Source organism: Bradyrhizobium sp. USDA 4449, from assembly GCF_054056275.1.
On record NZ_JBSRYD010000001.1, the window covers coordinates 5403030 to 5514499 of the forward strand.

The window sequence follows — 111470 nt, forward strand, 5'->3', positions numbered from 1 at the left end:
GAGGATCACCGCATGAAATATCCTTCCACCCTGACCTTGGCTCGGTCGCATAATCGGCCCGTAAACGGGATGGCCAACGGGGGTTGCCATGCACCGGTTTGTCGCCAAGGCCAACGTCGATCATTACATCGGCCTTCTGAACGGAAGTGATCTCGCGCCTGACCATCGAACGCGCATCACCAAGCTGCTGATCGAGGAGGAGGACCAGCTCAGCCACGATCTGGAGCATCTGGAATTTGCTGAACGGACAGCCGCAAATGGTCGCGACCACGTGCGCCGCGTCAGAAGAGCTCGGGATGACTTTGCTTTCGGCTCAGCGGACCGCGAGTTGGCCGAACGGTTGCTCGTGAACTGCGAAAACCTTCAGACGGTGCTGGAGGATTTCTGTCACCGCTTGCGCGCGAAGATCAACTCGCGCGGCATCTGACCATCAATCAGCCCGCCGCGCGCACGAAAGCGCCCCGAAAATACGATGGCCCGCGATTCACATATGTGCTCGCAGGAACCAAGGATGCCGGGGAAACTCGGCAAACCGGTGGGTGTCTCATTTCCTTGGAATGCTTCCATGCCATCACCGATCGAGCCGCTTGTTTCCGCTTATGTGAGCCTGAAGGACTGGAAAGCGTTGGAGAGTATGCGAGACCTTCGACGCCGGTTGCTGATTGAAGAATTCTGGGCCCCGACCGCTCTAAAGTATGTTCAGGAGGACCTGCGGGTAATCGAAGAGGGGCTTGCGCATCTGCGTGGCTCTGCCGTGGCGCCATTCTAGCACTGCCGATAGCATGGTCCGATGCTGACCCTTCGCTTGATCGGCCTCGACGACTACAAAGTGCGCGAGGACGGCCATCAAATCGGTCGCATCCGCTTCGATGATCATTTCTGGTCGTGGACGGTCACGGTGACGCTGCCCGGTCCACCCTCAGGCTCGGCCGCGAGCCTCGAAGATGCCAAGGCGCGGTTCAAGGCGGCGTGGCAGGACTTCAAGAGCAAGCAAGCTCCGGAGGAGCTGGCGAAGGCGTTCGAGCAGATGGCGAATGCCAACCGGCCGGGACGCTTCGGGCGGTGATCTGCGCGCTCGGCTTTCGCGAAGCCCGGTCGTTGTGGCGCGGGATCAACTGTAACTCGTGCGATACGGTTGTGGATAGCAAGTCTTTCAAAGGAGCAGTCCGCTCCTTTGAGCCTCCTCGCCTCCGTCGCGACTGGCGTTGCCGGTGCGGTTGGCAAGGAAACATTTGCATCAGTTGGAATCCGCTTGGGTGAGCCTTTTTGGCTCACCTTTTGAGCCGCTTTGGCTCACCCCGCCCTCGGCCAACTCGTGCCCGACCGACCTTGCCGGTGCGGGACGATGTGGAAGCAGCTGCGACACTCTTCGTGAGTTGTGCATGCGGCCCACTCGGCTACGATGCGCGCGCTCCTTGATCACCCGGAGCCGGCAGCAAGCGGAGACGACATGAGCGAGCGGGACCGCAAAGTGAAAGGATCGGACTTGTTCGTCGCGGCGCTGGAGAACGAAGGCGTCGACCGCATCTTTGGCGTCCCCGGCGAAGAAAACCTCGATCTCGTGGAATCGCTGCGTACCTCCAGGATCGAGCTGGTCCTGACCCGCCATGAGCAAGCCGCCGCCTTCATGGCCGCCACGCACGGAAGGCTGATCGGCAAGCCCGGCGTCTGTCTCTCGACGCTGGGCCCGGGCGCGCTCAATTTGTCCACCGGGGCTGCCTATGCAAATCTCGGCGCGATGCCGATGATCCTGATCACCGGGCAGAAGCCGATCATGAGCAGCCGGCAGGCGCGCTTCCAGATCGTGGACGTGGTCGCGACCATGAAGCCGCTGACGAAGCTGTCGCGGCAGATCGTCAGCGCGAGCTCGATTCCAACGGTGGTGCGCGATGCCTTCCGCGTGGCAATGGAGGAGCGGCCGGGACCGGTGCATCTCGAATTGCCCGAGGACATCGCAGGCGACGAAGTCGACGCCGTGCCCGTGATCCCGGTCCACCCGATCGAGATTCCCGTCGCGCACCGCGCCGCGCTCGATCGGGCCGCCGAGATGATCCTGGCCGCAAAGCGACCGCTGGTGATGATGGGGGCCGCGACCAGCCGGCCGCGCTCGACCCACGGCATCGCCAGCTTCGTGCGGCGAACCGGCATTCCGTTCTTCACCACGCAGATGGGCAAGGGCACCGTGCCCGGCGGCACCAATCTTTACATGGGCACTGCGGCACTGTCCGAACGCGACTATGTGCATGACGCAATCGACGCCGCCGACCTGATCGTTGCGATCGGGCATGACCCGATCGAGAAGCCGCCCTTCATCATGGGTCCATCGGGCCCGAAGGTCATCCACGTCAGCTACACCTCGGCCAGCGTCGAGCTGGTCTATTTTCCTGATGCGGAGGTGGTCGGCGATGTCGGCCCGAGCCTGGAGCTGCTGGCTGATCGGCTCGAAGGCAAGCTGCCGCAAGCGGCGGCGCTGTTGCCCTTGCGGGAGGAGATCCTCAATCACATCGCCGACCGCGCCACCGAGACGCGCTGGCCGCCGACGCCGCAGCGGATCGTGCACGACATCCGCCAGGTCATCCCCGAGAACGGCATCGTCGCGCTGGACAACGGCATGTACAAGATCTGGTTTGCGCGCAACTACCGCACCCGCGTCGCCAACACGCTGCTGCTGGACAATGCGCTGGCAACGATGGGCGCCGGCCTGCCGTCGGCGATGATGGCGGCGATGCTCCATCCCGACCGCCGCGTGCTCGCGGTCGCCGGCGACGGCGGCTTCATGATGAACAGCCAGGAGATGGAGACCGCCGTCCGCCTCAAGCTCAATCTCATCGTGCTGGTGCTGGAGGACAACGCCTACGGCATGATCCGCTGGAAGCAGGCGGTCGATCACTTTGCCGATTACGGCATGACCTTCGGTAATCCGGAGTTTTCGCTCTACGCCAAGGCCTACGGCGCCACCGGTCACCGCATCGACAGCATCGAGAGCTTTGGTCCGACGCTTGATGCCGCTTTTAGGGCAGGCGGTGTGCACCTGGTCTCGATCCCGATCGACTATTCGGAGAACGTGCGGGTGCTGGTCGACGAGCTGCGCGCGCGGCAGGCAGGCTCATAGCAGTCATTCCTTGATATATATCGTAGTGCGATATATTGCACGGGCGAAGATTCTCCCGAAAAGAGCTATCCATGCGCCAGACCCCCGACATGACCGGCGGCCTCCCGCGTCCTCGCGGCAAGCCCGGAGATTTTACCGCCGACCGGCGCGTGCTGATCCTGATCGGCATGGCGCTGCTGGTCGGCAGTCTTGGCGCCGGGGTCGCCTGGGTGTTGCTGAAGCTGATTGCGCTGGTGACCAATCTGGTCTGGTTCGGCCATTTCAGCACCGGGAACGTCTCACTCGCGAATGCCCACCCGGGAATCTGGATGGTCCTGGCGCCGGCGCTGGGCGGTCTCGTGATCGGGCTGATGGCTCGGTTCGGATCCGAGAAGATCCGGGGTCACGGCATCCCGGAAGCAATCGAGGCGATCCTGATCGGCGGCAGCCGGATGCAGCCGAAGGTCGCGATTCTAAAGCCATTGTCGTCGGCGGTTTCGATCGGCAGCGGCGGTCCGTTCGGCGCCGAAGGACCGATCATCATGACAGGCGGCGCGATCGGCTCGATCTTCGCCCAATGCTTTCATCTCACCGCGGCCGAGCGCAAGACGCTGCTAGTCGCGGGCGCAGCCGCCGGCATGACGGCGATCTTCGGCACGCCGATCGCGGCGGTGCTGCTCGCGGTCGAACTGCTGCTGTTCGAATGGAAGCCGCGCAGCTTCCTGCCCGTGGTGACGGGGGCGGTGATCTCGGCGGCATGGCGCCCGTTGCTGTTCGGAACGGGACCGCTGTTTCCGTTCGCGCAGCATCCGGACCTGCCCTGGTGGGGCCTGGCGGCTGCGATCGGCGTCGGCATCGTCGCGGGCCTGCAATCGGGACTGATGACGCGATTACTCTACGCCGTCGAAGATCTGTTCGATCGTCTGCCGGTGCACTGGATGTGGTGGCCGATGCTCGGCGGCCTCATCGTCGGTCTCGGCGGCTTGATCGATCCCAGCGCTCTGGGCGTCGGCTACGACGTCATTGCCGATCTCCTGTCCGGCCATATGGCGCGCGACGAGGCGATCCGGCTCCTGCTGGTGAAATCAGTGATCTGGGTGGTCGCGCTGGGCTCGGGTACCTCGGGCGGCGTATTGGCGCCATTGCTCATCCTCGGCGGCACGGCCGGCTGGATGGAGGGGCTCGTGCTGCCGGGGGGCACGTCGTTCTGGGCCCTGGTCGGCATGGCCGCGATGATGGGCGGCACGATGCGCTCGCCGCTCACCGGTGTGATGTTCGCGATCGAGCTGACCGGCAATATCGACATGCTGCTGCCGCTGCTGGCGGCGACCGGCGCGGCGCATGCCGTCACCGTTCTGTTGCTCAAGCGCTCGATCCTGACCGAGAAGATCGCGCGCCGTGGTCAGCACATCACGCGCGAATACGCGATCGATCCGTTCGAGCTGCTGCGCGCCTCCGATGTCATGGCCACCGACGTCGATACGCTGCCGGTCGACATGTCGATCGACACGGCAGTCGCGTTCTTCACCTCGGATCAGCGGCGTCACAAATCCTATCCCGTCGTCGCGTCCGATGGACGGCTGACGGGCATGGTGACCCGTGCCGATGTGCTTCGCTGGCGCACCGAGGGCGATCATCAGGCTGCAACGCTCGACGACGTGGTGTCCGATACCTCGGTCGTGCTGGCGCATCCTGACGACGTGCTGGGCCGGGTCGCCGATCTCATGGTCGCTTCCGATCTCGGACGGCTGCCGGTGGTCGATCGCGCCAGTCATCGCGTGGTCGGCCTGGTCGCGCGCAAGGATTTGCTGCGAATTCGCGCGGTCGTGAACGCGCAGGAGGAGGATCGCAACGCCTATTTCCTGCGCGAAAAGGCGCTTGTGCCGGAGGCGCGGATCGCGGAAGGTCAGCCCCTCTGAACTCCAGCGCCGACAGGAATGAGCATGGCACGCGTTCGTTGTGTTACCGAGATGGGCATGGGCGTCGACGTTCACGGCAGGGACGCCACCAAAGCCGCGAAGCGGGCGGTCTCGGATGCCATCAGGCATTCGAGCCTCGGCTTCTTCCGGATGATCGGCAAGACCGCGAACGACATGTTCGTCGATGTCACGATCGGCGTACCCGATCCCGAAGCCGTCGACAGGGAGGCGGTTGCGAAGGAGCTTCCCTACGGGACCGTGACCGTGACCGCGGTCAAGGGCGGGCTGGAAATTCCCTCGGCGACGGAGGTGGCGAATGATCCCATTCTCATCGCCAATGCGGCCGTCATCGTCAGCTTCGACAAGGATTAGGCCGGTGTCCGACAGCGATGTGGCGCTGCTCGATCGTCCGATCTGGAGCGCGCTGACGACGAGCCACAAGCATCTGGCCGAAGGCGGCGCACGGGCGCTGCGCTATCCGGTGGACATGACGCCGTTTGCCGACATGGCGGACATGTCGGCGGAGAGCTTCACCGCGCTGGGCGCTCTCATGTCGCCCTCGCAGGTTGCCGCGCTGTTCACGCCGGATGCGGTCAATGTTCCCGCGGGCTTCAAGGTTGTGCTGGCCGAGACCGGCGAGCAGATGATCGGCTCACCCGCCGATAGCCCGTTGCGCGAGGCGGAGATCGTGACGCTCGGCCGGGCCGACGTTCCGGCGATGATGGCGCTGACGACACTGACAAAGCCCGGGCCGTTCGCCGCGCGGACGCACGAGCTCGGCACATTCCTTGGCATCCGAGCCGGTGGCGAATTGGTTGCGATGACCGGCGAGCGCATGAAGCCGGGAAAGTTCGTTGAGATGACCGCGGTCTGCGTCCACCCCGATTATCGCGGGCGCGGCTATGCGCAGGCGCTGCTCGCAGCTGTCGCGCGCCGGATCGAGGCCCGCGGCGAAATTCCGTTCCTGCATGTGTTTTCGAACAACACATCGGCCATCGCGCTCTATCAGCGCCAGGGCATGCGCATCCGTCGCCGCCTGCACGTGACGGCCTTGATGAAGGATACGTAAACGCCTTTGCACGGGCCCCGTCATTTCCCGCGAAAGCGCGCTAGGTCCATCCCGCATGATTGGGTTGAAATGTCTGGCCGGGATTCCGGGAAAAACAGGCAATTTATTTGAACCATTCAGGAACTGGCGATGGTCGGTCTGCGTTCCCCGTGCGAACCGAATTGAGAGAAGCTCGTGCGATGAATGATGCTAGCCAATTCGCCACTGCGATGCTTACGCTCGTCTTCGCCGGAGCGTTGCTCCTCACGGGGCAGCTCTTCATCGAGCAGCGCGCCAAGAGCGAGGTGGTCTACGCCAACAGTCATCTGCTGCGACCATTGTGATCCGGCTGGATGACTCGGCCTTGCGTCGTTCGGTGGCCCGCCTAGACTAAGCGGCATCTTGCGAACCAAGCCGGGGTGCCGATGTCCGATCTCTCGACCTTTCCGATCACCGGGCGCTGGCCTGCCAAGCATCCCGAACTGCTTCAGCTCTATTCCTTGCCGACGCCGAACGGCGTCAAGGTCTCCATCATGCTGGAGGAGATCGGGCTTCCTTACGAAGTTCATCTCGTCGACTTCGGCAAGGACGATCAGAAGACGCCGGAATTCCTCTCGCTCAATCCGAACGGCAAGATCCCGGCGATTCTCGATCCCAACGGCCCCGGAGGCAAGCCACTGCCGCTGTTCGAATCCGGAGCGATTCTGCAATACCTCGCCGAGAAGAGCGGCAGGCTTCTGCCGCAGGACGCCGCGCGACGCTACCAGACCCTCGCGTGGCTGCACTTCCAGATGGGAGGCGTCGGGCCGATGTTCGGCCAGGTCGGCTTCTTCCACAAATTCGCCGGCAAGGATTTTGAGGACAAGCGACCGCTCGAACGTTACGTCAGCGAGTCCAGGCGCCTGCTCGGTGTGATGGAAGCGCATCTTTCCGGCCGGCAATGGTTCATGGATGACGACTACACCATCGCGGACATTTCCATGCTTGGCTGGGTGCGCAATCTCATCGGCTTCTATGGTGCCGGCGACCTGGTCGCATTCAGCCAGTTCACGTCGGTCGCTGCCTGGCTCGAGCGCGGGCTGGCGCGGCCTGCCGTGCAGCGCGGATTGAACATTCCGAAGCGGCCGTGAGACGATCCCTAGAACAACCGGCCGCCGTTTGGCACCGGCTTGCTCGGCTGCATCAGCACGACCTTGCCGTCGGCATCGGGGAAGCCGAGCGTCAGTACCTCCGAGACGACAGGTCCGATCTGGCGCGGCGGGAAATTGACGACGGCCGCGACCTGCTTTCCGACCAGGGTTTCGAGCGGGTGATTCTCGGTGATCTGCGCCGAGCTCTTGCGGACGCCGATGGCCGGGCCGAAGTCGATCCACAGCCGCCACGCCGGCTTGCGCGCCTCGGGAAACGGTTTGGCATCGACGATGGTGCCGACGCGGATATCGACCGCGAGGAATGCATTGAAGTCGATGGTGGGGGAGGCGGATGCCGCGGGATCGTGAGTGACGTGCATGATGTGTCCGTCCGGAAGAGATCGAAAGCGTTGTTGGCAATATTGTCGCGCGATCAGGAGTTTCGTACAACGCAGCTGCACGTCACGACGCATGCGCGAGGATCGTTTTGCCCAACATCATCTACGGCATCAAGAACTGCGACACCATGAAGAAGGCGCGCACCTGGCTCGATACCCATGGCGTGGCCTATGAGTTCCACGACTACAAGTCTGCGGGCGTGGAGAAGGACAAGCTCAAGCAGTGGAGCGACGAGCTCGGCTGGGAGACGCTGCTCAATCGCGCCGGCACCACCTTCAAGAAGCTGCCTGATGCCGACAAGGAAGGCCTGACTGAGAAAAAGGCACTGACGCTGATGCTAGCGCAACCATCGATGATCAAGCGGCCGGTGCTCGAAATCGGCGGCAAGCTGCTGGTCGGCTTCAAGCCTGATGTCTACGACAAGGAAATCGGCGCAGCCTCGCGCAAGCGCTAGTCGGGAGCTAGTTCAGCTCGACGATCTCGGCGCTGACATCAGGGCCGCCGGACCGATCGGCAAATTCGACGATGTCGGTCGCCGCGTAGCGGCCCGGCGCTTGGTGAAACAGGTCGCGGTCGATCACCGTGCGCAGTTTCGGACGTGGTGGCGCGTCATTTCCGCGCAGCAGGTTCTTGATCTCGAAGCCGCCGTCCTCGCAGAAGGTCTTGAGGGATGCGATGATGTGGCTGACCTTGTCATCGGTCAGGAACGGGAGCAGTAGCCGTTCATAGGCGACGACGCGGCCATAGACGTCGTCGACGTCGGCAACGCTGTAGACCGGAAGACCGCGTGCGACGCATTGGTGATAGACTGGCATCACGAAGGGCGCGAGGCGCGGCCCAACATAGTCGTCCAGCAGGATGCCCTTGCCGGTATGGCCATAGGCGCGCGAGATCCGCGTGCCCTCGCTCTGGATGGTCAGGCGCGCCGTCGGCGTCGAATGGTCCACGGTGAAGTAGATCAGGTCGGACAGCTCTTCCTTGAGCCGCGCGGGTTGATACTCCCGGATCGCCGGCACAGTCTGCCGGCGCGCGTAAAGTCGCAACCACGTGTTGAGCAGGTCACGCTGCTTGATCGACTTGACGACCGAGGGAACGGCGCTGGTGAAGTCCAAAACAAGATTCCCGGCGAATGAAACCCGCACATGATCCCGCTTACGGGAAAATTTTTGATGAAGGATGGCGTGCGGGGCCAAAGAGCGTTAACGACTTGATGACCGGCGTCTTGCGAACCGGGAGGCCGGCAGGCGACACCACAAAACCTCCAACTAAGGGAGCATAAGACTCCCGGCCGGAGGCCTGACCTGCTCAGCTTTCCGCCTTGCCTAACCCCCGTCACCTCCGGCATATTCCGCGCCCGGAGGCGGCGTTTTCGGGAAGGCTCCAAGGCCCCCGGAAAGTCGAAGGAACAAGGACAGCTCCGCGCACTTGCGCGGGCGGGGGGAAATCTGTTTGGCCGATGAGTTCATTCTTGAAACGGAAGGTTTGACCAAGGAGTTCGCGGGCTTCTTCGCCGTCCGCGACGTTGCGCTCAAGGTTCGCCGCGGGAGTATCCACGCGTTGATCGGCCCGAACGGGGCCGGCAAGACGACATGCTTCAATCTTCTGACCAAATTCCTCAAACCGTCTGCCGGAAAGATCCTGTACAAGGGACAGGACATCACCGCGATGGCGCCGGCGGACGTGGCGCGCATGGGGCTGGTCCGCTCGTTCCAGATTTCGGCGGTGTTTCCGCACCTGACCGCGCTGGAAAACGTCCGCGTCGCACTCCAGCGCCAGCATGGCAGCTCGTTTGATTTCTGGCGCTCGAAATCGGTGCTCAACCGTTTCAACAATCGCGCGCTGGAATTGCTGAACGATGTCGGCCTGAGCGAGTTTGCCAATACGCCTGCGGTCGAGATGCCCTATGGGCGCAAGCGCGCGCTGGAGATCGCAACGACGCTGGCGCTCGATCCGGAGATGATGCTGCTGGACGAGCCGATGGCCGGCATGGGTCACGAGGACATCGACAAGATCGCAGCGCTGATCAAGCGCATCTCGGCGAAGTACACCATCCTGATGGTGGAGCACAATTTGAGCGTTGTCGCCAATCTCTCCGACATCATCACCGTGCTGACGCGCGGGCAGGTGCTCGCGCAAGGCAACTACGCCGATCTCACCAAGGACGAGCGCGTCAAGGAAGCCTATCTGGGAGCCGGTCATGCCTGAAACTGCGATGGCCGAGGCTCCGGCAAAGGCCGCAATCGGCGGCAACATCCTTCAGGTCCGCAACCTCGAGGCCTGGTACGGCGAGTCCCACATCCTGCACGGGATCAATTTCGACGTGAACGCTGGCGAGGTCGTCACCCTGCTGGGGCGCAACGGTGCGGGGAAGACGACCACGCTCAAGTCGATCATGGGCATCATCGGCAAGCGTGCCGGGTCGATCAAATTCAACGATCAGGAGATCATGCGCGCGACCTCGGACAAGATCGCCCGCATGGGCATCGCGTTCTGTCCGGAGGAGCGGGGAATTTTCTCCAGTCTCGACGTGCGGGAGAATCTCCTGTTGCCGCCGGTGGTGCGCCCGGGCGGATTGCCGCTCGAACAGATCTTCGACCTGTTTCCGAATCTGAAGGAGCGGCTCAGCAGCCAGGGCACCAAGCTGTCCGGCGGCGAGCAGCAGATGCTCGCGATCGCGCGCATCCTGCGCACCGGTGCCAGCTTCCTGATGCTAGACGAGCCGACCGAAGGCCTTGCGCCTGTTATCATTCAGCAGATCGGTCACACCATTGCGCGGCTCAAGAAGGAGGGCTTTACCATCCTGCTGGTCGAGCAGAATTTCCGTTTCGCATCCACCGTCGCCGATCGCTATTACGTCGTCGAGCACGGCAAGATCATTGATGGATTTTCCAACGCGGAGCTTGCCGCCAACATGGACAAGCTCCACACCTATCTCGGCGTCTAGGACGGCCCGTGACGGCCTAGAGAGACGGCGAAGAGAATTTCACAAGGGAAGTGGCATGAAAAAGTCGATTGCATCGTTGTTGCTTGGTACGGCGTTGGCCGTGACCTGCGCTGGCGTCGCCTTGGCACAAGACAAGACGGTCAAGATCGGGGCGCTGTCCGATCAGTCCGGCCTCTATGCCGACCTCGGCGGACCCGGCTCAACGCTCGCCGCCCAAATGGCGGTCGAGGATTCCGGCCTCGCCGCGAAGGGCTGGAAGATCGACATCATCTCGGGTGATCACCAGAACAAGCCCGACATCGGCACCGCGATCGCGCGGCAGTGGTTCGACGTCGACAAGGTCGACGTCATCGTCGACGTGCCGAATTCGGGCGTGGCGCTCGCCGTGAACAACGTCGTCAAGGAAAAGAACGGCGTCTACATCAATTCGGGCGCGGCGACCTCGGACCTCACCAACGCGCAATGCTCGCCCAATACCGTGCACTGGACCTACGACACCTACATGCTGGCCCACACCACCGGCCAGGCGCTGGTCAAGGCTGGCGGTGACACCTGGTTCTTCCTGACCGCGGACTATGCCTTCGGTGCGGCGCTCGAGCGCGATACCACGGCCGTCATCACCGCCAATGGCGGCAAGGTCGTCGGCGGCGTGAAGCATCCGCTGAATACGCCTGATTTCTCGTCCTTCCTGCTCCAGGCACAGGCTTCCAAGGCCAAGATCATCGGCCTTGCCAATGCTGGCGGCGACACCACCAACACAATCAAGCAGGCGGCCGAATTCGGCATCGTCAAGGGCGGCCAGAAGCTCGCGGCGCTGCTGCTGTTCCTCACCGACATCAAGGCGATCGGCCTGGAAACCGCGCAGGGCCTGAACTTCACCGAGACCTTCTACTGGGACATGAACGATCAGACCCGCGCCTTCTCGAAACGTTTTGCCGGCAAGATGAAGAACAGTGCGCCCCCGACCATGGTACAGGCCGGCGTTTATGCGGGCGTGCGCCATTATCTCAAGGCGCTCGATGCGCTCGGCGGCAATCCCCATGACGGCATCAAGGTCGTCGAGAAGATGAAATCGATGCCGACCGAGGACGATCTGTTCGGCAAGGGCGAGATCGAGCCCAACGGCCGCACCATCCACAATGCCTATCTGTTCGAGGTGAAGAAGCCCTCGGAATCCACGGGACCGTGGGACTTCTACAAGCTCGTCGGCACGGTGCCGGGCGACCAGGCCTTCACGCCGCTCTCCGAGAGCAAGTGCGCGCTGCTTAAGAAGTGAGGCCAACCGCCCGCCGGCATGTCACCGGCGGGCACTAGTTTGGAAACGCCGAAGGGACTGGGTGCTGGATCGATGCAGGCTCTCTACGCACAGCTACTGGTGGGACTGATCAACGGCTCGTTCTACGCGCTGCTCAGTCTCGGGCTCGCCGTGATCTTCGGCATGCTCAACATCATCAACTTCGCTCATGGCGCGCTCTACATGATGGGTGCGTTCGTCGCCTATTTCCTGCTGAACCTCGGCGGCGTCAGTTACTGGTGGGCGCTGCTGCTGGCGCCGATCATCGTCGGCATCTTCGGGATGATCCTGGAGCGGACCATGCTGCAATGGCTCGCAGGCCTCGATCACCTCTACGGGCTGCTTCTGACCTTCGGTCTGGCGCTGATCATTCAGGGTGTGTTCCAGAATTATTTCGGCTCTTCCGGTTTGCCGTATTCGATCCCCGATGTACTGAAGGGCGGGGTGAATTTGGGATTCATGTATCTGCCGATTTATCGCGGCTGGGTGGTCGTGTTCTCGCTCGTGGTTTGCTTTGCGACCTGGTATTTGATCGAGCGCACGCGGCTCGGTGCTTATCTCCGGGCCGCGACTGAAAACCCGACGCTGGTGCGAGCTTTCGGCATCAACGTTCCCAGGATGATCACGCTGACCTATGGGCTCGGCGTTGGCCTTGCCGCGCTCGCCGGCGTGCTGTCGGCGCCGATCAATCAGGTCCGGCCGCTGATGGGCGAAAACGTCATCATCGTCGTGTTTGCGGTCGTGGTGATTGGCGGCATGGGCTCGATCATGGGCTCGATCATCACGGGCTTCGCACTGGGTGTGATTGAAGGGCTGACCAAGTATTTCTATCCAGAGGCCTCCAATACAGTCGTGTTCGTGCTGATGGTGCTGGTGCTGCTGGTGAAGCCAACGGGATTGACGGGAAGGGCGGCCTGATATGACCGTAGCAACTGACGACACTCTGCCGGGGACCCCACGCGCATTGCGCGACGAGATGATCGTCTTCGCGGTGATGGCGGTGCTGCTTGCATCCGTGCCGTTCACAAAGATCTATCCGTTCTTTGTCATGCAGGCGCTATGCTTCGCGTTGCTGGCCTGCGCCTTCAACTTGTTGATCGGCTATGGTGGCTTGCTGTCGTTCGGCCACGCGATGTTTCTGGGTACCGCGGGTTACGTCTCGGGTCATGCGCTGAAGGTCTGGGGAGTCCCCGCCCGAGCTTGGCATTCTGGCCGGTACCGCCGCCGCCGCCGGGCTTGCCGTCATCACCGGCGTCGTCGCAATCCGGCGCCAGGGCATTTATTTCGCGATGATCACGTTGGCGCTCTCGCAGCTATTGTATTTCATCTATGTGCAGGTGCCGTTTACCCATGGCGAGGACGGCATTCAGGGTATTCCGCAGGGCCATCTGTTCGGAATATTCGACCTCAGCGATCCGACGGTGCTTTACTACACCGTGCTTGCCGGTTTTCTGTTCGGCTTCCTCTTGATCTTTCGCACCATCAACTCGCCGTTCGGTGAGGTGCTGAAGTCGATCCGCGAAAACGAGCAGCGCGCGATTTCGCTGGGTTACAAGACCGATCAGTACAAGCTGATTGCCTATATCCTGTCAGGAACTCTGGCGGGGTTTGCCGGCGCCTTGAAGGTGTTTGTCGCGCAAAATGCTTCGTTGACCGATGTTGAAGTGTCGATGTCAGGGCAAATCGTTTTGATGACGCTGGTGGGTGGTCTCGGCACCGTGTTCGGCCCGGTCTTCGGCGCCTTTGTCATCGTCGCCATGCAGCAATATCTCTCCGGCCTCGGGAGTTGGGTCACGGTGATCCAGGGCTCGGTCTTCGTGGTCTGCGTGCTCACCTTCCGCCGTGGTGTGGTCGGTGAAGTCGCACATTACTTCCGGCGGTCGCTCTAACCTATTGATGTTATGTCGATTTTGCCATCACTTTAAAGCGGTGGATGATCCTGCTCTGCAGGCGTGAGATGACACGCGCGCAGGGCAAAAATGGTCTATGACGGTTTTGTGTCGGCCCGTTCGGCCGGGCCATTCCAACCGGTAGACCAGTCCCATGATGCGATGGTTTCGCGCTTTCCTCCCGAAGGAAGAACGGTTCTTCGACCTGTTCGACCGCCACGCCCAGACCGTGATCCAGGGTGCAATCGCGCTCCAGGGCATGCTGAAAGGCGGCGAGGAGACGCCGGTCTATTGTCAGCGTGTCAGCCAGTTCGAGAACGACGCGGACAATGTGACCCGAGAGGTGCTGACGGCGGTGCGGCGCACCTTCATCACGCCGTTCGACCGCGGTGACATCAAGAACCTCATCACCTCGATGGACGATGCGATCGACCAGATGCAGCAGACCGCCAAGGCCGTGATGCTGTTCGAGGTCCGCAGCTTCGAGCCGCCGATGCGGGAGATCGGCGAGTTGCTGATCGAATGCGCCAATCTGGTGGGACGTGCGCTGCCGCTGATGCAATCGATCGGACCGAACGTCGCGATGCTGACTGCGATCACGGAAGAGCTGACCAAGCTGGAGGGCCGCGTCGACGATCTCCATGACATCGGGCTGAAGGAGCTTTTCCTCAAGCATCGCGACGGCAGGGCGATGGATTTCATCGTCGGCGTCGAGATCTACGACCACCTCGAAAAGGTGGCCGATCGCTTCGACGACGTCGCGAACGAGATCAACAGCATCGTCATCGAGCAAGTATAGGGCAGGGCCGCCGTGGATGCTGCGTTGGGTGTTCCTGTCCTGGTCGGACTGATCGCCGTCGCGTTGCTGTTCGACTTCCTGAACGGTCTGCACGACGCCGCCAATTCGATCGCGACCATCGTCTCGACTCGCGTGCTGCGGCCGCAATTCGCGGTGATCTGGGCCGCGTTCTTCAATTTCGTCGCCTTCATGGTGTTCGGCCTGCACGTTGCCCAGACCATCGGCACCGGCATCATCGATCCCGCGATTGTGGACGCCCAGGTGATCTTCGCGGCGCTCCTCGGCGCCATCGTCTGGAATCTCGTGACCTGGGCGCTGGGCATTCCGTCTTCCTCGTCGCACGCGCTGATCGGCGGCCTCGTCGGAGGTGGCATGGCGAAGGCTGGAATTCATGCCGCGGTGTGGAGCGGCTTGACCAAGGCGGTGCTGGCGATCGTGCTGTCGCCGCTGGTCGGTTTCCTGCTCGCAATGATGCTGGTCGCAATCGTGTCATGGGCCTCGGTGCGCTCGACGCCGTTCGCCGTCGACCGTGCCTTCCGCATTCTGCAATTCGCCTCCGCTTCGCTCTACTCGCTCGGCCACGGCGGCAACGACGCACAGAAGACGATGGGCATCATCGCCGTGCTGCTCTATTCGCAGGGCCATCTCGGCGGCGAATTCACCGTGCCGTTCTGGGTCGTGCTGTCCTGCCAGGCCGCAATGGCGCTGGGCACGCTGATGGGTGGCTGGCGCATCGTCCGCACCATGGGCCTGCGCATCACCAAGCTCACCCCGATGCAGGGCTTCTGCGCCGAGACCGGCGGTGCCGCGACCCTGTTCATGGCGACCTTCCTCGGGGTTCCCGTCTCGACCACGCACACCATCACGGGCGCCATCGTCGGCGTCGGCGCGGCCCGCCGCGTCTCGGCGGTGCGCTGGAACGTGGCGAGTTCGATCGTCTATGCCTGGATCATCACGATCCCGGCCTCGGCCATCGTCGCGGCACTGAGCTGGTGGGCGGTCCAGATCTTCAAGTGACGAGTTTCAGCCCGACGATGCCGGCCACGATCAGCCCGATGCTGGCAAGGCGGAGCGCCGTGGCGGGCTCGCCGAGAAGGAAGATACCGAGCGTCGCAGTGCCGACCGCGCCGATCCCGGTCCAGACCGCATAGGCGGTTCCGACGGGCAGCGACTTGAGAGCTGAACCGAGCAGGATGACGCTGCCGGCCATGGCCGCGAGCGTGACGACGGAGGGCACGAGTCTGGTAAAACCCTCGGTATATTTCAGGCCGATCGCCCAGGTGATCTCGAGAAGACCAGCGACGAAAAGGATAGTCCAGGCCATGGCGACCCTCCATTTAAGGCAGGGTCGTCCCCGCTAGGCCAATGCTGACGAGCAGGGCGGCCGTCCTCCCCCAAGGCCTGTTTGGTCAAAGGCCGATATGGGGCTGGCCGAAGCGCTCCGCAATCACCACATGAGGCTTGATTGGGCTCATTTTCCCTGCCAAACGCTCCCGCCATGTCCGACATTGCCGCCACAGCCGACTCGACGGCCCGTTCCTCGCTTGCCACCGAAGTGGCGCGCCGACGCACTTTTGCGATCATCTCGCACCCGGACGCCGGCAAGACCACGCTGACCGAAAAACTGCTGCTGTTCGGCGGCGCCATCAACCTGGCCGGCCAGGTCAAGGCCAAGGGCGAGCGGCGTAACACGCGCTCGGACTGGATGAAGATCGAGCGCGAGCGCGGCATCTCGGTCGTGACCTCGGTCATGACCTTCGAGTTCGAAGGCCTGGTCTTCAACCTGCTGGACACGCCGGGCCACGAGGACTTTTCGGAAGACACCTATCGCACGCTGACCGCGGTCGATTCCGCCGTGATGGTGATCGACGCAGCCAAGGGCATCGAGGCGCGGACACGCAAACTGTTCGAGGTCTGTCGTCTCCGCGACATTCCGATCATCACGTTCATCAACAAGATGGATCGCGAGAGCCGCGACGTGTTCGAGCTGCTCGACGAGATCGAGAAGACGCTGGCGCTCGACACCACGCCAATGACATGGCCGGTCGGCCGCGGGCGCGACTTCCTCGGGACCTACGACGTCGTCAACGGCGGCGTGCGCCTGCTCGAAGGCGGCGGCGCGAAGACCGGCGCTGCGCAACAGATCGAGATCGCCGAACTTGCCAAGCTGAATGCGAACCTCGATGTCTCCGCGGTGAAGGACGAGCTCGAGCTCGTCACGGAAGCTTCAAAGCCGTTCGAGCTCGACGCGTTCCGCGAGGGCCATCTGACGCCGGTCTATTTCGGCAGCGCGCTTCGCAATTTCGGCGTCGGCGACCTCCTGGAAGGCCTCGGCAAGTTCGCTCCCGAGCCCCGCGCCCAGGACAGCGACCAGCGCAAAGTCGAAGCGACCGATCCGCGCATGAGCGCCTTCGTGTTCAAGATCCAGGCCAACATGGACCCGAACCATCGCGACCGCATTGCGTTCGCGCGGCTCTGCTCCGGCAAGCTCAGCCGCGGCATGAAGGCGAAGCTGGTACGCACAGGCAAGAGCATGCCGCTGTCGAGCCCGCAATTCTTCTTTGCTCAGGACCGTTCGGTGGCGGACGAGGCCTTTGCCGGCGACGTCGTCGGCATTCCCAACCACGGCACGCTCCGGATCGGGGATACGCTCACCGACGGCGAAGATTTCAACTTCGTCGGCGTGCCGAGCTTCGCGCCTGAAATCGTCCGCCGTGTCCGTCTGACCGACGCGATGAAGGCGAAGAAGCTGAAGGAAGCGCTTCAGCAGATGTCGGAAGAGGGCGTCGTGCAGGTGTTCCGTCCGCGTGATGGTGCACCGGCGCTGGTCGGCGTGGTCGGCGCGCTGCAGCTCGACGTGCTCAAGGCCCGGCTTGAAGCGGAATATTCGCTGCCGGTCGAATTCGAGGTCAGCGAGTTCCAGCTTGCGCGCTGGGTCTCGTCGGAGGATCGCAAGAAGCTCGACACTTTCATCGCGGCCAATACGTCAAGCATCGCCGATGACGTCGACGGCGATCCCGTTTATCTGGCCCGGAACGAATTCTATCTCGGCTACACCAGGGAGCGCGCCGAGGGCATCGAGTTCACCAACGTCAAGGACGTGAAAAAGAAGGGGTAGGGGGTAGCCCTTGGCGCGCGAGCATGTGAACGCGCGCAGGCTTGACGCTGTCACGAACGGTGCCACGTTCCACGGATGTGACATCGCGAGACCAAAGCATGTGGCGCGGCATTCTCGTTCTCACACTATTGGCGATATCAATCGTTGCCGCCGACGCGCAGCACCGCCAAATCAATCCGATCCCGTTTGCGCATGAGCCGTGCAGCGTTCTCGACGGTCCCCCCTGCACGCCGTACTATTGCAGTCCGCTCGAGCCTGGCCCGTGTATTCCCGAGATCGATTATCCCTACGGCCAGAACCTGCAGCTCACGATCGAGAGCGTGCCCCCGGAGGCTGATCGGGCCAAGTACAAAAAGCCGGATCACGACCTCGATACGATCGGCGATCTTTTTGCGGAGCTGCGTACGTGCTGGTCGCCGCCATCGGACCATGCGCGCGCAGGCATGCAGATGGCTGTCCGCTTCAGCTTCAATAAGGCCGGTGGCCTGATCGGCCCGCCGCGCCTGACCTTTGCGACTGCGGGCGTCCCCGCCGATACGCGAACCACCTACCTCAACGCGATCAATTCATCGTTGAATGCATGTCTCCCGCTGAAGTTCACCAGCGGCCTCGGTGGCGCCTTGGCCGGACGGCCGATTGCGATCCGCTATGTCGACAATCGAGAGCTTGGAAAGTAGCCCGTCAGTTGCGAGCGGCGGCCAATCAATGATACCTCAGAGGCGAGGCGCTGGTTGAGGGAGGATGATCGTGGGTCTGCTGGTTATGATCCTGGGGCTGGCACTGTTTTTTGCCGCCCATGTCTTCACAACGAAACGTGGCGCGCGCACACAGGCGATCGCGCGGCTGGGCGAGGGGACCTACAAGATTCTGTATTCCGTGGTCTCGCTTGCGGGACTGGCGCTGATCGTCTGGGGTTTTGCGCATTATCGTGCCACCGGCTGGATCGAGGTCTGGTATCCGCCGAAGGCGATGAAGCACGTTACCGTCGCGCTGATGCTGCCTGCCGTGATCCTGGTGGTCGCGTCCTATCTGCGCGGCCGCATCTATGCGACCCTGAAACATCCGATGCTCGCCGGCATCAAGCTGTGGGCGTTTGCGCATCTGCTGGCCAATGGCGATCTTGGCTCCATCATCCTGTTCGGCTCGTTCCTGGCTTGGGGCGTGTATGACCGTATTTCGCTGAAACATCGCAAGGATGCCGGGGCCCCGCCGATTCCCGTGGGCGGCGTCACCAACGATCTCATCGCGATCGCGGTCGGCATCGTCGCCTATCTGGCGCTGGCGTTTGCGTTTCATCCTGTCGTGATCGGTGTTCCCGTGATGGGTGGCTAGCCGATCAGCGCAAGACATCACCTCACTGTCCACGGGAAGGCTGGCAAAAGCAACAAGACGAGGGTATCCGATGGACTGGTCGCAATCTCAGATTCCGCCGATGCGGTTCGAGGCGCGCTTTGGCGATCGGGTGGTGCCGGCCTTCGTTGATCGACCGGCTAGTCTCTGGGCGATGATCGCCGAGGCTGCCGCGCGTAACGGGGACGGCGAAGCGCTGGTCTGCGGCAATGTGCGTCTGAGCTGGCGCCAGGCGCTGGAGCAGTCCGCGCGGATTGCGACGGGATTTCGCAAGCTCGGCCTGCAGCGGGGCGATCGCGTCGCGATCCTGCTCGGCAACCGCATCGAATTTCCGCTGCTGCTGTTTGCCGCTGCCCATGAGGGCCTGGTTACGGTATTGCTCGGCACGCGGCAGCAGAAGCCGGAGATCGCCTATGTCCTGTCCGACTGTGGCGCAAAGATCCTGATCCACGAAGCTGCACTCGCCGAGCGGCTGCCCGATGCGCAGGATGCGCCTGATGTGATCCACCGTATCGCCATCGACGGTGATCCGACCCAGTCTCGCTTTGCGGTGCTCGCCGACCATGCGCCGGCTCGGGCACCGGTCGACGTGAGCGAGGAGGATACCGCGATGATCCTCTACACTTCGGGCACGACGGGAAAGCCGAAGGGCGCGATGCTGGCCCATTGCAACATCGTGCATTCCTCGATGGTGTTCGTGTCCTGCCTGCAATTGACAGAAGCCGATCGGTCGATCGCAGCCGTCCCGCTCGCGCACGTCACGGGCGTCGTCGCCAACATCACGACAATGATCCGCTGTGGTGGCGCACTGATCATCATGCCGGAGTTTAGGGCAACCGACTATCTCAAGCTCGCCGCGCGCGAGCGCGTTACCTACACCGTAATGGTGCCGGCGATGTACAATCTCTGCCTGCTGCAGCCGGATTTCGAGAGCTACGACCTGTCGAACTGGCGCATCGGAGGCTTCGGCGGCGCGCCGATGCCCGTTGCGACCATCGAGAAGCTCAAGGCCACCATTCCAGGGCTGAAGCTGGCGAATTGCTATGGCGCGACCGAGACGACGTCACCGTCCACCATCATGCCCGGCGAACTGACGGCGAGCCACATCGACAGCGTCGGCCTGTCGTGTCCGGGGGCGCGCATCGTTGCGATGGCCGACGGGCGCGAGCTGCCGCCGGGCGAGATCGGCGAACTCTGGATCCAGAGCGCTTCCGTCATCAAGGGCTATTGGAACAAGCCGGAGGCTACGGCTGAGAGTTTCACTGCCGGCTATTGGCACTCCGGCGACCTCGGCTCGGTGGATGCCGAAGGCTTCGTCCGGGTGTTCGACCGGCAGAAGGACATGATCAATCGCGGCGGCCTCAAGATCTATTCGGCTGAGGTCGAATCCGTGCTGGCCGGCCATCCCGCCGTAGTCGAGAGCGCGATCATCGCAAAACCCTGCCCGGTGCTCGGTGAGCGCGTCCATGCGGTCGTGGTCACGCGCGTACCAATCGGCGGCGACGATCTGCGGGCTTGGTGCGCCGAGCGCTTGTCCGACTACAAGGTGCCGGAGACCATGACGGTCACCGCCGAGCCGCTCCCGCGCAATGCCAACGGCAAGGTGGTGAAGCGGCAGCTGCGGGAGCTGCTGGTCGTGTCTGGATAGGACCGGGTCGGGGTACCCGGATATCCCGGATCGCGCGTTAACACCTTGATCGGCCTTGCTTTGCCTTGCCAGCGCCATATCGATAGGGTATCGCCGCCGCCACGTGGGGACGGGCTTTAGACGCATGCGATCTGGCGTGCGCTCCCGGCCGGGCATGGGATTTGCTTAAGTGTCTGAATTATTTGACGAAGTCGACGAGGAAGTACGTCGCGAGCAGCTCAAGAAGCTGTGGGACAATTATTCGCACTACTTCATCGCGCTGATGGTGCTGGTCGTGGCGGCCGTGGGCGGCTGGCGCGGCTATCAGTATCTGGAGGCCAAGAAGGCCGCCGAAGCCGGCGCGATCTTCGAGAAGGCCGTCGAGCTGTCGGAGCAGGGCAAGCATCCGGAGGCCGAGACGGCCTTTGCCGATCTTGCTGCCAAGGCACCGTCCGGCTACCGCACCCTGGCGCGGCTTCGTGCCGCGGCCGAAGCATCGGCGCGCGATCCCAAGGCTGCAGCCAGGATGTACGACGATATCGCCGCTGACACGGGTCTTGGCAGCGAGTGGCGCGATCTCGCGAAGATTCGCGCCGCAGGTCTGCTTGTGGACAGCGCGAGCTACGCCGACATCCAGCAGCGGCTGGAGGCTTCCGCCGAACCCCAATCGACCTACCGCCATAGCGCCCGCGAGCTGCTGGCGCTGTCGGCGTGGCGTAACAACGACATGACCGCAGCCCGCAAATGGGTCGACGCGATCGCGGAGGACGGCGAAACGCCGCCCGGCCTCCGTTCGCGCGCCGAGGCGCTCCAGGCCTTGCTGCCGCCCGTCGCCAAAAGCTGACGGTCCTGAGAGCCCAGACGAGATATCGATATGCGCCGCACGCCTCGCTTGATCGCAGCCGCCGTCCTGATCGCCTTCACGGGCGTGCTGGGCGGCTGCTCCAGCCTCGATCCGAGCGATCTGCTCGATTTCCTCGACACCAAGAAGAAGCTGCCCGGCGATCGTAAGCCGGTGTTCCCGGAGGGCGTGCCGGGTCTTGAGCAGGGCGTGCCGAAGGAAATGTACAAGGGCGCGCAGCAACAGCAGGATGCGAACGCGCCTGCAGTCGCGGCGCTGCCGGCCGAACCGGCGCCTGCTGAGCCGGCGAAGCCATCGAAATCCGCGAAGGGCAAGAAGACCAGACAGCCGGCCGCGACCGCGGCGGCACCGGCTGAAGCGCCGGCCGGCGAAATCGATGGCGAGGCTCAGCCGGAAGCGGCGCCGGCGCCTGCCGCCCCGCCGCCCAAGCACAAGATCGTGCGCAAGCGCACCACCGCGCCGCCGCCGGACCAGCAATCCGCGCAGCAACCGGCACAGCCGGCGCAGACCACCCAGCAACCGCAGACGCAGGGGGCTTTCCCGGCGCCGATGCCCAGCGGCAGTTTCTCCCGCTGATATTTTTCACAGAATTGACAGTCGCCACCTCCGCGGCGCACGAATGACCAATGTCCTTTACGATCGCCATCATCGGCCGGCCCAATGTCGGCAAATCGACGCTGTTCAACCGTCTGGTGGGGCAGAAGCTCGCGCTCGTCGATGATCTGCCCGGGGTCACCCGCGACCGCCGCGAGGGTGAGGCCAGGCTCGGCGACCTCGAATTCACCATCATCGACACTGCCGGCCTCGACGAGGGCGCCAAGGGCTCGCTGACGGCGCGCATGCAGGAGCAGACCGAGACCGCGATCGCACAGGCAGATGCGCTGTTCTTCGTGATCGATGCCCGCATCGGCCTCACGCCGACCGACCGCGCTTTCGCCGATTTCGCCCGCAAGGCCAACAAGCCGGTGCTGCTCGTCGCAAACAAGAGCGAAGGCAAGCATGGCGATGCCGGTGCGATGGAATCCTTTGCGCTTGGCCTCGGCGATCCCATCCAGATCTCGGCCGAGCATGGCGAGGGCATGGGCGAGCTTTACGACGAGCTCGCCAAGCTGATGCCGGAGCCCGTCGAGGAAGACGAGATCGAGGACGACGAGCCGCTCACCGAGGAAGAGGCGGCGACGCGCCCGATCCGCGTCGCCGTTGTCGGCCGTCCCAATGCCGGCAAATCGACCCTGATCAACCATTTGGTCGGCGAGGAACGCCTTCTGACCAGCCCGGAGGCCGGCACCACGCGCGATTCCATCGCGGTCGAGATCAATTGGAAGGGCCGCAGGTTTCGTGTGTTCGACACCGCAGGTCTTCGCCGGCGCTCGCGCATCGAGGAGAAGCTGGAAAAGCTCTCGGTTGCGGACGCGCTGCGCGCGGTGCGCTTTGCCGAAGTCGTCGTGATGATGATGGACTCGCAGAATCGCTTCGAGGAGCAGGATCTGCGCATCACGGACCTTATCGAGCGCGAGGGCCGCGCGGTCGTGCTTGCCGTCAACAAATGGGATCTGATGGAGACCAAGGGCGGCGGCGCGATCTCAGGCCTGCGCCGCGACGCCGATCATTGGTTGCCGCAGCTCAAGGGCGTGCCGATCGTCGCGGTGTCCGGACTGATGGGCGAGGGCATCGATCGCCTGATGCAGGCGATCCAGGATGCCTATGCACTGTGGAACAGGCGCGTGCCGACCTCTGCGCTCAATCGCTGGTTCGAGCAGGCGGTCCAGGCCAACCCGCCGCCTGCCGTGTCCGGCCGCCGGTTGAAGCTGAACTACATCACCCAGACCAAGGCGCGCCCGCCGAGCTTCGTGCTGTTCTGCTCGCGCGCGGATGCAGTGCCGCAGTCGTATCTGCGCTATCTCATCAACTCGATGCGCGAGGCCTTCGACCTGCCGGGAACACCGGTGCGCATCACGCTGCGCGAGAAGGCCAATCCCTTCGCCCACAAGCGCAAGCGGCCATCGTGAGCGAACAAGCCGGCGAGGCGATAGCGCAAGGCGCTCAGCCGGTCCTGCACGATGCGGTCGCCGTTATCTTCGTCACCATCCTGCTCGACATGCCCGCGCTTGGTGTGATCGCATCTCAACCGGTGAGGGCGGTGAGCAGTCGGGCTCAAGCCTGAATCGGCGTTCCGGGGCGATGCGGAGCGTCGAACCTCTCGAGATCCCGGGCTGGTGCTGGCGCACCATCCCGGGATGAGTGCTACGCGGTCACTTCTTCACCAGCGGACACTCGCTGTCCTTGAGAGGCCTGGCGGCGTCTTCCGCGGAGATGGTGGCGACCAGCTTGTAATAGTCCCACGGTCCCTTCGATTCCTCCGGCTTCTTCACCTCGAACAGATAGGCCGGAATGATCCGGCGGCCGTCCTCGCGCAGCGGACCCTTGCCGAACAGCGCATCGTCGGTCGGGATCTCCTTCATCTTGGCGACGACCTTGGCGCCGTCATGCGGATTGCCGCCGAGCGCCTCAAGCGCTTTGAGGTAATGAATCACGCCGGCATAGTTGCCCGCCTGGGTCATTGACGGCATCGCGTGGTTGCTCACCTTCTCCTGGAAGCGCTTGGACCAGGCGCGGGTGCCGTCGTTGAGATCCCAATAGAAGGATTCGGTGAAGGTCAGACCGTGCGCGGTCTTGAGGCCGAGCGAGTGCACGTCGTTGATGAAGAGCAGTAGCGCCGCGAGCTTCTGGCCGCCTTCGACGATGCCGAACTCGGCCGCCTGCTTGATTGCGTTGGTGGTGTCGCCGCCGGCGTTGGCAAGCCCGACGATCTTCGCCTTGGAGTTCTGTGCCTGGAGCAGGAACGACGAGAAATCCGAGGTGTTGAGCGGGTGCTTGACGCCGCCGAGCACCTTGCCGCCGTTCGCGGCGACAACGGCACCGGTGTCGCGCTCGAGCGCGGCGCCGAAGGCATAGTCGGCGGTCAGGAAGAACCAGCTATCGCCGCCGGCCTTGGTCAGCGCCTTCCCGGTGCCGTTGGCGAGCATATAGGTGTCGTAGGTGTAGGAGATGGTGTTGGCGTTGCAGGCCTTGCCGGTGAGGTCGGCGCTGGCACCGCCATTGTTGAGCAGGACGACGTTCTTTTCCTTGGCGACGTTGCTCACCGCCAGCGCGACGCCGGAGTTCGGCGTGTCGGTGATCATGTCGACCTTCTGGGTGTCGATCCATTGCCGCGCGATGTTGACGCCGATGTCAGGCTTGTTCTGGTGATCGCCGCTGACGACCTCGATCTTCCAGCCCTTGGCAAGCAGACCGGAATCCTCGACCGCCATCTTGACGGCTACCACCGAGTTGGGGCCGCCGATGTCGGCGTAAAGGCTCGACATGTCGTTGAGCACGCCGATGGTGACGGTCTTGTCTTGCTTATCCTCGGCAAAAGCGGATGTGGCAAAACCGAAAGCGGCGCAGGCGAGAAGGGCCGCTGAGCGGCGCGCGAACGTCGTCGTCATAAAGGGTTTCCTCCATTGTCAAATATGCGGACGGCTCTCTTGCGGAGCCTTGGTCCGGCAAATTCCGTAGCCTGTCCCCGGGACGGCGGCAATGCGCCTAAAGCCGGATGATGCTGCGTCGTAGCGTCCTCAGTCGGTTAATCTTTGGGTAAGATGCGTTCAGGCGCTATTTCAGTGCGTCCGAGGTCAGCTTGAAATTCCGGATGCGTTTTGTGGCCGAAGCAATCACGCCGGCGCGTGGAAGCTCATCAGCGAGCGAGTCTTGTAGTCGTAGAACTTGCCGGTCTCGGTCCAGTCGGGCGTGCACAGCGGGACGATGAATTCGGCGACCTGCTCGGGCGTGTCGAGCGTTGCGGGATCTTCGCCGGGCATCAGGGTCGCGCGCATGCGGGTGCGGATCGGGCCCGGGTTGAACAGGTTGACGCGGATGGCCGTGTTCGCGGTTTCCTGCGCCCAGGCGCGCGCCAGCGTCTCCAGCGCGGACTTGGAGGCAGCGTAGGGGCTGACATAGGCGGTCGCCTTGCTGGCAGCGCCCGAGGTGATGAACACGGCGCGGCCGGCGTCGGATTGCTTCAGCAGCGGCTCCATGCAGCGGATCAGTTGGAAATTTGCGGAGACGTTGACGGCCATGACGTCGTTGAACGTCTTCAGCTCAATGTGGCCGACCGGTGAGGAGGGGCCGAGCACGCCGGCATTGCCGACGAGAATGTCGAGCTTGCCGTAGCGCTCATGCAGGCCGGCGCCTAACCGCGCGATGCCGTCGGAATCGGTAAGGTTGAGCGGCACCAGCGTGGTGCTGCCGCCCACCTTGCGGATTTCGTCGTCGAGCTCCTCGAGCCCGCCTTGCGTGCGCGCGGTTGCAACGATATGTGCTCCGGCTTTTGCGAGCGCGAGCGCCGTGGCGAAGCCGATGCCGCGCGAGGCGCCGGTGACGAGAGCGATGCGGTTGGCGAGGGGCTTTGTCATGCCCGGGTTTTACAGGCGTGGCTGGCTCGCACAAGCCCCCACACGTACCCGTCAACTCGCCTCCGCCAGCAGCGACAGCTGCCGCTGTTGCGGCTCGGTCTGGGTCTGGTCGGTAAGGTGGGTCGGATAGACGCCGGTGAAGCAGTGATCCGCAAACTTCGGATTGGCGGGGTCGCGGCCGGGCTCGCCCATGGCGCGGTACATGCCGTCGATCGACAGGAAGGCGAGCGAATCGGCGCCGATGAGCTCGCGCATCTCCTCCAGTGAATGCGTTGCGGCCAAAAGGCCGCCGCGATCCGGCAGATCGATGCCGTAATAATCGGGATAGAGGATTGGCGGCGAGGCGAGGCGGAAGTGCACTTCCTTGGCGCCGGCATCGCGCATCATGCGCACGATCTTCTTCGACGTGGTGCCGCGCACCAGCGAGTCGTCGATCAGGATGATGCGCTTGCCTTCGATCGCGGCGCGGTTGGCCGAGTGCTTCATGCGCACGCCGGACTCGCGGATCGCCTGCGTCGGCTGGATGAAGGTGCGGCCGACATAATGGTTGCGGATGATGCCGAGCTCGAACGGCACGCCGGAATGCTGGCTGTAGCCGACCGCCGCGGGCACGCCGGAATCCGGCACCGGCACCACGACGTCGACAGGCACATGGCTCTCGCGCGCGAGCTGCGCGCCAAAGGCCTTGCGCACCTCGTAGACGGAGCGGCCGTGGACGATGGAGTCAGGCCGCGAGAAATAGATGTATTCGAAGATGCAGGGACGCGGCGCCATCGGCGGGAACGGCTTGTGGATGTCCTGGCCGTTCTCGTCGAACACGATGACTTCGCCGGGCTCGATGTCGCGCACGAAGCGCGCGCCGATGATGTCGAGTGCGCAGGTCTCCGACGTCAGGATCGGGCAGCCGTCGAGCTCGCCGAGCACCAGCGGACGGATGCCGCGCGGATCGCGCGCGCCGACCAGCTTCTTGTTGGTGAGTGAGACCAGCGCATAGGCGCCTTCGATCTCGCGCAACGCGTCGATATAACGCTCGATGAAGCGGCTGCGCCTGGAGCGCGCCACCAGGTGCAGGATCACTTCGGTGTCGGAGGTCGACTGCATCATGGCGCCGCTTCTGACGAGTTCGCGGCGCAGCGTCAGGCCGTTGGAGAGATTGCCGTTGTGAGCGACGGCGAGACCGCCGGCATTGAGCTCGGCGAACAGCGGCTGCACGTTGCGCAGGATGGTGGCGCCGGTCGTGGCGTAACGGACGTGGCCGACCGCCATGGTGCCGGGCAGGCGGTCGATGACCTCGCGGCGGGAGAAAGTGTCGCCGACCAGACCGAGGCGGCGTTCGCTGTGGAAGCGGCCACCGTCGTAGGAGACGATACCGGCAGCTTCCTGGCCGCGGTGTTGGAGGGCGTGGAGGCCGAGCGCCGTGATGGCGGCAGCATCAGGATGTCCGTAGATGCCGAAGACGCCGCATTCCTCGCGGACCGTATCTCCGTCCAGGTCGTCCTGAAGCTCTAGCGCGGCGGAGCCGGGATCGAGTTCCGTGTGGGCGTCCTGGTCAGGGTGTCGCATCTCGTCCGCGCCTCTCTTTAGGGCTCAATCAACGCGCTGCCGGTTTCTCGATCAGCTTCTTCAGGCTGTCACGAGCGGGTTTACTGTACCCGTCGCCGCTGCCCGAAGGCTGCTGCTCGGTATCAGCTTGATCATCATCTGGTTTGTTTTTCTTGAATCTCTTCAAGATGGTGTTCTCGGGGTCGTCAGGCAAGAGGGACATCAGCCAATCCCCGGTTCCCTGGAGCACCACGCGGGACTTCGCCCCCGAGACCCAGTCCGGGCGCTGCTTGTCCGGCACCAGCCACGTGAAGAACAGGAACGCGACCACGACGATCAAAAGCCCGCGAGCGAGGCCAAACAGGAACCCGAGGGTCCGGTCCAGCGCGCCGATCCGCGAATCCAGGATCATGTCGGAGATCCGGACCGTGATGACGGAGACCACGACCAGGGTCCCGACGAACACGCCGGCGACCACGACCACGCTCGCGACGGTGTCGTTGTTGAAATAGGTCTTGGCGGTCGGAAGCAGCTTGGAAAAGGAGTACAGCGTCACGATCGCGGCGGTGCCCCAGGCTGCGATCGAGAGGATTTCGCGCATGAAACCGCGGACCATGGCGAGGAGGCCCGAAATCAGCATCACACCGAGCAGGATCAGGTCGAGGAGTGTTACTGGCATCGGCTGGTCTGGTCCGCTCGTACGCTCAAAGGGTGCTCAGCGAATCGGTGCTTGGCCGCCGCCCTAAATGATGGACAGACGGCGCTTCCGGCAAGGCCGCAACCACGCAATCCCATGCTGCTTTTGTGACGGCTGTATAGCGGCGGGGGCGCTTGACGTCACCTCCACCTACCCCTCTCCACGGCGGAATCTTGCCGGTGTGGCATTTTTCTCGGCCGGTGGCGGCGCGTCGCCGCGGCGGGAGCCTTTGGCTGCGATTTCGGCGACCAGGGTGGTCAGGCTGTTAACCGCGTTCAGGGTCAGCCCGGCGTCACCGGCCGCATCGCCGCCCCGGGCCGATTCGGGCAGCACGGCGCGCTTGAAGCCGAGCTTGACCGCTTCCTTGAGCCGGGCCGGGGTCTGCGCCACCGGGCGAATGACGCCCGAGAGCGAAATTTCGCCGAAATAGACTGCGTCGGTGGGTAACTGCGCATTAACCAGCGACGACACCAGCGCGGCGGCCGCGGCCATATCGGCCGCGGGCTCGTGAATGCGCAGGCCGCCCGCGACATTAAGATACACGTCGTGGCCTGAGAGCTTGACCCCGCAGTGGGCCTCCAGCACCGCCAGCACCATCGAGAGCCTGCTCTGATCCCAGCCGACCACGGCCCGCCGTGGGGTGCCGAGCGAGGTGGGCGCCACCAGCGCCTGCAATTCGACCAGAACGGGCCGGGTGCCTTCGATGCCCGCGAAGACTGCCGTGCCGGGGGTGCCGAGATCGCGCTCGGACAGGAACAGCTCCGACGGATTGGTGACCTCACGCAGGCCAAGCCCGGTCATCTCGAACACGCCGATCTCGTCGGTCGGGCCGAAGCGGTTCTTGACGGCGCGCAGGATGCGGAATTGCTGCGAGCCTTCGCCCTCGAAGGACATCACGGCATCGACCATGTGCTCGACGACACGGGGGCCGGCAATCTGGCCGTCCTTGGTGACGTGGCCGACGAGGATGATGGCAGCTCCCGTCTTCTTGGCGAAGCGAATGAGCGCCTGCGCCGAGGCGCGCACCTGCGTCACAGTGCCCGGTGCCGATTCCACCGTGTCGGTCCACATGGTCTGGATCGAGTCGATCACGATCAGGCGCGGGACGGCGCCTTCCGACAGCGTCGAGACGATGTCCTCGACCGAGGTTTCGGCGGCGAGCTGCACCGGCGCATCCGACAACCCAAGTCGCTCGGCGCGCAGCCGCACCTGGGCAATGGCTTCTTCGCCGGAGATGTAGACGATGCGGTGGCCGGCGCGCGCCATCATGCTGGTCGCCTGCGTCAGCAGCGTCGACTTGCCGATGCCGGGATCACCGCCGACCAGCAACACCGAGCCGCGCACGAAGCCACCGCCGGTGACGCGGTCGAGCTCGGTCATGCCTGAGGACATCCGCGGCGCCTCCGGGCTCTTGCCGGCCAGGCTCTCCAGCGCGAACGTGCGGCCCTTGCGCTTGGAGCGGATCGAGACCGGCACACTGCCGGTCGTGTCCTCTTCGGCCAGCGTGTTCCACTCGCCGCAGGACTCGCACTTGCCTTGCCAGCGGTTGTAAGCCGCGCCGCAGTTCTGACAGACGAACGAAAGCGTATTCTTGGCCATGGCGGGGTGAATCGGGGGTCAGGGGGATTGTGTGGCGTTCCATAGCATGGAGAGCCCCGCCGCAACCATGATCGCATCCATCACCATGCGGAACATCTCGGGCTTCAGGTGCATGACGAAGCGCTTCGCGATGAAGGCGCCTGACATCAGCGAGGAGCCAGCGATCAGGCCTTTGATGAAGACGTCCTGCGTCAGCGCCCCGAAGTGCTCGAACGTCACCGATTTGGCGAAGTAGAGGCCAAGCGAGGCGGCCGCCTCTGTCGCGAGGAAGGCACCTTTGCTGAGGCCATAGAACAGAAACAGCGGCACGCTGAGCGGGCCGGTCGAAACCACGATGCCGGTGAGATAGCCGATGACGGCGCCGCCGATCGCGAGATGCCAGAGATTGGCCTTCAGATCGTGCCGTGCCAGCCAATGCCGCACCGGTACCATTGCGATCAGGAAGAGTCCGATGGCCAGATCGACGGCATGCGAGGGCAGGGCCAACAGCGTTCGGGCGCCCAGCACCGCGGCTGGAATGCCCGTCACGGAATAGGCCGCGCAGGCGCGCCAGTCGACCTCGCGCCACCAGGCCAAAATCCGCGAAAAATTCGCCATCACGGAGGCGACAGCCATGATCGGCACGGCCTCCTTCGGCCCATAGGCATAGACCAGCACCGGCATCAGCATGATCGACGAGCCCGTGCCGACGATGCCGGAAATGGTGCCTGCGATCAGGCCGACGCTGAGGACGAAGAGGAAGGCCAAGCGCGGGGCTCCCGGGAATCGCTGTCAGTGTAGCGGGATTTTGCCGCTCTTGTGTCCCGGACGCGGTGCGGTACGCAGTGACGCTCCGCGGAGCCGGCACATCTGTTTCCACATTGGCCGGCAAGGAGTGGGCCCGGCTTCCGTTTCTGCTGCTGACAGCATGTTGGCAGCAGGGGGTGGCTATGACCAATCTCCTGACAAAACGGGGATCGGGTCATGCGGATCGAGGCAAGCTGTCATTGCGGTGAGACGGTTTTCGAGGTGACGGAGGCGCCTTCGAGCGTGACCCGCTGCACCTGCTCGCTATGCGCCAAACGTGGCGCGTTGTGGGCCTATTATACGCCGGCGCAATTTCGCCTGCTGTCACCCGCCGACAATGTTGCGACCTACCTCTGGGGCAGCCGCACCGTCAAACATCACTACTGTGCGAACTGCGGCTGCGGCACCTATTCGGAGTCGCCGGACTGGTCGAGTGGCAAGCCCGACTTCGACAATCCCAAGGTCGGCGTCAACGCACGCCTGTTCGACGATTTCGATCTGGAGGCCGTGCCCGTCAACGTGATCGACGGCAAGAATCTGTGGTGATGCCACTCACCGCAGCATCACCCACGCCGGCGCATGATCGCTCGCGCCTTCTTCGCCCCGCACGTTCTTGTCAACGCCGGCTCCTGCCAGGCGGGAGACGAGGGCTCGGCTGAGCAGCAGATGATCAAGCCGCAGCCCCGCATCGCGCGACCAGCGATTCCGCTTGTAGTCCCAGAAGGTGTAGACGCGCTGCTCGGGGTGCAGTTCGCGGATCGCATCGCACCAGCCTTGTTCGACAAGCGAAGCGAATGAAGCGCGGCTTTTCGGCTGGATCAGCGCATCCTTGTCCCACGAGCGTGTCGGATAGATGTCGATTTCCGTCGGCGCGACGTTGTAGTCGCCGGCGAGCACCACGGGCAGATCCTGCTTGATGAAGGCCTTGGCGTGTCGCTTGAGGCGCGCAAACCAGTCGAGCTTGTAGTCGAACTTCGGCCCCGGCTGCGGATTGCCGTTCGGCAGGTAGATGCTGGTGACGATGACACCACGCACGGCGGCCTCGATATAGCGCGCCTCGAGGTCGTCGGGCCGTCCCGGCAGCCGGTCGCGCGTCAGCACCGGCTCGGCATTTCGGGCGAGGATGGCGACGCCGTTCCAGGTCTTCTGCCCGCGCCAGACGGCGCCGTAGCCGGCTTTTTCGATGGCCGCTGCCGGAAATTCGCCATCACTTGCCTTCAATTCCTGCAGCGCGACGACATCGGGCTTCGCCGACCGCATCCATGCCAGCAGATTGGGCAGGCGGCGGTTGATGTTGTTGATGTTGAATGTCGCAATCTTCATGTAGAGCTATCGGCTCCTGCCTTCAGTCCCCCGGAGATCCAATGTCCAAATTCAGCTTTGCCGCCATTGCATTCGTGGTCGCGTTCTCCGGGAGCACTTCGGCACAATCGGCCGATCCGCGCGGCGCATGCAAGGCGGACTATGACAAATTCTGTGCCGGCATCGCGCCGGGCGGCGGCATCGTCGCCTGCCTCAACGGCAAGCGCGACCAGCTCAGTTCGACGTGCAAGGCGGCGCTGGACAGCAGGAAAAAGAAGTAGCCGGTGCGGCTTTAGGTCGGCAGCGGCGGCGCGGCCGCCGGCTGCTCGACCGCCGGCGGTGAGGGCGGCGGCCCGCTCGGCTCCGCGGGCTCGGGTTTTGTCAGCGGCTCGACCACGTCGCCACCCTTGTAGACGCGGGCGTAGCGGCGGCCCAGGCTGGTCAGCACCTCATAGCCGATCGTGCCGAAATGGTGGGCGAGCTCGTCGACGGTGATGCCCTCGCCAAGCAGCGTCACCATGTGACCGCGGCGGGCGGCGTTCGGCGGCAGATCGGTGATGTCGATGGCGATCAGGTCCATGGAGATGCGGCCCGCAACCGGGCAGCGCTTGCCGGCGACGATCACCTCGGCGCCGCGGGTGCCGTCATTGGAGCTGCCGGCACGGAAATAGCCGTCGGCATAGCCGACCGCGATGATCGCGAGCCTGGTCGGCCGCCGCGCGGACCAGGTGCCGCCGTAACCGACGGTCTCGCCCCGCTCGATATTGCGGATCTGCACGATGCGCGCCTTGAGGTCGACCACCGGCTGCATCGGATTGTCGGCTTCCGGCGTCGGGTTGACGCCATAGAGCGCCGCGCCCGGCCGCACCATGTCGAACTGGAACGGAGCGCCCAGGAAGATCCCGGAGGAGTTGGCGAGGGCCGCTGGTACGCCGGAGAATTCGCTGGCGATGCCGCGGAAGGCTGCGAGCTGCCTGGCGTTGACGGAGCTGTTGAGATGCTCGGCCGAGACCAGATGGCTCATCACCAGTGTTATGCCGTGATCGCCGGCATTGATGCGAGGAATGATGGCCTGCGCTTCTGCGATCGTCAGACCGAGCCGGTTCATGCCGGTGTCGATGTGGATTGCCGCGCCGCCGGACCAACCGGTGCGCCGGCAGAACACATCCCATTCGGCGAGCTCGTTGAGGTCGCCGATCACGGGGCGGCAGTTGATTTTCGCGTAGTGCTCGCCGGTGTTCTGGAAAAGGCCGCCGAGCACGTAGATCGCGGCGTCCGGCAGCGCTGCGCGCGCGGTGCGCGCCTCTCCGATGGTCGCCACGAAGAAGGTCTTGCAGCCTGCCTTGTTCAGCGCCTGCGCGACCTGCGCGGTGCCGCAGCCATAGGCGTCGGCCTTGATCACCGCGGAACACTCGGCCGGCACCGCGGTCTTCTCGAGCTTGCGCCAATTGGCGATGATGGCGTCGAGATCGACGGTGAGCACGCCGCCGAAGGCAGCGAGCGCGGCAGCCTGATTGGCCTCCGCGGAGAGAAGGCCGGATTGCGTGGTCATGTTCGGCTCGGACGCATTGTCATAGCGTCGTTTTACGCAAGAGGCAGGCCGGGTTCAAGAAACTCAGTACTCGTTGCCGCTGCGTGCCGGCAGCTGACTGTCCGGTGCGAGGTCGCCGAACCGCGTGACCGAGGCTTCGAACGCCAAATCAACGGTGCCGGTCGGGCCATGGCGCTGCTTGCCGATGATGACTTCGGCCTTGCCGTGCGCAAGGCTCATGTCAAGCTGCCACTTCTCGTGTTCAGGCGTGCCCGGGCGCGGCTCCTTCATGGCGAGGTAATATTCCTCGCGATAGACGAACAGCACGACGTCGGCGTCCTGCTCGATCGAGCCGGATTCACGCAAGTCGGAGAGCTGCGGCCGCTTGTCGTCGCGGGATTCGACCTGACGCGAGAGCTGGGACAGCGCGATCACGGGAACGTTGAGCTCCTTGGCGAGCGCCTTCAGGCTGGTTGTGATCTCCGTGATTTCCTGCACGCGGCTGTCACTGGCGCGCTTGCCTGAGCCCGACAGCAGCTGGATGTAGTCGATCACGAGCAGATCGAGGCCCTTCTGTCGCTTCAACCGGCGGGCGCGTGCCATCAGCTGCGCGATCGACAGGCCGCCGGTCGCGTCGACGTAGAAAGGCAGCGACTGCAGCTCGATCGAGACTTCCCGGATCTTGTCGAAATCGGCCTCCGAGATGCCGCCGCGGCGGATATGGGAAGAGGGGATGCCGGTGCGCTCGGCCACGATACGCGTGGCGAGCTGGTCGGCCGACATTTCGCAGGAGAAGAAGCCGATCACGCCGCCATTGGCGGCTTTCATGGTGCCGTCGGCCTGGAGCTCGCCCACATAGGCCTTGGCGACGTTGTAGGCGATGTTGGTCGCCAGCGACGTCTTGCCCATGCCTGGGCGGCCCGCGACGATGATGAGGTCGGAGTGTTGCAGGCCGCCCATCTTGGTGTCGAGGTCGCGCATGCCGGTCGAGATGCCGGACAGCTTTCCGTCGCGCTGGAACGCCTTCGCCGCGAGATCGACCGCAACCGCCAACGCTTGCGAGAATTTCTGGAACCCGCCGTCATAGCGGCCGGATTCCGCAAGCTCGTAGAGTCGGCGCTCGGCGTCCTCGATCTGCGCTCGCGGCGCGAAATCGACCGGGGCGTCATAGGCCACGTTGACCATGTCCTCGCCGATGCCGATCAGGTCACGCCGCAACGCAAGATCGTAGATGGTCCGACCATAATCCTGGGCGTTGATAATGGTGGTCGCTTCGGCCGCAAGCCGCGCCAGATACTGGCCGATTGTCATGCCGCCGACGTCGGTGTCGGCGGGGAGGAAGGTCTTCAGCGTGACGGGCGTCGCAATCTTGCCCATCCGGATCAGGCTGGCGGCGGTCTCGAAAATGGTCTGGTGCAGCGGCTCGAAATAATGCTTCGGCTCCAGGAAGTCGGAGACACGATAGAAAGCGTCGTTGTTGACCAGGATCGCGCCCAGAAGGCTCTGTTCCGCCTCGATATTATGTGGTGCGCTCCGGTAAGCGGGGGTTCCGGGCTCGGGCGCGAGCTTCAGGACGTTCGAATCAGTCGGGGCCATGGTCGGACGTGCTTAGCAATTTTCTTGGGCGGATGCGGGGCCGGGATAAAGCGCCGCGAACAACCAAAGCGGAAGCAAAAGCTCGTCACTATCAACCGATCTTAAAAGCGGTGGATGATTGCCAACCGCAGCCTTCGGGACGCTTGACGGATTTTCGCGGAACTCGCGTCGGACCGGAAGTGCCCGCGATCCCGGCACGGAATAATCCCGAAACGGTGAACCTAACGAGTTGAGCTGCAGACGTATTTGAAGCGCGCGAAACGGCGCGTTGGAGCGACCGGTGCCGGTTCAGACCAGCAGGAGGTAGACCAGCGCGATCACCGCCGCGCCGACGCCGGTGGCGATCAGGGCGTAGTCCGTGCGGAGGTCGTTCTGAACGTCCAATGAGGTTTTGGTCTCTTTGCGCATGGCGACGGTCTAAGGCAGGGCGGTCGAGAGGAATGTGAACCAGATCACACCTCTCCGGATTCTTTCGGGTACGACCGGAACAGGTGGACGGGCAGGGGATTATCCCCGACGACCCGCAACAGGGAACGAGGACAAGGCGATGCGGCCAGAACGGCAGCACCAGATCTGGCGAACCGAGGCAGGTAGCCGGCTTTGGCTATCCGGGCTGATCGCTGCCATGCAGCATGCCGAGCGGCCCGAAATCCGGCGTCAGCCGGTCGCACCCGAGGTTATCGCGGGATTGAGCGCGCAGCTGGGGCTTACGGCGTCTTGCCGCTCCCTCCAGATATCAACGCTGCGTCACTAGACCCTATTCACCGGCAAGCTTCAGCTTCGGCCTGGCGCTGCCTTCGAGCGCGCGCAGCCGGCCTTCCTCATGCCCAATATAGTCGCGGGTCATGGGGACCACGCCCTGGCGCCTGGTGAGCTGAATCTGGAAGTTCATCATGCCCTGCTTGCGGAACGTCATCTCGCTGGCGGCGAGATAGAACTCCCACATCAGCGCAAAGCGCTCGTCATACAGCTGCACGGCCTCCTCGCGCCGCGCCATGAAGCGTTCCCGCCAGGCTTTCAGCGTCTCGGCATAATGCAGGCGCAGGATCTCGATGTCGCAGACCAGGAGGCCTGCCTCCTCGATTGCAGGCAGCGCCTCCGACAGCGAGGGGATATAGCCGCCGGGGAAGATGTATTTGGCGATCCAGGGATTGGTCGAATCCGGACCTTGCGAGCGGCCGATCGAATGCAGCAGCATGACGCCGTCCTCGCTCAGCAGCTCGGCGCAGCGCTTGAAATACGTGCCGTAGAACTGTGCTCCGACATGCTCGAACATGCCGACCGAGACGATACGGTCGAACGGTCCCTTGATGTCGCGATAATCCTGGAGCAGAAAGCGGGCCTGTCGCATCAGCCCCTTTTCGGCCGCGCGCGCGTTGGCGACCTGCAGCTGCTCTGTCGACAGCGTCACTCCGGTGACGTCGGCCCCGGCGATCTCGGCGAGATAGAGGCCGAGCCCGCCCCAGCCGCAGCCGATGTCGAGCACGCGCTGGCCGGGCTTGACCAGCAGCTTTGCGGTGACGTGCCGCTTCTTGGCGAGCTGCGCGTCGTCGAGCGTCGCGTCCGGCGTCTCGAAATAGGCGCAGCTATATTGCTTGTCCGCGTCGAGGAAGAGCGAATAGAGCCGCGCGTCGAGGTCATAGTGATGCGCGACATTGCTGCGCGAGCGTGCCCGCGGATTGAACTGCCTCAGGTGTCGGACGAGATAACGCAGGTGCCACCAGGGCTTCGCCCAGTGCGGCAACAGCTCGGGCTGATCAAGGAGAATCGCGAGGGCATCGGCTATGCTGCCGCGCTCGACGACAAATTCTCCGTTCATGTAGGCCTCGCCGAGCCCGAGCTCGGGATTGATGAGGACCTTCCGTTCCGCCTCGGCGTTGACGAAGCGGACTTCGACCGGCTCGCCGGAGCCGTCACCGACGGTGAATGTCGTGCCACCCGCCGTGGTCACCGTCATCGACCCGCGGCGGATGAATTGGGACAAGAACTTACGCAACAAGCGGTCCATAGGCACCAACCTGTCGGGCGAACCCGAAAAGATGCGACTACCCGGCCATCATACCGACGCCTGGGCAATATATTGGTTCCAATGCGTTCGCATGCAAATCTAGGCGACCTCGTCCCACCCCGCTATTGCGCTGTGTTCAAAGCCGATATTCGAAAATGGCGTGTTCACATGCTTATGGAGTGCGCTTCCATTCGCAGCGCAATCGGCTAAAAGGTGACCGCCGCCGCGCCGGATGCCGGTCGTATCTGTCGGATTTCATGGAGATGATGGGAATGTCGAGCCGAGCGCTCAGCCTCGCCACGGTGCTATTTCTGATTGGCTTCGGCACCACCGATGCCGTTCTGGCGCAGGCGACGAACCTCGAGGCCGGCAAGGCCCCCTCCCAGCTTTTCGCGCAAACCTGCACCGCCTGTCACAAGAGCCCGCGGGGGCTGTTGAAGACGGTCGCGCCGGGCTCGCTCCCGGGCTTCCTGCGTCAGCACTACACCACCAGCCCTGACATGGCTGGCGTGCTGGCCTCCTATCTCGTCTCTAACGGTGCCGCTGACGCCCGTTATCAGGCCAAGGACGGCAAGGAGAAGAAGGACGGCGCCAGGGAAAAGGACGCCAACACGAACCCGGGGCAGGCACCCGAGCACCAGGGCCGCCGCCAGCGCTCGCAGGAAGCGACCAGCCCGGAGGGCAGGCCGGAGGGAGAGGGTGCGCCCGCGGCCCATGAGCGCCGCCAGAAGCGCGCGGCCCGGGCGAGTGAGGAAGGCGCCAAGGAAAGCGCACAACCCGAAGCCAACACCGAGCAGCCATCCGAGGGCCGCAGGGGTAAACGGCTGAGCAAGCGCGGCAAGCCCGAGACCGGGGACGCGGCTGCGCCAAAGAGTGAGCCCAAGGTCGAGTCCAGGGGTGAGCCCAAAGCTGAACCAAAGAGCGACAGCGCGAAGATCGAATCGGGTCGCGAGGAATCCAAGCCCGACAGCACCAAGCCAGCCGAGCCCAAGCCTGAGAGCGCCAAGGTCGAGCCGAGCGGAAGCGCGGCGCCGGCCCCGCGCCCCGATCCGGTGCCGCAGGTGACGCCGGCCACGCCGGCGGCCGCTGCTCAGCCGGCAGAACAGGCGGCGCCCAGGCCTGCCGAGGCGGCCGTTTCCAAACCAGCCGAGCCCGCGCCCAGCGCCGAGCCGGTAGCCAAGCCGGCGGAGCCTGCAGCCGCCGCGGCGCCATCCTCGGCACCGGCGGAGTCCTCCGGCCCGCCGGCTCCGCCGATCTCGCGATAAGCGATTTGTCTCATTGATTTGAGAAGGCCGCGCTTAGCGCGGCCTTCGTCGTTTGGACCATCGCTCGAGCTGTACTCTGGCGCCGAGCGAGGTTGTCGCCCCCCAAAACAGAAAGCCCGGCTGCCTGAGGCAGCCGGGCTTCGCAGCCTGCGCCAATGCGAGGCTTACTTCTCGGTCTCTTCCGCAGCCCGCGCGGTGTCGTGCTGGGCTTCCGGATCGAAGAACTCGCCAGCGGCGGCGATTGCCTCTGCGGCCGCGTCGCGGTCCTCGTTGCGGGTGGAGATGTCCTCGCCGCGGTTGATGCGCTCGGCCTCGTCCTGGCTGCGCGCAACGGTGACGGTGACCTCGACCTCGACCTCGGGGTGCACAGCGACAGTGATCGAGTGCTTGCCGATGGTCTTGATCGGTGCATCGAGCTGGACCTGCGGACGGGACAGCGAAACGCCATCAGCCTCGAATGCCATCACGACATCACGCACCGTGACCGAGCCGAACAGTTGGCCGGCTTCCGAAGCCTGACGGATCACGATGATGTTCTTGCCCTCGATCTTCTCGGCGACCTTGGACGCCTCGCCCTTCGACGCAAGATTGCGAGCTTCGAGATCGGCCTTCATGCCGTCGTACTTGGCGCGGTTGTCGGCGGTGGCACGCAGCGCCTTGCCGCGCTTGAGCAGGAAATTGCGGGCATAGCCGTCGCGAACCTTCACGACTTCGCCCATCTGGCCGAGCTTGCTCACGCGTTCCAGCAAGATGACTTCCATATTCTTTCTCCTTTTGAAGTGCTCTGGGTTTTCAGTTTCGGGGTTGAACTCAAGATGTCGGCAATGGCGGCGGTTGCCGGTTGCGCAGGAAGCGCTCGCGGACGCCGAACACGGCGTCCGCGAGCCCTAGGGCGGTCAGCAGGACCAGGCTCACGCTGAACATGAGGATCACGGCGTAGACGGCCGCGAGCCAGAATCCGCGATTGGCGAGATCGCGCGTGACGGTGTGCAGAACGGCGAGGCCGACCAGCGCAAAAGCCATCATCAGGACGGTCGTGACGACGACCGCGAGAGTGCCGGTCATGCCGCCCAAGAAGCTGAAGGCAAGCGCGACGCAGAGTGCCACGAGGGTCATCGGGGGCAAGCTCGTGCTGCTGAGATCCGGGCACGGCCGGTGCAATCGCCCCGACACAGCCGCGACCTTTGCGGCGAGCCAGAGGTTCAAGATCAGAGTCGCCATCTGCGATGCGGCGACCAGAACCGGAATCACTGCGACCATGACGCCGACGCGTGGATCACTCTCGGGAACCGTGGTCTCGGTGACCAGCGAAAGAATCTTGGCGAAGCCGCTGCGCATGGCCTCGCTGATGGCGGACTCGTCACTTCCCAGCGAAAACAGGGATATTGCGGTCAGCAGCGCCGCGAGCGCCGCAATCCAGAGCAGGATTCGTCCAAGCGGGTACCATTCGACGCGAGGGGGGGCGGCATCGTCGCCCGCGCCGCTGTCAACGTGCGGCCTTCCCAGCATGGCGAGATGTCCAAGCCACCAGGCCGGCAACGCGAACGCGAGACCATAACCGAGCGCGAGCGGTGGGCTGAGCGCGCCGGCGATCAGAATCGTCGCGACGAGACCGCCAATCGCGCCGCAGAACGGCCCCCAGGCGATCGCGGCGAGCATCAGGGGCAGTGGAGCAAGATAAACCAGGACGAGCGAGATCAGCGCGCCCGAAATGATCGAGGCGAACATCAGGGCCGACGCAGCGCCGGCGATCAGGGCGATCAGTCCAAATACCATCATCAGCTGTCCCGCTCCCTTCGAGCGGTTAGAGGCGCTTGGGCCCCAACCATCGGCGACCGGACGACCCGGAAGCCTTATGAGTACAGAAAGTCACGACCGGCGACGTGAAACCGCCGCCGGTCGAAATTCGTCTTAGCGAATGACGTAGGGCAAGAGGCCCAGGAACCGCGCGCGCTTGATGGCGCGGGCGAGCTCACGCTGCTTCTTCGCGGACACTGCGGTGATGCGGCTCGGCACGATCTTACCGCGCTCGGAGACATAACGCATCAAGAGCTTGGAGTCCTTGTAGTCGATCTTCGGCGCATTGGCTCCCGTGAATGGGCAGCTCTTGCGGCGACGGAAAAACGGGCGGCGTGCACCAGCTTCAGCCATTGTTCTTACTCCCCATCCGTCGTTTCAGCTTCGTCGCGCCCACGGCGCGGGCCGCGATCGCCGCGGAAGCCACCGTCACGATCACCACCACGGAAACCGCCTTCGCGGTCGCCACGGAAACCGCCTTCGCGCTCACCGCGGAAGCCGCCGCCACGGTCGTCGCGCTCGCGATCACGGTCGGCCTTTCGCATCATCGCGGACGGGCCTTCCTCGAGCTCTTCGACGCGGACGCTGAGATAGCGGATCACGTCTTCGCTGATGCGCTCCTGGCGCTCGATCTCGGCGATCGCCGCGGACGGCGCGTCGATGTTGAGCAGCACGAAGTGCGCCTTGCGGTTCTTGTTCATGCGGTAGGTGAGGGAGCGAACGCCCCAATTCTCGGTCTTGGTGACCTTGCCGCCGAGACCTTCGACGATGCCGGTCATCTGCGCAGTCAGCTCTTCGACCTGCTGCGCGCTCGCGTCCTGGCGCGCGAGAAAAACATGCTCATAGAGAGCCATTGTGGTCCTTTCCTCGTGTTGGCGCGTTGCCCGGCGTCAAGCCCTTAAGAGACCTTCGGAAAGGACTCTGGGATTAAGCTCAGAAGGCGGAAACACGGGACGACGGGCCGACTGGCCCTGCCACACCAAAATCACTGAGGATTTGCTGAGACCGTCCGTTCAGCTCCCGGCCGGGGTCTGCGGATGCGCGCGTTATAAGGATTTTGGCCGGCTTGGCAAGGTTTGAGGCCGAGTTTTTGGCCCAGGTCGTCCCGGTGGGCTGGCCCAGGCAGGTCCAGCCCCGCCTCATTCGCCTTGAAATGTTTGTTTGTATGTCATACAAATAGATCGGACGGAGGACCTCGATGGCGGAAAAGTCGGTCCATGAGCCGCTCGAGGCGGCTGGCGACCCGAAGCATGCGGCGCGGGCGACGCGTTCGGCCGGCCGCAAGATGCGCTCCCTGCTCTTGGACGCCGCGAGCCCGCTATTTCGCGCGCGGGGGCTGTCGGGCACCGCGATCACCGACATCGCAGCCGCCGCAGACGCATTCCCGAGCCAGATCACCTATTACTTCCGTACCAAGGAGGCGCTGTTCGTCGAATGCGCCTGCCGTGATCTCCTGTATCTGGCGCGCGCGACCGAGCAAGCGGCGCTGAAGGCTCATACGCCGCGGGAATACACTCACGCGCTGGCCGAGACGGTGACGGCGAGCGACTCGATCGCCTTCTTCGCGGAGGCGCTGACGCTGACGCGGCGGCGCCAGGATCTTGCGCCGCTGGTCGAGCGCACCATCGAGCGCCTGCACTCTGAAGGCGCGCGGGCCTATGCGGGCCAGGTGGCGCGCCACGGCTGGCGTTCGCTCCGCGCGCCCGACGACAGCTCGCGGCGGTTCTGGGCCGTCGCCATCGGAACCATTCTCGAAGGCTGCGCCATGGGCCGCTCGCCCGAGGCGCTCTGCGCCGAAATGCTGCGTGTGCTTGGCGAGCAGGCGAAATCTACAGGTGACACGACCCGCCTTCGTCTCGTCGACGAGCGCGATACATCCGACGGTCCGAACGAACAGGGGTAGGTCATGACCGCGCTTCGCATGCGTGCCCGCGATTTCCTGACCGATGAGCAACTCGCCGATGTCCGTCAGCGCGTGACCTGGAAGGGTATCGTGATGATCGCGCACGCCTGGGCGCTGATCTTTGGCGCGATCGCGCTGGTCGCGTGGTGGCCCAATCCGATCATTTACAGTCTCGCCGTCGCCATCATCGGCTCACGCCAACTTGGCCTGGCAATCCTCATGCATGACGGCGCTCATGGTTGCCTGTCTGCTGACGAGAAAACCAACCTCGCGCTGAGCCAGTGGCTCTGCGCCTATCCGATCTTTGCGGAGACGCGCAGCTATCGGCGCTATCATTTGCAGCATCATGCGCGCACGCAGCAGCAGGACGATCCTGATCTCGTGCTGTCGGCGCCATTTCCGATCACCAGGCTGAGCTACCGCCGCAAGTTCATCCGCGACATCACCGGGCAGACCGGCTACCAGCAGCGCAAGGCGCAATTGCTCAACGCGCTCGGGCCGAAGGACTGGCCCTGGCGTCAGCGCGCCGCGCATTTCTGGGACAAGCTTGGTCCGCAATGCCTCGTCAACGCCGCGATGTTCGCTGGCCTCGCGGTCGCGGGCGCGTGGTGGGCCTATCCGCTGCTATGGCTGATGCCGCTGCTCACCTGGATGATGGTCATCACCCGCATCCGCAACATCGCCGAGCACGCTGTCGTGCCTGACAGCGGCGATCCCTTGCGTAACACCCGCACGACGCATGCGAACGTCTTGGAGCGTCTGTTCATCGCGCCGTACTACGTCAATTATCATCTCGAACATCATCTGCTGTTCTACGTGCCCTGCTACAATCTTCCGAAGGTCCATCGCCTGCTCAGCGAGAGCCGCCATGCAGGCCGGATGGAGGTTCAGCCGGGCTACGCCGCGGTGCTGCGGCTCGCGACCGCGAAGCCCGATCGCGATGACGGTCCCGGCAAGCTGGTGAACAGCGCGCGTCGTGCGCAGGCGGGGGCGGCGGTCGATGCCAATCAGACCAACGGTGGCTTCTAGGGGCCGCATCCCCAGGTGATTGCCGGGCGAAGTGCCCAACTTAGCTTGACATTTTGGCCATGGCCGGGTCTACGGCCCCTTTCGGAGCATGGTCGGGAACCAAGGCTCGGGCCGGACGTCATCGGCTGCCGGGTTCTCATAGGGCTTGAGCGATCCAGGGGAGCGCCGAATGACGGCAGCATTTACATTTCCGGGGCAGGGTTCCCAGGCTGTTGGGATGGGCAAGTCCTTGGCCGACGCCTTTCCGGTGGCGCGCGCCGTGTTCGACGAGGTCGATGCGGCCCTTGGAGAAAAGCTGACGGAGATCATTTGGGAGGGTCCCGCGGAAACCCTGCAGCTCACCCAGAACGCACAACCGGCCTTGATGGCGGTATCTGTGGCTACTCTGCGCGTGCTGGAGGCCGAGGCTGGCTTTTCTGTGGGGCAGGACGCTGCCTTTGTGGCCGGCCACTCGCTTGGCGAATATTCGGCGCTGGCTGCTGCCGGCAGCCTGACGATCTCGGACACCGCGCGGCTGCTTCGCACCCGCGGTCTCGCAATGCAGAAGGCCGTGCCTGTTGGGGCCGGTGCCATGGCCGCGCTGCTCGGCCTCGATTACGAGGCGGCCATGGAGGTCGCCAAGGAGGCGGCGCAGGGCCAGATCTGCCAGGCTGCCAACGATAATGGTGGCGGGCAGGTGGTCGTCTCCGGCGACAAGGCCGCGGTCGATCGCGCCGTCGAGCTTGCCAAAACCAAGGGCGCCAAGCGCGCGATGCTGCTGCCGGTGTCCGCGCCGTTCCACTGCCAGCTTATGCAGCCCGCGGCCGACGCGATGGCGGACGCGCTGTCCAGGGTCACGATCAAGGCGCCTGCCGCGCCGCTGGTGTCGAACGTGCTGGCATCTGCCATCACCGATCCCGACGAGATCCGTCGCCGGCTGATCGAGCAGGTCACCGGCACGGTGCGCTGGCGCGAGTCGGTTGCCTATATGGCAGGGCAGGGCGTCACCCGCTTTTTCGAGATCGGCGCCGGCAAGGTGCTGACGGGTCTCGTCAAGCGCATCGCCGACGGCGCCGTCGGCGTTGCAGTCGGTGGTCCCAACGATATTGCCGCCGCCAAGGATGCATTGGCTGCTGCCAAGCAGGCTTGAGTTTGCGCACGATCTGTCCGGAAAACCGCTGCACAGTTTTCCGGATCGTGCTTTGGAGGAGTTGTTTCGATGTTCGATCTGACTGGCAAAAAGGCGCTCGTCACCGGCGCGACCGGCGGCATCGGCGGGGCGATTGCGCAGGCGCTGCACGCGCAGGGCGCCACCGTCGCGATCTCTGGAACGCGCAAGGAAGTGCTGGATGAGCTGGCCGGCAAGCTCGGCGAGCGTGCCTTCGTGCTGCCCTGCAACCTCTCCAAGGCCGACGAGGTCGAGGCGCTGGTGCCGGCTGCCGAAGCGGCTATGGGCCAGGTCGACATTCTCATCGCCAATGCCGGCATCACGCGTGACAATCTGTTCGTTCAGCTCCGCGACGAGGATTGGGACGAGGTTATCAACGTCAATCTGACCGCGACCTTCCGACTGGCGCGGGCCGCCACCAAGCTGATGATGCGCAAGCGCTTCGGCCGGATCGTCGCCATCACCTCTGTGGTCGGCGTGACAGGCAACCCCGGGCAAGGCAATTACACCGCCTCGAAGGCGGGCCTGATCGGCATGATCAAGACGCTCGGCGCCGAATACGCCAAGCGCGGCGTCACCGCCAACTGCATCGCGCCCGGCTTCATCAAAACGCCGATGACAGATGCACTCAATGACAAGCAGCGAGAGACGATTCTGACCAAGGTTCCGGCCAACCGCCTGGGGACGCCCGAGGACATTGCGGCTGCCGCCGTCTACCTGTGTTCGAACGAAGCAGCCTACGTCACCGGCCAAACCCTTCACGTCAACGGCGGCATGGCCATGATCTGACGCGCCGTTCCGCACTGCCCACATGGGCGGGGTGGAAGCGGCAACGGCCGTTTCCGGAGCGAATTGAGGCGTGTAGTCAAGGCAGTTGAAGTATGATAACCGGACGCTCAACGGATGGGCAAAGAACGCCATTGCAGGTTTTTGAAACCCTGTATATTGGCGATGCAGAGCCTTGGCCGTCGTTCGCCCGGTCCTGCATCGTCTAGGGTGGGACCACATCAAAGTTCGTAAGCGAAGGCAGTCAACGACCACGACGGCTCGTATCGTCCCGGGGGGTCGGGTCTACAGGGAACAACACGAGGTTATGCAATGAGTGACATTGGCGAGCGGGTTAAGAAGATCGTGGTCGAACACCTTGGTGTTGAACCCGAGAAGGTTGTCGACGCTGCGAGCTTCATCGACGACCTCGGCGCCGACAGTCTGGACACCGTCGAGCTGGTGATGGCGTTCGAAGAAGAATTCGGCTGCGAGATTCCGGACGATGCCGCGGAGACGATTCTCACCGTCGGCGACGCCACGAAGTTTCTCGAGAAGAACGCGAAGAGCTAAGGCTCTTCATTTCGCGGGGACAACATTGAAACCGGACGGGCCGCTTCCCAGCGGCCAGCCGGTTTCTTGTTATTGGCCGTGAATCTTTCGATGCGGAGTTTTCGGACATGAGGCGGGTTGTCGTCACGGGTCTCGGCATGGTGTCGCCACTCGGCTGCGGCGTCGAGCCGACCTGGAAGCGCATTCTCAACGGTGAGAGCGGTGCTCGTCCAATCGAGAGCTTCGATGTCTCCGATCTGCAGACCAAGATCGCCTGCACGGTGGTGCGCGGCGACGGCAGCAACGACACCTTCAATGCCGACAAGTGGATGGAGCCGAAAGACCAGCGCAAGGTCGACGACTTCATCATCTTCGGCATGGCCGCGGCCGGCCAGGCGCTCGACGATGCCAATTGGCATCCCGAGACCGAAGAGGACAAATGTGCGACCGGCACCATGATCGGCTCGGGCATCGGCGGCCTCAACGGCATCGCCGACACCGCGATCCTTTTGAAGGAGCGCGGACCACGCCGGGTGTCCCCGTTCTTCATACCCGGCCGCCTGATCAATCTCGCCTCCGGGTATGTTTCGATCGCGCACGGGTTGAAGGGACCGAACCATTCGGTGGTCACGGCCTGCTCGACCGGGGCGCACGCCGTCGGCGACGCCGCCCGACTGATCGCGCTCGGCGATGCCGACGTGATGGTTGCCGGCGGAGCGGAGTCGCCGATCAGCCGCATCGGCATCGCCGGCTTCAACGCGGCGCGGGCGCTGTCGACCGGGTTCAACGAGACGCCCGAGAAGGCCTCGCGTCCCTACGACAAGGACCGTGACGGGTTTGTCATGGGCGAGGGCGCCGGAGTCCTCGTTCTGGAGGAGCTCGATCACGCCCGGCGACGCGGCGCGAAGATCTATGCCGAGGTGATCGGCTACGGTCTGTCGGGCGATGCCTATCACATCACGTCGCCTGCGCCCGACGGCGATGGCGGCTTCCGCAGCATGTCCGCCGCGCTCAAGCGGGCCGGCCTGACGGCATCCGACCTCGACTACATCAACGCGCACGGCACCTCCACGCCGCTCGGCGACGAGATCGAGCTCGGCGCGGTGGAGCGGCTGCTTGGCAATGCCGCGTCAAAGGTCGCGATGTCCTCGACCAAATCGTCGACCGGCCATCTGCTCGGCGCTGCCGGTGCGATCGAGGCGATCTTCGCCATCCTCGCGATTCGCGATAACGTCGTCCCACCGACCATCAATTTGGACAACCCGTCGATCGAGACCGCGATCGATCTCGTGCCGCACAAGGCGAAGAAACGTGACGTGAACGTTGCGTTGTCGAATTCCTTCGGGTTCGGCGGTACCAACGCGTCGGTGATCGTCCGGCGACTAAGCCAATAGTTTGTGTTCGCGACGAATCCACCGTTTTGCCGTATTCGGCGATAGTCATGTCTGTGGGCGCGTGTAGTTGGCTCGGCAAGTGATTGCCCGGCCGCGATTGAACCGGCAGGATTCAGGTTGCTTCGATGAGTGAAAGGCCGCCCATTTCGCCCCGGAGTCCGCGGGCAGCGCTCGAGCCCGAGCAGGTCCCACCGCCGCCGAAGCGTTCGGAGCGGGCGCGCAATCCCTTTGTCGTGGTCGGCAACGCCATCATCACCTTGCTCTTGATCGGCATGATCGGCGCAGGCGCGGCCTATTATTACGGACGGCAGGTGCTCGAATCGCCCGGGCCGCTGAAGGACGACAAGATCGTCAACATTCCCCAGCGCGCGGGCAAGCGCGACATCGCCGAGACCCTGAACCGGGAAGGCGTGACCGACGTCAATCCATGGGTGTTCATCGGCGCCGTGGCTGCGCTGAAGGCGAGCTCGGACCTGAAGCCCGGTGAGTATTCGTTCCAGAAGAACGCGTCCCTGCGTGACGTCATCGCGACCATCGTCGAAGGCAAGGTTGTCCAGCACGCCGTCACGATTCCGGAGGGCCTGACCTCCGAGCAGATCGTGGCGCGGCTGTCCGACAACGACATCTTCACCGGCAGCGTGCACGAGGTGCCCCGTGAGGGCACGCTGCTGCCCGAGACCTACAAGTTCCCGCGCGGGACCCCGCGCGACCAGGTGATCCAGCGCATGCAGCAGGCGCACAAGCGCGTGCTCGCGGAGATTTGGGAGCGCCGCAGCCAGGATCTTCCTGTCAAGACGCCGGAGCAATTGGTGACGCTTGCCTCGATCGTCGAGAAGGAGACCGGCAAGCCGGACGAGCGCAGCCGCGTCGCCGCCGTGTTCGTCAATCGCCTGAAGCAGAAGATCAAGCTGCAGTCCGATCCGACCATCATCTACGGCCTTGTCGGCGGCAAGGGCACGCTGGGACGTCCGATCAAGCGCAGTGAGATCACGCAGCCCTCGCCCTACAATACCTATGTGATCGAGGGACTGCCGCCGGGTCCGATTGCCAACCCCGGCCGTGCCTCGTTGGAGGCCGCCGCCAACCCGGCCCGCACCCGCGACCTCTTCTTCGTCGCCGACGGTTCGGGCGGGCACGCCTTCACCGAGACCTACGACGCGCACCAGAAGAACGTCGCCAAGCTGCGCGCGATGGAGAAGCAGATCCAGAACGACATGGTCGAGCCGGCCGATGATGCGCCAGCGCCGGCCACCGCGGCGCCCGCCCCCACGGCGCCGGCAGCCGCAGATACGGCTCCGACCGCCACGACGCCGGCACCACGGCCGAAGAAGCCGGCACGGTCTGCGGCGCCCGCCCGCCAGGGCGCGGTGCAGCCGTCGCCGCCGGTGGTCCAGCGCTAGGCTGGCTGCAGACGTGCTACGGACTTTGCGGATTCCACTTTCCTGCAAAATAGTCTTAAGATTCCCGTGGCCTGATGGCCTCGCGAATCCCATGTTTCCGGAGAAACTGACCTGATGGCGCTGTCGTCCATGACCGGCTTTGCCCGAAGCCACGGCGCAAGCGGGCCGTATACGTTCGAATGGGAATTGAAGTCGGTCAACGCCAAGGGCTTTGACTTGCGGGTGCGGCTGCCGCAGGGCTTCGACGAGCTCGAGGCCCACGCCAAGAAGCGCGCCGGCGAGCTTTTGGCGCGCGGAACCGTCTACGCCAATCTCAACGTCAAGCGCGCCAACGCAGCCGCCAGCGTCCGCGTCAACGAGGACGTGCTCAACGCCGTGCTGAAGGCCGCCGCCGTGATCGCCGGCAAGGTCGACGCGGTTGCGCCGAGCATCGACGGCCTGCTCGCGATCAAGGGCGTCGTCGAGGTCGCCGAGCCCGAGGGCGATGAGGAGGAGGACAAGGCTGCGCGTGCCGCTGCAGCCGATGCGTTCGACAAGGCGCTCGACGAGCTCGTGGCGATGCGCAAGCGCGAGGGCATCTCGCTCGGACAGATCCTGACCCAGCGGGTCGACGAGGTCGAACAGCTGGCGAAGAAGGCGGAAGGTTCGCCCGGCCGCAAGCCGGAGGCGATCAAGGCCAGGCTCGCCGAGCAGATCGCCGCGTTGCTCGACACCTCCGATCGTTTCGATTCCGACCGCCTGATGCAGGAAGCGATCCTGATCGCGACCAGGGCCGACATCCGTGAGGAGCTCGACCGCATCGCCTCGCACATCGCGCAGGCGCGCGAGCTAATCGGCAAGGGCGGCCCGATCGGCCGCAAGCTCGACTTCCTGGCGCAGGAATTTCACCGGGAGGTCAACACCTGCTGCTCCAAGTCAAACGACATCGAACTGACCAATACCGGGCTCGCCATGAAGAACGTGGTCGAGCAATTCCGCGAGCAGGTCCAGAATCTGGAGTGATCGATGACGACGGGCGGCCACGGAACTGATGGTGTCGAGCGGCGCGGATTGATGTTCGTGCTGTCCTCGCCGTCCGGCGCGGGCAAGACGACGCTGTCGCGTTTGTTGATCGAGCGCATGCCGGACCTGAAAATGTCGGTCTCCGCGACCACCCGCGCGATGCGGCCAGGCGAGGTCAACGGCACGGATTATTCATTCGTCGACAAGGCCACCTTCGAGGCGATGGTGAAGGCCGGCGAACTGCTGGAATGGGCCACCGTGTTCGACAACAGCTACGGCACGCCGCGCCGCCCCGTCGAAGCGGCGCTATCGGCCGGGCAGGACGTGCTGTTCGACATCGACTGGCAGGGCACGCAGCAGCTGCGCGAGAAGGCGCGTGCGGATGTCGTCAGCGTGTTCATCCTGCCGCCGTCGGCCAGCGATCTCGAGAAACGACTGCATTCCCGCGCGCAGGATTCCGACGAGGTGATCCGCAAGCGCATGAGCCGCGCCGGCCACGAGATGAGTCACTGGGCCGAGTACGATTACATCGTCATCAACCACAACATCGATGACGCCTTTGCCGAGGTGCAGTCGATCCTGAAGGCCGAGCGCCTCAAGCGCGAGCGGCGGATTGGCCTTGTGAGCTTCGTGCGAGGGCTGCAGGGTCAGCTTCAAGGCTAGCAAGGTCAGCTTTTGGGGCAGGCCGCGTCAGCCGTGGCCCTTCCGTCGCCAGCCGCTCCAGCATCGCCGTGATGATATCGATGGCGACGCCATTTTCGTCGACCGCATGCTCTTGATGTGCGTCCGCGTCTGGCTCTGCCGGCTCGTCGTGGCGGATGTCGTCGGCGAGATGAGGCGCGGGGCGCTCGATCTCGAACTCGCCGTGGAAATAGTCGATCTCGGTTTCGTCAGGTTCTGTTGCGGCAACCTGCGTGGGACGCCCCTGCGCAGCGATCCGGCCGATCGCGTCGGAGAATGCTGCGATCTGGCGGCCTTCCGAACGGATGGAATCGAAGTCCACCGGAAGCGGCCGCGCGACATGCGGCGCCGGTTCGGTGTGCCAGGGCGCGCGGCTGTCATGGTCATCCTGCCGGTGATCCCACTTCACCCGGCGATCGGCTGTCCGGACGCGCCTGCGCCCGCCTGCGAAGCGATAAATCACGCTCGCGAGGATGCCAGCGAGCGCCAGCGCACCGCCGACGACGAGCAATAGCATCTGGAGCGAACCCGTAGGCTTGTCCGCCGGCGGCTCGGCCGCGGCGAGGGCCGCCGGGGCAGGGGATGCGGCCGGGTTCTCGCTCGGCTGTGCGGCGTTCGGCGCAGGTGCGGCAGCCGGCTGCGGCGAAGCGGCGGTCGCAGTGGCGTCAGGCCCGGGCGCGGTGATGGCGGGCTGCGCCGCATTGGCATCCAGGGTGCTGGGCGCCTGCCGAGCTGAAGCTGCGGCCGGCGCGGGCGTGACCGCTGCGGCTCTGGTCTGCTGCTGTGCCATGTACTCAGCATGCGCGTTCTGCACCGATTGCGCCGCGGGTGGAGCCGCATCCGGCGTATCGGCCGCCGCCTGCGCGATTTGCGCGGCTTTGGCGTCTTCGGCGCGCAGATACCAGCATTGCCGCTTGGTCGCGCGCTCGAGCCGATAGTGCCAGTGCTGTCCGTGTGGCGCGACGCCTTTGGGGGACGCCAGGCAGTCGCCCGCGGCATTCGCGGTGCTTGCGGCAGGGGGCGCGCTTGGCGCGTTCTGGGAGACAGCGGCCAATGGTACGCCCGCGACGATGCTGCCGATCAGCGCGGATATGAACTTTGCGGTGCGGTTGCCCATCCTGGTCTCCCGTTTACGCATGACGCAACTCGTTACGGGGGCTTTCTCAACAAAGAGTTAGGTGGCAATGAGCCCCAAATCCGGAGAGGATGTGGCTTGAATCGGGCTTGCGACGTGTTCGTTCCATCCGAATTGAGTCATTTCGGGGGCGTTTGGTGGGGGCGCGGTTCCGCAAGCTGGAATTGCGACGGGCCCGGCGCGGGATGCGGGCTCATTCATGCCGGATGATAATCGTGCGGGCCGACCGGTGCTTCGCCGCCGTCAAGCGGCGGGCGAAGGCATCACTTGGTGGCGCAGCAGTCGACCAAGAGGCGCCAGATGCGCTGGATCTCGGCTGACCTCTGCATCTCGAGCACGTGGTTCTCGCTGGAATGAAGAGATGCTGCTTCGGAGTGTTGTTCGCGCGGTGCGATCCAGCGTTCTGAGATCGGATCGTACCATTTGCTCGGCGTCACCACGTTCGTATCTCCTCTTCATCCCCCTGGTTTCTGCGCCTATCCCATGCGCCGGTTGCTGGTGTTCTGGGTGAGATTGCCGTGAGCCGCCTGCTCACGGATGTTCTGCTTCTCGTCGTCGCGATGGCCCTTGGTGGTGTCGACGGGAACGTCCGGCGCGCTGCCGGGGCCTTTGTGGCTCTGGTTCTCGTCGGGAACGGGCTGGACCGTTTTTGTCAGCGGCTTCGTCATGCGCTCGACTCCGTCGTTGCCTTTGACAAGAGGCCAACGCACGCCGGGCGCGGGACGTTCCCAAGCCTGGATGAAGTGATGGGGCCGGCATTAGTGCTGCAATACCTCTTCTCGGCTGACGAAGAACTCTCGCGGGTGCGGAGCCCGTTGCCTGCCGACTCGGCGCATTGCGGCGCCTCGCGGTACTTTCCGATCATTGCTCGATGCCGTCGAGGGCATCCAGTAGCGGCGTCCATGCGCGGAACCATGCCCGCAGGCCTCTGAATCCCGTGTTTCCGGCTGCAAAGGCTGCCGTGAGCCCACTGACGAATTAACGAGATTGTCGCGAGCCGCCCGCCTTCCTGAAGTCACGCTGCCACGCCGCGGTGTCCGAGGGCATGGGCTGGCGCTGCTAGCCGAGGCGCGCTTCGCGTCCGGCAGGCTCGCGGTTCAAGTACCGATAGGTGTCGATCGCCCTGTTGGCGAGCATCAGCGGACGGCGCTCGCCGGTCTTCAGCTGCGCTTCGATCGCGTCGAGAATGACGTTTGCCGAGGTGTCAGGCGGGCCCAGCTCGCCGCTCTTCTCGAGGAAGCTCCAGGCGATGAAGAATGCGCTCTCGACCGTGCAACGAATGGACATGCGCTGCCAACGCCGCGCGGCGGCAGGCGTTCCGTGAGCGGCGGCTAGATATGCATCTCGCCGCCGGCCTAAACTCAGTTCTTCAGCACGATACGGCCGACCACCTTGCCGGCGCGAAGTTCGTCGATCCACTTCTGCACGTCGCCCATCGGCTCTTCGCGCATCGGCGTCGGCTTGATCTTGCCGGCGCGGGCAAGCGCCATCAGTTCGTGAGCCTCCGCGAGCGTGCCGACCATGAAGCCTTCAACGGTAAGGCGTTTGTAGACCCATTGCACCATCGGCAGCGTGAACTGGCCGCCCATCAGGCCGGAGACCACGACCTTGCCGCCGCGCGCGGCGACCGCGACGGCAAACGCCATCGACTTCTCGTTGCCGGCGAAGTCGACGACCCCGTCGAAGCCGCCATCGGTCTCCTTCAGGATGCGCTTGATCACGTCGGACTCGGACGGATCGTAGGCATTGGCTGCGCCGTTCTTGAGCGCCGTCTCGCGCGCGGCCGGCGAGAGATCGGCCACCGTGATCGGCTGCTTGAACATGGCTTGCGCGAACGACAGGCCCATCATGCCGACGCCACCAAGACCGATCAGCAACAGGTTGCGCTGGCGCGGACGGTCGACCAGGCGCTTGAGTGCGCCATAGGCCGTGACGCCGGAGCACATCAGCGTCGCCGCCTGGTTGACGGGCAGGGGATCATAGTCGAGCAGATATTTCGCGTCGGGCACGAGCACGTGGGTGGCGAAGCCGCCATCGATGGAGACGCCCAGGAAGCGCTGCTTCGCGCAAAGGTTCTCGTCGCCGTTCTTGCAGTCGCGGCACTGCCCGCAGCCGATCCAGGGAAACACCGCCTTCTTCGAACCGACGAGACCCGCCGGCACGTGGGGGCCGACTTCGTCGACGATTCCGGCGATCTCGTGGCCCAGCGTGAACGGCAGCGTCATGCCACGGGTGGTATCGAGCTTCTTGCCGCCGCCGAGATCGGCATAGCCATCCTGGATGTGCAAGTCGGAATGACAGAGGCCACAGCGCTCGATGCGCACCAGCACCTCGGCGCCTTCCGGTTTTGGTGTGTCGACGATGGTCTCGCACAGCGGCGCATCGAACTTGACCAGCGATTGACGACGCATCATCGCCATTTTCTTTCCTCCGGAATATGGATTATTGCGCTTCGCCGCGTATATCCGCCAATTCACGCGCCATGGCAACAAAGCCCGAGATCGGAACAGTCTCGGCGCGCCGCGTCGCATCGACGCCGGCGGCCTGCGCAAGTCGCGCCGGGTCGACACCTAACGATTTCAGGCTCTGGCGCAGCATCTTGCGGCGCTGTCCGAAGGCTGCGGCCGCGACCTGTTCGAGCAGCTTGCGATCGCAGGGCAATGGCTCCGCGCGCGGCTTGAGGCGAACGACGGACGAGGTGACTTTCGGCGGCGGCACGAAAGCGGATGGCGAAATGTCGAACAGGATCCTTGTCTCTGCGCGCCAGTTGGCGAGTACACCGAGCCTCCCATAGGCGTCCGCGTCCTCGCGCGCGACGATGCGCTCTGCGACCTCGCGCTGAAACATCAGCACCATCATGTCGTACCAGGGCGGCCAAGGCTCGATGGTGAGCCAGTTGATCAGGAGCTGGGTCGCGATGTTGTAGGGCAGATTGGCGACGATCTTGGCGCGATCTCCGCCGAGCAGCGGCCGCGGATCGAAGGTCATGGCGTCGCCATGCACGATCTCGAGCCTGTCAGGATAGCGCGCGGAAATATCCTCGAGTGCCGGGATCGCGCGTTCGTCATGCTCGATCGCAATCACGCGTCTGGCGCCGAGCGCAAGCAGCGCGCGCGTCAGGCCGCCGGGACCGGGGCCGATCTCGATGATGGTGGAATCTTCGAGAGGCGCGGCTGCGCGCGCGATGCGCGCGGTGAGATTGAGGTCGAGCAGAAAATTCTGGCCCAACGATTTGCGGGCCGACAGCGCATGCTGGCGAATGACCTCGCGAAGCGGAGGGAGGTCGTCGATCGCGCTCATCAGCTGTTTGCGGCCGCCATGCGGCTTGCAAGCTTGAGTGCCGCAATCAGGCTCGCCGGATTGGCTTTGCCGGTACCGGCGATGTCGAAGGCGGTGCCGTGATCGGGCGAGGTGCGGATGAAGGGCAGGCCGAGCGTGACGTTGACGGCGTCGTCGAACGCCACGGTCTTGATCGGGATCAGCGCTTGGTCGTGATACATGCAGACCGCGCAGTCATAGCTGTTGCGCGCGGCCTCGTGAAACATGGTGTCCGCGGGCAGCGGGCCCCTCGCGTCTATGCCGTCATTGCGCAGCACTTCAAGCGCGGGCGCGATCACGGTCTGCTCCTCGCGGCCGAGCGAGCCGTCCTCGCCGGCATGCGGATTGAGGCCAGATATCGCGATGCGCGGCCGCGCAATGCCGAAGCGGAATGTGAGCTCGGTCGCGACGATGCGCACGGTCGAGACGATGAGGTCGCTCGTGAGCTGGGCGAGAGCGTCGCGTAGCGAGACGTGGATCGTCACCGGCACCACGGCAAGACGCGGCGACCACAGCATCATCACCGGCTGCGGCTCGCGGCCATCGGTGCTGGCGAGCTCGGCCAGAAATTCGGTGTGACCGGGATGCCGGAAACCGGCGCGGTACAGCACGCTCTTGGCGATCGGGTTGGTGACGACGGCGCTGGCGCGCCCCTCGCGTACGTCGCTGACCGCCCGGCGAATCGAGGCGAGCGCGGCCGGAGCGCTCGATGCGTCAGGCTTGCCTGGTACGGCGCTCGCACGCTCGCCGGTCGCAACCACGGGCAGCGCGTCGGCGAAGGCGGAGACGGCTTCTTCAGGACTCACCGCGGCGATCGCGATGTCGGCGCCGACGGTCAATCCCAGTGTCTTGGCGCGGTGCGCGATCAGCGCCTCGTCGCCGAGCAGGTAGAAAGCGGGAAGGCTGAGCTCGCGGCGCCTGAGCCAGGCTGCGATCGTGATGTCCGGGCCGATGCCGGCGGGCTCTCCGAGCGTCAGCGCGAGGGGCTTTGCGGGAGCGCCCATCAGCGGTTGCGATACTCGATCATCGCAGCTTTGCGGAGCTCGTCGAGATAGGCCTTCTGCGTCTTCTCGTACTTCTCCGTATACATCTTCTGTTGAATTTCGCGCTTCTTCGGCGTGTCGATCGTGGTCGGCTTGCGCGAGCACAGCGCCACCATCTCGATGCCTGACTTGGTCACCTCGGGCGCGGTCATATGGCCGATCGGGGTATCGTCGAGCACCTTGCGCAGCGCCTCGGGCAGATCCGCGGTCGTCTTGGTCACGGTCTCGCGGATGGTAGCGTTCGGCGTCGAGCGGAACAGCGAATTGGCTTCCTCACAGCTTCCGACGCGCGCCCGATATTGCTCGGCTTCCTTCATCCGCGTCTCCTGGAAAGCCGCAGACGAGCCGCGCGGCACGATCAGCACGACCGGCTGCATCTTGTATTCGGTGCCCTCGACCTGGAGCTTCTCGTCACCGCTTTCCCGCACCTTGTCGGCGACGTCCTTTTCGCCGACCATCAGCTTCTCCTTGAACCGGCCGCGCACGAGGCTGGTCCAGACCATCTCCGACTTCATGCGGTTCTTGAGGGTGTCGGGACGCACGCCCTTGACCTCGAGCGACTTGGAAAGCTGATCGGGCGTGATGCGCATGCGCTGCGCCATGCCCTCGAAGGACTGGTTGACGTCGGCGGCGGTGGGATCGACGCCGTATTTCTTGCCTTCCTTGATTTTGAGCTTGTCGTCGATCAGCGTGTTAATGACGTCTTGCCGGCTCGGTGTCTTCTGCGTCGTCAGCTGGTCGAGCTTGGAGCGCTGCTCGATGTCGAAATCGGTGATGGGATCACCGTTGACCATGACCACGATGTTCTGCGCCCGTGCCGGCGCGCCGGTTAAAACCAGTACGGAGGCCAGCACGAGAAGGGGAAGGCGGAAGACAGGCAATCGGATTGTCATGGTTGTCGCTCGCATATCAGCCCGGATGATCCTGCGATTGGGAACAGGCCGGCACATTCAGACCGATCACTGGAGGCCGCCGCCGGGACTGCTGGTGGTCGACGAGGTCGCGATCGTGCGCAGGCCGATCTGGAACATGAACGCGTGGTTCAGCACGGGGGGTGCCGAGCCCGCAGAATAGCTGTACGACGTTACATAGTTGACGCCGAGCACAAAGCAATCGTCGACGTAGCCCGCGCCGAGCACATATTGGTTGATCTTGTTGGCCTCGAGGTCCCAGCGCGCGGAGCCGGTCACCACCCAGTTGGTCGCGACCTTGATCGAGCCCGTCGTCAGGATGCCCTCGCGTCGGGTCAGGTAGCCGAGCTCGGGCTGCGGCGCGTAATTGCCGTACATCATGCTGACCGACCAACGATTGAAGTTGGCGCGGCCTTCCGCCTCGAAGCGCTGGATGTTCCAGGTCTGCTCGTCCATGCGGGAGCGGACACTGAATGTGTAGGTGCTGTTGGGAGAGTAAGCGGCGCTCGCGACATAGTCGGAGCGCGGCTTGTCGAGGCCGGAATCCAGGCCCGTGTTGATGGTGTCCTGGACCGCGTAGGAGTTCAAGCCGAACAGCTGGTAGGACTGGCCGAACAGCACCTTGACCGCGCCGCCTTTGTCGAACTGCGTGGTCGCCTGCACGCCGACATTGGCGCGGCCACCGCCCTCGACGCGGTCATAGCCGGAGAACTTGTCGACATTGAACAGGTTCGAGGTGTCGAACACCATGCTCTGCGCATCCTCGTTCGGAAGCTTGCCGGCATAGGTCTCGTTCGGGCGGATGATGACCTGCGCGATCGGCTCGATCGTGGTCGAGCCCCAGGGTTGGACATTAATGAAGGGATAGCGGTACTCGAGGCCGACGGTCGGCATCAGGCGGAACGCCTGGGTGTCGCCGACGGGGAGGTAGTTCGACACGCCCGGCTGGTTGGAAATGTCAGCGTTGATCGCGTCGGCGCGCAGGATCGCGAACGGTGTCCAGATCTCGCCGAACGGATCGGTGTAGGACTTGCGCCACTGCGCCTCCGCGGTCAGGCGGGTGTAGGTGCCGGGGACACCGCGCAGAAGACATCCATTCGGCATGCTGCGTGCAGCGGGGTCGGCCGATGCGATCGCGCAGAGGCCTGAGGTGTTGGCCGTCGTCGTGATCGGATCGAACGCCGCGTCGTTACGCGTCAAGTTGACGAAGTTCGTCTTGTAGCTGAACTCGCCGCCGAAGACCGGATAGTTCAGCACGTTCGAGTAGTCGATGACGGGATAGACGACGGGGACCTGCTGCTGGTTGCCCGAGTAGCTCAGCCAGTACATCGTGCGCGCGTCGAAGAAGCTGCGATTGCCGACGCCGGTCAGGTAGAGCTGCGACAGCGCATCGGTCGGCAGATACAGGAACGAGCCCAGCGGATCGCGGTACTGCGACAACCGATAGTCCGAGAAGAAGTAGTAGTCGGACATCAGGACGCCGTCCCAACCCCAGACCCATTTGTCGTTCAGCGCAAACTGACCCTTGGTGTCGACGGCGCCGCGGAACTGACGGTCGCCGGGTTGACCGGCGAGCGCGCCTGGGTCGAGCTGGTCGATGCCGTAGACGCGAACCTGGTAGGCGCCGTCCATCAGGCGCTGGCGGAACTCGGCCTGGAACAGCACGCCTTGCCGGGACGTGATGCGCGGGTTGAAGGTTGCGTCCATGTCGGGCGCGATCGCCCAATAGAACGGGACTTCGACGCCATAGCCGAACGGCGTGTTCGAGGTGAAGCCCGGCATCAGGAAGCCGGTCTTGCGCTTCACCGTCGGGTCGGGTGTCGAGAAATAGGGCATGTAGGCGAGCGGCACGCCGTAGAATTCCAGCTGCGCCGTCTCGAAATACAGCATCTTCTCCTGCTGGTCGTGGATGATGCGGGCACCCTTGACCTGCCAGAGCGGCGGCTTCTTCGGATCGTCCTTGCAGGGCGCGCAGGCCGTGTAGACGCCGTTCTCGAACACCGTGTAATTGCCGGAGGAGCGGTCGGCGCGGGTCGCGGCCATGCGGGTCTGGTCGGCGGTGTCCACGCGCAGCGAATCGACGAACCCGTCGCGGTAATCGTCAGAGAGATCCATGATCTCGGCATAGGTGATCTTGCCGTCGGCATCCGTCATGCGGATGTTGCCCTCGGCATGCAGCCGCTTGGTCTTCTGGTCGTAGATGACCCGGTCAGCCTCGACGCTGGTGCCGTTGTAGAACAGCTGAACGTTGCCGACCGCGGAGACACGCGAATTGTTATAGTCGTAGTCGACCTCAGTCGCCTGCACGAGCATTTGCCCGTCATTTGCGGCCTTCGGCGGCTTCGGACGTGGCGGCAGCGGATTGTAGGTGAAGCTCTGGGCGCTCGCAGGCGCCACGGCGGCAACATCCATCAGCGCGCCGAGCGATGTCACGGCGGCGACGGCCATCAGCAGCCCGCGAATGGACCAGCAGACCCCGTTCGCGCGCACTGCGGTGCGCCGCGTCAAACGAGACGCAGGTCCTCGATGGACGGCAGTCACTAACCGTCCTCCTGGTACAGCAAGGCCAAAAAGCCGGTGAGGCCGCCCACCACTACGGGCAACCACGCCGCAGCGATCGGATGCATCAACTCAGCCTTGCTCAAGTCTTCAGTCACTTTCGACAAAACGTAGAGCAGAAAGCCTGCGCCCACGCCACTCAAAACCATCTTCTGTACGCCACCCATCCGGAAGAAGCGCAACGACACGGAGGCCGCGAGCATCACCATGGCGGCGAGCAAGAACGGCTGTGCCAGTAGCTTGTGATACTGGAGTCGATATCCGGCTGTCGCGAACCCTGAGCTCTCGGATGAACTGATGTAGCTCGGTAGTTGCCAAAAGGACACAGTTTCGGGTGTGGAAAAGCTGTTGCGGACCTGCGCCTCGGTCAACGTCGTCGGAATCTCCAGGCTGGCCTGGTCGACCGGCGGGGACCCCAGCGAAAAACGGCGCACGCCCTTGAACAGCCAGTGACCGGTCTCCAGCGTCGCCTCGCGTGCCTCGATCCGTTCCTTGAAGTGCTGCTCTGTGTCAAACCGGAACAGCGTGAGCCCAGTCAGGCGGACGCCCTGTTGCTCGCTGCGCGCCGCATTGATGATGGTCTGGCCGTCACTGGTCACCTGGTTGAGCCAGAAGCCGGAGGCGTCCTGGATCCCGCCGCCGGGCGCCGAGCCGAACAGCTCGGCTTCCATGCGCTTGGAGATCTCACGCAGATTCGCCGAGGTCGGATTGTAGGCGACGGTGGCGAGCACGCCGATCACGAGCGCGCTGCCGAGCGCGGGCGCGATAATCTGCCAGGCTGAGATGCCGGCGGCGCGCGCGACCACGAGCTCGAGCCGGCGGGACAGGTCGAGATAGCAGATCATGGCGCCGATCAGCATGCAGAACGGCGTCAGCTTCTCGAGGAGCTGCGGCACCCGGAACAGCGAGGTCTCGGCCACCATGATCGCGGAGGCAGAGGCGAGCCCCGAGGTCTTGCGCACCATCTCGATGTAGTCGACCAGCACCAGCAGCAGGAAAATGCTCGCGAACACGCCGAGCGCTGCAACCACGAAGCGGCCGGCGAAATAGCGCCCGAGTGTATTGGTGAGCATGCTCATGCGGTGGCCGGCCGTCCGAACAGCCGCGCGATGCGCGCGTTCGACCTGTTGATGGCTTCCATGAGCCCGGGGGGCGGCTCGACCACGATGCCGCCGATGATCATCCACATGCCGGTGCCGATCGCGCCGAAAACCATCGCATATTGGGCCGCCACCGGAACCGGCGATTTCACGGCCATCACCGAGCAGGCGAAGCCGGCCATGCGCAGGCCGAACACGGCCAGGATCGAGGAGCCGATCGAGAAGTTGCGGCTCTGACGCGTGGTGCGCGGCGCGCCGAGAAAGGCGAAGGTCAGCGCCGCAAACGCGAACGGGTAGATCGGGGCCAGCAGGCTGTCATGCAGGGCCGAACGGAACTGCCCGGGTATCTGCTGGTAGACCGGATCGTCTTCGGACGGCGAGAACAGCTCCCAGAGATATCGCTCGCGAATGCCGAGGGCGACGTCATGGCCCTGGTTGCCGAACTTCGACATGTCGAATCCGTAGCGGCCGAAGGCCACCAGCGCGGGGTCGCGCTTGCCGAGTTCGAAACGCTGGAGATTGCCGTCCTTCAGCACCAGGAACGACCCGGTTTCGTTCTTCACGACCTCGCCGTGCTCGGCGACGATCGAGACGCGCTCATTCGGATCGCGGCGATCGTCGATGAAGATGCCGGCGAGGATGCCGCCGGGCAGCCGCTCACGAATCCGGATCGTGAGGTTCTTGTCGAGCTGGGCGAAGCGTCCCGGCTGCAGGACGTTGGTGAGCACATCGGCGGTGATCTCCGCGTCCCATTGCTTGATCCGCCGCATCCCGTCGGGAGCGAGGTAGGCCGCGATGAAGGCGACCAGCAGCGCCACGACGCAGGTGGCACAGAAGAAGGGATAGAACAGCCGGAACGGCGACAGGCCGGCGGCATTCATCACGATGATTTCGGAGTCGGTCCCGAGCTTGTTCAGCGTGTGCGAGATCGCGATCATCAGCGCGATCGGCGAGATGATCAGCACGAGCGCCGGAATCACCAGACTGGTGATGCCAAGGAAGGTCAAGATGGTCTGACCCTGGCTCGTCATCAGGTCGATGCCGCGCAATGCCTGCGTAATCCAGATCACGCCGGTGAGGCTGACCAAGACGAGCGCAAACGACGCCAGCGTCGTGCGGAAAATATACCTGTCGATCGACCCCATGCGCTACCGCACGATTCCCACCAAAGCCCCAACGTGCACCGGAATTCCGGCTGTCCGACCAATCCCTGACAGGGATCCCCAAGGTCGGCCAACCGCCTCTTCCGGCCGCTCACTCTCTCACTACCATCCCTTTGATCCGTCAACAAAATGGCTGACCCGTGGCACCGTCAATATATGGTTAATATTTCCCTCGATGTGGATTCCGGGCCACGCGCGGTGCTTGGCATCGACCCGGCTTCTCGCCCATAGTGGGAAAACCACCAGTGAATCGCCGTTCAGGTTCCGCCTTTGGCCAGCCCGTGATCGGCAAAAGCTGCATGATTCTGAGGAGTTACCCATGTCCGATGCCGTCAAGGTCGGCTTTGTCCCGTTGGCTTCCGCCGCCCGTGGCATCCTGGTCGTGTTCTGCGACGATGCTCTGAAGGTCGGGCCGGCGACGGCCAAGGCGCTTGGCGGCGCGAACGAACTCATGAAGAGGGCGGCGTCGGCCGCATCTTTCAAAGGCAAAAGCGGCGTCGCGCTGGACATTCTCGCCCCCGAAGGCCTGAAGGCCGAGCGCCTGATCGTGATCGGGACCGGGAATCCTTCAGCCCTCAAGAACAACGATTTCCTCAAATTCGGCGGCATGGCGGCCAGCAAGCTGAAGGCGGGCTCCGCGACCATGACCATCATCGCCGAGCTTCCCGACGGCGCCATGACTGGCGAGCAGGCGGTCGCGATTGCCTCGGGCCTTCGCTTGCGCGCCTACAAGTTCGACCGCTACAAGACCAGGAAGAAGGACGGCGAGGAGAGCGCTTTGCGCGCCGAAGTCTCGCTCGCGGTGGGCGATGCGGCTGCGGCCAAGAAGGCCTTTGCGTCAGCCGGTGCGGTCGTCGACGGCGTCATCATCGCGCGCGATCTCGTCAACGAGCCGCCGAACGTGCTCTTCCCCGAGGAATTCGCGCGCCGCGCCAGTCTGCTGCGAAAGCTCGGCGTTAGAATCGAGGTGCTCGACGTCAAGGCGATGCAGAAGCTCGGCATGGGCGCGCTGCTCGGCGTCGGCCAGGGCTCTGCGCGGCCGAGCCGCACCGTGATCATGCGCTGGGACGGCGGCAAGAAAGGCGAGGCGCCTGTCGCCTTCGTCGGCAAGGGCGTCTGCTTCGACACGGGCGGCATCTCGATCAAGCCGGCCGGCAGCATGGAGGACATGAAGGGCGACATGGGCGGTGCGGCCTGTGTCGTCGGCCTGTTGCACGCACTCGCGGCGCGCAAGGCCAAGGTCAATGTGGTAGGCGCCATCGGCCTCGTCGAGAACATGCCCGATGGCAACGCGCAGCGGCCCGGCGACATCGTCACCTCGATGTCAGGCCAGACCATCGAGATCATCAACACTGACGCGGAAGGCCGCCTCGTGCTCGCCGACGTGCTCTGGTACGTGGCCAAGAAGACCAAGCCGAAATTCATCGTGGATCTGGCGACGCTGACCGGTGCGATCGTGGTCGCGCTCGGCACCGATCACGCCGGCATGTTCTCCAACAATGACGAGCTTGCCGAGCGGCTGCACGCGGCCGGGATCGAGAGCGGGGAGAAGGTCTGGCGTCTGCCGCTGGGCCCCGAATACGACAAGCTGATCGATTCCCAGTTCGCGGACATGAAGAACACCGGTGGCCGCCACGGCGGCTCGATCACTGCGGCGCAATTCCTGCAGCGTTTCGTCGACGGCACGCCCTGGGCGCATCTCGACATCGCCGGCACCGCGATGGGCGCTCCCAAGACCGACATCAACCAGAGCTGGGGGTCCGGCTACGGCGTCCGGCTGCTCGATCGTCTGGTGGCGGATCACTACGAGCGCAAATGACGCGAGATGACCGAAGTTTTATTCTACCATCTGCAAAACATGACGGTTGAGAACGTGTTGCCGCCGCTTCTCGAGAAATCGCTCGAGCGCGGCTGGCGCGTCGTGGTGCAGTCGACGTCACCGGAGCGCGCCGATGCGCTCGACGCTCATCTGTGGACCTATCGCGACGATTCCTTTTTGCCGCACGCGACATGGCGCGTGAACGATGTGGCCGACCAGCCGATCGTGCTGGCGGTCGAGGCGGACAATCCGAACGGCGCCAATGTTCGTTTCCTGGTCGACAACGCCGCGTTGCCCGAGGACACGGACCGCTACGAGCGCATGGTGCTGCTGTTCAACGGCGATGATTCGGACGCGCTTGCGGCCGCCCGCAGCACCTGGACGGATTGCAAGACGCGGGGATTTGAGGTCACCTATTGGCAGGCCGACGAACGGGGCCGGTGGCAGCGGCGGAATTAGCGGCCGCTCGCAATTAATGATAATTTGGACTTTCTCGGGCAGATTGGGTTCGGCCACCTTCGTGCCGCAAAGTGATGTTGGTACAATTGCTTAGGGCTGCTCCTTCATGCGGGGACTTTAGTTTATCGTGCGACATCAAAAGCTTCCAAAGTCGCTCATCGTTGCGTTGACCGCTGTCGCGCCGCTGATCGCGGGCTGCTCGGGCGGAACCGATTTTCTGGCGTCTGCCAAAGACGCGGAGTGGTTCAACAAGCCGAGCCGCCTGTTCATCAAGAACATCTCGATCGAGTCGCCGCCGCTGACACCCGACAAGCCGGTGGGGCCTGAGGATCTCGTCAGCGCCGACGGTGCATGCCCGGGCATGGCACCGCCCGGTCCCGCCGATGCCAATGCGTCGACGGCGCCGGCGCCCGCGGGCGGCACGGTCGCGCTCGGCCACACCGAATGCGACGTGGTGCGCGGCATCGGCGCGCCCTCGAACGTCAACCTCTCCAGCGACGCCGCCGGCCGGCGCGTCGCGGTGGTCACCTGGACCACGGGTCCGCGCGCGGGCATCTACACCTTCACCTCGGGGCGCCTCTCCGCGATCGAGGGCACGCCGGAGCCGCCGGTCGTTGCGAAGCCGGTGAAGCCGAAGGCGAAGAAGAAAGCGGCGACGTAAGCGCTGTGCCCTGGTCTCGCAGGCGACATGACGGCGCTTTTGCGTGAATCTGATTTTCCTGCCCACCACGCGATCGGATGCGGATGTCCTGGTCGCCATTCGCATCGGGGCAATGCGCGAGAGCCTGGAGCGCGCTGGACGTTTTGATCCTCACCGCGCGCGGGATCGTTTCTTGACGTCCTTTGATCCGGCGTTCTGTCGCTTCATCGAAGCCTGTGATGTCAGGGTGGGCTTTGTCTCGCTTCGCCCGCAGCAGGATCCCTGGCTCCTGGAGCATTTGTACATCGTGCCCGAGCATCAGGGAAAGGGCATCGGGGCAGCCGTGCTGCGGCAGATATTTGCCGATGCCGACGCGCACCGTGTCTCCATCCGCGTGGGTGCGTTGCGCGGCAGCGAATCGAACCGGTTCTATCAGCGACACGGCTTCCGGCAGGCGGACGAAGCCGAGTGGGACATCTATTATTTGCGCCCACCGGGCGCCCGGCCGGGTTAGCTTTCCAAAACTTCATCCGGTTGCGTGCTGGCCTTGATCCCGCGTCAGGTGGCTTTGCGTCCCTTGCAGGTCTGGTCACGTCGATCCGCGGCGCCTTTCCACGAGATCGGGAACGAAGAACTGCACGAGCGCCGTCACTGCGATACCGAAGGGGTTGGCGTCGTAGGGAAGGGCCATCGCCTCACGGATCGAAAGCTCAACCTGCTTTGCCGATATTTTCTGGCGCGGCCGGCGCAATCTGCACATCATGGCATTTTTGAAATGACTAACGCATGCCATACGCTTTCCCCTCTTGATCTCAGGAAGATATGCAACTATAAGTTGTAAAGCAAAAGTGGTCAAGTCAGTGCTCGATGATCGCTAGGTGGCGAGCGTGATGAGACGGTCGGATTAATCTATCGCCGATGAGTTCGGCTTGGCTCTTGCTGGCGGCGTCACTCCGCCGAGACCGAGGACAGCCTCTAACCCGCCGCCTCGTCGGCCTGCGCGCTCGCCTCGAGCCATTGCTCCTCCGCACGTGCCAGCGCGTCGGCGGCATTGGCGCGCGCCTTTGACAGTTGCGCGGCCTGTTTGGGATCGCGCGTAAAGATGTCGGGCAGGGCGAGCGCGGCGTCGATCTTGGCGATGATATCGCTGACGCGTGCGATCTCGGTCTCCGCTTCCGCGATGCGCTTCCTCAGCGAGCCGCGATTGTCCGGCTTCGCACGCTGCGGCTTCTCGCTCGCCGCGCTGCGCTCCCGGGACGCAGGTTCGGCGTTGCGCGAGGACAGCACCAGGCGGCGATAGTCGTCGAGGTCGCCGTCGAAATTGGTCACGGTGCGGTCGGCGACGATCCAGAGCTGATCGGCGCAGGCCTCGATCAGATAACGGTCGTGCGAAACCATGATGACCGCGCCGGGAAACTCGTTGATCGCTTCGGCCAGCGCGGCGCGGCTGTCGATGTCGAGATGATTGGTCGGCTCGTCCAGGATGATCATGTTGGGGCCGAAGAAGGTCGCCAGTCCCAACAGCAGCCGCGCCTTTTCGCCGCCCGAGAGTTTGCCGGCCTTGGTATCGGCCGCCTTGCCGGAGAAGCCGATCGCGCCGGCGCGGGCGCGCACCTTGGCCTCGGGCGCATCGCCCATCAGCTTGCGGATATGGTCGTAGGCGGAGGCGTCCTCGTTCAGCTCGTCGAGCTGATGCTGGGCGAAATAGGCGATCGACAGCTTGTCCGCGCGCGTCACCTTGCCGGAGAAGGGCGCAAGACGCGCGGCGAGCAGCTTGACGAGTGTCGATTTGCCGTTGCCGTTGGCACCCAACAACGCGATGCGATCGTCGTTGTCGATGCGCAAGGTGATGCGGTTCAGGACCGGCGAGGCCGGATCGTAGCCGACGGATGCGTTGTCGACGGCGATGATCGGCGGCGACAACAATTTTTCAGGCGCGGGAAAGGTGATCTCGCGCACATCCTCGGTCACCAGTGCCCTGATCGGCTTCAGCCGTTCCAGCATTTTGACCCGCGATTGGGCCTGGCGCGCTTTCGAGGCCTTGGCCTTGAAGCGGTCGACGAAGGCCTGCAGATGCGCGCGCTCGGCTTCCTGACGCTTGATCTGCTTGGCATCGAGCAGCTCGCGCGCGGCGCGCTGTTCCTCGAAGGAGGAGTAGGTGCCCTTGTAGAGCGTGAGCCTGCCACGCTCCAGATGCAGGATCTGGTCGACGGAGCTTTCCAGCAGGTCGCGATCGTGGCTGATCACGATCACGGTGCGCGGGTAATGCGCGAGGTGATCCTCGAGCCACAGCGTGCCTTCGAGGTCGAGATAGTTGGTGGGTTCGTCGAGCAGCAGGAGGTCGGGGGCTGCGAACAGGGTCGCCGCCAGCGCGACGCGCATGCGCCAGCCGCCGGAGAATTCGGCGCAGGGGCGCAACTGATCGGCTGCGGAAAAGCCGAGGCCGGAGAGAATGGCGGCGGCGCGGCTTGGGGCGGAATGCGCATCGATGTCGACAAGCCGGGTCTGGATCTCCGCAATCCGGTGCGGGTCGGTCGCGCTTTCGGCTTCATGAAGCAGCGCGGCCCGTTCGAGGTCGGCCTTGAGCACGACCGAAATCAGGCTTTCGGGGCCGTTCGGTGCCTCCTGCGCCAGGCTGCCGACGCGCCAACGTGGCGGCAAGGTCACCGAGCCGTGTTCGGCCGCAAGCTCACCGCGGATCACCTTGAACAGCGTCGACTTGCCGGTGCCGTTGCGCCCGACCATCCCGACGCGCGAGCCCGGCGTGATCTGTACGGAGCTATTGTCGATCAGAAGGCGTCCGGCAAGGCGGATGGAGAGGTCGGTGATGGAGAGCATGCCGCCTTGTCACCGCAGGCGGGACCAAACGCAACCCGTTTTTCCGCGACGCTCCTCAGTGGGAGTCGCGGTCGCGTTGCTTCAGCTCTTTGAGAAGCTGCTCGAGATGGGTCGGGAGTCGGGGTTCGGGACGAAGGCTCTGCTGGAGCCGCTCGCCCACGGCATCGCAAATCGAGCGGCTGGTGCGCCGGTCGATCTGTTCGCTGTCATTGGCAAAAAGGCCAGCCATCGCAAGGTTCCGTGAGTTGAAAGTAACGACACGTTACCAAGTCATTGGCCTCAAAATGGTTTCGCCTGTTGCCGGGACATCAGGCATTCTAGTAAAAATTGCATGAATTCGTCGTGTCTGCTCAAATACAAGGCCCCGACGGGGGAACGCCGGGGCCTCTCTTGGAAGGTACCGCAGGGGGAACGGTACCTCTGAAATGTATTTGGGCAGGTGCTGTCGGGCTCAGTAGCAGCGGTTGATCAGCCGCCACCGGGGTCCCCAGGGGGTCGGGACAAGCCGGCGCACGTAGCAGCCGCCATAACCGTAAGCGACGGGAGCAACGTAAAAGCGCGGACCGCCCCAGCCCCAGCCGTGATGCCAGCCGCCGCCGTGCCAGCCCCAGCCGCCGCCATGCCAGTGAGCGGAGGCGGAGGTAGGCGCCAGCGCGGCACCCAGAGCGACCGCGGCGACTGCAGCGAGCGAAAGTTTCCTCAACATGGTGATCTCCTCAGAACTGCCGGCGCGGGGCTATCGCGTCGATGGAAAGGCCGCCGAAACTGTTTGCCTCGGGGGGAAGGCTTCGGTTTCGATGGACCCGACGTTATGCCAGGGAGGCTGAACCAAACCCTGACAGAGCCTTCAGATTGGGTTCATCTGGGTGAAATCGCTGTAATCCGTGTTGGAGCCCGCGTCCTGACCCTGCCGCGGAGCCGCCGCCAGTCCATCCCGGCACTCGCTTGCCGGATTGCGAAGGCGCCGATATAAGCCCGGCAACTCCGAACCACCTTTTTCTCTTGAAGGACAAGACCATGGCCATCGAACGTACTTTCTCGATCATCAAGCCCGACGCCACCGCGCGTAACCTCACCGGCGCCGTGAATGCCGTGATCGAGAAGGCGGGCCTGCGCATCGTCGCGCAGAAGCGTATCCGCATGACCAAGGAACAGGCCGAGACGTTCTACGCCGTCCACAAGGCCCGTCCGTTCTTCGGCGAACTGGTCGAGTTCATGACCTCGGGCCCGGTCGTGGTCCAGGTCCTGGAAGGCGAGAACGCGATCGCCAGGTACCGCGATGCGATGGGCGCGACCGATCCGTCGAAGGCTGCCGAGGGCACCATCCGCAAGCTCTACGCCAAGTCGATCGGCGAGAATTCGGCCCACGGCTCGGACGCTCCGGAAACCGCCGCGATCGAGATCGCGCAGTTCTTCTCGGGCAACGAGATCGTCGGCTGACCGGCGCGCCTAGCCGGGGGCGGCTAGGCTGAACAAACCGGACGGGGGGCGAGGTGAGCGTACTTCAGGTCTTCGACCCCGACACTGTTGGGGCGTTCATCGGCCAGTTCCAGGCGGACCTGCAACGGCCCTCGTTCTGGTTCGCCGTCGGCAAGATCATCTGGATCAACGTGTTGTTGTCCGGTGACAACGCGCTTGTCATCGCGATGGCGTGCCGCGGCTTGCATGGCCGTCACCGGCTGTGGGGCATGGTGATTGGAGCCGGTATAGCGGTCGTCTTGCTGATCGCCTTTACCGGCATCGTTGCGACCCTGATGTCGCTGCCTTACCTCAAGCTGGTCGGCGGCGTCGCCTTGCTCCTGATTGCCGCAAAGCTTCTGGTGCCGGAAGACGAAAATGACGATGTCCAGGCCGGCACGACGCTGTGGCACGCGATCCGCATCGTCGTGATCGCCGACATCATCATGAGCCTCGACAATGTGATTGCCGTCGCAGCGGCCGCGAACGGCCAATTGTCGTTGCTCATCCTCGGCCTTGCCATTTCGATTCCCATGATCATCGCCGGAGCTGCGCTGATCATGATGATTCTCGATCGTTATCCGGTTCTGATCTGGCTCGGTGCCATGCTGCTTGGCTGGATCGCCGGCGACGTCATGGCGAGCGACCCCATCGACCAGGCGCCGCTGCATAGCCTGCTCGACGGCCACATCAGCATCGAGGGCACGATCGCAGTTCTCGGCGCCTCACGGTTCAACCTGGATGGCGATCTGCTCGACATCGCCGCCTCCGTACTCGGCGCCCTTGCCGTGCTGATCGTGGGAACTGCCTGGCGGCGGCGCAAGCTCGCGGGAATGCACGCGCAGAGCCCATCGCCTCGAACTGCCGAATAGCCGGCGCGGACTGGAAGCGCCGGATCATCCGTCGCTGGTTTCGCCGATTTCGCGACAAAACGTCACTCCAACGACCGCGTTGATTTGCGCTAACCGAGGCGCCGCGCAGCCCGCGCGAACGCCGGAGTGATCTCGTTGACGAATTCGTTCGATCCTGCAATCAGCGGTACCCTGCTTGCCGAGTTCGGAACCGAGATGAGGCACCCGCAATTCTGGGTGAATCTCTCGAAAATCATCTGGATCAACATCCTGTTGTCCGGCGACAACGCGCTCGTGATCGCGCTCGCATGTCGCGGTTTGAAGCCGCGGCAGCGATTGTGGGGCATGATCTTCGGCGCAGGCGCGGCGGTGCTGCTGCGCATCGTGTTCACCGGCATCGTCGCGAGCCTGATGGAGCTGCCATACCTCAAGCTGGTCGGTGGCCTTGCACTCGTCGTGATCGCGGCCAAGCTGCTCGTGCCGGAAAACGAGGACGAGGACGTCGCGTCTGCTGCGCACCTCTGGCAAGCCGTCCAGATCGTCGTGGTCGCCGACATCATCATGAGTCTCGATAACGTCATCGCCGTTGCCGCAGCCGCCAATGGCAGCGTTCCGTTGTTGATCCTTGGCCTCGCGATCAGCGTACCTTTGATCGTCGCCGGCGCGGCGCTGATCATGGCGCTGCTTGCGAAACTGCCGATCCTGGTCTGGGCCGGTGCAGCGCTGCTCGGCTGGATCGCGGGCGAGGTGATCGCGACCGATCCCGGCATCGAGCCGAAGCTGCATTCGGTGTTTGACGGGCGGCTCGGCGCCTTGCTGGGCAGGGCGCTCGGCAACCTGTGGATTCCGCCGCAATTCGCCCATGGTGGCGATGGCGCCGAGTACGTTGTTGCGGCACTCGGTGTCGGCCTCGTGCTGCTGGTCGGTTCGATCTGGCGCCGTCGCAGCCTGAGCGCGGCCGCGGTCGAGCACGCAAAAGCCGCTGAATAAGGCTTAAGGTTTGAGCATGATCTCCGCGCAAACGCGTTCCGCGTTTCTCGGTAGGGAAGACCGCTTCACACTTTTCCGGATCATGCCCTAGCGCCGCACGATGGAGCCCGATCGCCCGATCAAGCGCGCGAGCTGCTTGAAGCGGCTGCCGACGCGGTCGGCGACGAGGTCGCCGAGCCTGTGCTCGAACACCAACATCAGATTGCGTCCCCGGCTCCTGAAATGCGTGGCGGGCAGTACGCCCGGACGCGCCGCCGAGATCAGATGGGCCACACGGAATGCCGCACCTAATATGCGGGCGCGTTCGAGCAGGGCCGGCGTCAGCAGCTCCTGCATGGTCAGCGGCGGCTGGTTCTCTTCGCTGAGTCCGGCGTAACGGTAGAACACCGACAGTCCGACGAAGGCGCGCTCGCGGTGGTCGATCGCGCCGAAATTGGCGTTGACCACGAGGCTGAGCGTCTGCTCGCCGCGATGGTCGGGGTGGACGCGCCAGCCGATATCGGACAGCAGGCAGGCGGTGTGGCGAAGGCGGCGATCCTCCTCGGTCTCGCGCAGCTTCACGACGCGCGCGAGGCGATCGGTCCAGGCCATCAGCTCACGGGCGTGCTTCGCCGAGCGCGACAGCAGCTGGTTCAGCTCCTCGGCCGCGCAGATCAAGCCGTCCTTGTTGCGCTCGGTCTCCGGCAGCTTCTCGTGCAGCAGGCCCTCGCGGACGCCGAAGGTCGAGAACACAATGGTCTTCGGCTGCGCCACGCGGATAATGTGCTCGAGCACGAGCGCTGCGTAGGTGAGGAGAGGGCGCCGCGCATCCGCAACGACCTCGATGTCGGCGAGCATGTCGACGGCGGCGAGGCGTCGCAGCCGACGGGCAAAATCGAGCGCTTCGGGCGCGGGGATCGAATAGCCGTGCATCACCTGGAGCGGATAGCCACTCTGGATGATGTGAATGCGTGCAAGCGCGCGCCAGGTGCCGCCGACGGCGTAGAAAGTGCGGCCGCGGCCGGCGGTGAGCAGAGGTACCTCGTCGATCGCCTCGCGCACGATGCGGTCGGCGCGCTTGAGCGATTTATGCGCGAGGTCCTGGAGTGCGAGGCCACCGAGCGGCAGCGTCACGCCACTGCGCACGCCATTGCCGCGCACGTCGATCAGTTCGAGTGAACCACCGCCGAGATCGCCGACGATGCCGTCGGGGCGATGAATGCCCGACACCACGCCGAGCGCCGACAGCTTTGCTTCGCGCGGTCCCGACAGGATCTCGATCTTCACGGCGCAGATGCGCTCGGCTTTCGCGATGAAGTCGGGGCCGTTGGAGGCGTCGCGGCAGGCCGCGGTCGCAATCGCGAACACGCGGCCGACCTGCATCACGCGGCACAGGGCGCGGAAGCGCTTGAGCGAAGTCAGCGCCTTGTCGACGGCGTCGGGCGCAAGCAGGCCCGTGCTCTGCACCTCGCGCCCGAGGCCGCACAGCGTCTTCTCGTTGAAGATCGGAATCAGGCTCCGCGCCAGCGCCTCGTAGACGACGAGACGAACCGAATTGGAGCCGATGTCGATGACCGCGACGCTGGCGCCACGCTTGCGCGGCCGTTTCAAGGTAAAGTTCTCCGGTCAGGACGGATGGCGTTCGTTGCGGCGCGTGAGACGACGCGGCGAAGATTCCTTGAGCGACTTTCCACGGCCAGACAGACTCGGATTTGTCATGAAGTAGTTGTGCACGTTGAAAGGCTCCTCGCCCTTCGCGGCCTTCATACGCGTTGAGGACCCGTCCGGCAACAATTGCCAGCTCTGCTCATTGTCCTTCAGGTTCGCGACCATGATCTGTTCGAGAACCTGCTGGTGCACCGTGGGATTTTGCAGCGGACACAGCACCTCGACGCGGCGATCGAGGTTGCGCGGCATCATGTCGGCCGACGAGATATACACAGCCGCTTTCGCACTCGGCAGGCCCTGGCCCATGCCGAAGCAGTAGATTCGGCCGTGTTCCAGGAAGCGTCCGATGATCGATTTGACGCGGATGTTTTCCGACAGGCCGGGGATACCGGGTCTGAGGCAGCAGATGCCGCGCACCACAAGCTCGACCTGGACGCCGGCCTGGGAGGCCTCGTAGAGCGCGTCGATGATGTCGGGGTCGACAAGCGCATTCATCTTCATCCAGACCGCGCCGGGCTTGCCGTGACGCGCGTGCTCGGTCTCGCCCTGGATGTGCTCGATGATGCGCTTGCGCAAGGTCAGCGGCGACACCGCCATCTTTTCCAGATCGCTCGGCGCGGCGTAGCCCGTGATGAAGTTAAACACGCGCGCGGCGTCGCGGCCGATGGTCGGCTCCGAGGTGAAGTAGGAGAGATCCGTATAAATGCGTGCGGTGACCGGATGATAATTGCCGGTGCCGGTGTGGACGTAAGTGGTGAGGCTGCCGCCCTCGCGGCGTACCACCATCGAGAGCTTGGCGTGCGTCTTCAGCTCGAGGAAGCCGTAGACGACCTGCACGCCGGCGCGTTCGAGATCGCGCGCCCATCGGATGTTGGCCTCTTCGTCGAAGCGCGCCTTCAGCTCGATCAGCGCGGTGACGGATTTGCCGGCTTCGGCAGCCTCCGCGAGCGTGCGCACGATCGGCGAATTGTTGGAGGTGCGGTAGAGCGTCTGCTTGATCGCGACCACATCAGGATCGCGGGCGGCCTGCTGCAGGAACTGCACCACCACGTCGAACGACTCGTACGGGTGATGGACGATCAGATCCTTCTGCCTGATGGCAGCGAAGATGTCGCCGCCATGCTCGCGCACGCGCTCGGGGTGGCGCGGCACGTAAGGGGTGAATTCGAGGTCGGGCCGGTCGAGACGCGTCAGCTGCGAAAGTTCGTTCATGGCGAGCACGCCGTCGACCAGGAACACCTCGTCGTCGGCCGCCGACAACGCGTGCTGGACGAAGTTGCGCAGCTCCTCCGGCATCTTGGCGTCGATCTCGAGGCGGATCACCGATCCACGGCGGCGGCGCTTCAGCGCGGTCTCGAACAGGCGGACGAGGTCTTCGGCCTCTTCCTCGATTTCGAGCTCGGAGTCGCGGATGATGCGGAAGGCGCCCTGGCCGTGGAGGCTGTAGCCGGGGAACAGACGGTTGATGAACAGTCCGGTGGCCTGCTCCAGCGAGATCAGGCGGACCTTGCCTTCGGCCGGCAGGCGGATGAAGCGGTCGATCTTGCCGGGCATGCGGATCAGCGCGTTCATCTGCTTGCCGTCGGCCTCGCGGGTGAGCTGGAGCGCGATGGTGAAGCCGAGGCTCGGGATGAATGGGAAGGGGTGGGCCGGATCGATCGCCAATGGCGTCAGCAGCGGGAAGACGTTGTTGAGGAAATAGTCCTCGAGCCAGGTCCGCTCGGCCTTGGTGACCTCCTTGCCGTCGACCAGCACGATGCCGACATCGGCCAGCGTGCCGCGCAGGTCGCGCCAGATCGCCTGCTGATCGCTGGCAAGTTGCGAGACCGTGCGGTTGATCAGCGCGAGTTGCTCGGACGGAGTCAGGCCGTCCGGGGCACGCTCGGCAATGCCCTCGCGAACCTGCGCCTTGATACCGGCGACGCGGACCATGAAAAACTCGTCGAGGTTATTCGCCGAAATCGACAGGAATCGCACCCGCTCCAGCATAGGGTGGCTGGGATTGACCGACTCCTCGAGGACGCGGCGGTTGAAATGCAGCCAGGACAGCTCGCGGTTGATGAATCGCTCAGGGCTCGAGGCGATCGCCGGCAGGCGCTCGGCCTCCGTGGCTTTCTCTTTCGTTTCAACAGCTTGCGCGGAATCCATAAGAAGTCGGTCCATCTCGTTCGCCCCACATTGCGACTTGTGCGCAAATCCGGCCGGAGCATGTGTTAGTGCGATGACGTTTCGATGACATTGATGTTCCGCCGCCGCGCCGCGTCAAGCGGGCCCAAGGGGGGCCCAAGCGGAGTCCGAGAGGAGACCAAGAGGAGGCCTAAGACGCGCCCTTGCGGTCAGCCGTCGCGGAGCAGCTCGGCAGCGAGCGCCCGGGTGACGGGCCGGCCCAGCCGCAGCGCCTCGCCGTCGAGCAGCTCCACGGCGCGCCGGGCGGCGGCCGAGGATCGCTCCAGCCGGGTGGCGAGGTAACTGACGACGCTTTCATCCACGCTGAGCTGGCGATCGGCGCAGAATTTGACGATCAGGCCGCGGAACAGCTGGTCGTCCGGCGACCGCAGCGAAATCACCGGAATTGTCCGAAAGCGGGAGCGCAGGTCGCGGAGCTCGACCGCTATCGCCGCCGGCGTCTCGCGCCCGGTGAACAGCACATAAGCGCCATCCTCGCGGGCGAGATTCATCAGATGGAAGAGGGCGCGTTCGTCAAAATCACCGGCTTTCAGATCCTCGACCACCAGCGCGCCGGTCGCGAGCGCTCCGGGGACGGCTGGGGCGCTCAGCGCGCTGGCCGTGGTCGAGCGGGCACCTGATAGCTCGGCCCAGATCGTGGCCAGATGGCTCTTGCCTGCACCTTCGGGACCGGCGAGCCACATGGTCCGGTTTGGCCATTCCGGCCAGCCGTCGATCAGAGCGACGGCGGCGGCGTTAGCGGGACCTTCGAGAAAATTGTCCCGGCTGAGGCTTTCCGCGTGCGGAAGCGAGAACGCCAATTGTCGGGGTTGAACGCGGCCTGCCACGCTTGCTTTGCTCCGTGCCGGCGTGCCGGCGTTGTCTGAAACATTCGACTTATTCGATCGGGAGTTGGCCTTTTGCGGGGCCGCCTGCCGTCTCATTTGGCCTCGATCGTACTCATGTGCCGCAGCCACTCGACGAGATAGAGCGACACCGAAGAGAGCGTGAACAGCGTGACGAAGCCCATCAGGATCACGTCATAGGGCGCCGGTCCGAAGCCGAAGGCAAGCGCAGCCAGTACCAAGGCCGCGTAGGAGACCTGTGCGGCTGTGTTTAGCTTGGATACTTTCGACGGCCGCATCTCGACCGGCTTGTCGAACAGCCAGGATACGATCACGGCCGTGACGATCATGATGTCGCGGGAGACCACCAGGATCACGATCCAGCGCGGGATGTCGCCCCGGATCCCCAGCGACAGGTAGATCGACACCAGCAGCGCCTTGTCGGCGAGGGGATCGAGCAGGGCACCGAGCTCGCTCGCCATGTTGAAGCGCTTGGCCAGGAAACCGTCCACGGCGTCGCTGATCCCCGCGATCAGGAAGACGGCGAACGCCACCTCCATTTGGCTCGACACGATGGCCCAGACGATGATCGGGACCAGCATGATGCGGCCCAGGGTAATGATGTTCGGAATACTCACACGGCGCTTCCCGGCACCCGACCTGTCCTCGAATCGGCCTCTTAGAGGCTGAACCGGTTGATATCTCTACATAGTATAGGGCGGGGCGCCACGCTTGCCATTGCGCGTCCCCGGAATTCGACGTAACCAGCCGCAAACCCACTGGAAATCGGGCATGACCGACCGCAAAAACGGCCTCACTTACGCCGATTCAGGCGTCGATATCGACGCGGGCAATCGCCTCGTCGACCTGATCAAGCCGATGGTGCGTGCCACCGCACGGCCGGGCGCCGATGCCGAGATCGGTGGATTCGGCGGCCTGTTCGACCTCAAGGCGGCCGGCTTCAAGGACCCCGTCCTGGTCGCCGCCACCGACGGCGTCGGCACCAAGGTCAAGATTGCCATCGAAACGGGCTTGCACGGCGGGATCGGCATCGACCTTGTCGCCATGAGCGTCAACGACCTCGTGGTGCAGGGCGCCGAGCCGCTGTTCTTCCTCGACTATTTCGCCTGCGGCAAGCTCGACCCGGAGGCCACGGCTGCGATCGTCGCCGGCGTCGCCGAGGGGTGTCGGGAATCCGGCTGTGCCCTGATCGGCGGCGAGACCGCCGAGATGCCGGGCCTCTACAAGGACGGGGACTACGACCTTGGCGGCTTTGCCGTCGGTGCCGCCGAGCGCGGCACGCTGCTGCCGCGCAGGGACATTGCGGCGGGCGATGCCGTGATCGGTCTGGCCTCGTCGGGTGTCCACTCCAACGGCTTCTCGCTGGTGCGCAAGATCGTGGAACAGTCCGGGCTCGGTTTCGAGGCGCAGGCGCCGTTCGCACCTGTCATGACGCTCGGCGGCGCGCTGCTGACGCCGACGCGGCTCTACGTCAAGTCCTGCCTGCGCGCGATCCGCGAGACCGGTGCGGTGAAGGGCCTCGCCCATATCACCGGCGGCGGCTTCACCGACAACATTCCGCGCGTATTGCCTGGTCATCTCGGTGTCGGCATCGATCTGGCGCGCCTGCCGGTGCTGCCGGTGTTCAAATGGCTGGCGGCACAAGCCGGGATCGCCGAACTCGAAATGCTGCGTACCTTCAACTGCGGCATCGGCATGATCGCGATCGTCGAGCCTGACAAGGTCGACGAGGTGGTGCGGGTCTTCACTGATGCCGGTGAGACCGTGGCGCAGCTCGGCACCGTGATCCCGGCCGAGGGCGAGCACCGCGTCGTCTATAACGGCCATCTCGATATGGCGCTGTGATGAAGCGCCGCGTCGCCATTCTGATCTCCGGCCGCGGTTCCAACATGGCCGCGCTGATCAAGGCCGCGGCTGCTGCGGATTTTCCGGCGGAGATCTCCCTCGTCATCTCGAACAAGGCCAATGCGCTCGGCCTCGAACGGGCCAAGGCGGCCGGCACGAAAACGCTGGTGATCGAGAGCAAGCCGTTCGGCAAGGATCGCGCCGGCTTCGAGGCGGTGCTCCAGGCGGCGCTGGATCAGCACGGCATCGAGCTGATTTGTCTCGGTGGTTTCATGCGCCTGTTCACCGCCGAGTTCACCAAGGCCTGGTATGGGCGGATGCTCAACATCCATCCTTCGCTGTTGCCGTCTTTTCCGGGTCTCGATCCGCACGGCCAGGCCTTGCGCGCCGGCGTCAAATTATCAGGCGCGACGGTGCACTTCGTGATTCCCGAGACCGATGCGGGTCCGATCGTGATGCAGGGCGCGGTCCCCGTCAGCGATCACGACACGGCTGAAACGCTGTCCGAGCGCATTCTGGAAATCGAGCATCGCATCTATCCCGCGGCGCTGAGCCTGCTTGCGACCGGCAAGGTCAAGATCGAGGGCGATGTCTGCAGGACGGCGGGCAGCGCGGCGTCGGAGAATTTCCTGATTGCGCCGGCGGTGCACTGAACCGCGGTGCCCTTTCGTTGGCCAGAAGCAAAATCCCCCGGCAGAGCCGGGGGCAACGTCATGATCTCTCGCGCGTGGCTTTGAGAGAAATCAGGAGACCTTGAGGTTCTCCGCGGACGATTTGCCGCGGTTCTCCACGAGGTCGTATTCAACCACCTGGTTCTCATTCAGGGTCGAGAGTCCGGCACGCTCGACGGCCGAGATGTGGACGAACACGTCCTTGTCGCTGCCGTTCGGCTTGATGAACCCGTAACCCTTGGTCGGGTTGAACCATTTGACGGTGCCCTTTTGTGGCATCGTTAGTCTCCTCCGCTAGATACTAAAAAGACGCGGCCGCTTTTCGCGTGCCACGTCACAAACGGGCTTCCGGAAGTCTGTTCGAGTCTCATCGTCGCGAAACGCACAGCCGAGCGGCCAATTCCGATTGTGTAAGGTATTCCAACACGAAAATCGCGCGCTAGCAAGCCGCGCGCAAACTTCAAGACCGCACTGGAGACATCCCGCTGCAATTTGCGACCTGTGGCAGCGGAACCACATCTTGAGGAATCACCCCGGCAAAGCACGAGGATCGGTTGACCCCTCGTGGCAGTTCAGCACAAATCGTCGCACCTGCTCGCCGTATCTGTTGCATTTTTGCGGGCCGCCATTTTGCTTCGGGAATAGTCGTCATGTGCTGCACTGAGCAGCCCCAAGGGACACGGCAGACGATCGGGCTGGACCGTGTCCGCCGGATCGTGACGGCGATCGCCATGACACTCGCCGTCGTCGGCATGATACCAGCGACAGCGGCATTCGCGCAGACCCCGACGCCGACTTCCTCTCCGACACCCACGCCGACGCCCACCCCGACACCGTCGCCTTCACCGTCGCCGTCGCCGATCCCGACCCCGACATCGACCAATGCCAACCAGTCGGCCGGCAATACCACGCTCAATCTGGGTTCGAATTTTCTCGAACGGCTGGGCAACCAGGCCTCGAGCGGCATCAACCGGGCTTCGCGCACCAATCCTGGCGGCGGTGGTGCGTCGGAAGCTGCAGACGATCCGCGCTACCGCACCTGGTACGAGGGTTACGGCATTTCGGTCCGCACTGATCCGCAGGGTGATTTCGTCGGTGACAAGCGCACCACGTTCGGCGGCGTCGCCGGCTTCGGTGCGAGGGTCGCGCCAGGCATCAATCTGGGCTTCTCCGTCGACCAGAGCCACACCGACATCGACGTGCCGCTCGCGCTTCAGTCGGCGACACTCGACCTGACGCAGATCGGTTTCAACGGTTCGATCGACAAGGGACCATGGACCTGGGCCTTCGCGTTGGTGCACGGTTTCGGCAAGGTGCATTCCGGCCGCGATACCGGCTTCGGCCTTGCCGTCGCGGGCTATCACGCCGCGGTCGACGGTGCGCTCACCGAGATCAACTACTACTGGACCAAGGATCAGATGCGCATCGTGCCCAAGGGTGCGCTCGAATATGTGCGCGCCACCAGTGCGGCATTCCAGGAGGCCGGAGGGCTTGATCCACTCAACGTCGGCGCGAGCGCGATCTCGCGCGCGCGCGTCATGTTCGGCGCCGAGGTCGGGCGTTACTTTATCTTCGACCGAAAAATCCTCGACCTCTCCGCCTACGGCAAGTTCGTGGACAATTTTTACCAGGATCTCGGCTCGGTGCAGGTCAGCCTCGGGACCCAGAACATCATCGTTCCCGGCATCGGCGAGAGCCGTTACGGCATGGACGCCGGCGCCTCGGCGTCGCTTAGCCTGACCAACACCGCGCGGCTGTATGTCAATTATGACGGTAAGTTTCGCAACGAGCTGACCTCGCACCAGGGCACCGTCGGCTTCGAATATCGGTGGTGAAGGGACCGCTCCCTTCCACTCACGTTGGCGTCGCCGCAACGTATCCAGACAATCCAAAGCCCTCGCGTGCAGCCGTCATCATCGGCACCAATGCGTTCGGATGGATGAATTCGTCCCGGAAGCAGGGATAGGTTTTGGGATCGAAAATCTTCTTCAGCCAGTCAACCACGATCTTATGCCGCTCGGAGGCGCGGAACTCCTTGTGATAGGTCAGCCAGAGGTCGGCATGATGGCTGACGCCGAGGTCGACGGCGACGAGCGGTGCACCGAGCGCGATCGACGCCGTCGGCAGGAAGCCGATGCCGGCACCGCGCTCGACCGCATAGAGCACGCCGACGGAAGAGTTGGTCTTGATCCCGACGATCCCTTCCAGGGTCAATCCGAGGATGCGGGCATAAGCGCCGTCGTCGACCTGTGGCGCGTTCTGCTTGACGATGCGATGGTTGGGCAATTCGGCGAGCGTCGCCGGCACGCCGTAGAGATCTGCATAGCTCCTGGCGACGAAGGGATAGATGTGAAGACGGCCGAGCTTGGCGACGATGAGGTCGGGATTGATCGGCGGCTCGAGCTGGATCGCAATGTCCGACTCCAGTCGCGCGACATCCGCTTGCTCCATTGCACAGCGCAGGTCGACGGTGATCTTGCGATAGGTTTTCTGGAAATCGATCAGCCGCGGCAGGATCCAGAAGTTGCCGGGGCCCTCCGTCACCGCGACGCGCACCGTGCCCGAGGTGTCGTCGGACGAACGCGATGCGCGGCGAAAGACATTAAAAGCGTGGTGCTCCATAAGCGCGACGTCGGCGATCATCGCGGTGCCTTCGTCGCTGAGCGTGAGCCCGCTCTGGTCGCGCAGGAAAAGCTTGCAACCGATGCTCTCTTCGAGCCGGTCCATCCTGCGCATCAATGTGGTAGAGGTCAGCCCGAGCTCTTCGGCGGCGTTTCGGAAACTTTTAAATTTCGCGCAGGCTAAAAACAGTTTCAAATCGTCCCAGGACGCATTTAGCGCGTCTTCATGGTGCTGCATCATTGCAGCACCCCGGTGCAATAGTTGCTGCATACTCCTGATCTCCAGCCGCTAAGCTCGTCCCCATAGCAGCGCGTAGAACCGCCTGAACGATAGAGGGATGGCTTGGCTATGGAAAGGGGCTCGTTGACCGCGAGGCATGATTTCGACTCCTTGCCTCTGAGTCCAGACGTCGATGTCCGTTGCGCGCAGTCGGGGGAAATCGCCGCGCTCGCGGAGATGGCGCACCGGCTGGTGCCGGGCGTGCAGATCGGCGCGGTCGATCTTGCGAAATATTTTGCTTTCGATCCCCAGAGCATCCTGACATTCACTCGGAAGGGCAATCTGCTCGGCGGCATGGCATTCCTGTTTCTCAATGACCGCGGGCACGATGCATTGTTGCTCGACGATATCTGCCTGACAGCACCCGAGAGACGCTATCTCGCCTCCGCGAATGACGACGTCGCAGCGATTTACATCTGGGCGATCGCAGCGACGGGGCGCGGCATCGCCGGCCTTGGCAGGGCTGCGGCGCATCTGCGTGAGGTAAGATTCCGCGAGGCGGATTGCTATGCGCAGCCGTCAACCGTGGCCGGACGCGAGCTCATGAGGGCGACCGGATTCGAACCCATTTCGAGCTTCCAGCCCGACCTCTGGCGGTACGAGCGCCCTTGGCATCGGCGGCCGATCCGCACACCGGGGGCAGTTTTTCAAGCAAGGAGTTTCGCAGATGCACGGCACTAGGATTCCCCTCGTCAAGCCCGACTCCCGCGCCATCACCATCCGCCTTGCGCGCGATCCCACCGACCTCATGCTGGTCACGGCCATTCGCTCCGCGGTCTATCTCGCCGAGCAGGATTGTCCGTTCGAGGAGGAGTTCGATGGCAACGACATGGTCGCCGCGCATTTCATCGGCTACATCGGCAACGAGCCGGCCGGTTGTCTGCGGGTAAGGTTCTTCGGCGATTTCGCCAAGGTGGAGCGGCTCGCGGTGCGGCACCAATATCGCCGCTCGCGCATCTCGTTCAAACTGGTGCAGGCCAGCGTCGACTATGTGAAGCGCAAGGGGTTCCGCAAGATCTACGGCCAGGCGCAGGACCGGCTGGTGGATTTCTGGGCCCATTTCGGCGCCAAGCCGCTCGGCCACAACCGTAAGATCACTTTCTCGGATTTCTCCTACACGGAGATGCTGCTGGAGCTCGAGCCGGGGCCGGACGCCATCACGCTGGACAGCGATCCCTATGTGATCATCCGCCCCGAGGGCGACTGGGACCGTCCGGGCGTGCTCGACGCCTCGGCGGGGCGGGCAGTGACGTCGCCCCTGCGGGACCTCGCTCTCGCCGATCGCCGAAACTGATGCAGGTCTGCGCAAGACAATGCCGGTCTCTCACGACAATCCGCTGGTCCTGGTCTTCGCGGACCTCCAGGTGGAATATCTGATCCCGGGGCGCCGCCACGTCATTCTCGACGGCGACGCCGCAATCATGCGCTGCCTGGCGTTGCTGGCGTTGTGGCGGAGCAATCTCTGGCCAGTGATGCATTTGAAACGCATCGCGGAGGCGGCGTGGTTCAATCCGTCATCCAGGCTGACCGATTGGATTGCGGAAGCCAAGCCTCGGCCCGGCGAGATGACGTTCGAGCACGCGTTGCCATCGGCTTACAGCTCCTCGCGCTTCGCCGATCATATGTCCAATGTCCGCAATGTGCGCTGCGTGCTGACCGGCTTTTCCCTCGACGAGACTATCCTGGCCACCGTCGTCGAGGGGTTTCATCGCAGCCACCGCTATCAGGTGATCACCGATGCCGTGGCCTGCCGGGAGCCGGGCACGGGCGAGGCGGCCGCCTACAAACAGTCGGTGGTGAATGTCATCGCCAACTTTGCTACACTCCAGTCCAGCGCCGAACTGATCAGGACCAGCGGTGCCGTCGCGGTTTAGGCAGACGCGATCGGCGGATGGATGGGGTGGGACATTGTCTCAGAAGGACGAGCTCAAGGAGCTGGCGAGCGACCTCTCGCGTGCCGTCGAGAGGGCGCGCCGGGTTGGTCTGCCCACGACCGTCTATCTGCTGTCCATGGCGCTGGTCGAGGTGAGGGAAGCCGCAGCCGAAGCGGACGGGAATAGCGACGGGCCGGCCTGAGCGCTGTGTCATATGCGGCGTTGTGCATCGCTGCCGCGCGCTTGCTGCCGACGAATTGGCGTTGCAAGTTTCGGCACATCGCAATAGCCAAGTAACCCGACAAATCAGGCGAACGATGCCGGCCGCGCCGGCCAGGTGATGACGTAAGGGATCCCGCAAATGTCCATGCTGCCGAATTCGCAAGAAGCCCGGGATGTGGCCTATCAGCTCCACGCCTATACCAATGCGCGCGCCCATCAGCAGGCCGGTCCGCTGGTGATCGAGCGCGGCGAGGGGCCATACGTGTTCGACGCGTCGGGCAAGCGCTATTTCGAGGCGATGGCAGGCCTGTGGAGTGTCGGGCTCGGCTTCAACGAGAAGCGGTTGGTCGAGGCCGCGCACAAGCAGATGCAGGCGCTGCCGTTCTATCACACGTTCTCGGCCAAATCGCACGGCCCCTCGATCGACCTCGCCGAGAAGCTGGTGTCGCTCGCGCCGGTGCAGATGAGCAAGGTGTTCTTCACCAATTCAGGCTCGGAGGCGAACGACACCGTTCTGAAGCTGATCGCCTATCGGTCGAATTCGCTGGGTCAGCCTCAGCGCAAGAAGATCATCAGCCGTATGCGCGCCTATCACGGCGTCACCATTGCATCTGCCAGCCTCACGGGCCTGCCCAACAATCACCGCTCGTTCGACCTGCCGCTGCCGAACATCCTGCACACGGGCTCGCCGCATTTCTACAAGGACGGTGCGCCCGGCGAGAGCGAGGAAGCTTTTGCGACGCGCCGCGCCGAAGAGCTCGACACCCTGATCCAGACGGAAGGACCTGAAACCATCGCGGCCTTCTTCGGCGAGCCGGTGATGGGCGCGGGCGGCGTCATCGTGCCGCCGGCGACCTATTGGGACAAGATCCAGAAAGTGCTGAGCAAGTACGACATCCTGCTGATCGCCGACGAGGTGATCTGCGGTTTCGGCCGTACCGGCAAGATGTTCGGCTGCGAAACCTACGGCATCAAGCCCGATGTGATCGTGGTCTCCAAGCAGATCACGTCGAGCTACTTCCCGCTGTCGGCGATCATCATGAACGATCGCATGTTCGAGCCGATCGCCGACGAGAGCAACAAGATCGGCGTGTTAGGCCACGGCTTCACAGCGGGCGGCCATCCGGTCGGCTCGGCGATCGCGCTGGAAAATCTCAAGATCATCGAGGAGCGCGGTCTGGTCGTGCATGCGGCCGAGCTCGGCGCCTATATGCAGGGCCGCTTGCGCGAGCTCACGAGCCATCCGCTGGTCGGCGAGGTCCGGGGCGTCGGCATGATCGCAGCGCTCGAGCTCGTGCTCGACAAGGGCCGCAAGACCGCTGCCGCCACGCCCGGCGCCGTCGGCGGCATGGCGAGCCGCGTGCTGCAGGAACGCGGTGTGATCGCTCGCAACATGCTCGACGCCATCGCCATCTGCCCGCCGCTGATTAGCACCAAGGCGCAGATCGATGAACTCGTGGCGGCGATCACTGGCGTGCTCGATGACATGAAGCCGGAAGTGGCGAAGCTGCCGCAGGCGTAGGGGCTCGTTCTCTCCTCGTCGTCGCGAGGAGCCCTCGCGACGAAGCAATCCAGCCTGCCACTCGGAAAGACTCCGGTTGCGGACGCTTACGCGCGCTGAACCCCGATCACGCGGCCCTTCTCGATCGCGAGCGCCAGCTCGCCGCGCTTGAGCTTCAGCGCGGCATCGCCGAACAGCTCGCGGCGCCAGCCGCGCAACGCGGGGACGTCGGCTTCGTCGTCGGCCGCGATCTCCTCGAGGTCGTCGACGGTGGCGATCACCTTGCTGGCGACGGCATGGCGCTCGGCGGTCATGCGCAGCAGCACCTTCAACAGCTCGACGATCGCCGCGCCGTTGTTGTTGCTGCGTGGCTTCTCCAGCTTGGGCAGCGTCGACAAATCTCGCGCCAGCCCGCGCTGGACCGCCGCAACGATGTCCGCGCCCCATTTGGATTTCTCAAAGCCCTTCGGCACCGAGCGCAGATGGGCGAGCTTCTCGATCGTGTTCGGCGCGTGGGTCGCGATATCGGTGACGGCCTCATCGCGCAGCACTCGGCCACGCGGCACGTCCCGGCTTTGCGCTTCCTGCTCGCGCCAGGCGGCGACTTCCATCAGCACCGCGAGGTCCTTCGGCTTGCGCACCCGGGTCTTCAGCCGTTCCCAGGCCCGCTCGGGGTGGAAGTCGTAGGTCTTGGGCGAGGTCAGAACCTCCATCTCGATGGAGACCCATTCGCTGCGGCGGCGCTTCCTGAGGTCGGCGTCGAGCGCTGCGAACACGTCGCGCAGGTGCGTGACGTCCGAGACGGCGTAGTGCATCTGCTCCTTGGTCAGCGGCCGGCGCGACCAGTCGGTGAAGCGGTGGGTCTTGTCGGGGCGATGGCCGGTGACTTTTTCGACCAGCGCGTCATAGGCGATGCTGTCGCCATAGCCGAGCACCATGGCCGCGACCTGGGTGTCGAACACCGGATGCGGGATGATGTTGGCCTGGTGCCAGATGATCTCGATGTCCTGGCGCGCGGCGTGAAACACCTTCAGTACGCCCTCATTGGCCATCAGCTCGAAGAACGGCTTGAGGTCGATGCCCTCGGCCAGCGTGTCGATGACGATCGCTTCCTCGGGGCTGGCCATCTGCACCACGCACAGCAGCGGGTAGTAGGTGGTCTCGCGCAGGAACTCGGTATCGACTGTTATGACGGGGTGCTTGGCCAGCCGGCTGCAGGCAGCCGCGAGGTCAGCGGTGGTGGTAATCAAATCCATGAACGGCCCATGACACTTGGTATCAGCCGTTCTGCCGAAAGCGCTGTGATGTCAAGGGGCTCTAAGCGAATTCGAGCCTTGCATTTGGACCGGAATCGCTGTTTCCGACGGAAATCCTATTCGTAGCGGATGCGCTGAGAGGACTTGCGGGCGCAGGGGAGTGCCACCACGAGCACGCACATGGCCACCAATGCCAGACCCAGGAACTCGAAAACCAGCAAATCCACGACGAAATCTCCAGAAAGGTCGTTAGACTTGTCGGCTGTCCGTTGAGGGTCTGTTAATTCTCGTGGTTACCGGCGGCGGGCCGGGCGGGATGGTGGACGGGGGGTTAATGGTGGAACCGTCCAAACCGAATTCGGCGCCCCGCAGAACGAAGCGCCGATGTTCGATTGCCGTTGCATTCGGCCTTACGGCAGCTTCAGCGACGTCTCGGCGTTGTAAGGCTTGAGCGTCTCATCCGCTGCCTTCTGGGCGGCGACGAGGGCCTCCTTCGGCTGCTTCTTGCCGTTGAGGACCAGCATCACCTCGTCCTCCAGGTTTTTGCGCACCGGGACGGTCTTGTAGGTCGCAAACCACGGCTTTGCGACGTCGAGCTGCTCGACAGCGGTCTTGGCGTCGGGGTTCTTGTTGAGGAAGTCGACCATGTCAGGCGTCTTGTAGGCGGCCATGTTGGGCGCGAAATAGCCGGTGGCGCGGCTCCACGAGGCGCTCTTTTCGGGCGAGGTCATCCACTTGATCAGGGTCCAGGCGGCCTTCTGCTTGTCGGCTTCGACGCCTGCCGGAATGATCAATGAGGCGCCGCCGATCGGCACTGCGTTTCGGACGTTGCGCGGGATGAAGGCGACCTTATAGTTGAACTTGGCGTTCTCGCGCACATAGGTCAGTGAGCCCGTCGACAGCATCATCATCGCGGCATTGCCCGCGATGAAGGAGGTGCTGACGGCAGGTCCCGGCGTGGCGCCGGGCGGGTGGACCTTGTATTTGCTGACGAGATCGCTCCACCAGGTCAGCGCGCCCAGCATCGAGGGTGTGTCGTAATAGACCTCGCCGCCGAACTCCTCGTTGTAGTACCGTCCGCCATTGCTCATAGTGAGCGTTTCCATCATCCAGCCGCAATAGTCATAGGCGCAGGGGATCGCGATGCCCCATTGGGTCACCTTGTCGCCGTCGCGTTTGGTGAGCTTCTTGGCCCAGTCGGTGAGCTCGGCCCAGGTCTGCGGCGGCTTGCTCGGATCGAGGCCGGCTTCCTTGGCCTTGTCGGCATTGATGTAGAGCAGCGGCGTCGAATTCTGGAACGGGACGCCATAGACCGAGCGGTTGATCACCGCGTTGCCGCTCAGCGCAGGGAAGAACTGGCCGAGGAACTGGCCCTTGCTGCTGCCGTCGGCGGCGATCAGGCTGTCGAGATTGGTGAGCTCGTTCTCGATCTGCATGTCGAGCAGGAAGTTCGCCGACATGATCACCGCGGCCGGCGGCTTGCCGGCCTTGATCGAGGCGCGCGTCTTGATCAGCGTATCGTCGTAGGAGCCGGTGTAGACGGCGGTCGCCTTGATGTCGGGGTGACCGTCGTTGAACTGTTTGATCAACGTGCTCATGTCGCGGGCGAGCTTGCCGTCGACGGGCACGGGGAAGAACAGCTCGATCTCGGTCGGGCCTTCGCCGGCGAGGGCCGGAAAGGCGAGGGCGCCCGCCATGGCAAGGCCGAGCATGAGCCTGCGGGAGAACAGCATCGACAAATCTCCTATTTGATGCCTGAGGTGACGAAAGAACTGATGAAGCGCTTCTGGAAGATCAGGAAGGTGATCAGCAGCGGCGCGATCACCATCAAGGTGCCGGCGGCGATGGTGCCCCAGGCCTGCGTGCCCTCCGCCGTCGCGGTGAAGACGGACAGGCCAACCGTGAGCGGCCGCTTGTCCGGCGAGTTGATCACCATCAGCGGCCATAGAAAGTCGTTCCAGTGGCTGGTGACCGAGATGATGGCGAACGCCGAGAAGCTCGGCAGCGACAGCGGCACATAAATGTGACGGATGCGCTGGATCAGACTGGCGCCGTCGATCAGGGCGGCGTCCTCGAGCTCGGCCGGAATCGCTTCGAACGCCTGGCGCATCAGGAAGGTCCCGAAGGCGGAGGCGAAGAACGGCATCATGACGCCGGCGAGCGTGTCATAGAGACCGAGCTGCGCGACGAGCCGCAGGTTCGGCACGATCAGCAGCACCGGCACCAGCATCAGCTGCATCAGGAACAGATAGAAGATCAGCGTCTTGCCGGCGAAGTCGAGCCGCGCAAAGGCGAACCCCGCGAGCGTGATCGTGACGAATTGCACCAAGAGGATGCCGGAGCAGATGATCGTGGTGTTGAGGAAGTAGCGCGGGAAATCGCCGATTTCCCAGGCATCCCTGACATTGTCGAGCGTGGGTTTCAGGCTCGGCACCAACTCGGCCATCAGATTGATGCCGTCGGCGGCCGGACGCAGCGTCGCCACGCCCATCCACAGGAACGGGATCAACCAGGCAAACGCGAGCAGCACGGTCAGCGCGAAGCCGAGCTTCGGCGTGATCTCGTTTCGCGTGGCGAGCGGGGCGTCCTCGTAGAGCTTGTCGATCAGCTTCATGCGCCGCCCTCCCGGTTCGCCATGGTCCGGAAGGACAGCGCGGTGAGGGCCATCAGGGCGGCGAGCGTCAGCAGTGTTGCCGCCGAGGCCGTGCCGATGTCGTAATGCTCGACCGCCTGCTGGTAGATGTAGAACAGCACAAGATTGGTGGCATTCGACGGGCCGCCCTTGGTCATGACGAAAACGTGGTCGACCTGCGTCACCGCGTTCAGCGTCGCGATCACGATGACGAACAGGAAGGTGGGCTTGAGCTCGGGCAGGATGATGTAGCGCAGCCGCATGAAGGGACCGGCGCCGTCGAGATGCGCGGCTTCCATCACGTCCTCAGGCACGGCCTGGAGGCCGGCCAGGAAGAACAGCATGTAATAGCCGGCGTTCTTCCAGATGGTGATGACCATAATCGCGTAGAGCGCGACGTCGGGGTCGCCGAGCCAGTTCGGCAGCACCGGCAGCAGGCGGCCGATGTAGTAGTCGAGCAGGCCGACATTGGGCAGGAAGATGAACAGGAACAGCGCCGATGCCGCGACCATTGGGATCAGCACCGGCAGGAACAGCGCAGCGCGCAGCGCGCTGGTCACGGCATTGGTGCGCGCCAGCGCCAGCGCGAACAGCAGCGCAAGGCCGATGCTCGGAATCGCGGTGCCGACGGCATAGATGAGGTTGTTGACGACGGCTCCGGTGAAGGCGGGGTCGGCCAGCACTGCGGCGATGTTGTCGAGGCCCACAAAGCGAAGCGGCGCCTTCGGCGTGGCGCGCTGATAGAGCGCATCGATCAGCACCCGCCCCATCGCGCCATAGGTGAACAGGGCAAGGAAAATCAGGGAAGGCAGCAGCAGCAGATAGGCCGGCAGCGAGGCTTTGAAGCGGGTGGTGAACCGCGTCACGATGTGCAGGCGCGGCGGCGCCGATGCCGCGACCGGGAGAGCCGCGGGTTCAGCCAGGCTCATGTCACCGCGCCGGGAAATTGAGCGCATAGTCGCGTCCGTCCATTCCCGCAGGTGGGTCGAAGGGAAAGCGCAGACTGGTGTCGAGGAAGTCGTGGCTGTGCACGACGAGGTTTTCGTCGTCGATCAGCACCACGCCATAGGCCGGCGGCTCGTGGCTCGCCAAATGGTCGGCGGCATTGGCATCGAGCTCGAACCAGACCTGATGGTTGGTGCCGCGCAGCGTCGAGAACGGGATCTTGCCGTAGCTGCCGAAGATCGGCCGGTGCACATGGCCGAAGAAGAGATGGCGGATGCGCGCGCGATAGGGCGCGACCACTTCGGCGAACTCCGCGCTCTGCTTCAGCGCGATCTCATCCATCGCGCGGACGCCGACCGGGAAGGGCGGATGGTGCATGAACACGACGAAGGGCTGGTCGTCAGGCGCAGAGGCCAGCGTCTTCGCCAGCCAGTCGAACCGCTTGGCGCACATTTCGCCGGCGTGGCTGGTCTCGTCCAGTGTGTCCAGGAAGACGAACAGGCCGTGCTCGGTAGCGCGGGTGCCCTGCACGAAACCGTTGGGATCGCGCGGTGCGGCCTTCAGGCCGTCGAGGCAGGCCACGCGCTTGTCGTGATTGCCGACCATGGCGATGTACGGGATCTTCAGCGCAGCCATCGCCTCGGCAAAATTGGCGTAGGAGTCAGGCTCGCCCCAATGGGTGAGGTCGCCGGTCACGACCGCGAACACCGCGTCGGACTGATGCTTGTTGATGTCGGCGATGGCCGCGTCGAGGCGGGCGCGCGGGTCGAGGCCATAAAGCTGCTGGCCCGGGCCCGCAAGATGCGTGTCGGTGAGGTGGATAAATTTGAATGGCATGCGCGCGTGTCAGGTCTCTGGGAGGACGGTCGCCTCCGGCAAGACGGCCCGCCAGCCGGTTAGAGTGGGAGTGTTTCAGTTTGATGACAGTGGTTGCCGACGCGGCAAATTGTCGGGCAGAACGGCTGCGGCGGTCAATCCGCTCATCTCGCGATGCGGTAGCCGCCCGAGTATGCCAAATCTCGAAAACAACCCCATGCACAGTAGCCGATGGTTGCCGGACAACCGGCTTGAACGCTGTTCGACATCCGTTGACACGTCGGGCAAAACAGCGGCATCATGGCATTATCGGAAAATCCGCAGAGCGGCGGTGCGTAGGGTGGATTGCGAAGCGCAATCCACCTCTTGCTTTCCATTGTTGGAAGAAGCGTTGGATTACGCCTTCGGCTAATCCACCTACGGCACTGCGCTTCCCTCACGTCCCGCAGAATGTCTGCAACACCCGCTGCTCCGGCAGCGGCGGATCGGCGTAGGCGGCGTAGTCCGGCTGATCCTCGAATGGCTTCGCCAGCACTTTCACCAATTCCTCGAACGGCGCGTAGTCGTCGTTGTTCACCGCGGCCTGGATCACGGCCTCGACGCGGTGGTTACGCGGGATGAACAGCGGATTGACAGCGTGCATCGCGGCTTGCCGCTCAGTTGCGGTCTGCGGCTCCAGCGCGATACGTAAGCGCCAGCGTCCGGCCCACTCGTCGAACACTGCGGGCTCCATGAACTGTGCACGAACCTCGGCGCCGTCATCGCCAGCGGCATCGCCGAGCTTGCGGAAGGTCAGCGTGAAGTCGGCCTGGTTCTTGGCCATGGCATCGAGCAGGTCCTGGATCAGGGCCTCGTCGCCGTCGCGCTCCGTGAACAGGCCGACCTTCTTGCGCAGGCCGGCCTGATACGCGGCGCTGAACGTCTCGGAGAAAGCGCCGAGAATGTCCTGCGCTTCGGCGACCGCCTTCTCCTGGTCGTCGGAGAAGAGCGGCAGCAGGCATTCGGCGAGGCGCGTCAGATTCCACAGGCCGATGCGCGGCTGGTTGGCGTAGGCGTAGCGGCCCATTTCGTCGATCGACGAGAACACCTGGGCGGGATTGTAGGCATCCATGAAGGCGCAGGGGCCGTAATCGATGGTTTCGCCTGAGATGGAGCTGTTGTCGGTGTTCATCACGCCGTGGATGAAACCGACCAAGAGCCAGCGAGCGATCAGCTCGGCCTGGCGCGCGACGACGCCGGCGAGCAGGGCATGATAGGGCCGCTCGGCATGGAGCAGGTCCGGAAAGTGCCTGGTGATCACGTGATCGGCGAGCCGACGGATCGCATCGGTGTCGCGGCGGACCGCGAAGAACTGAAAAGTGCCTACGCGGATATGGCTCGAGGCGACGCGCGTCAGCACCGCGCCCGGCAGCACGGCCTCGCGGATCACCGGTTCGCCGGTGATGACGGCGGCGAGCGAGCGGGTGGTCGGGATACCGAGCGCGTACATCGCTTCACTAACGATGTATTCGCGCAAGACCGGCCCGAGCGCGGCGCGCCCGTCGCCGCGGCGGGAGAACGGGGTGGGACCCGAGCCCTTGAGCTGGATATCGCGGCGGACGCCGTCTCTATCGATGACCTCGCCGAGCAAGATGGCGCGGCCGTCGCCGAGCTGGGGCACGAAATGCCCGAACTGGTGGCCGGCATAGGCCATGGCGATGGGGTCGGCTCCATCGGGAACTGTCTTTCCGGCCAGGATGGCCGCGCCTTCAGGGGTCTCCAGCATGTCGGGGTCGAGTCCGAGCTGGACCGCCAGCGGCCGGTTCAGCTTGATCAGCCGGGGCGCCGATACGGGGGTCGGCGCGACGCGGGCGAAGAAGCTGTCCGGCAGGGCCGAATAGGAGTTCTGGAAGGGGAAATGGACCGTCATGGGCTCAAGATAGGGCTGGAACGCCTGATGGCAAAGGCTTGGGCCCAAATGGCCCAAAAAGGGACCTTCGGGGCCCGAAACAGGCCCTTCCTTTGGTTGCCGCACCCGGTCTCGTCGGGTAAACCCTGCCGCAACTTCGGACCGGTCGTTTCAGGCGGTCCGATTCGTATCCTCCGACATTGATTTTGGGACGACCATGCATCGCTACCGGTCACATACATGCGGCGCGCTCCGCGAGAGCAACATCGGCGAGACCATTCGCCTCTCGGGCTGGGTCCATCGCGTTCGCGACCATGGCGGCGTGCTGTTCATTGATTTGCGTGATCATTACGGACTGACCCAGTGCGTGGTCGATCCTGATTCGCCGGCATTCTCGCTGGCCGAAAAGCTGCGCTCGGAATTCGTGGTCAAGATGGACGGCAAGGTCCGCCGCCGCCCCGAAGGCACCGACAATGACGATCTGCCGACCGGCAAGATCGAGGTTTACGTCAGCGAGATCGAGGTGCTGGGACCTGCCGGCGACCTGCCGCTGCCTGTGTTCGGCGACCAGGAATACCCTGAGGATATCAGGCTGAAGTATCGCTTCCTCGACCTGCGGCGCGAAAAACTGCACCAGAACATCATGACGCGCGTCGAGATCATCAAGTCGATGCGCCGACGCATGGAGGCGCAGGGCTTCTTCGAGTTCAACACGCCGATCCTGACTGCGTCCTCGCCGGAAGGTGCCCGCGACTTCCTGGTGCCCTCGCGCATCCATCCGGGAAAATTCTACGCGCTGCCGCAGGCGCCGCAGCAGTACAAGCAGCTGCTGATGATGTCGGGCTTCGACCGCTACTTCCAGATCGCGCCTTGCTTCCGCGACGAGGACCCGCGCGCCGACCGTCTGCCGGGCGAGTTCTACCAGCTCGACGTCGAGATGAGCTTTGTCACGCAGGAAGACGTGTTCGCGGCAATGGAGCCCGTCATCACCGGCGTGTTCGAGGAGTTCGCCAAGGGCAAGCCGGTGACGAAGGGCTGGCGGCGGATTCCGTTTGCCGAGGCGCTGCGCAAATACGGCAGCGACAAGCCCGATCTGCGCAACCCCATCGAGATGCAGGACGTCTCCGAGCATTTCCGCGGCTCCGGCTTCAAGGTGTTCGCGCGCATGCTCGAAGACCCCAAGAACCAGGTCTGGGCGATCCCGGCGCCGGGCGGCGGCAGCCGCGCCTTCTGCGACCGCATGAACTCGTGGGCGCAGGGTGAAGGCCAGCCTGGTCTGGGCTACATCATGTGGCGCGAAGGCGGCGAGGGTGCGGGTCCTCTGGCGAACAACATCGGGCCGGAGCGCACCGCTGCGATCCGCGCCCAGATCGGCACCAAGGAAGGCGATGCTGCCTTCTTCGTCGCCGGCGATCCCGACAAGTTCTGGAAGTTTTCGGGCCTTGCCCGCAACAAGGTCGGCGAGGAATTGAACCTCACCGACAAGGAGCGGTTCGAGCTCGCCTGGATCGTCGACTTCCCGATGTACGAATACAACGAGGACGACAAGAAGGTCGACTTCTCGCACAACCCGTTCTCGATGCCGCAGGGTGGTCTCGAGGCGTTGAAGGACCAGGATCCGCTGACCATCAAGGCCTTCCAGTACGACATCACCTGCAACGGCTACGAGATCGCTTCGGGCGGCATCCGCAACCACGTGCCGGAAGCCATGGTGAAGGCGTTCGAGATCGCCGGCTACGGCGAGCAGGAGGTGGTCGATCGCTTCGGCGGCATGTACCGCGCCTTCCAGTACGGCGCGCCGCCGCATGGCGGCATGGCCGCAGGCGTCGACCGCATCGTGATGCTGCTCTGTGGCACGACGAATTTGCGGGAGATCTCGCTGTTTCCGATGAACCAGCAGGCGATGGATTTGCTGATGGGCGCGCCGTCGGAGGCCACGCCGAAGCAGCTCCGCGAGCTGCATGTGCGGGTGAACCTGCCGCAGAAGTGAGGCAATTCGTCTCTCTCCGCCTGCGGGGAGAGACTCTCTCCACATGGTCTTTGCGAGCGCAGCGAAGCAATTGAGAGTCCCTCCGCGGAAAGATTCTGGATTGCTTCGCTGCGCTCGCAATGACGGTGAGAGAGGTGTGCTTCTCCTCTAAAGGCCCGTCGACGCCTCGATCCGGAACTGCGCCAGCGCGACGACCGGCTCGTGGTTCAGCGCGTCCATGAGCTGAAGCACCGGCAGCTTGCCGAGCGGGGTCAGCTTGATCGTCAGCGTTTGCCCTGACGTTTCCACAAAGCGTGCAAGCGCATCCACCGCCACTCTCGCATCGGGATTGGAGGCTGCGATCTTCTCGCCCTGTGCCCTGATCATCTCGACGATGGCGCTGCGGGCGGCGTCGCGGCTGACATTCTGGATGCGCGCGAATTGCGCCACGACGAGGTCGACGACGCCGCTGTCGCGCAAGGAAAGCTCGATCGCGCCGGTCTCGACCTGCGCCGCCTGACCCATGGCCTGCGCCGGATCGGTCGTGAACAGGCCGCGCGGCACGTTGGCGAGCGCGAAGCGGGCCTGCGCCCGGGCGAGATTGCCGAGATCGATGGTCGCAGGCGCGAGCGCGAATGCGCCCGACGATTCCGTCCAGGCCGCGCCGAGGTCGAGATCGATCGCGAGCTTGTCGACGCCCGCCATGATCAGCAGCCGTTGCGCCGGATTGGCGGCATCGGCAGGGGCGACCATCTTGACGACCAGATTGGCCTTGCTCGGGATCGATCCGATCAACTGGCCCCAGTTCAGGCTGATCGTGTCGATGGTGACGAGCTGCCGCGTGTTCTTGTAGGGAAAGACCACGCCCTTGATCTCGGCGCCTTCCAGCACGCGGAACAGGCTCAGCATCTGCTCCGGCGAGGGCGTCTGTCCGGGATTGCTGAGGCCCGCCCCCAAGCGCACCAGAGTTGCTGCGCTGAACGACTTCAGCGCCAAGCGCTCCATCTTGAACTGACCCTGCGGGGCCGGTGTATCGACGCCCTCGATCGCGAATTCGCCCTCGCGGTATCTGATCGCGTTGACCTTTCCGGTCCCCTCCGGCGTGCCGATCGAGATCTTGCTGATCTCGGCCTTGCCGATGCGAAGACCCTCATAGATTCCGGCGATCTTCTCCAGCATTTCGCGCGACCGTGCCGGCGTCGGAACAGCCGATTGTAGTTGCGACAGCGCGTCAAATCGCTCGTCCAGCCGGAATTTCGACGGTTGCACGTCGACGTCCTCCATCACGAAGCCGTCGAAATCGAGACGCAACCCCTGAGCCGATTTGAGTGCGTAGGGACCGGCCGAGACTTGCCGGTAGACGCGACGATAGGTCTCGTCACTGTTGGTCTTGGGATCGAGCGCGGCGATGATCCCGGTCGCATCGAAATCGTTGACGATGATGTTGGACAGCTCGCCGGTCAGCTTGTCCGGCTTGCCTGGCTGCCTCACGTCGGCCGAGATGGTGGCGCGGTCCGCCTTTATCGCATCGATCTTGCCCTGCTTCAGGTTCTGGATCACCAATCCGGAATAGGTGATCTCGCCGCTGCCACCGGGACCGCTGCCGGAATCGAAGCTCATCGTCAGCGTCGGCGCAGTGAGCGAGGACGCTGTGACGCTCGCATATTGACCGAGCACGTAGCGGTAGAGATCGATCAAGGAGCCGTTCGTTGGTGCCGTCCCGATGTGAAGGGGGCCGGCATAGTCGCGCATCGTCAGTTGCGGAATCTTGTAGGATCCGTTCACCTTGGCCTGGCCGACCTGATCCAGCGCGACGTCAATGCCGGTGATCTCGATGCTGTCGGCCGAAAACCTGGTGTTGTCGATCTGGCGAACGCCGGTGCCCTTGATGCCAGCGATCTTGACCTGCGCCCGCGGCTGGCTGCCGGGCGTGACCGCGATGTCCTCGATGGTCAGCGTCCTGCTCATCACGTCGAAGCCGACCTTGCCGTGGTTCGCTTTGCCGCCACCGGCGCGCAACTGCTCGAACGCGGCCTCGACCTCGGCCCTGACCCGGTGCCGGACATAAAGGTTGAAGCCGAACCATCCGCCCGCCGCGAGCACGGCTGTCACGACCAGGCCGATCAGGATTCGCTTCATTCCCAGCTCCAGTTGTTCGTTGTGCGCTGCGCAACCTGGCATATTCGGGAAACGTCGCAAGGTCCAGGGAAAGCTAGCGCAATCAGACGTTTGACGACGCGCCCTGTTGATGTCGATGCAATCGGATGTTGCCACCGGGCCTTCGGCCGTGCTTGATCCGGTTTCCATGACCCGGAAATAACTGGCCGCTTGGACAGCTGCTCCGGATGAGGCATTTTGAGGCCGGTAACGCGAGGCAAGAGACCGCATGTCGTCCTATTCTGATGATCTCCACCAGGCGGCACTGGCCTATCACCGTCTGCCGCGCCCCGGAAAGCTCGAGATCCAGGCGAGCAAGCCGCTCGCCAACCAGCGCGACCTCGCGCTTGCCTATTCTCCGGGCGTTGCCGCCGCCTGCACCGAGATCGCCAAGAACCCGGCGGAAGCCGCGACCTTGACGACCCGCGCCAATCTGGTCGCCGTCGTCTCGAACGGCACCGCGGTGCTCGGCCTCGGCAATATCGGCCCGCTGGCGTCCAAGCCGGTGATGGAGGGCAAAGCGGTCCTGTTCAAGAAATTCGCCGGCATCGACGTGTTCGACATCGAGATCGCCGCCGACACGATCGAGCGCGTGGTCGAGACCGTGGCGGCGCTCGAGCCGACCTTCGGCGGCATCAATCTCGAAGACATCCGGGGGCCGGAATGTTTCGAGATCGAGGCGCAGTTGAAGGAGCGCATGAAGATCCCGGTCTTCCATGACGATCAGCACGGCACCGCGATCATCGTCGCCGCCGCCATCACCAATGGTTTGCGCCTGAACGGCAAGAAACTGTCGGAGGTCAAGATCGTGGCGTCGGGGGCAGGGGCCGCGGCCATCGCGACGCTCAACCTGCTGGTCTCGATGGGGGCGCAGCGCAAGAACATCTGGGTGTGCGACATCGATGGCCTCGTGCATGAGGGCCGCAACACCACGATGGATCGCTGGAAGGCTGTCTACGCGCAGAAGACCGAGAAGCGCACGCTTGGCGACGTCATCGGCGGGGCCGACATCTTCATCGGGCTATCCGCACCGGGCGTGCTCAAGCCCGAGATGGCCAAGGCGATGGGCGAAAAGCCGCTGATCATGGCGCTCGCCAATCCGACTCCAGAGATCATGCCGGAAGAAGCGCGGAAAGTGCGTCCCGACGCCATGATCTGCACCGGGCGCTCGGACTATCCGAACCAGGTCAACAACGTCCTCTGCTTCCCCTTCATCTTCCGCGGTGCGCTCGATGTCGGCGCCAGCGCCATCAACGAGGAGATGAAGCACGCCGCCGTCGAGGCCATCGCGCAGCTCGCGCGCGAGGCGCCGTCGGATGCGGTCTCCCAGGGCAGCCTCGATACCGGCGAGGCGGGCGGCTTCGGGCCCGGCTCGCTGATCCCGAGTCCCTTTGATCCCAGGTTGATTCTCCGCATCGCGCCCGCCGTTGCCAAGGCGGCGATGGAATCAGGTGTCGCGACGCGCCCCATCACCAATTTCGACGAGTATCGCGCGCTGCTCGAGCGCTTCGCGTTCCGCTCCGGGCTCGTCATGAAGCCGATGTTCGCCAAGGCCAAGACCCAGCCGGTGCGCGTGATCTACGCCGAAGGCGAAGACGAGCGCGTGCTGCGCGCCACGCAGGTGGTGCTGGAGGAGAAGCTGGCGACGCCGATCCTGGTCGGCCGTCCCTCGGTGGTGGAGGCGCGCATCAAGCGGTTCGGCCTGTCCATCAAGGCCGGCAAGGATTTCGACCTCGTCAATCCCGAGGACGATCCGCGCTATCGTTCCTATGTGCAGTCCTATGTCGAGCTCGCCGGCCGGCGGGGCGTTACGCCGGATGCGGCGCGCACGGTGGTGCGCACCAACAACACGGTCATCGCGGCGCTCGCGGTGACGCGCGGGGAGGCGGACGCCATGCTCTGCGGCGTCGAGGGCCGCTATATGAGCCATCTGCGCCATGTCCGCGAGATCGTCGGCTTCTCGCCCGGCGTCAGCGACTATGCCGCGCTGGCGCTGCTGATCACCAGCAAGGGGGCGTTCTTCATCGCCGATACCCAGGTCCGGCCGAATCCGGGCCCGGAGGAGCTCGCCGAGATCGCCTCGCTGGCAGCGGTCCACGTCCAGCGCTTCAACATCAAGCCGAAGATCGCGTTCGTCTCGCATTCGGATTTCGGCAGCTACGACACCGACTCCTCGCGCAAGATGCGCCGGGCGACCCAGTTGCTGAGGGAGAAGCATCCCGAGATCGAGGCCGACGGCGAGATGCAGGGCGACACCGCACTTTCGGCTGCCGCGCGAAAAATGGTGCTGCCGCACTCCAAGCTTGAGGGGGAGGCCAACATCATGATCACGCCGAGCCTGGATACCGCCAACGTCGCCTATCAGATGATCAAGTCGCTGGCGGACGCGCTCCCCGTGGGCCCGATCCTGATCGGCCCGGCGCGGACCGCGCATATCCTCACGCCATCGGTGACCGCGCGCGGCATCCTCAACATGACGGCGGTTGCCGTGGTCGAAGCCCAGGAGCGGGCGGCCCGGCAGCAGCCGACGTTGTTTACGTAAGGGCGAGGTCCTGCTTTCCCTCTCCCCCCCTGTGGGAGAGGGGGCTCGCCGAGGTAGCGGAGAGACGGGTGAGGGGTTCCCTCCGCGAACGCCTCTCTTGATTGAATTCGTGGAGCGAACCCCTTATCCGGCGCCGTAGCCGAAGCTCGCTTCGGCGTTGCCAGGTACGGCGGCCGAAGGCCGCCTACGTTCTCCCACAAGGGAAGAAGGAGTCCGCCCACACCACCAAATTTGAATAAGTCCCAGGTTTCCATTTCCCCGTTTGAAAACGGCAATCGGACTCTCCATAATCCGCAGGCGCACCCCGTGCCCAGTGTTTTGCCAAGAGGCCGACCATGCCAGCGTTCGTGACTTTCGGGCGGATCCTGTTCGCCGTGCTGTTCATCTACAGGGGCGCGACCAAGCTCTTCGCCATCCAGGCGACGGCGGATTTCATCGCCGGCAAGCTCGTGATCCCCGATGTGATCGCGCCCTACGCCAAGCAGGTCGAGACCGCGACCGCCATGACCACGCCGCAGCTGCTGGCGATCGCGGTCGGCGGCCTCGAGATCATCGCGGGGCTGATGATTGCGCTGAATTTCGGCGCGCGCTTCTTTGCAATGCTGATGGTGATCGACGTCGCGGCATCGACGGTCCTGTTCTCTGATTTCTGGAATCAGGCGGCGCCTGAGAACGCGGCTGTTGTGATCGACGCGCTGAAGAATCTCTCGATCATCGGGGCGCTGTTCATGATCATGGGCTATGGCCGCGCCACGCGCTCGGCCGAGACGGCCTACGGGGACGTGTAGGCGCTAGTTGCGCCGCCAAGGCGTGACGGTCACATCATGCGCCGCATCGAGCAGATACGGCGCGGCTGGAGTCAATCCGTGTGACGTCAGCACCTCGGGCGGCGTCCGCCTGGGGACATCCCCAAAACAGCCCTCACCACCGGGCAACCGCACATGCGGGGCTTCCGACAGCCAGAACGTGTCGTAGCGGTCCATGAACATGTCGAACACGGTGGGGCCGCCGATGACGGCGACGCGTCCCGAGGCGACATCGGCAAAGGCGCAGGCTTCCTCGAAGCTCGCATGCGCGGGATTCCACAGCGTCGCGTTCGGCATCTCCGGATCGACGGTGAGGGCCTTGATCTTGCGGGTCAGGATCAGCCGCTTGCGCTTGGGCGAGTTCGCCTGCGCCTCATAGGAGTTGCGGCCGTGCACGATCAGCGCGGCACCGTCGAGCGCCTGCTCGAAGAACAGCTTGTCGCCTTTGAACCTCAGACTGTCGGGCATGACATGGCTCGCGTCGGCAAGCATGCCGTCCGCCGAAACGATGACGTAGCCTTCGAAATGGAACGACAAGTGACGACTATTCGGAAACGGTCGTCACCACGGAATTGACCGGACGCGTGCTCACCGTCGGCAGCTTCACGTCCTTCATCAGTTCCTGGTCGTATTCGGGCAGCGAGGCGACCGGCGCCTTGGCGCGCATCGCCACGATCTTGTAGCCGCCGGCCTTGAGGCGGTTCAGCAGTTCCGGCAGGGCTTCCGCCGTGTGCTTCTGGAAATCGTGCATCAGGATGATGCCTTTGCCCTTCTTCTCGAGCCCCTTCATCACGGTGTCGATCACCTTCTCGGGCTTCGACGCCTTGAAGTCGAAGGAGTCGATGTCGCAGGAGAAGATCGCGACATTGCGATTGCCGAGATAGGTGACCATTTCAGGCGGATGTTGCAGCGCCGGGAAGCGGAAGAACGCGGCCGGCGAGATACCTCCGAGCGCCCATTTCACGGCGCTGATGCCTTTCTCGATCTCCTCCTTGCGCTGCGCTTCGGACAGCTTCTTGTCGTTGAGGTTGGCGTGCGACCAGGTGTGGGTGCCGATGGTGTGACCGGCCGCGTAAACCTGCTTCAGGAGCTCCGGCTCGTAGGTGGCGTGCTTGCCGATCGAGAAGAAGATGCCGGTGGTGCACTGGTCGGCGAGCGCCTTCAGCACGGCGGGCGTGTTGCGCGGCCAGGGACCGTCGTCGAAGGTCAGCACGACCTCCTTGTCGCGCAGGAAGTCGAGCTCCTTGAAATGCTCGAAGCCGAAGCCGGGGCCGCCTGTCGTGTCGATCTCGACGGTACGGGCGACGCCCAGCGCGTTCGGATTGGTGCATGCGGCGCGCGCCGGCTGCGGCGCCTGCTGCGGCGGAGGCGGGAAGGCTGCGGCGTTCGGTTGCGCTGCGGGGGCCGCGGCTGCCGGAGCCGCAGCCGGTGTGGCCGCGGGAGCCGCCTGCGTCGCGGCTGCGGGTTTTGCAGCCGGGGTCTGCGACCATGCCGCGCCTGTCAGCGCAACGGAGATCGCGCTTGCCAAAATCAGTTTTGCCGCCACACGCATGGTGTTGTCCTCGAGATTGATCCCGTTGTTCCGCCGTGGCTTTTCGCCTCCGGCAAAACCCATCCTGCCCACAATATCTTAGCTGACCGTAGCCTAGATGGTGCTCCATCGCCATTGCAACGGCTGTTTGGCGCTCCACGACAATTGTGCCCAGCCCTGTTTCAGCCGGGCGCGTCAGCTGTCGGCCAACGCCCGGGCAATCGCGGTCTTGATGCGGGTGTCGGCCGGCTCCACGGCGGACGGAAACACCTCGGCGATGTAGCCGTCACGGCCAACAAGGTATTTGTGGAAGTTCCACTTCGGAACCTCCTTGGGGCGCGCCTCGGCCGCCCATTTGTAGAAAGGATGCGCTTTTGGTCCGACCACGACGGCCTTGGCGGCGATCGGAAAGGTAACGCCGTATTGGTGGTGCGCGGTCTGCGAGATCTCGCTGGTGCCGCCGGGCTCCTGGCCGCCGAAATCGTTGGAGGGGACGGCGATCACAGTCAAGCCGCGCTCGCGAAACTCGCTCCAGATCTCCTGCAGCCCCTGATATTGCGGGGTATAGCCGCAGAGCGAGGCCGTGTTCACGATCAGCAGCGGTTTGCCGCTGAAGGCGGCGAGGTGAATGTCGTCGCCTGATAGCGCGGGGAAAGAGAAGGCGTAGGCGGGCATCCGGCTCATTCCGCCATCGGCGCGTGCGCGCGTTGCCGAGGCAGCTGCTGCGAGCAGCGCCGTTGTGAGTACGATTCTGCGGTTCAACATATGGCGGCGTTCCCCGGATGCGATCCGGGGCGAAGCTTACTCCGCCGTGGCGACTGGCCTGCTCAACACCGCGTTATCGTGGTTCCCGGCTCAGTAGAGGCGGACGATGAAGTCGGTGCCTTCGCCGGTTTCACCCTGGTTGATGCCCTGGTCGGACACGATGACCGAGCCGCCTGACGTGAGCATCTCGTTGATCTTGGCTATGGCGTCCGCAGGGATCGTGATCCGGTCCAGTGCCTCGGCCGGGCTGTCGGGCGTGATGACAGGCTTTGCGGCAACCGGGATCACCGCAGCGCCGCGCTGGCGGCGCAGCACGTGGCCATCTTCCTCGCGCGCGGCGGCGCGGACGGCAACGGGCAGCGACACCACCGACCAATGCAGCGCATTGGCATCGGTCTTGTCGGCTTCGGCAGTGAAGACATGGGTGCCGAGCGGCCGGTCGCTCGCAGCAATCGTCACGGGCACATCGAACAGCGGCGCGAAGTTCTGCCGCACATAGAGCTTGGAATCCTTGCGGCTGATGAACACCGCAATCTGACCGCCCCGCTTTGGCAGCTCCGGCTTCACCGACGGCGCGGGATCGGCGACGCGGGTCTGGTCTTTCTTCGCGTCCGGAGAAGCGGGTTGCGCGGGGGCCATGGCCGACGCGGCGTCGGGCTTTGGCTCGATCGCGGCTGCGTCGGCCTTGGTCGGCTCGGCATCCGAAGCCGCCTTGGGCGCTTCCGCGGCCTCGGCCGGCTTCGCTTCAGTGTTCGCGGCATCCGCGGGCTCAGCCGGTTCATCCGCCTTGGCAGTGGCCGGGGGCTGCTTGGCCGGCTCGGAGGCCTCGGCGTTGACCTCGGCTTTGGCGCCTTCCTCGCGGATCGGGGCAGTGCCCGCGGTCGCATCCGACATGACGACATGGCCGACCGTTGAGCGCAGCTCCGGCACGCCTTCAGCGCTGGCGGTTTTGGTTTCGACAGGCCTGGTTTCAACAGGCCTGGCGTCCGCGGCCTTGGTCTCCGGCGCGCCCTTGTCCGCCTTGTCGCCGACGCTGGTCGTCGGCTCGAGGCTTGCCGCAGGCTGCGGCGTAACGCGCAGCGAGGCGAGCAGCGGATGCGAGAAGCTTTGCGGTGTCGTCTGGCCGGGCGATACGATCACGCGCGCACCCATCTTGGTCCAGTTCCACATCTTCACCGCGAACGCCATCGGCATGCGGATGCAGCCGTGCGAGGCCGGATAGCCCGGCAGCACGCCGGCATGCATGGCGACGCCGGACCAGGTGATGCGCTGCATGTACGGCATCGGCGCGCCGCTGTAGATATTGGAGTGGTGGAATTTGTGCTTCTGGATGACGCTGAACACGCCCATCGGGGTCGAATGGCCCTTCATGCCGGTCGACACCGGCGATTCCGCGAACACGCCGTTGGAGTCGTAGACCGTCACCTTCTGCCGGTCGATCGAGACGACGATGACGAGTGGACCTTGCGGCTTCGCGTTGGTCTCCTTCTCGACGCGCGACCCTTTCCTGGTCTTGGCGGCTGCCGCGCCGCGCTTCTGCGGCTTCAGGCGCGGCTCCTCGGGATACCGCTCCTGCCGTCCGTAGGCTCCGTCGGAATAATCGGGATAATAATAGAACGCCGCTTCCGCCTGACCAGCCGTACCGATCGCACCGGCCGCCGCCAGAATCGCGACCTGCCACAGCCGTGCCGACGCGGCTGAAACATGGGGCCCGTTCACGCTGTTCATTCCTCGAATCCGCATCCAATTCAGACATTAGTGTCGCAGAGGGGATACGCGTTCACCAGCACGGCAGTTCTGCGATCAGCGACTTTTGTTTTACACGTAGCAAAAAAGCCTCACGGAGCGGTAAACGGCGGCCGCGGCCGGCTTCCGTCATCTTCCTGATCGGCCGCCTCATGCCTACATTGCCAGGACTTGTTACCGGAGAACTTCATGTCATCTCGTTTCCCCGGTCTTTCCGGCATCCGCTTGAAAGGCCTTGCTTTATTCCTTCTCGCTCTGACCGTGCCCCTGGCGTCCGCATCCGCCGCCGACGAGCCCGATCTCATCTTCCGCCGCTCCACCGTGTTCAAATGGATGAGCCCGAATGACAAGCTCGCGACCTATGGTCTGGACGATCCTGAAGTCGAGGGCGTGGCCTGTCATTTCACGGTGCCGGAAAAGGGTGGGTTCAAGGGCTGGCTCGGTCTTGCCGAGGAGGTCTCGGACGTCTCGCTGGCCTGCCGCCAGGTCGGCCCGATCAAGTTCAGGGACAAGATGGAACAGGGCGACGACATGTTCCGCAAGCGCCGCTCGCTTTTCTTCAAGAAGATGCAGATCGTGCGCGGCTGCGACGCCAAGCGCAATGTGCTGGTCTACATGGTCTATTCGGACAAGCTGATCGAGGGATCGCCGAAGAACTCGACTTCGACCGTGCCGATCATGCCGTGGGGGCCGGCTGACGCGAACGTCCAGAAGTGCGGCGACTTCTTCACGCAGTGACGCGCTGGCGTTCACGCAGTGATGCGCTGGCGTTCACGCAGTGCTTCGAGTTGCGCGGACACTTGCTCCCAAGCTGGTTCAAGCCATCGCGCGCCCGATCTGAAATGATTGATGATTTCGGAGATTTGTTTCGTCGCGAGAGGGCGACGAAACAATTCTCATCCGGAACGAAATCATTTTGGGCTTTTGGCGCATCACGGGAGAAACCGCAGATGGTTATCAGGCTGACGACGACGACGGCACACCGCCGGCCCCGCAATCCGGAGACAGATCCATGCGTGCGCTCAGCTTCATCCTCGCTTTCGGCTTCGTGCTCGCCGGCTCCTCGTTTGCCGGCGCACCTGACGGTAATTTGCCCGGTATCGGCACCTTCCAGTACAGTGGCTCGCCGATCACAACCACTGCGCCGCAGCCGATCGTCCTTGCGTCGCGCTTCTGATCCCAAATAAGAAAATCAGCCGTCAAAGGCCATCATGTACCTTCGTCTCGGCGCCGCGGCGTTCCTGTTCCTTCTGACGATCAGCTCCTCTCAGGCGCAGGTGCGCGCACCGAGCCGGTTGCCGGATGCGCGTAACGAGTTCGTGCGGCAATGTGCTCCGCGCATGCTCGGACGCTGGGAGCATCCGGAAGAGGTTTGCGGCTGCCTGCACGATCATGCCGCCGCCGTCGTCGAGGATCGCGACCTGCGCGAAGCACTGCTGCGCGGCATCAGCGAGACCGGTGTTCCGACCATCGAGACCGATTGGGTGCCGGTGGCGAAGCAAAGCGAGATCGGGGCGACCTTCACCAAGATCGCCAAGCCGACCCTGCAGTGCATGTTCGACCCCGCGAAGTCTTGAGCCGTCACCTCGACTTCGGGCCGAATCGCGCCACGCAATTGGCGGTTCGCACGACGCCCTTGTCCGTCATCTTCGATCCGCGCACTTCCTTCACCTGTCCGGCCGGACAGGTTCCGTCATCCACTTGCACGCGCTGGCCGAGCTTGAGGTCGACGATATCCTGCTCACGGCCGACTGTCGTTGCGGAGGCCATCGAGGCAAGGATGGTGGAGATCAGAAGCGCAAGGCAGGTTGCGCGGCCGAATGTCGTAGCGTCTGACATGATGAGAGGTCCCGGAATCAAGTGCCGCGATGGTAAGGAGCGGTCCGCGATTCTGATAGTCAACCTTCGTCACGCCCGACGATCCGCCCTGACTTTGCTGCGCAAGGCGGCGCGCGCTTCGCCGGCGAGCCGTTCGGCGGCGGAGACGAGGTCTGGAACCGCGTGCCCCGAGAATCCCAGCACGAAACCGGGCAAAGGGCGAGCCCGCGCATAGGTGTCGGCGAGCAACCAGCCTTCCGCGCCCGCGGCTAGCTTCGCCGCAGCCGCAATCGCTGGCGCAACCGACGGATCGAACCGCGCGACGAGGTGCAAGCCCTGTGACGGCACCGGGACCGACAGCGCACCATCTGACGTCGCTTCGAGCGTTTCGGCCAGCACGTCGCGTGCCTCGCGATAGAGTTTTCGTACGCGCTTCAGATTGGCCGCGAACGCGCCGGAGTTCAGCATGTCGGCGACGGCGCCTTCCATCAGCGTCCCGGGGAAACGATCGAGCGCAGCGCGTGCGGTCGTGACGTCGGCGATCAGGCGCTCGGGCAGGGCGCAATAACCGATGCGAAGGCCCGGAAACAGCGTCTTGGCGAACGTGCCCATGTAGATCACGCGCTGGAGCCGATCGATGCCAGCAAGCGACATCAGCGGCGCGCCGTCGTAGCGGAACTCGCTGTCGTAATCGTCCTCGAGCACGAAAGCGCCGGCCTGCCTCGCCCAGTCGAGGAGCGCGAGCCGGCGCGGCATCGACATCTGCACGCCCAGCGGAAACTGATGCGACGGTGTGACATAAGCTGCGCGCGCGGACGGCGCGGCGGCGCGACCCCTCGCGACTTGCAGTCCGTCCACGTCGACCGGAACGGGCACAATGCGATAGCCGCACTGCGCCATGGTCCTGCGCGCAATGGGGTAGCCAGGGTCCTCGCACCAGACCTGATCGCCGGGCTTCAGGATCGCGCTGAGAACGATTCGCAGCGTGTGCAGCGTGCCTGACGTCAGCATGATCTGATCAGGATCGCAGCGCAGCCCCCGCGCCGACAGCAGATGATCGGCGATCGCTGCGCGCAATTCGCGGCTGCCGCGCGGGTCGCCGTAATGCAGATGTTCGCTACCGAAGGCCCGCATCCGCCGGCCGGCGAAGGCGCGAAAACGTTGTACGGCGCGCTCGTCAATATGAGTGCAGCCGAGCGCCAGCGCGCCTTGCCCGGCCGCCTCGACGATGACCATCGGCTTGTTTGCGGCTACGGCGCGTGCGGGAATGCGCGCGGCCACGAAGGTCCCCGAGCCGATGGTCGCTTGCGCAAACCCGTCGGCGATCAGACGTTCGTATGCCGTGACGACGGCGTTGCGCCGAAAGCCGGTCTGCTTTGCCAGCGTCCGCGACGGCGGCAGCGGCTCGCCTGATTTCACCAGGCCGGAGACGATCATCTCGCACAGCGCCTGATAGAGCCGGTGCGCCGAGGAGGCGCCGGCGGTGACGTGCCGGCCCGTCAGATCGAGCGGCAGCTCGGCTTTCCCAGGCGAATTGGTCGGAATTTTTTGCATGGAATTGGTACTATCGTAGACCAAATGCGCAGCTACAACTCTTCTGGAATTGTTCGGGGCATGACAGGAGCGGCCGTGAGCCAGATTGAAAGCCAACAGTCCTATCCGACGTCAGCGCGCAACCAGGTGAAGCGTCGGCACGACCGCGGCTTCTATGATCACGCCACCGTTCACCGCATCCTGGACTCCTCGATGATGTGCCACGTTTCGTATGTGATCGAGGGGCAGCCCTATTGCACGCCGACCTTCTTCTGGCGCGAGGGCACGAAACTCTACTGGCACGGCTCGAGCGCGAGCCGCATGCTGCGCAACCAGACCAAGGGTGAGCGGGTGTGCCTGACGGTCGCGCATCTCGACAGCCTTGTCCTGGCGCGCTGCGGCTTCAATCACTCCGCCGACTATCGCGCGGTCATGGCCTTCGGCACCGCCTATCTCGTCACCGACCCCGCGGAGAAGGAGCGGGCCGTGGTGGCCATGGTCGACCGCTTCTTTCCGGATCGCACGGCGAGCCTGCGGGCCAGCAGCACCCAGGAGGTCAAGGCGACCTCCTTCATCGCGATGGAGATCGAGGAGGCCTCCGCAAAGGTCCGCGCCAAGGGCGTTGCCGACGACGATGAGGACTACGGATTGCCCATCTATGCCGAGCGGATTCCGGTCCGCACCGTTCTCGGCGCGCCGGAACCTTGTTCGCGTCTGCTCGATGGCGTGAGCCGGCCTGCGACACTCAAGGGCTATTCGGAAGGGCGACTGCTCGAAGATGCATTGCGGGATGCTCATTTTGTCGAGTACCCGAACGGCTGAAATCGGCTAGCTTGCGCGCGCTATTGATCACCGGATGCGCGGAGTTGCCCAATGAATGCCGAGACCCAGCAGAGGATTCTTGACGCGGTCGACGCCGGCTTCGAAGCCCAGCTCGCGACCACCCGTGATTTCGTCGCGATCCCTTCGACCCGTGGGGCGGAGGGGCCGTGCCAGGACATGATGGGCGATCTCCTGCGCGCGCGGGGTTACGAGGTCGACGACTGGCACATCAAGGTCGACGACTTGCGAGATCTGCGCGGCTTCGGACCGATCGAGCATGATTTCTCCAGGGCACGCTCAGTCGTCGGTACCTATCGGCCGACGACCGAGGCCGGCAAATCGCTGATCCTCCAGGGCCACTGCGATGTCGTGCCAGCGGGGCCGCTGGAAGTGTGGGAAACCCCGCCGTTCTCGCCCATCATCAAGGACGGCAAGATGTTCGGCCGCGGAGCCTGCGACATGAAGTCGGGCACCATCGGCGCGCTCTATGCGCTGGACGCGATCAAGGCGGCGGGCTTCAGGCCGACGGCGCGGATTCACTTTCAGTCTGTCATCGAGGAGGAGAGCACCGGCGTCGGCGCCCTCTCGACGCTGCAGCGCGGCTATCGGGCCGATGCCTGCTTCATTCCGGAACCGACAGGCGGCAAGATGGTGCGCTCGCAGGTCGGCGTGATCTGGTTTCGCCTGCGGGTGAAGGGCCATCCGACGCATGTTGCGTTTGCCGGCTCCGGCTCCAATGCGATCATGGCGGCCTATCACCTTGTCCAAGCCCTGCAGAAGCTCGAGATCGAGTGGAACGAGCGCGCCAAGGCCGATCGTCACTTCAGGACGCTCAACCATCCCATCAACTTCAACCCCGGCATCATCAAGGGCGGCGATTGGGCCTCCAGCGTGCCGGCCTGGTGCGACGTCGATTGCCGCATCGCCGTTCTGCCTGGTTGGTCGGTCGCCGATCACCAGAAGGAGATCCTTGCCTGCGTCGCAGCCGCCTCGCGCAATCACCGCTTCCTCGCCAACAACCCGCCGGAGGTCGAATGGTCGGGCTTCCTCTCGGAAGGCTATGAGCTGACCGATTCCGCCGCGCCGGAAGCCGCGTTCGGCAAGGCGTTCAACAAGGTCTACGGCGGTGCCGTCGAGGATCTCGTCTTCACCGCACTGACCGACACTCGCTTCTACGGACTGAACTGCGGCATTCCGAGCCTTTGCTTCGGCGCCAGCGGCGGCGCGATGCACGGCTTCAACGAATATGTCGAGCTGGACTCGCTGAAGAAGACCACCAAGGCGATGGCGCTGTTCATTGCGGAATGGTGCGGCGTGGAGACGGCGTAGCAGCCGCAGTCGCACTCTCCGCCCTCATTGCGAAGGAGCCCGCGACAAAATTGCGTAGCAATTTTGCGCTGGTGCGACGAAGCAATCCAGACTGCTCCCATGGAGAAGGTCTGGATCGCTTCGCTTCGCTCGCAATGACGGACCGGGCCGTTAGACCCTCATCCTCGCGGCTCCTCCGTCGGGGGAGATATATTGCCAAGTCCTTTAAGCTTAAAATAAAGACTAGGATGCCGCCCTGACCGGTGGCAGACTGGCGCCCGGTTCGGCGAACGAGCCCCAGGGAGTCACGATGCGCGACTGGGATGATGCTTACGCCAATTCGGCCCATATCCCGGGCTCGGACAAGATGCCGGCGCAATGGGCGGAGCGGGCGGCGGCTTATCGCGCCGGGTTGAAAGGCTTTCGCCCTGATATCGCCTACGGTTCCGATGAGCGCCAGCGCTTCGACCTGGTCCTGCCGGATGGCGACAGCAAAGGCCTGGTCGTGTTCGTGCACGGCGGCTACTGGATGCGCCTTGCCAAATCGGACTGGACCGATCTCGCCGAAGGCGCGCGGCACCACGGCTGGACGGTTTGCTTGCCGAGCTACACGCTTGCGCCGGCCGCTCGCATCTCCGACATGACTGCCGAAATCACCGCCGCGATTGCGAAGGCGGCTTCGCTTGTCTCAGGGCCGATCCGGCTCGCCGGGCATTCGGCGGGTGGTCATCTCGTCACGCGCATGCTGTGCGACGACAGCCGGCTTGAGCCTGCCGTCTTCAACCGGATCCTCGGCACGCTCTCGATCAGCGGCCTGCATGATTTGCGGCCGCTGCTCAAGACGCAGATGAACGACACCTTGCGCATGACCATGGAGGAGGCGACGCTCGAAAGCGCCGCGCTGCACCTGCCGCGCGGACATGCGCCTGTCACCGCCTGGGTCGGCGGCAGCGAGCGGCCGGAATTCATCCGCCAGTCCGACCTGTTCGCCAACGTCTGGACCGGCTTCGACGTGCCGACGCGCCTCGTGATTGATCCCGGGCTCAACCATTTCACCGTGATCGATGGGCTCAAGGATCCGTCGTCGCCGATCACCGCGCGGCTGATTGGCCTCGACTGACTGTCGTAGGGATGATCGATCGAAAGGGCCTGTCATGACGTCCAGCGATTACGATCCCTCAAACGAAGGCGCCGAGACCGATTTCAGCCGGCGCATGTCCTACGGCAACTATCTGGCGCTGGATGCGATCCTCGGTGCCCAGCATCCGCTGTCGGAGGCGCATGACGAGATGCTGTTCATCATCCAGCATCAGACCACGGAGCTCTGGATGCGGCTTGCCATCCACGAGCTCAGCGCCGCGCGCCGGGCCATCGCCAGAGACGAGGTGCAGCCCGCGATGAAGATGTTGGCGCGCATGTCGCGCATCTTCGAGCAGCTCAACAACGCCTGGGATGTGTTGCGCACGATGACGCCCAGCGAATACACCCGCTTCCGGTCCCAACTCGGCCAGTCCTCGGGCTTCCAGTCGCGCCAGTACCGGCTGATCGAATATCTGCTCGGCAACCGCAACCACGCCATGTTGAAGCCGCACGCGCACGATGTGGAAACGACCAGGATGTTGGAAGCCGAGCTTGCCACGCCGAGCCTCTACGATGAGGTGCTGCGGCTCGCCGATCGCAACGGGCTGAAGATGCCGGCCGCCGTGCTCGCGCGCGACGTCCGCGAAACCCACAGCTTCAACGAGGGCGTGCTGCAGGCCTGGCGTATCGTCTACGAGGCGCCGGAGACGCACTGGATGCTCTACGAGCTCGCCGAAAAGCTGGTCGATTTCGAGGATTATTTCCGTCGTTGGCGCTTCAATCACGTCACCACAGTCGAGCGTGTCATCGGCTTCAAGCGCGGGACCGGTGGCACTGGCGGCGTCAGCTATCTCAAGCGCATGCTGGAGGTCGAGCTATTCCCCGAACTCTGGCGCGTCCGGACGATTTTGTAGGGCCCGACATGACCCAGCTTCGCGTCTATGACGACACCAAAGCGCTGTTCCGGCTGCCCGAGGGCGTGATCTATCTGGACGGCAATTCGCTGGGCGCGCTGCCGCTTGGCGTCGCCGAGCGCGTCAACCGCGTGATTACGACCGAGTGGGGCGTTGAGTTGATCCGCGCCTGGAACACCGCTGGCTGGTATGCCCAGCCGCGTCATGTCGGCGATCGCATCGCGCGGCTGATCGGCGCGGAGGCCGGGTCCGTGATGGTTGGGGACACGCTGTCGCTCAAAGTCTATCAGGCGCTCGCGGCCGCGCTCGACATGAACCCATCGCGCAAGGTCGTCCTGTCTGACACAGGCAATTTCCCAACCGATCTCTACATGGCCGAAGGCCTGATCGCGACGCTCGGGCGCGGCCATCAATTGCGGCTTGTGGCGCCGGAGGAGATCGCGGCTTCGCTCTCGGAAGAGATCGCGGTGCTCTACATCACCGAGGTCGATTATCGCACCGGCCGCCGTCACGACATGGCGAAACTGACGGCGAAGGCGCGTGCGCTCGGCATCGTCACGGTGTGGGATCTCGCGCATTCGGCCGGCGCGCTGCCGGTCGATCTTGCCGGTTGTGGCGTCGATTTCGCAGCCGGCTGCACCTACAAATACATCAATGCCGGGCCGGGCGCTCCGGCGTTCCTCTACGTCGCGCCACATCATGCCGGTGGCGCGCGCGTCGCGCTGTCGGGATGGATGGGCCACGCAAAACCCTTCGCATTCGAGCTCGGCTACGCGGCGGCCGGCGGTGTCGAGCGCATGCGCGTGGGCACGCCGCCGGTGCTGGCGATGGCGGCCCTGGAGGCTTCGCTCGATGTCTGGGATCACGTCGACATCAGGGAGGTCCGCGCCCGCTCGCTGGCGCTCGGCGATCGCCTGATTGCCGAAGTCGAACGCCGCTGCCCATCTCTGAGCCTTGTAACCCCGCGTGCACACGAACGCCGTGGCTCGCAAGTCTCCTTCGCCTTCGAGGGCGGTTATGCCGCGATCCAGGCCTTGATCGCGCG

General features: G+C 64.1%; 113 protein-coding genes and 1 pseudogene (1 of these 114 only partly in view). 63 read left to right on the forward strand and 51 right to left on the reverse strand.

What is annotated here, in order from left to right; all coding sequences use genetic code 11:
• Nucleotides 1-88: 88 nt before the first annotated feature.
• The 9 genes from ACVIIW_RS25135 (at nt 89) to ACVIIW_RS25175 (ending at nt 7188) form a co-directional block, all read left to right on the forward strand.
• Nucleotides 89-427, forward strand: a complete 339-nt coding sequence (locus ACVIIW_RS25135; RefSeq protein WP_456703195.1) for a hypothetical protein — start codon at nt 89-91, stop codon at nt 425-427.
• An 84-nt stretch (nt 428-511) separates the two neighbouring features.
• The gene (locus ACVIIW_RS25140; RefSeq protein WP_456703196.1) at nt 512-769 is read left to right on the forward strand and encodes a hypothetical protein; all 258 of its coding nucleotides are present in this window, start codon (nt 512-514) and stop codon (nt 767-769) included.
• A 36-nt stretch (nt 770-805) separates the two neighbouring features.
• The gene (locus ACVIIW_RS25145; RefSeq protein WP_456703197.1) at nt 806-1066 is read left to right on the forward strand and encodes a DUF4398 domain-containing protein; all 261 of its coding nucleotides are present in this window, start codon (nt 806-808) and stop codon (nt 1064-1066) included.
• A gap of 384 nt (nt 1067-1450) precedes the next feature.
• Nucleotides 1451-3112 (forward strand): acetolactate synthase large subunit, encoded by a 1662-nt coding sequence (locus ACVIIW_RS25150; protein ID WP_456703198.1) that lies wholly within the window; start codon nt 1451-1453, stop codon nt 3110-3112.
• Nucleotides 3113-3183: 71 nt separating this feature from the next.
• On the forward strand, nt 3184-5010 hold the full coding sequence (locus ACVIIW_RS25155) for a chloride channel protein (protein ID WP_456703199.1): 1827 nt from the start codon (nt 3184-3186) through the stop codon (nt 5008-5010).
• 24 nt (nt 5011-5034) lie between these two features.
• On the forward strand, nt 5035-5382 hold the full coding sequence (locus ACVIIW_RS25160) for a Lin0512 family protein (RefSeq protein ID WP_456703200.1): 348 nt from the start codon (nt 5035-5037) through the stop codon (nt 5380-5382).
• A gap of 4 nt (nt 5383-5386) precedes the next feature.
• The gene (locus ACVIIW_RS25165; protein WP_456703201.1) at nt 5387-6079 is read left to right on the forward strand and encodes a GNAT family N-acetyltransferase; all 693 of its coding nucleotides are present in this window, start codon (nt 5387-5389) and stop codon (nt 6077-6079) included.
• 179 nt (nt 6080-6258) lie between these two features.
• Nucleotides 6259-6402 carry a hypothetical protein gene (locus tag ACVIIW_RS25170; RefSeq protein WP_456703202.1) on the forward strand — a complete coding sequence of 48 codons (144 nt, stop codon included), beginning with the start codon at nt 6259-6261 and terminating at the stop codon, nt 6400-6402.
• An 81-nt stretch (nt 6403-6483) separates the two neighbouring features.
• Nucleotides 6484-7188 carry a glutathione S-transferase family protein gene (locus ACVIIW_RS25175; RefSeq protein WP_456703203.1) on the forward strand — a complete coding sequence of 235 codons (705 nt, stop codon included), beginning with the start codon at nt 6484-6486 and terminating at the stop codon, nt 7186-7188.
• Between the two features lie 8 nt (nt 7189-7196).
• On the opposite strand, the gene ACVIIW_RS25180 is transcribed toward ACVIIW_RS25175, so the two are convergent.
• Complete coding sequence (locus tag ACVIIW_RS25180; protein WP_456703204.1) at nt 7197-7568, reverse strand: tRNA-binding protein; 372 nt, start codon at nt 7566-7568, stop codon at nt 7197-7199.
• A gap of 107 nt (nt 7569-7675) precedes the next feature.
• On the opposite strand from ACVIIW_RS25180, the gene ACVIIW_RS25185 reads away from it, so the two are divergent.
• Nucleotides 7676-8041: an ArsC family reductase gene (locus ACVIIW_RS25185; RefSeq protein WP_456703205.1), complete on the forward strand. Its 366-nt coding sequence runs from the start codon at nt 7676-7678 to the stop codon at nt 8039-8041.
• 7 nt (nt 8042-8048) lie between these two features.
• Here ACVIIW_RS25185 and ACVIIW_RS25190 read toward each other — a convergent pair whose 3' ends face one another.
• Nucleotides 8049-8699, reverse strand: a complete 651-nt coding sequence (locus ACVIIW_RS25190; protein WP_456703206.1) for a PAS domain-containing protein — start codon at nt 8697-8699, stop codon at nt 8049-8051.
• 337 nt (nt 8700-9036) lie between these two features.
• Between ACVIIW_RS25190 and ACVIIW_RS25195 the strand changes: the two genes are divergently transcribed.
• The 7 genes and pseudogenes from ACVIIW_RS25195 to ACVIIW_RS25225 all read left to right on the forward strand — a co-directional run bounded on the left by ACVIIW_RS25195 (nt 9037) and on the right by ACVIIW_RS25225 (nt 15530).
• Nucleotides 9037-9792, forward strand: coding sequence for an ABC transporter ATP-binding protein (locus tag ACVIIW_RS25195; protein ID WP_456703207.1), 756 nt, complete (start codon nt 9037-9039; stop codon nt 9790-9792).
• Nucleotides 9785-10531, forward strand: coding sequence for an ABC transporter ATP-binding protein (locus ACVIIW_RS25200; protein ID WP_456703208.1), 747 nt, complete (start codon nt 9785-9787; stop codon nt 10529-10531). The genes ACVIIW_RS25195 and ACVIIW_RS25200 overlap by 8 nt, the downstream gene beginning before the upstream one ends.
• Before the next feature lie 55 nt (nt 10532-10586).
• Nucleotides 10587-11807: an ABC transporter substrate-binding protein gene (locus ACVIIW_RS25205; RefSeq protein WP_456703209.1), complete on the forward strand. Its 1221-nt coding sequence runs from the start codon at nt 10587-10589 to the stop codon at nt 11805-11807.
• A gap of 72 nt (nt 11808-11879) precedes the next feature.
• Nucleotides 11880-12743 (forward strand): branched-chain amino acid ABC transporter permease, encoded by an 864-nt coding sequence (locus ACVIIW_RS25210; RefSeq protein WP_456703210.1) that lies wholly within the window; start codon nt 11880-11882, stop codon nt 12741-12743.
• A gap of 1 nt (nt 12744) precedes the next feature.
• Nucleotides 12745-13714 (forward strand): annotated as a pseudogene (locus ACVIIW_RS25215) (branched-chain amino acid ABC transporter permease).
• A 154-nt stretch (nt 13715-13868) separates the two neighbouring features.
• On the forward strand, nt 13869-14513 hold the full coding sequence (locus ACVIIW_RS25220) for a DUF47 domain-containing protein (protein WP_092234701.1): 645 nt from the start codon (nt 13869-13871) through the stop codon (nt 14511-14513).
• Nucleotides 14514-14525: 12 nt separating this feature from the next.
• Nucleotides 14526-15530, forward strand: coding sequence for an anion permease (locus ACVIIW_RS25225; RefSeq protein WP_456703211.1), 1005 nt, complete (start codon nt 14526-14528; stop codon nt 15528-15530).
• On the opposite strand, the gene sugE is transcribed toward ACVIIW_RS25225, so the two are convergent.
• A complete protein-coding gene (gene sugE, locus ACVIIW_RS25230; protein ID WP_456703212.1) occupies nt 15523-15837 on the reverse strand; it encodes a quaternary ammonium compound efflux SMR transporter SugE in 315 nt (104 codons plus the stop codon). The two genes, ACVIIW_RS25225 and sugE, sit on opposite strands and share 8 nt — an antisense overlap.
• Nucleotides 15838-16011: 174 nt before the next feature.
• Between sugE and ACVIIW_RS25235 the strand changes: the two genes are divergently transcribed.
• The 8 genes from ACVIIW_RS25235 to ACVIIW_RS25270 all read left to right on the forward strand — a co-directional run bounded on the left by ACVIIW_RS25235 (nt 16012) and on the right by ACVIIW_RS25270 (nt 23634).
• Entirely contained in the window at nt 16012-17631 is a 1620-nt protein-coding gene (locus tag ACVIIW_RS25235) for a peptide chain release factor 3 (RefSeq protein WP_456703213.1), read from the forward strand.
• A 98-nt stretch (nt 17632-17729) separates the two neighbouring features.
• A complete protein-coding gene (locus tag ACVIIW_RS25240) occupies nt 17730-18308 on the forward strand; it encodes a hypothetical protein (RefSeq protein ID WP_456703214.1) in 579 nt (192 codons plus the stop codon).
• A 70-nt stretch (nt 18309-18378) separates the two neighbouring features.
• Nucleotides 18379-18963: an NnrU family protein gene (locus ACVIIW_RS25245; protein ID WP_456703215.1), complete on the forward strand. Its 585-nt coding sequence runs from the start codon at nt 18379-18381 to the stop codon at nt 18961-18963.
• 70 nt (nt 18964-19033) lie between these two features.
• Complete coding sequence (locus tag ACVIIW_RS25250) at nt 19034-20629, forward strand: class I adenylate-forming enzyme family protein (RefSeq protein ID WP_456703216.1); 1596 nt, start codon at nt 19034-19036, stop codon at nt 20627-20629.
• A 169-nt stretch (nt 20630-20798) separates the two neighbouring features.
• Entirely contained in the window at nt 20799-21452 is a 654-nt protein-coding gene (locus tag ACVIIW_RS25255; RefSeq protein ID WP_456703217.1) for a tetratricopeptide repeat protein, read from the forward strand.
• Between the two features lie 30 nt (nt 21453-21482).
• Nucleotides 21483-22046: a hypothetical protein gene (locus tag ACVIIW_RS25260; protein ID WP_456703218.1), complete on the forward strand. Its 564-nt coding sequence runs from the start codon at nt 21483-21485 to the stop codon at nt 22044-22046.
• A gap of 50 nt (nt 22047-22096) precedes the next feature.
• Nucleotides 22097-23479 (forward strand): ribosome biogenesis GTPase Der, encoded by a 1383-nt coding sequence (gene der, locus ACVIIW_RS25265; RefSeq protein ID WP_456703219.1) that lies wholly within the window; start codon nt 22097-22099, stop codon nt 23477-23479.
• The gene (locus tag ACVIIW_RS25270; protein ID WP_456703220.1) at nt 23476-23634 is read left to right on the forward strand and encodes a hypothetical protein; all 159 of its coding nucleotides are present in this window, start codon (nt 23476-23478) and stop codon (nt 23632-23634) included. The genes der and ACVIIW_RS25270 overlap by 4 nt, the downstream gene beginning before the upstream one ends.
• 88 nt (nt 23635-23722) lie before the next feature.
• Here the strand turns inward: ACVIIW_RS25270 and ACVIIW_RS25275 are convergent, their stop codons facing one another.
• The 6 genes from ACVIIW_RS25275 to ACVIIW_RS25300 all read right to left on the reverse strand — a co-directional run bounded on the left by ACVIIW_RS25275 (nt 23723) and on the right by ACVIIW_RS25300 (nt 30509).
• On the reverse strand, nt 23723-24958 hold the full coding sequence (locus tag ACVIIW_RS25275; RefSeq protein WP_456703221.1) for an ABC transporter substrate-binding protein: 1236 nt from the start codon (nt 24956-24958) through the stop codon (nt 23723-23725).
• 225 nt (nt 24959-25183) lie between these two features.
• Nucleotides 25184-25924, reverse strand: a complete 741-nt coding sequence (locus tag ACVIIW_RS25280) for an SDR family NAD(P)-dependent oxidoreductase (RefSeq protein WP_456703222.1) — start codon at nt 25922-25924, stop codon at nt 25184-25186.
• A gap of 51 nt (nt 25925-25975) precedes the next feature.
• On the reverse strand, nt 25976-27487 hold the full coding sequence (gene purF / locus ACVIIW_RS25285) for an amidophosphoribosyltransferase (RefSeq protein WP_456703223.1): 1512 nt from the start codon (nt 27485-27487) through the stop codon (nt 25976-25978).
• A 28-nt stretch (nt 27488-27515) separates the two neighbouring features.
• A complete protein-coding gene (locus ACVIIW_RS25290; protein WP_092234672.1) occupies nt 27516-28145 on the reverse strand; it encodes a CvpA family protein in 630 nt (209 codons plus the stop codon).
• 168 nt (nt 28146-28313) lie between these two features.
• Nucleotides 28314-29762: a DNA repair protein RadA gene (radA, locus tag ACVIIW_RS25295; RefSeq protein ID WP_456703224.1), complete on the reverse strand. Its 1449-nt coding sequence runs from the start codon at nt 29760-29762 to the stop codon at nt 28314-28316.
• Between the two features lie 18 nt (nt 29763-29780).
• Nucleotides 29781-30509 (reverse strand): sulfite exporter TauE/SafE family protein, encoded by a 729-nt coding sequence (locus ACVIIW_RS25300; RefSeq protein ID WP_456703225.1) that lies wholly within the window; start codon nt 30507-30509, stop codon nt 29781-29783.
• Nucleotides 30510-30725: 216 nt separating this feature from the next.
• Here ACVIIW_RS25300 and ACVIIW_RS25305 point away from each other — a divergent pair, with 216 nt between their 5' ends.
• Nucleotides 30726-31094, forward strand: coding sequence for a GFA family protein (locus tag ACVIIW_RS25305; protein ID WP_456703226.1), 369 nt, complete (start codon nt 30726-30728; stop codon nt 31092-31094).
• 6 nt (nt 31095-31100) lie between these two features.
• On the opposite strand, the gene ACVIIW_RS25310 is transcribed toward ACVIIW_RS25305, so the two are convergent.
• Nucleotides 31101-31871, reverse strand: a complete 771-nt coding sequence (locus ACVIIW_RS25310; protein ID WP_456703227.1) for an exodeoxyribonuclease III — start codon at nt 31869-31871, stop codon at nt 31101-31103.
• A 41-nt stretch (nt 31872-31912) separates the two neighbouring features.
• On the opposite strand from ACVIIW_RS25310, the gene ACVIIW_RS25315 reads away from it, so the two are divergent.
• On the forward strand, nt 31913-32131 hold the full coding sequence (locus ACVIIW_RS25315) for a cysteine rich repeat-containing protein (RefSeq protein ID WP_456703228.1): 219 nt from the start codon (nt 31913-31915) through the stop codon (nt 32129-32131).
• Nucleotides 32132-32142: 11 nt separating this feature from the next.
• On the opposite strand, the gene alr is transcribed toward ACVIIW_RS25315, so the two are convergent.
• The 3 genes from alr to ACVIIW_RS25330 form a co-directional block, all read right to left on the reverse strand.
• A complete protein-coding gene (gene alr / locus ACVIIW_RS25320; protein WP_456703229.1) occupies nt 32143-33402 on the reverse strand; it encodes an alanine racemase in 1260 nt (419 codons plus the stop codon).
• A 63-nt stretch (nt 33403-33465) separates the two neighbouring features.
• Nucleotides 33466-34977 (reverse strand): replicative DNA helicase, encoded by a 1512-nt coding sequence (locus ACVIIW_RS25325; RefSeq protein WP_456703230.1) that lies wholly within the window; start codon nt 34975-34977, stop codon nt 33466-33468.
• A gap of 757 nt (nt 34978-35734) precedes the next feature.
• A complete protein-coding gene (locus ACVIIW_RS25330; RefSeq protein ID WP_456703231.1) occupies nt 35735-36985 on the reverse strand; it encodes a class I SAM-dependent methyltransferase in 1251 nt (416 codons plus the stop codon).
• Between the two features lie 272 nt (nt 36986-37257).
• Between ACVIIW_RS25330 and ACVIIW_RS25335 the strand changes: the two genes are divergently transcribed.
• A complete protein-coding gene (locus ACVIIW_RS25335) occupies nt 37258-38250 on the forward strand; it encodes a hypothetical protein (RefSeq protein WP_456703232.1) in 993 nt (330 codons plus the stop codon).
• A 164-nt stretch (nt 38251-38414) separates the two neighbouring features.
• Here the strand turns inward: ACVIIW_RS25335 and rplI are convergent, their stop codons facing one another.
• The 4 genes from rplI to rpsF form a co-directional block, all read right to left on the reverse strand.
• On the reverse strand, nt 38415-39011 hold the full coding sequence (rplI, locus tag ACVIIW_RS25340) for a 50S ribosomal protein L9 (RefSeq protein WP_456703233.1): 597 nt from the start codon (nt 39009-39011) through the stop codon (nt 38415-38417).
• 49 nt (nt 39012-39060) lie between these two features.
• Nucleotides 39061-40029 (reverse strand): DUF2232 domain-containing protein, encoded by a 969-nt coding sequence (locus ACVIIW_RS25345; protein WP_456703234.1) that lies wholly within the window; start codon nt 40027-40029, stop codon nt 39061-39063.
• A gap of 132 nt (nt 40030-40161) precedes the next feature.
• The gene (gene rpsR / locus ACVIIW_RS25350; protein ID WP_007592020.1) at nt 40162-40401 is read right to left on the reverse strand and encodes a 30S ribosomal protein S18; all 240 of its coding nucleotides are present in this window, start codon (nt 40399-40401) and stop codon (nt 40162-40164) included.
• Nucleotides 40402-40406: 5 nt separating this feature from the next.
• Nucleotides 40407-40901 (reverse strand): 30S ribosomal protein S6, encoded by a 495-nt coding sequence (rpsF, locus tag ACVIIW_RS25355; protein WP_456703235.1) that lies wholly within the window; start codon nt 40899-40901, stop codon nt 40407-40409.
• Nucleotides 40902-41245: 344 nt separating this feature from the next.
• On the opposite strand from rpsF, the gene ACVIIW_RS25360 reads away from it, so the two are divergent.
• From ACVIIW_RS25360 to gmk, 9 genes are all read left to right on the forward strand, one after another.
• Complete coding sequence (locus ACVIIW_RS25360) at nt 41246-41950, forward strand: TetR/AcrR family transcriptional regulator C-terminal domain-containing protein (protein WP_456703236.1); 705 nt, start codon at nt 41246-41248, stop codon at nt 41948-41950.
• Nucleotides 41951-41953: 3 nt separating this feature from the next.
• A complete protein-coding gene (locus ACVIIW_RS25365) occupies nt 41954-42979 on the forward strand; it encodes a fatty acid desaturase family protein (protein ID WP_456703237.1) in 1026 nt (341 codons plus the stop codon).
• 169 nt (nt 42980-43148) lie between these two features.
• Nucleotides 43149-44108: an ACP S-malonyltransferase gene (gene fabD / locus ACVIIW_RS25370; protein WP_456703238.1), complete on the forward strand. Its 960-nt coding sequence runs from the start codon at nt 43149-43151 to the stop codon at nt 44106-44108.
• 69 nt (nt 44109-44177) lie between these two features.
• The gene (gene fabG / locus ACVIIW_RS25375; protein WP_456703239.1) at nt 44178-44915 is read left to right on the forward strand and encodes a 3-oxoacyl-[acyl-carrier-protein] reductase; all 738 of its coding nucleotides are present in this window, start codon (nt 44178-44180) and stop codon (nt 44913-44915) included.
• A 309-nt stretch (nt 44916-45224) separates the two neighbouring features.
• Complete coding sequence (locus ACVIIW_RS25380) at nt 45225-45464, forward strand: acyl carrier protein (RefSeq protein ID WP_008130699.1); 240 nt, start codon at nt 45225-45227, stop codon at nt 45462-45464.
• 107 nt (nt 45465-45571) lie between these two features.
• A complete protein-coding gene (gene fabF / locus ACVIIW_RS25385; RefSeq protein ID WP_092234622.1) occupies nt 45572-46837 on the forward strand; it encodes a beta-ketoacyl-ACP synthase II in 1266 nt (421 codons plus the stop codon).
• 125 nt (nt 46838-46962) lie between these two features.
• Nucleotides 46963-48237 (forward strand): endolytic transglycosylase MltG, encoded by a 1275-nt coding sequence (mltG, locus tag ACVIIW_RS25390; protein WP_456703240.1) that lies wholly within the window; start codon nt 46963-46965, stop codon nt 48235-48237.
• Nucleotides 48238-48351: 114 nt separating this feature from the next.
• Nucleotides 48352-49239: a YicC/YloC family endoribonuclease gene (locus ACVIIW_RS25395; RefSeq protein WP_456703241.1), complete on the forward strand. Its 888-nt coding sequence runs from the start codon at nt 48352-48354 to the stop codon at nt 49237-49239.
• A 3-nt stretch (nt 49240-49242) separates the two neighbouring features.
• Nucleotides 49243-49902 (forward strand): guanylate kinase, encoded by a 660-nt coding sequence (gmk, locus tag ACVIIW_RS25400; RefSeq protein ID WP_456703242.1) that lies wholly within the window; start codon nt 49243-49245, stop codon nt 49900-49902.
• On the opposite strand, the gene ACVIIW_RS25405 is transcribed toward gmk, so the two are convergent.
• The 11 genes from ACVIIW_RS25405 to lptF all read right to left on the reverse strand — a co-directional run bounded on the left by ACVIIW_RS25405 (nt 49835) and on the right by lptF (nt 61131).
• Complete coding sequence (locus ACVIIW_RS25405; RefSeq protein WP_456703243.1) at nt 49835-51058, reverse strand: hypothetical protein; 1224 nt, start codon at nt 51056-51058, stop codon at nt 49835-49837. The two genes, gmk and ACVIIW_RS25405, sit on opposite strands and share 68 nt — an antisense overlap.
• A gap of 260 nt (nt 51059-51318) precedes the next feature.
• On the reverse strand, nt 51319-51495 hold the full coding sequence (locus tag ACVIIW_RS25410) for a hypothetical protein (RefSeq protein ID WP_456703244.1): 177 nt from the start codon (nt 51493-51495) through the stop codon (nt 51319-51321).
• Between the two features lie 36 nt (nt 51496-51531).
• Entirely contained in the window at nt 51532-51723 is a 192-nt protein-coding gene (locus ACVIIW_RS25415; protein ID WP_456703245.1) for a hypothetical protein, read from the reverse strand.
• A gap of 391 nt (nt 51724-52114) precedes the next feature.
• Nucleotides 52115-52342, reverse strand: coding sequence for a hypothetical protein (locus tag ACVIIW_RS25420; protein WP_456703246.1), 228 nt, complete (start codon nt 52340-52342; stop codon nt 52115-52117).
• 74 nt (nt 52343-52416) lie between these two features.
• On the reverse strand, nt 52417-53475 hold the full coding sequence (locus ACVIIW_RS25425) for an alcohol dehydrogenase (protein WP_456703247.1): 1059 nt from the start codon (nt 53473-53475) through the stop codon (nt 52417-52419).
• 22 nt (nt 53476-53497) lie between these two features.
• The gene (gene rsmA, locus ACVIIW_RS25430; RefSeq protein ID WP_456703248.1) at nt 53498-54355 is read right to left on the reverse strand and encodes a 16S rRNA (adenine(1518)-N(6)/adenine(1519)-N(6))-dimethyltransferase RsmA; all 858 of its coding nucleotides are present in this window, start codon (nt 54353-54355) and stop codon (nt 53498-53500) included.
• A complete protein-coding gene (pdxA, locus tag ACVIIW_RS25435; RefSeq protein ID WP_456703249.1) occupies nt 54355-55377 on the reverse strand; it encodes a 4-hydroxythreonine-4-phosphate dehydrogenase PdxA in 1023 nt (340 codons plus the stop codon). The genes rsmA and pdxA overlap by 1 nt, the downstream gene beginning before the upstream one ends.
• The gene (locus tag ACVIIW_RS25440; protein WP_456703250.1) at nt 55377-56309 is read right to left on the reverse strand and encodes a SurA N-terminal domain-containing protein; all 933 of its coding nucleotides are present in this window, start codon (nt 56307-56309) and stop codon (nt 55377-55379) included. Before ACVIIW_RS25440 ends, pdxA begins: the two co-directional genes overlap by 1 nt.
• A 66-nt stretch (nt 56310-56375) precedes the next feature.
• Complete coding sequence (locus ACVIIW_RS25445; protein ID WP_456703251.1) at nt 56376-58868, reverse strand: LPS-assembly protein LptD; 2493 nt, start codon at nt 58866-58868, stop codon at nt 56376-56378.
• A complete protein-coding gene (lptG, locus tag ACVIIW_RS25450) occupies nt 58868-59965 on the reverse strand; it encodes an LPS export ABC transporter permease LptG (protein WP_092234589.1) in 1098 nt (365 codons plus the stop codon). Before lptG ends, ACVIIW_RS25445 begins: the two co-directional genes overlap by 1 nt.
• Complete coding sequence (gene lptF / locus ACVIIW_RS25455) at nt 59962-61131, reverse strand: LPS export ABC transporter permease LptF (RefSeq protein WP_456703252.1); 1170 nt, start codon at nt 61129-61131, stop codon at nt 59962-59964. Before lptF ends, lptG begins: the two co-directional genes overlap by 4 nt.
• A gap of 337 nt (nt 61132-61468) precedes the next feature.
• Between lptF and ACVIIW_RS25460 the strand changes: the two genes are divergently transcribed.
• From ACVIIW_RS25460 to ACVIIW_RS25475, 4 genes are all read left to right on the forward strand, one after another.
• The gene (locus ACVIIW_RS25460; RefSeq protein ID WP_456703253.1) at nt 61469-62968 is read left to right on the forward strand and encodes a leucyl aminopeptidase; all 1500 of its coding nucleotides are present in this window, start codon (nt 61469-61471) and stop codon (nt 62966-62968) included.
• Nucleotides 62969-62974: 6 nt separating this feature from the next.
• A complete protein-coding gene (locus ACVIIW_RS25465; RefSeq protein ID WP_456703254.1) occupies nt 62975-63427 on the forward strand; it encodes a DNA polymerase III subunit chi in 453 nt (150 codons plus the stop codon).
• Nucleotides 63428-63593: 166 nt separating this feature from the next.
• The gene (locus ACVIIW_RS25470; protein WP_456705262.1) at nt 63594-64088 is read left to right on the forward strand and encodes a hypothetical protein; all 495 of its coding nucleotides are present in this window, start codon (nt 63594-63596) and stop codon (nt 64086-64088) included.
• 43 nt (nt 64089-64131) lie between these two features.
• Nucleotides 64132-64581: a GNAT family N-acetyltransferase gene (locus ACVIIW_RS25475; RefSeq protein ID WP_456703255.1), complete on the forward strand. Its 450-nt coding sequence runs from the start codon at nt 64132-64134 to the stop codon at nt 64579-64581.
• Nucleotides 64582-64656: 75 nt separating this feature from the next.
• Here the strand turns inward: ACVIIW_RS25475 and ACVIIW_RS25480 are convergent, their stop codons facing one another.
• The 4 genes from ACVIIW_RS25480 to ACVIIW_RS25495 form a co-directional block, all read right to left on the reverse strand.
• Complete coding sequence (locus tag ACVIIW_RS25480; RefSeq protein ID WP_456703256.1) at nt 64657-64923, reverse strand: hypothetical protein; 267 nt, start codon at nt 64921-64923, stop codon at nt 64657-64659.
• A 119-nt stretch (nt 64924-65042) separates the two neighbouring features.
• Entirely contained in the window at nt 65043-66905 is a 1863-nt protein-coding gene (locus ACVIIW_RS25485) for an ABC-F family ATP-binding cassette domain-containing protein (protein WP_456703257.1), read from the reverse strand.
• Nucleotides 66906-66960: 55 nt separating this feature from the next.
• Nucleotides 66961-67134, reverse strand: a complete 174-nt coding sequence (locus ACVIIW_RS25490) for a hypothetical protein (RefSeq protein WP_456703258.1) — start codon at nt 67132-67134, stop codon at nt 66961-66963.
• A 222-nt stretch (nt 67135-67356) separates the two neighbouring features.
• Nucleotides 67357-67611, reverse strand: coding sequence for a sulfur globule protein precursor (locus tag ACVIIW_RS25495; RefSeq protein WP_456703259.1), 255 nt, complete (start codon nt 67609-67611; stop codon nt 67357-67359).
• A gap of 311 nt (nt 67612-67922) precedes the next feature.
• Between ACVIIW_RS25495 and ndk the strand changes: the two genes are divergently transcribed.
• The 3 genes from ndk (at nt 67923) to ACVIIW_RS25510 (ending at nt 70204) form a co-directional block, all read left to right on the forward strand.
• A complete protein-coding gene (ndk, locus tag ACVIIW_RS25500) occupies nt 67923-68345 on the forward strand; it encodes a nucleoside-diphosphate kinase (RefSeq protein WP_092234736.1) in 423 nt (140 codons plus the stop codon).
• A 53-nt stretch (nt 68346-68398) separates the two neighbouring features.
• Nucleotides 68399-69235, forward strand: a complete 837-nt coding sequence (locus tag ACVIIW_RS25505; RefSeq protein ID WP_456703260.1) for a TerC family protein — start codon at nt 68399-68401, stop codon at nt 69233-69235.
• Between the two features lie 195 nt (nt 69236-69430).
• Nucleotides 69431-70204: a TerC family protein gene (locus tag ACVIIW_RS25510; RefSeq protein ID WP_456705263.1), complete on the forward strand. Its 774-nt coding sequence runs from the start codon at nt 69431-69433 to the stop codon at nt 70202-70204.
• An 87-nt stretch (nt 70205-70291) separates the two neighbouring features.
• Here the strand turns inward: ACVIIW_RS25510 and ppx are convergent, their stop codons facing one another.
• The 4 genes from ppx to ACVIIW_RS25530 form a co-directional block, all read right to left on the reverse strand.
• On the reverse strand, nt 70292-71794 hold the full coding sequence (gene ppx, locus ACVIIW_RS25515; RefSeq protein WP_456703261.1) for an exopolyphosphatase: 1503 nt from the start codon (nt 71792-71794) through the stop codon (nt 70292-70294).
• Between the two features lie 15 nt (nt 71795-71809).
• The gene (locus ACVIIW_RS25520) at nt 71810-73999 is read right to left on the reverse strand and encodes an RNA degradosome polyphosphate kinase (RefSeq protein WP_456705264.1); all 2190 of its coding nucleotides are present in this window, start codon (nt 73997-73999) and stop codon (nt 71810-71812) included.
• A 188-nt stretch (nt 74000-74187) separates the two neighbouring features.
• A complete protein-coding gene (locus ACVIIW_RS25525; RefSeq protein ID WP_456703262.1) occupies nt 74188-74865 on the reverse strand; it encodes a chromosomal replication initiator DnaA in 678 nt (225 codons plus the stop codon).
• Nucleotides 74866-74957: 92 nt separating this feature from the next.
• Nucleotides 74958-75500, reverse strand: a complete 543-nt coding sequence (locus ACVIIW_RS25530) for a CDP-alcohol phosphatidyltransferase family protein (RefSeq protein WP_456703263.1) — start codon at nt 75498-75500, stop codon at nt 74958-74960.
• Between the two features lie 154 nt (nt 75501-75654).
• Here ACVIIW_RS25530 and purM point away from each other — a divergent pair, with 154 nt between their 5' ends.
• Nucleotides 75655-76728, forward strand: coding sequence for a phosphoribosylformylglycinamidine cyclo-ligase (gene purM, locus ACVIIW_RS25535; protein WP_456703264.1), 1074 nt, complete (start codon nt 75655-75657; stop codon nt 76726-76728).
• Entirely contained in the window at nt 76728-77381 is a 654-nt protein-coding gene (purN, locus tag ACVIIW_RS25540) for a phosphoribosylglycinamide formyltransferase (protein ID WP_456703265.1), read from the forward strand. The genes purM and purN overlap by 1 nt, the downstream gene beginning before the upstream one ends.
• A 90-nt stretch (nt 77382-77471) precedes the next feature.
• Here purN and ACVIIW_RS25545 read toward each other — a convergent pair whose 3' ends face one another.
• Entirely contained in the window at nt 77472-77678 is a 207-nt protein-coding gene (locus tag ACVIIW_RS25545; RefSeq protein WP_008129967.1) for a cold-shock protein, read from the reverse strand.
• 371 nt (nt 77679-78049) lie between these two features.
• Between ACVIIW_RS25545 and ACVIIW_RS25550 the strand changes: the two genes are divergently transcribed.
• Nucleotides 78050-79234 (forward strand): autotransporter outer membrane beta-barrel domain-containing protein, encoded by a 1185-nt coding sequence (locus ACVIIW_RS25550; RefSeq protein ID WP_456703266.1) that lies wholly within the window; start codon nt 78050-78052, stop codon nt 79232-79234.
• 19 nt (nt 79235-79253) lie between these two features.
• Here the strand turns inward: ACVIIW_RS25550 and ACVIIW_RS25555 are convergent, their stop codons facing one another.
• Nucleotides 79254-80291 (reverse strand): LysR family transcriptional regulator, encoded by a 1038-nt coding sequence (locus tag ACVIIW_RS25555; protein ID WP_456703267.1) that lies wholly within the window; start codon nt 80289-80291, stop codon nt 79254-79256.
• Nucleotides 80292-80369: 78 nt separating this feature from the next.
• Here ACVIIW_RS25555 and ACVIIW_RS25560 point away from each other — a divergent pair, with 78 nt between their 5' ends.
• The 5 genes from ACVIIW_RS25560 to ACVIIW_RS25580 all read left to right on the forward strand — a co-directional run bounded on the left by ACVIIW_RS25560 (nt 80370) and on the right by ACVIIW_RS25580 (nt 83918).
• On the forward strand, nt 80370-80981 hold the full coding sequence (locus tag ACVIIW_RS25560; RefSeq protein ID WP_456705265.1) for a hypothetical protein: 612 nt from the start codon (nt 80370-80372) through the stop codon (nt 80979-80981).
• Nucleotides 80968-81594: a GNAT family N-acetyltransferase gene (locus ACVIIW_RS25565; protein ID WP_456703268.1), complete on the forward strand. Its 627-nt coding sequence runs from the start codon at nt 80968-80970 to the stop codon at nt 81592-81594. Before ACVIIW_RS25560 ends, ACVIIW_RS25565 begins: the two co-directional genes overlap by 14 nt.
• Before the next feature lie 19 nt (nt 81595-81613).
• Complete coding sequence (locus ACVIIW_RS25570; RefSeq protein ID WP_456703269.1) at nt 81614-82174, forward strand: cysteine hydrolase family protein; 561 nt, start codon at nt 81614-81616, stop codon at nt 82172-82174.
• A gap of 34 nt (nt 82175-82208) precedes the next feature.
• Nucleotides 82209-82376, forward strand: a complete 168-nt coding sequence (locus ACVIIW_RS25575) for a hypothetical protein (RefSeq protein ID WP_456703270.1) — start codon at nt 82209-82211, stop codon at nt 82374-82376.
• 159 nt (nt 82377-82535) lie between these two features.
• Entirely contained in the window at nt 82536-83918 is a 1383-nt protein-coding gene (locus ACVIIW_RS25580; RefSeq protein ID WP_456703271.1) for an aspartate aminotransferase family protein, read from the forward strand.
• An 86-nt stretch (nt 83919-84004) separates the two neighbouring features.
• Here ACVIIW_RS25580 and rnd read toward each other — a convergent pair whose 3' ends face one another.
• The 6 genes from rnd to ACVIIW_RS25610 all read right to left on the reverse strand — a co-directional run bounded on the left by rnd (nt 84005) and on the right by ACVIIW_RS25610 (nt 91455).
• Complete coding sequence (gene rnd / locus ACVIIW_RS25585; RefSeq protein ID WP_456703272.1) at nt 84005-85153, reverse strand: ribonuclease D; 1149 nt, start codon at nt 85151-85153, stop codon at nt 84005-84007.
• A gap of 410 nt (nt 85154-85563) precedes the next feature.
• Nucleotides 85564-86886, reverse strand: coding sequence for an ABC transporter substrate-binding protein (locus ACVIIW_RS25590; RefSeq protein ID WP_456703273.1), 1323 nt, complete (start codon nt 86884-86886; stop codon nt 85564-85566).
• A gap of 11 nt (nt 86887-86897) precedes the next feature.
• Nucleotides 86898-87767, reverse strand: coding sequence for a carbohydrate ABC transporter permease (locus ACVIIW_RS25595; RefSeq protein ID WP_456703274.1), 870 nt, complete (start codon nt 87765-87767; stop codon nt 86898-86900).
• Entirely contained in the window at nt 87764-88714 is a 951-nt protein-coding gene (locus ACVIIW_RS25600; protein ID WP_456703275.1) for a carbohydrate ABC transporter permease, read from the reverse strand. Before ACVIIW_RS25600 ends, ACVIIW_RS25595 begins: the two co-directional genes overlap by 4 nt.
• A 1-nt stretch (nt 88715) precedes the next feature.
• Nucleotides 88716-89567: a phosphodiesterase gene (locus ACVIIW_RS25605; protein ID WP_456703276.1), complete on the reverse strand. Its 852-nt coding sequence runs from the start codon at nt 89565-89567 to the stop codon at nt 88716-88718.
• Between the two features lie 415 nt (nt 89568-89982).
• Nucleotides 89983-91455 carry a protein adenylyltransferase SelO gene (locus tag ACVIIW_RS25610; protein WP_456703277.1) on the reverse strand — a complete coding sequence of 491 codons (1473 nt, stop codon included), beginning with the start codon at nt 91453-91455 and terminating at the stop codon, nt 89983-89985.
• 196 nt (nt 91456-91651) lie between these two features.
• Here ACVIIW_RS25610 and aspS point away from each other — a divergent pair, with 196 nt between their 5' ends.
• Nucleotides 91652-93424 carry an aspartate--tRNA ligase gene (gene aspS / locus ACVIIW_RS25615; RefSeq protein ID WP_456703278.1) on the forward strand — a complete coding sequence of 591 codons (1773 nt, stop codon included), beginning with the start codon at nt 91652-91654 and terminating at the stop codon, nt 93422-93424.
• 147 nt (nt 93425-93571) lie between these two features.
• Here the strand turns inward: aspS and ACVIIW_RS25620 are convergent, their stop codons facing one another.
• On the reverse strand, nt 93572-95542 hold the full coding sequence (locus tag ACVIIW_RS25620; RefSeq protein WP_456703279.1) for a hypothetical protein: 1971 nt from the start codon (nt 95540-95542) through the stop codon (nt 93572-93574).
• 247 nt (nt 95543-95789) lie between these two features.
• On the opposite strand from ACVIIW_RS25620, the gene ACVIIW_RS25625 reads away from it, so the two are divergent.
• Entirely contained in the window at nt 95790-98102 is a 2313-nt protein-coding gene (locus ACVIIW_RS25625; RefSeq protein WP_456703280.1) for an NADP-dependent malic enzyme, read from the forward strand.
• Nucleotides 98103-98437: 335 nt separating this feature from the next.
• Nucleotides 98438-98890: a DoxX family protein gene (locus ACVIIW_RS25630; RefSeq protein WP_456703281.1), complete on the forward strand. Its 453-nt coding sequence runs from the start codon at nt 98438-98440 to the stop codon at nt 98888-98890.
• A 3-nt stretch (nt 98891-98893) separates the two neighbouring features.
• Here ACVIIW_RS25630 and ACVIIW_RS25635 read toward each other — a convergent pair whose 3' ends face one another.
• From ACVIIW_RS25635 to ACVIIW_RS25650, 4 genes are all read right to left on the reverse strand, one after another.
• Complete coding sequence (locus ACVIIW_RS25635; protein ID WP_456703282.1) at nt 98894-99445, reverse strand: dihydrofolate reductase; 552 nt, start codon at nt 99443-99445, stop codon at nt 98894-98896.
• A gap of 7 nt (nt 99446-99452) precedes the next feature.
• Nucleotides 99453-100460, reverse strand: a complete 1008-nt coding sequence (locus tag ACVIIW_RS25640) for a polysaccharide deacetylase family protein (protein ID WP_456705266.1) — start codon at nt 100458-100460, stop codon at nt 99453-99455.
• A 174-nt stretch (nt 100461-100634) separates the two neighbouring features.
• Nucleotides 100635-101204: a glutathione peroxidase gene (locus ACVIIW_RS25645; RefSeq protein WP_456703283.1), complete on the reverse strand. Its 570-nt coding sequence runs from the start codon at nt 101202-101204 to the stop codon at nt 100635-100637.
• A gap of 90 nt (nt 101205-101294) precedes the next feature.
• The gene (locus tag ACVIIW_RS25650; protein WP_456703284.1) at nt 101295-102932 is read right to left on the reverse strand and encodes a L,D-transpeptidase family protein; all 1638 of its coding nucleotides are present in this window, start codon (nt 102930-102932) and stop codon (nt 101295-101297) included.
• A gap of 207 nt (nt 102933-103139) precedes the next feature.
• Between ACVIIW_RS25650 and ACVIIW_RS25655 the strand changes: the two genes are divergently transcribed.
• The 3 genes from ACVIIW_RS25655 (at nt 103140) to ACVIIW_RS25665 (ending at nt 104527) form a co-directional block, all read left to right on the forward strand.
• Nucleotides 103140-103688 carry a CreA family protein gene (locus tag ACVIIW_RS25655; protein WP_456703285.1) on the forward strand — a complete coding sequence of 183 codons (549 nt, stop codon included), beginning with the start codon at nt 103140-103142 and terminating at the stop codon, nt 103686-103688.
• 274 nt (nt 103689-103962) lie between these two features.
• A complete protein-coding gene (locus ACVIIW_RS25660; protein WP_456703286.1) occupies nt 103963-104127 on the forward strand; it encodes a hypothetical protein in 165 nt (54 codons plus the stop codon).
• 34 nt (nt 104128-104161) lie between these two features.
• Nucleotides 104162-104527 (forward strand): hypothetical protein, encoded by a 366-nt coding sequence (locus ACVIIW_RS25665; protein WP_456703287.1) that lies wholly within the window; start codon nt 104162-104164, stop codon nt 104525-104527.
• Between the two features lie 4 nt (nt 104528-104531).
• On the opposite strand, the gene ACVIIW_RS25670 is transcribed toward ACVIIW_RS25665, so the two are convergent.
• Nucleotides 104532-104789 carry a DUF6719 family protein gene (locus ACVIIW_RS25670; protein ID WP_456703288.1) on the reverse strand — a complete coding sequence of 86 codons (258 nt, stop codon included), beginning with the start codon at nt 104787-104789 and terminating at the stop codon, nt 104532-104534.
• Nucleotides 104790-104858: 69 nt separating this feature from the next.
• Nucleotides 104859-106322 carry a MocR-like pyridoxine biosynthesis transcription factor PdxR gene (gene pdxR, locus ACVIIW_RS25675; RefSeq protein ID WP_456703289.1) on the reverse strand — a complete coding sequence of 488 codons (1464 nt, stop codon included), beginning with the start codon at nt 106320-106322 and terminating at the stop codon, nt 104859-104861.
• 75 nt (nt 106323-106397) lie between these two features.
• On the opposite strand from pdxR, the gene ACVIIW_RS25680 reads away from it, so the two are divergent.
• The 5 genes from ACVIIW_RS25680 to kynU all read left to right on the forward strand — a co-directional run.
• Nucleotides 106398-107123, forward strand: a complete 726-nt coding sequence (locus ACVIIW_RS25680) for a pyridoxamine 5'-phosphate oxidase family protein (protein WP_456703290.1) — start codon at nt 106398-106400, stop codon at nt 107121-107123.
• Between the two features lie 51 nt (nt 107124-107174).
• Nucleotides 107175-108452 (forward strand): ArgE/DapE family deacylase, encoded by a 1278-nt coding sequence (locus tag ACVIIW_RS25685; protein ID WP_456703291.1) that lies wholly within the window; start codon nt 107175-107177, stop codon nt 108450-108452.
• A 289-nt stretch (nt 108453-108741) separates the two neighbouring features.
• The gene (locus ACVIIW_RS25690; protein WP_456703292.1) at nt 108742-109551 is read left to right on the forward strand and encodes an alpha/beta hydrolase; all 810 of its coding nucleotides are present in this window, start codon (nt 108742-108744) and stop codon (nt 109549-109551) included.
• Nucleotides 109552-109585: 34 nt separating this feature from the next.
• The gene (gene kynA, locus ACVIIW_RS25695) at nt 109586-110425 is read left to right on the forward strand and encodes a tryptophan 2,3-dioxygenase (RefSeq protein ID WP_456703293.1); all 840 of its coding nucleotides are present in this window, start codon (nt 109586-109588) and stop codon (nt 110423-110425) included.
• 8 nt (nt 110426-110433) lie between these two features.
• On the forward strand, nt 110434-111470 hold the 5' portion of the coding sequence (kynU, locus tag ACVIIW_RS25700) for a kynureninase (protein ID WP_456703294.1). The gene runs 166 nt beyond the window's last position; the window shows 1037 of its 1203 coding nt (coding positions 1-1037); its start codon is at nt 110434-110436; its stop codon lies off the right edge, out of view.

Bases quoted from the DNA above. Each gene is read 5' to 3' on its own strand.
- ACVIIW_RS25335 (WP_456703232.1), top strand. From the start codon at position 37,258: ATGTCGAGCCGAGCGCTCAGCCTCGCCACGGTGCTATTTCTGATTGGC.
- ACVIIW_RS25175 (WP_456703203.1), top strand. From the start codon at position 6,484: ATGTCCGATCTCTCGACCTTTCCGATCACCGGGCGCTGGCCTGCCAAG.
- ACVIIW_RS25660 (WP_456703286.1), top strand. From the start codon at position 103,963: ATGCGTGCGCTCAGCTTCATCCTCGCTTTCGGCTTCGTGCTCGCCGGC.
- ACVIIW_RS25495 (WP_456703259.1), bottom strand. From the start codon at position 67,611: ATGTTGAGGAAACTTTCGCTCGCTGCAGTCGCCGCGGTCGCTCTGGGT.
- ACVIIW_RS25685 (WP_456703291.1), top strand. From the start codon at position 107,175: ATGAATGCCGAGACCCAGCAGAGGATTCTTGACGCGGTCGACGCCGGC.
- ACVIIW_RS25510 (WP_456705263.1), top strand. From the start codon at position 69,431: ATGAGGCACCCGCAATTCTGGGTGAATCTCTCGAAAATCATCTGGATC.
- pdxR (WP_456703289.1), bottom strand. From the start codon at position 106,322: ATGCAAAAAATTCCGACCAATTCGCCTGGGAAAGCCGAGCTGCCGCTC.
- radA (WP_456703224.1), bottom strand. From the start codon at position 29,762: ATGGCCAAGAATACGCTTTCGTTCGTCTGTCAGAACTGCGGCGCGGCT.
- ACVIIW_RS25670 (WP_456703288.1), bottom strand. From the start codon at position 104,789: ATGTCAGACGCTACGACATTCGGCCGCGCAACCTGCCTTGCGCTTCTG.
- ACVIIW_RS25345 (WP_456703234.1), bottom strand. From the start codon at position 40,029: ATGATGGTATTTGGACTGATCGCCCTGATCGCCGGCGCTGCGTCGGCC.
- ACVIIW_RS25650 (WP_456703284.1), bottom strand. From the start codon at position 102,932: ATGAACAGCGTGAACGGGCCCCATGTTTCAGCCGCGTCGGCACGGCTG.
- ACVIIW_RS25135 (WP_456703195.1), top strand. From the start codon at position 89: ATGCACCGGTTTGTCGCCAAGGCCAACGTCGATCATTACATCGGCCTT.
- ACVIIW_RS25630 (WP_456703281.1), top strand. From the start codon at position 98,438: ATGCCAGCGTTCGTGACTTTCGGGCGGATCCTGTTCGCCGTGCTGTTC.
- ACVIIW_RS25205 (WP_456703209.1), top strand. From the start codon at position 10,587: ATGAAAAAGTCGATTGCATCGTTGTTGCTTGGTACGGCGTTGGCCGTG.
- alr (WP_456703229.1), bottom strand. From the start codon at position 33,402: ATGACCACGCAATCCGGCCTTCTCTCCGCGGAGGCCAATCAGGCTGCC.
- rnd (WP_456703272.1), bottom strand. From the start codon at position 85,153: ATGGATTTGATTACCACCACCGCTGACCTCGCGGCTGCCTGCAGCCGG.
- fabG (WP_456703239.1), top strand. From the start codon at position 44,178: ATGTTCGATCTGACTGGCAAAAAGGCGCTCGTCACCGGCGCGACCGGC.
- ACVIIW_RS25590 (WP_456703273.1), bottom strand. From the start codon at position 86,886: ATGCTGTTCTCCCGCAGGCTCATGCTCGGCCTTGCCATGGCGGGCGCC.
- ACVIIW_RS25395 (WP_456703241.1), top strand. From the start codon at position 48,352: ATGGCGCTGTCGTCCATGACCGGCTTTGCCCGAAGCCACGGCGCAAGC.
- ACVIIW_RS25655 (WP_456703285.1), top strand. From the start codon at position 103,140: ATGTCATCTCGTTTCCCCGGTCTTTCCGGCATCCGCTTGAAAGGCCTT.
- ACVIIW_RS25545 (WP_008129967.1), bottom strand. From the start codon at position 77,678: ATGCCACAAAAGGGCACCGTCAAATGGTTCAACCCGACCAAGGGTTAC.
- ACVIIW_RS25315 (WP_456703228.1), top strand. From the start codon at position 31,913: ATGTCCAAATTCAGCTTTGCCGCCATTGCATTCGTGGTCGCGTTCTCC.
- ACVIIW_RS25210 (WP_456703210.1), top strand. From the start codon at position 11,880: ATGCAGGCTCTCTACGCACAGCTACTGGTGGGACTGATCAACGGCTCG.
- ACVIIW_RS25550 (WP_456703266.1), top strand. From the start codon at position 78,050: ATGTGCTGCACTGAGCAGCCCCAAGGGACACGGCAGACGATCGGGCTG.
- rsmA (WP_456703248.1), bottom strand. From the start codon at position 54,355: ATGAGCGCGATCGACGACCTCCCTCCGCTTCGCGAGGTCATTCGCCAG.
- kynA (WP_456703293.1), top strand. From the start codon at position 109,586: ATGACGTCCAGCGATTACGATCCCTCAAACGAAGGCGCCGAGACCGAT.
- ACVIIW_RS25465 (WP_456703254.1), top strand. From the start codon at position 62,975: ATGACCGAAGTTTTATTCTACCATCTGCAAAACATGACGGTTGAGAAC.
- ACVIIW_RS25405 (WP_456703243.1), bottom strand. From the start codon at position 51,058: ATGCGTAAACGGGAGACCAGGATGGGCAACCGCACCGCAAAGTTCATA.
- ACVIIW_RS25645 (WP_456703283.1), bottom strand. From the start codon at position 101,204: ATGTTGAACCGCAGAATCGTACTCACAACGGCGCTGCTCGCAGCAGCT.
- ACVIIW_RS25280 (WP_456703222.1), bottom strand. From the start codon at position 25,924: ATGACAAAGCCCCTCGCCAACCGCATCGCTCTCGTCACCGGCGCCTCG.
- pdxA (WP_456703249.1), bottom strand. From the start codon at position 55,377: ATGGGCGCTCCCGCAAAGCCCCTCGCGCTGACGCTCGGAGAGCCCGCC.
- ACVIIW_RS25155 (WP_456703199.1), top strand. From the start codon at position 3,184: ATGCGCCAGACCCCCGACATGACCGGCGGCCTCCCGCGTCCTCGCGGC.
- ACVIIW_RS25330 (WP_456703231.1), bottom strand. From the start codon at position 36,985: ATGGACCGCTTGTTGCGTAAGTTCTTGTCCCAATTCATCCGCCGCGGG.
- ACVIIW_RS25325 (WP_456703230.1), bottom strand. From the start codon at position 34,977: ATGGCCCCGACTGATTCGAACGTCCTGAAGCTCGCGCCCGAGCCCGGA.
- rpsF (WP_456703235.1), bottom strand. From the start codon at position 40,901: ATGGCTCTCTATGAGCATGTTTTTCTCGCGCGCCAGGACGCGAGCGCG.
- ACVIIW_RS25490 (WP_456703258.1), bottom strand. From the start codon at position 67,134: ATGGCTGGCCTTTTTGCCAATGACAGCGAACAGATCGACCGGCGCACC.
- fabD (WP_456703238.1), top strand. From the start codon at position 43,149: ATGACGGCAGCATTTACATTTCCGGGGCAGGGTTCCCAGGCTGTTGGG.
- ACVIIW_RS25235 (WP_456703213.1), top strand. From the start codon at position 16,012: ATGTCCGACATTGCCGCCACAGCCGACTCGACGGCCCGTTCCTCGCTT.
- ACVIIW_RS25690 (WP_456703292.1), top strand. From the start codon at position 108,742: ATGCGCGACTGGGATGATGCTTACGCCAATTCGGCCCATATCCCGGGC.
- ACVIIW_RS25560 (WP_456705265.1), top strand. From the start codon at position 80,370: ATGGAAAGGGGCTCGTTGACCGCGAGGCATGATTTCGACTCCTTGCCT.
- ACVIIW_RS25625 (WP_456703280.1), top strand. From the start codon at position 95,790: ATGTCGTCCTATTCTGATGATCTCCACCAGGCGGCACTGGCCTATCAC.
- lptF (WP_456703252.1), bottom strand. From the start codon at position 61,131: ATGGGGTCGATCGACAGGTATATTTTCCGCACGACGCTGGCGTCGTTT.
- ACVIIW_RS25600 (WP_456703275.1), bottom strand. From the start codon at position 88,714: ATGAGCCTGGCTGAACCCGCGGCTCTCCCGGTCGCGGCATCGGCGCCG.
- ACVIIW_RS25290 (WP_092234672.1), bottom strand. From the start codon at position 28,145: ATGCCAGTAACACTCCTCGACCTGATCCTGCTCGGTGTGATGCTGATT.
- sugE (WP_456703212.1), bottom strand. From the start codon at position 15,837: ATGGCCTGGACTATCCTTTTCGTCGCTGGTCTTCTCGAGATCACCTGG.
- ACVIIW_RS25485 (WP_456703257.1), bottom strand. From the start codon at position 66,905: ATGCTCTCCATCACCGACCTCTCCATCCGCCTTGCCGGACGCCTTCTG.
- rpsR (WP_007592020.1), bottom strand. From the start codon at position 40,401: ATGGCTGAAGCTGGTGCACGCCGCCCGTTTTTCCGTCGCCGCAAGAGC.
- ACVIIW_RS25365 (WP_456703237.1), top strand. From the start codon at position 41,954: ATGACCGCGCTTCGCATGCGTGCCCGCGATTTCCTGACCGATGAGCAA.
- ACVIIW_RS25275 (WP_456703221.1), bottom strand. From the start codon at position 24,958: ATGACGACGACGTTCGCGCGCCGCTCAGCGGCCCTTCTCGCCTGCGCC.
- ACVIIW_RS25565 (WP_456703268.1), top strand. From the start codon at position 80,968: ATGCACGGCACTAGGATTCCCCTCGTCAAGCCCGACTCCCGCGCCATC.
- ACVIIW_RS25620 (WP_456703279.1), bottom strand. From the start codon at position 95,542: ATGAAGCGAATCCTGATCGGCCTGGTCGTGACAGCCGTGCTCGCGGCG.
- ACVIIW_RS25595 (WP_456703274.1), bottom strand. From the start codon at position 87,767: ATGAAGCTGATCGACAAGCTCTACGAGGACGCCCCGCTCGCCACGCGA.
- ACVIIW_RS25440 (WP_456703250.1), bottom strand. From the start codon at position 56,309: ATGACAATCCGATTGCCTGTCTTCCGCCTTCCCCTTCTCGTGCTGGCC.
- fabF (WP_092234622.1), top strand. From the start codon at position 45,572: ATGAGGCGGGTTGTCGTCACGGGTCTCGGCATGGTGTCGCCACTCGGC.
- ACVIIW_RS25260 (WP_456703218.1), top strand. From the start codon at position 21,483: ATGCGCCGCACGCCTCGCTTGATCGCAGCCGCCGTCCTGATCGCCTTC.
- ACVIIW_RS25415 (WP_456703245.1), bottom strand. From the start codon at position 51,723: ATGACGAAGCCGCTGACAAAAACGGTCCAGCCCGTTCCCGACGAGAAC.
- ACVIIW_RS25640 (WP_456705266.1), bottom strand. From the start codon at position 100,460: ATGCGTGTGGCGGCAAAACTGATTTTGGCAAGCGCGATCTCCGTTGCG.
- lptG (WP_092234589.1), bottom strand. From the start codon at position 59,965: ATGAGCATGCTCACCAATACACTCGGGCGCTATTTCGCCGGCCGCTTC.
- ACVIIW_RS25610 (WP_456703277.1), bottom strand. From the start codon at position 91,455: ATGACGGTCCATTTCCCCTTCCAGAACTCCTATTCGGCCCTGCCGGAC.
- ndk (WP_092234736.1), top strand. From the start codon at position 67,923: ATGGCCATCGAACGTACTTTCTCGATCATCAAGCCCGACGCCACCGCG.
- ACVIIW_RS25425 (WP_456703247.1), bottom strand. From the start codon at position 53,475: ATGGCGATGATGCGTCGTCAATCGCTGGTCAAGTTCGATGCGCCGCTG.
- ACVIIW_RS25200 (WP_456703208.1), top strand. From the start codon at position 9,785: ATGCCTGAAACTGCGATGGCCGAGGCTCCGGCAAAGGCCGCAATCGGC.
- ACVIIW_RS25520 (WP_456705264.1), bottom strand. From the start codon at position 73,999: ATGGATTCCGCGCAAGCTGTTGAAACGAAAGAGAAAGCCACGGAGGCC.
- gmk (WP_456703242.1), top strand. From the start codon at position 49,243: ATGACGACGGGCGGCCACGGAACTGATGGTGTCGAGCGGCGCGGATTG.
- purN (WP_456703265.1), top strand. From the start codon at position 76,728: ATGAAGCGCCGCGTCGCCATTCTGATCTCCGGCCGCGGTTCCAACATG.
- ACVIIW_RS25420 (WP_456703246.1), bottom strand. From the start codon at position 52,342: ATGTCCATTCGTTGCACGGTCGAGAGCGCATTCTTCATCGCCTGGAGC.
- ACVIIW_RS25160 (WP_456703200.1), top strand. From the start codon at position 5,035: ATGGCACGCGTTCGTTGTGTTACCGAGATGGGCATGGGCGTCGACGTT.
- purF (WP_456703223.1), bottom strand. From the start codon at position 27,487: ATGCGACACCCTGACCAGGACGCCCACACGGAACTCGATCCCGGCTCC.
- ACVIIW_RS25580 (WP_456703271.1), top strand. From the start codon at position 82,536: ATGTCCATGCTGCCGAATTCGCAAGAAGCCCGGGATGTGGCCTATCAG.
- ACVIIW_RS25605 (WP_456703276.1), bottom strand. From the start codon at position 89,567: ATGCCATTCAAATTTATCCACCTCACCGACACGCATCTTGCGGGCCCG.
- aspS (WP_456703278.1), top strand. From the start codon at position 91,652: ATGCATCGCTACCGGTCACATACATGCGGCGCGCTCCGCGAGAGCAAC.
- ACVIIW_RS25240 (WP_456703214.1), top strand. From the start codon at position 17,730: ATGTGGCGCGGCATTCTCGTTCTCACACTATTGGCGATATCAATCGTT.
- ACVIIW_RS25555 (WP_456703267.1), bottom strand. From the start codon at position 80,291: ATGCAGCAACTATTGCACCGGGGTGCTGCAATGATGCAGCACCATGAA.
- ACVIIW_RS25360 (WP_456703236.1), top strand. From the start codon at position 41,246: ATGGCGGAAAAGTCGGTCCATGAGCCGCTCGAGGCGGCTGGCGACCCG.
- der (WP_456703219.1), top strand. From the start codon at position 22,097: ATGTCCTTTACGATCGCCATCATCGGCCGGCCCAATGTCGGCAAATCG.
- ACVIIW_RS25460 (WP_456703253.1), top strand. From the start codon at position 61,469: ATGTCCGATGCCGTCAAGGTCGGCTTTGTCCCGTTGGCTTCCGCCGCC.
- ACVIIW_RS25180 (WP_456703204.1), bottom strand. From the start codon at position 7,568: ATGCACGTCACTCACGATCCCGCGGCATCCGCCTCCCCCACCATCGAC.
- ACVIIW_RS25305 (WP_456703226.1), top strand. From the start codon at position 30,726: ATGCGGATCGAGGCAAGCTGTCATTGCGGTGAGACGGTTTTCGAGGTG.
- ACVIIW_RS25150 (WP_456703198.1), top strand. From the start codon at position 1,451: ATGAGCGAGCGGGACCGCAAAGTGAAAGGATCGGACTTGTTCGTCGCG.
- purM (WP_456703264.1), top strand. From the start codon at position 75,655: ATGACCGACCGCAAAAACGGCCTCACTTACGCCGATTCAGGCGTCGAT.
- ACVIIW_RS25250 (WP_456703216.1), top strand. From the start codon at position 19,034: ATGGACTGGTCGCAATCTCAGATTCCGCCGATGCGGTTCGAGGCGCGC.
- ACVIIW_RS25665 (WP_456703287.1), top strand. From the start codon at position 104,162: ATGTACCTTCGTCTCGGCGCCGCGGCGTTCCTGTTCCTTCTGACGATC.
- ACVIIW_RS25570 (WP_456703269.1), top strand. From the start codon at position 81,614: ATGCCGGTCTCTCACGACAATCCGCTGGTCCTGGTCTTCGCGGACCTC.
- ACVIIW_RS25310 (WP_456703227.1), bottom strand. From the start codon at position 31,871: ATGAAGATTGCGACATTCAACATCAACAACATCAACCGCCGCCTGCCC.
- ACVIIW_RS25220 (WP_092234701.1), top strand. From the start codon at position 13,869: ATGATGCGATGGTTTCGCGCTTTCCTCCCGAAGGAAGAACGGTTCTTC.
- ACVIIW_RS25380 (WP_008130699.1), top strand. From the start codon at position 45,225: ATGAGTGACATTGGCGAGCGGGTTAAGAAGATCGTGGTCGAACACCTT.
- ACVIIW_RS25170 (WP_456703202.1), top strand. From the start codon at position 6,259: ATGAATGATGCTAGCCAATTCGCCACTGCGATGCTTACGCTCGTCTTC.
- ACVIIW_RS25140 (WP_456703196.1), top strand. From the start codon at position 512: ATGCCGGGGAAACTCGGCAAACCGGTGGGTGTCTCATTTCCTTGGAAT.
- rplI (WP_456703233.1), bottom strand. From the start codon at position 39,011: ATGGAAGTCATCTTGCTGGAACGCGTGAGCAAGCTCGGCCAGATGGGC.
- mltG (WP_456703240.1), top strand. From the start codon at position 46,963: ATGAGTGAAAGGCCGCCCATTTCGCCCCGGAGTCCGCGGGCAGCGCTC.